Raw genomic sequence first — 115,343 nt, 5'->3', positions numbered from 1 at the left:
AAAATACGACTCCAGCAACCAATTCTTAGATGACAGAATTAAAATAGTTATTAACAGCAACAATCGGACGCGGGATGGAGCAGCATGGTAGCTCGTCGGGCTCATAACCCGAAGGTCGTCGGTTCAAATCCGGCTCCCGCAACCACTTTCTATATGTTTTTATAAAGAGAAACAGCTTATAGCGCTCAATTCCTTATAAACAACAGGCGAAGGTCGTCAGTTAAAATCCGGCTCCTGCAACCAATTCTTAGATGACAGAATTAAAATAGTTATTAACAGCAACAATCGGACGCGGGATGGAGCAGCATGGTAGCTCGTCGGGCTCATAACCCGAAGGTCGTCGGTTCAAATCCGGCTCCCGCAACCACTTTATATATGCTTATAACGAGAAACAGCTTATCGGGCTCAACTCCTTATAAACAACAGGCGAAGGTAGTCGCTGATTTAACATTAGCAATCCGGCTTCCGCAACCAATTCTTTGATGACAGAATTAAAACAGTTATTAACAACAATCGGACGCGGGATGGAGCAGCATGGTAGCTCGTCGGGCTCATAACCCGAAGGTCGTCGGTTCAAATCCGGCTCCCGCAACCAATTCTCTTTGTGAAAGAGAAAATTGACCAGCATAAGCTGGTTTTTTTATATCTAAAATTCATAGAAAACCACAGTTAAATACAGAACAGAGCAACATGCTCACTCGTCGGGCTCAATTCTTTATAAACAAAGGATGAAGGTCGTCGCTGATTTAACATTAGCAATCCAGCTCCCGCAACCAATTCTCTTTATGAAAGAGAAAAATAACCAGCACAAGCTGGTTTTTTTGTATCTAAAATTCGTAATAACCCTCTGTAAAATCCTAACCAGATCACTATGGTAGCGCTCATCAGATTCAACGACCTATAAACAACCGATGAAAGCCATCAGTTCAAATCATCTTCAACAACAGCGTCCAAAATAAGATTTAAACTGATCAACTGACATCAATGCATTTTTTGGATGTCAAATTTCGCCATAAAAGTGTCGGACAATATGACTCCTGCCATAGCACCAAAGGAAACGGCGAAAATCATGATGAAAGGTAGAGGTTTCAAATAAGCAGAAGTGAGAACACCTTGACCGAACCAGTGCAGTAAAAGACCAAGGATCATGACGCCAAAAGCGAGCTTGTTCGCGGCAAAAAACATCGGAATTTCGAACGCCCACAACGCTTTATTTTCCTTAAATTGAGCGAAACCGAAATAGAGATAAAGCAGCAATGCCAACATAGCGATCGCACAAACGCTGAGTGTATAGCTTAATTGAGATGTCCCAGCCAAGACTTGATAGCCGATACGAATGGCATAAATACCGACACCCAACCAAAGTATCAGTAGTGGCAATAAAATGAGTCCCATTTTTTATCCTTAAAAGTTGAGATATACATGCACTTTGCACCTAAAGCGAGCTCTAAAAATAGGCGCTTAATGCTATCCCAGACCTCGGTTCGTGAAGTGAGCGCTTGAAGTAAGTTCTTAGATTGAGCACTTAGCGTCAGATCCTATAGAAAGTTAGGACTTGGAATGAGCGCTTAGAGTCTATTCTTAAAGTAAATGCCTTAAGCAACCGTTAAAATAGCGCCAAGACCAGCATGCTACTTTATCCGCGCCATATGATACACACTGACAAACTCACCATTTCTAAAAGCAAAATCCTTCGACTCACCTTCAATTACAAAGCCAAACTTTTTATACAGACCAATGGCGGCATGATTATCGGTATAAACCGTTAATTCAATTCGTTTTATATTCATCCATTTATCGGTAAGCTCAAGCATAGCGTTAATCAAAGCGCTACCAACACCGCGGCCTTGGTAGCTGTCTTTTACCCCCATTCCAAAGGAGGCAACATGCCTACGACGGGGTTGCTCGTACACCTCAAAACCCAACTCGCCAACAATTTCACCTTCAATCTCTGCGACATAGCGACTAATATGATTCGATGTTGCCGCAAGGCGTGACTCCCATTTATCAGTCGATGGCCAAGGGAGTTGTAAGGTACCCGTATAGGCATTTGGGCAGGCATATACGGCTTGAATGGCTGCGGCGTCACGCTTCTCTGCATGCCTAATCGTAATCTTTTCCAATGAGTCCCCTCCATGGTTTTCTAATAAAAAATACCTGTCCGGTTCAACGTACACAGAGCTAAGCACACAGATCTAAATCAACGAATTAGCTTAGGCACAAAGGCGCGAACACTGTGGCGAATCGCAACTCTGCCCGCTTCTTATCAAACCGACTTTACGTATGAAGCTTGTATAAGACAAGTATGAAATTTAAAAAACTATTGATAAACCTAGTTTTTATATGGATAGATATCAATTGAGATGAGAATTGAATCATAGCGCTATTTCCACAGCCTTATAACCACAACCCTGCCTCGACACCGATGTTGAAACACTGGGCAAATAAAAACCCGCTCAAGATAGGTTCTTGGCGGGTTTATGAGATATCGTGACAATTGAGTCGAGTCGAACAGTTCAGCATTTAAATAAAGCTAATATAATCAATAGCATTACACTAACTAAACTGAGTCACTGTGTTCTGTTAAAGCGGTAAACGGCCATTGAATGACAAAGCTAACGTCGTACTATCGACGTATTCAAGCTCTCCACCAACGGGTACACCGTGGGCGATGCGACTGATCATCACCTTATGGCGTCTGGCCATATCAGCAATAAAATGCGCTGTTGCCTCGCCTTCTACCGTCGGATTGGTCGCCAGAATCAACTCAACAACATCACCCGAGGCCAAGTGGCGCTCAAGTAACGCTAAACCTAGCTCTTCCGGCCCAACACCATCGAGTGGCGATAAATGGCCTAATAGAACAAAGTAGCGACCGGTGAAATGTCCACCCGCCTCAATGGCTAATACATCGGCGGGCGTTTCCACCACACAAATGGTGGAAGACGTACCGCGTTTATGGCTAGCACAAATCGGACAGAGGGTTTCTTCAGTGTAGGTTCGGCAAGACTGACAATGACCGACGTCACTCATCGCACTGGACAGCGCACTGGCTAACTTAAGCCCTGCTTTTCGGTCGCGTTCAAGTAACTGAAACGCCATACGTTGCGCCGATTTAGGCCCAACCCCAGGTAAACAACGCAGGGACTGAATTAACTCATCTAACAATGGACTAAATTTCATCGGCTATCTCAATTAAAATGGCATTTTCATGCCTGGTGGTAATTGCATGCCACCAGTAACTTCAGCCATTTTAGTTTTTTGGTTTTCTTCGATTCGACGGGCTGCGTCATTACAAGCCGCAGCAATCAAATCTTCCAGCATTTCTTTGTCGTCTTCCATCAGGCTTGGGTCGATTTCGACTTTACGCACTGTGTGCGCGCCAGTCATGGTGACTTTCACCAAACCTGCACCAGATTCACCCACCATTTCCATACGGGCGATTTCTTCCTGCATTTTGGCCATTTTTTCTTGCATCATCTGGGCCTGTTTCATCAAATTGCCCATACCGCCTTTTCCAAACATAGTCATTTCTCTTCTATTAGGGTTAGTCGCAAGCATTAACGCGGCTAATCTTACTTAAATAAATGGGATTGGCAATCAATGCCGTTATCTTGTTAATAAACTTATGATCTCGATGCAGAGTTTCTCAGCAGCATCACTATAGATATGCACTCGAAGCCTAAATTTAAACCACAGCGTTACAAATTAACGATGAAAATTTTACCCAAAGACTCGCCAATAATGGCTAACTCGCAGCCTCAGTTAACTCAGGTAACGCTTGTATTTGCTGACTGCGTAAATTCAACAACTCTGGCGGATATACTAGACTATCGGCATCGAGTTCGGCGCCCATACGTTGGATCAACCATTGCACATTGTCATCATGAATCAATGATTGATGCGCTTGTTGCAGCAACTCTTGGTGGAAACGCTTACGTAACTCTAAGGGCGTTTCCCGCTGTTCATCGATTCCTATGACCACTTGTACCCGTCTTGGGTTCCCGAGCGCGGTAGTTAAGGCTTGCTCAAGCTGCACTATGGCAACATCGGCCGCTAAATGCTTCTGGTTTGGTTTAAGCAGCAACGGCAAAGGATCGCTCAAGGTTTGGCAGACAGAATTAACCGCCAGTTGCCGCACTCGCCCGCCGATCTCTAAGCTCGCCATCAACTTGTACCAATGTAAATCTAATGGATGACCGCTAATAGGTTGAGTCGAACTGAGCGCGACTTGTGTCTCCTGCGTGTGTTCCACTGTATTTGACGCATTTGTCAGTGCTGTTGTGCTAGCCAAAGCAAACTCTGAGGCGGGTATTTCTTCTTGACGTACAGCCTGATTTTGAAGTATTTCCGACTTCAAACTTGATGCTGCGACCTGCCCGTCACTCAGGGATAGAGTGTCATCTTGTGCATGATTAGGTGTGTAACTCTCGCCTAAAAGCTCTTGAGCATGACTGGTTTGAACATTATTTATATCAGTAGCTTGCGCGCTCACAGGCTGAACACTGTCAGTCTTATTGCTATCGACTTGCGTCACTTCGATAGATTCAGATTCAGGCGCTGCCTCCCAAGGCGGACGATCATCTGCAGTTGACGGTTTGACAGGCTTCTCAGAGACAATTCCAGTTGAAATGACGACTGAAGATACTGCTTGGTGCAGATCGATAGGCTCAAGATCTAAGTCGAAGTCATCATCAAAATCTATCGCTAAATCAGGGTCTAAATCAGATGCTGGATCAACAGAAAATGCCACACTTGGCTGACTCGCTTCAATTTTAGTAACCGATTTAGGTAAGGTTACACCATGTGATTTAGTGTTTGGCGTCTTAAGTTTTGAGTCCAATGACGACTTTTTTTCATCACCGTCCTTAGCACTTAAGGCGTCAAGATCCGATAGCAGTGAATCCCGAGCCGCCAACACCGCCGAGAGAATATCATCATCGGCTAAGGATACAGAAGCGGCTTGTTGTAGCGCTTGCTCTTGTATTGAATCTGATACTGAGGTCTGTGATTGAGTGAAGACTTGAGCCACAGGTGCTAACTGACGATCAGCAGAAGCTTGCATGCCTGCAGCGTTTGAAACACCTACAGAACTTTGAACATCAACAGAATTTATAGCCTCTTGCGAATCAAAGCCATGGTTAAAGTTATCATCATTATAAGCGCCAGAGGAGAAATCAGCATAAACGTCTTGATAGGAATCAAGCGGAGCTGACTCTAGGGCATAATCCCCTATCGCTGGATATGAATGCTCAGCTTCATTTCCATCAAGACTATTGGCATCATGCCCTAGCTCAAAAGTGTTGTTATCGAAGATGTTCTCTGCAGCAGGGTCTTTATCAGAAAGAGCTTTATCTACACTGTCACCACACTCAACAGCTGTTGAATTGACAGCAGTTTCAGGCTCTGCCGTATTCACTAGACTCAGCTCGGAAGCTGTTGTGACTAATTCAATTCCTTGAATATTATGAGTATCAATACTAACAACCGATGCCTCGATACCAGTAACGGATTCTGAAGTGTGTATAAGAGACGCTTGAACGGTTGATACTGTTTGAGTTTGTGGCTCGACCTCAGCATTCACTATCTCAACGTTTAAGCTGCCAGCGTTAAATCCCTGACTCTGCGCCTGACTTAGAATCACCGCCTGTTCGGCAATTAATGCCGCATCCGCTTGGAGCTCAGCATCAAGTGCCTGCTCTGTGGTATCGGCAGGCTCAATTAATGCTGTTTTTTTTTCAGCAGGCAGTTGTTCCGCAGTATGTGGCTCAGCAAACTGTTGTTCTTTTACATCATGAGCTTGCGCTGTCGCAACTGGCGTTTGCCCTTCGGATAAACTGATCTCAGCGACCGCATCAGGCTGCCAGCGCTTTACTGGCTTTTCCGGCACAAACGCCACAGCGCGTAATAGCGCCATCTCAAGACCCGATTTAGGATCCGGTGCATGGGGTAAGTCTTTGCGGCCTGTTAATAAAATCTGATAATAAAGCTGCACCTGTTCCGGCTTAAGCTGTTCGGCAAAGGCGCGAATCTGTGCGCTATACAAGGATTGCTGCGCGCACGCGGGGGCAAATTGGGTCAAGGTAATTTGATGTAACAACTCAAGTAAACTGCGTAGCACTTCTTGGGCATCTGCGCCGTACGCAAGCACTTGGGCACAGGTATGCATTAACACACCAATATCGGCATCGGTTAAGGCATTAAGCAAGGCAACTACATGCTGCTCATCAATACTGCCAAGCATGGTTTGCACTTGGCCAAGCATCACATTACCGCCACCAAAGGCGATGGCTTGATCTGTCAAACTCAAGGCATCACGCATACTGCCATTGGCAGCTTTAGCCAGCAATTTTAGGGCTTCTACATCAAAGGGAAACTGCTCTTGGGTCAAGATATGATTGAGCTGAGTGCCAATTTCAGCTTGGGTCAGGCTTTTTAAATTGAACTGCAAACAACGAGATAACACAGTCACTGGCAGTTTCTGCGGATCGGTGGTCGCCAGAAGAAATTTAACGTGCTCGGGGGGTTCTTCTAAGGTTTTTAGCAGTGCGTTAAAACTGCTGCGCGACAGCATATGCACTTCGTCGATGAGATAAACCTTAAAGCGGCCACGGGTTGGACGATACTGCACATTGTCTAACAGCTCACGGGTATCATCGACCTTAGTGCGAGATGCGGCATCGACTTCAATCAAATCGACAAAACGGCCTTGGGCGATTTCCACACAACTGCCGCAAACACCACAGGGAGTGGCTGTCACGCCTTGTTCGCAATTTAAGCCTTTGGCAAAGAGTCGCGCCAAGCTGGTTTTACCGACACCGCGCGTTCCCGTAAACAGGTAAGCATGGTGTAAGCGCTGCTGGCTTAACGCATTGGTCAAGGCATGCAAAACATGGCTTTGGCCAACCATTTGATCAAATGTGGCAGGGCGCCATTTTCTGGCTAACACCTGATATGACATGGAACTCCCCAGAGTATGTGATACAAAAGCGGGAGCATGCGCCCCGAGAACTTTGAAAGATAACATGCCATGATTTGACATGCCATCAAACTATCCCAAGGCGCCTTTAGCTGCAGATTTATTCGCCTTCAAACTCACAAAGTTTAACCAACTCAAGCCCTAATGCGGTTAAACGGGCTTCACCGCCTAAATCAGGTAATGAGATCACAAAGGCCGCATGTTTAACTTCACCGCCGAGTTGGCGAATGAGTTTAACGGTTGCTTCGATAGTACCGCCAGTGGCGAGTAAATCGTCAACAACGAGCACTTTGTCATTTGCGCTAATCGCATCAGTATGAATTTCTAGGCTATCGTGACCGTATTCCAGTTCATAGCTTTGGCTGATGGTTGCACGCGGCAATTTGCCGGGTTTACGCACAGGTACAAAACCGATACCCAATTCTAAAGCCAACGGTGCACCAAATAAGAAACCACGGGCTTCAGTACCCACAATTTTGGTAAAGCCTTGACCACGATAATGTTCAACTAACAAGTCGATGGTCGCTTTATAGGCTGCTGCATTCTCAAGCAAACTGGTGACATCTCGAAATAAAATCCCTTCCTTAGGATAATTAGGAATCGTTTTAATGCTTTGCTTTATCAAGGATAAGGTTTCTGTATTCATAGCCATCATATTTGCTTAATAAGTTACTTAATCAATTCACCAACCTAGCGGTGGCGGTATAAAACAAAACGTCCACACTGGGTGGACGCATTGTCGAAAGTCGGACAAAGCTTATGCCGCTTTAGTTTTAGTTGCAACAATCACAATGCACAAGTGATGGAAAGGTTATCAATTTGTGCCTTAGATCAAACCCTGTCGGCACTCTGTTAAATATCCTCAACAAGAACACGACTAAACTTTCAGTCACAGCGCCTGAGCCCATTCAATCACTCAATCATCCCTCTATTTCAGGTATACCTTTAAGATACCCAAGTAAGACCAACGCCATGACAAACAGCAGACCTTTTACCCAAAGGATAGGGACCACAATAATGCTGACACTAAAACTGAGTGCGCTAACTATCATGGCTTTGCGTTTCAATCCCTTACGCATTGCTCGCTGCTCTTGCCACTGGGTTAAGGCGTCGGCAAACCAGGGATGTGTCATCAACCAATGGTGTAAACGTTCACTCGAGCGGGCAAAGCAGAAGGCAGCAAGCAAGATAAAAGGCACGGTCGGCAATATCGGTAGCACGATACCGACTAAACCTAAGACTAAAGCGGTTAAGCCTAACAGTAAAAATAATCCGCGCTTTAATACCATAGGTTTAAATGCCCTTTATCGGAAAAACAAAAGCCACTCGAAGAGTGGCCAATAGGCTACGCGCTAGAGATTAACGCTCGCTTAAATTAAACCTAAATGCTTTAACCAAGACAGACTTGCTGGCAGAGTCGGCAACAGTAAAACTAAAATAAAACCAATAAAATACAAAAAATTAAATGGGTCTTTGAACGGCTGACTACTCATTACAGCTCCTCTAGTATGTGCAAGTATAAGTGCGCAAGAATCGTACAGTGATTGAGATCACAAAAAGGCCGACATTGTAGCGGTTTGTCAAATTAATAAAAACCCTCTAAATGTAGGGTTATTGCATTTATTTCGGCAATAATCCCAACCTTAAGACTGACGTCCGCGCACTATCCCTTTGGCCGCTAATTGCTCGAGTAACTGCATACAACCTTGCTCAATAATCTCTGGCGCCATTTGAGGGTAAGTGATTGTTAACCAATCAACTATCTCTTTAAAACCCGCTTGGCCTTGAGCTTGAAGAAATGCCAGCACCTGTGCGCTTAAGGGATTTAACTGTAAGAAGCACACTTCACAATCGGCATCTTGATAGAGACAAAAAAACACTGGCGTATCAAGTCGTTGCTGCGGCCGATAATCCTGACGAATGTGCTGCACCTCAAAGTGATACTGCGCTACCCTCGCCGTCTGCGACAAACATAAAGCCTGCGTCGACATTTGCGCTGAGCTGAGTTGAGATTCATCCTCACTCGCCTGTGCGACCGCAACGGCCAACTCTAGCCATTCATAGTGCGCTAATTCGAGCATAAAAACAGGATCATTTGCCGTGGGCTGATATTCCTGCTGTAAAAAATCTAAAAACTCACCCGCTATATCGATAAAAATGGGCGATTGGCAATCATGTTGACTGAAAAAACGCTGCACCAATGTCAGCCAATCCTCCTCAGAATACAAACTTTTAAGCACGGGAAAGCCGTTCGACACAAATCCCAGCACATTATTAAAAAATAACTCGCGGTAAACCTGCATACGCCGGAAATCAGTATCCGCGGGCAATGGCGAAGAGGGATCGCGGATATAATCGATAAAGGATTGCTGCACTTGCTTAAAATCCATTAGGCGCTCCTCTTTACGGCATGAGCGCTATTTTGGGCATGGGAGCTGGACGCCGCCATTTGATAACAGTGAATTTGATTTATCTCGAGCAACAATTCAGCGGTTGTCGGCAAATTAAAGTCACGCTCAAGCAACGTCGATTTTACCCCATGCAAGGCATAACAGCGCTGTAATAATGTCCAGACGGGATCGTTAATGGCTGCGCCATGGGTATCAATGAGCAGATCTTCAGCTTGTTTGTAGTGCCCAGCAATATGCAGATAAGCGATGCGCTCCGTCGGCATGGCCTGTAAAAAGGCATCGGCATCGTATTGATGGTTTATCGAGTTAACATAGATGTTGTTCACATCCAGTAACAGTTTACAATCGGCTTCTTGCAGCACGGCATTAACGAATTCAAGTTCTGTCATTTGCGCACCTGGAGCGGCATAAAAAGACACATTTTCTAAAATAAGCGGCCGCTCTAGAATATCTTCTACTTGCTTGACCCGCGCCGCCACATGCTTCACTGCAGCGTCGGTAAAAGGGATAGGCATTAAATCATATAAGTGACCTTGCCCTGAGCAATAACTTAAATGTTCGGAATAGACTTGGATTTGATGTAAATCCATAAAGGTTTTGATATTTTTTACAAACGCGAGATCTAAAGGTTCAGGGCTACCAATGGATAAACTCAAACCGTGGCAGTAGAAAGTATGTTGCTCAGTCAACTCACGAAATTGGCGGCCAAATTTACCACCTAAGGTCATCCAGTTTTCTGGTGCCACTTCAAAAAAATTAATCGCTTCTGGCACCGATTCACAAAACTCACTGAGCATTTCTCGCCGTAAGCCCAGCCCTACCTGTGCCGTATTTTTTTGATCATTCATAGAACCTCACGAACGCTAACCTGTAATCGCTTAAGAATAAAACACAAGAGACCAGCGCTGGCTGGCCTCTTTAGGCTCAATTATCCCAATAACTGCAGGGATAAAACAAACCCGCTTTACTTCACTTCTTTTTTAACGGCTTCGACTTTAGCATCCACTTTTTCAGCGGTTTTCTTCATATCAGCGCCACATTTCGCTTCACCACACTTACCTTCATGGGCCTTATCAGCGGCTTTCTTCATGTCAGCACCGCATTTCGCTTCGCCACATTTCCCCTCATGAGCTTTATCTGCAGCCGCTTTTTTCATCTCAGCACCGCATTTAGCCTCACCACACTTACCTTCTTTGGCTTTTTCAGCGGCGGCTTTCTTCATGTCTGCGCCGCATTTGGCTTCACCACATTTGCCTTCTGAACCGACAATTTGATAGCCCGCATCCATAGCTTCAAAACCAAATGGGTTAGTTTGTGCATTGACAGCAAAAGCTGAACTCATCACAACTGAACCTAACGCTACTGCAACTGCTGTTTTTTTAACTGAATTCATAAATAATCCCTTCTTGTTTATTGAGTAATAATGACCAACAACAGTTTAAGTAGCTGGCTTACAACAAAAGACCTGCCTTATTTCGATTCTATTGCAAAAAATATCACTAAGTCACAGAAATGGTAAAAATATCCTGCTAGGACAATCAGTTTAGCTTGGATTTTAGTTATTGGCGCACCTATTCATCCTCCTTCATCAGGCCACTTTGTAACTTAGGGCTGATCAGGTAGAATGCTCGCCCTTTGCAACAGATATGGGTTTACTACAGTGCGTGTGATTTTGGCTCCAATGGAAGGCGTAGTAGACGCTTTGATGCGTGACATCCTATCGACCATCAATCCCTACGATTTGCTCGTCACCGAATTTGTGCGAGTGGTAGACCAACTGCTACCTGAAAAGGTCTTTCTCAAACTGTGTCCTGAACTACTCAATAACGGCAACACCCCTTCAGGTACGCCAGTACGAGTACAATTGCTTGGTCAAGAACCCCAATGTATGGGCGAAAATGCCCTGCGTGCCATTGAGCTAGGCTCACACGGTGTTGATGCAAACTTTGGCTGTCCAGCAAAAATTGTTAACCGCAGTAAAGGTGGCGCCGTATTATTGCAATATCCTGAGAGTGTGCACGATATTGTCAAAGCCATGCGTCAAGCAGTACCAAAAGAGCATGCCGTAACGGCCAAAATACGTTTGGGCTATGAAGATAAGTCACTGTTTATGGAAAACGCCATTGCTGTGTATGAAGCCGGTGCAACTGAACTTGCCATCCATGCGCGCAGTAAAGTCGACGGTTACAGACCGCCAGCCTACTGGGAATACATCACCGAAGTGCGCAAACGTTTGCCGATCCCAGTGATCGCCAACGGTGAAATTTGGAACAGTGACGATGCTAAGCGTTGTATCGAGGTCACGGGCTGCGACAGTATCATGATCGGCCGCGGGGCAATTTCATTGCCGAACTTGGCTGATACTATCAAGACAGGAGCCACTCCTTATACTTGGGCGCAAACCTTAGGGCTCATGCTCAGTTATACCCAAAGGGAACTCAATGGCCGTAAGAGTGACTATTACCCAGCCCGGATCAAACAGTGGTTCACCTATCTCAACCGTCAATATCCCGAAGCCGATACCTTGTTTAGGGAACTGCGAGTCTTTAAAACAACGGAAGAAATAGTCCGCGTATTAGAAACGGCGCAACGGAACTTATGCGACGAATAATCGCGACGATATGTGTGATAAAAGGGCTTTTGCCGCAGCACATATAATGCGATAAGAATGAAGTACTTTTTCGATTTTTAACGGCTAAAAAACCGAAAATGTGGCAGATACTTGATCTTTATCATAGTCGTTGATAGTGGAACTATTAGACTGGACGCCTAGAGTCAAATGAAATAGGCGATTTTACGTGAGCACCACCCATATCAGACATGAATTGTCAGAGCTTGAAGCTAATCTAAGGAAAGAAATAGGCGCGCTCCCTCTGTTCCTCGAAGCCATAGGGGAGCATTACGCTAGCCTGAGTCTGGCAGAATTAATTGATAAATTGGCTCAGACACCACTGGCTGAACACCCACTATTTTGCCGGTTAAATAAACTTGATGCCGCCTTTTGCCAGCTCGACTTAGGTCTCTACGGTCTTTGCTCAGATTGTGAGGCAGAAATTGAAACCGAACGCTTAAGCCAAGATCCCACCGAACAACGCTGCACCTCCTGCGCCGAGCATTATCAGCATGAACACCGCCACGAACTGCGCCTCACACATTGATAGCGCTCATTCGACATCCAGTAAACTGCCTTATAAGTAAAAAAACCTCCGCAAGCGGAGGTTTGAGTTATCCAGGGAGGGCGGACAACCTAAAACTTCTGGTTTATTCTCAGGTAATACGTTCTACCTAACACATCATATAAACCCACATTCACATCGCGATAATCGGCGTAGGTGTAATAGTTTGGTGTTTCAGCATCAAACACATTATTCACCCCTACTGTGATAGAGCCGTTATAAGCATGGGTATAACCAAACTGAATGTTATGTTTAAAGTAATTATCGTAATCAACATAACGGTCGGTTTCTTCTAACTCGTTGAAATAACTTGCTGATTGACTACCGATATAAACAACTGTCCATGCGGCAGAGAAATCATCGTATTTCCAACTGGTCGCAAAGTTACCACGCCAATCGGGCGAGTCAGTCGACCCTGCGTAGTCGATCATGTCTGCTTCAGCGTTATCCTGCTTTTTAAAATCAAGCACATGAGTTAAATCCAGTTTGAAATTGAAATCCCCAAAGCCTGTTTCTAAGTTATAAGCCGTAACAAAATCGATACCTGAGGTCTCAACTGTAGCTAAGTTACGAACTCCGGCTTCAATATATTCAATCTTGCCATCAGGACCGCGCGTCACATAGGGAGAAGAACCATTCTTGATTTCATCACGCAGGATATCATCCACATCAATTGACTCAATTTTGTTGTCATAGGTGATTGAGTAATAAGATAACTCCAGGTTCCATGCGTCAGTGACATTCCAAACGCCGCCAAAGGTTAACGAGTTACCCTCTTCAGCCTCTAGATCAGGATTCCCTCCATACCAGGTTTTATGTTGATTATTAGTCGCGCAATATATGGCATCCACGTTACCAGGTTCATTACACCATAAAGAATCAACACCCTTCTCAAAACTCAAGGATTGAGACGAGAACATTTCGCTCATATTCGGCGCACGGAATGAGTCACCATAGCTAGCACGCAGTAATAACGTGTCTATAGGACGCCAGCTTAAACCAAACTTAGGCACTACGGCATCGAAGGTCGATGAATTAACAACTTCCCCCTGAGGCCCTGTGAGAGTTCCTTCCTGCTCATAGCGCTCATAACGTACTGCGGCAGAAAACTCAACATTGGCAGGTAAGCCTACTTGGAGTTCCAAATAAGCGGCGCTACGGTCACGTGTGGCATCCACATCATCACCACCCGAACCGCCGGAGATAATACCCGCGGCCGATTCTGGATCACTGGTTTGCTTAAACTTGATCATTTCATATTCAAGACCGCCCACCATAGCGACTGAAAGATCACCGTCATCGAGCAGTAAGGTCGAAGCAAGACCATCCAATTGAGTACTTTCAAATTTTCCCTGATAAACTCCAGTATGCGCAGCTTTACGATACAGATCTGTCATCTGTTGATCCCACTGCTCATAACTCATGCCAGAGGTATTGAAAATATCATATTGCTCTGAATCAATTTCTTGCTGAATAATATCGTCATTGAGTAAATTATAGTTAAAACTATTTGTCGTCGATGTTGCGTGCTGGGCATTTAATTCCCAGTCGATACCATTCCCTGAATCTATTGTACCAACAAAGCCACCTAGAATATCAAAGTTGTTGGTTTCAGTTAATGTATCTCGCTCGCCAAGTTGCGCGCCTCGCATAGAAATCACTAATTCTTCGCCAACTGGATTAAACTTATTATCGGCACTCATCACAGGGGTATTCGTTGATACTGGCGTACCCGCATAACGGGTTTCAGTTTCTGCTAATGAAGCAGAAGCACGGCCTCGGAATTTTATATTCTCTGAAATCTCATAGGAGAAATTAGATAACAGCGAATTACGGGTTTGATCGCCAAATAACTTAGTGACATTGCCATGATTATATAAACAACGACCATCACCTGAGTCTATGGTATTTTCCGTTTTTTCACATATATCTGAATTACTATACCAGCTACCATTGCCTGGTCCATATTTACCGTTTGGTACTGAGCTATATCCACTATATGCATTATAACTTGAATCGTCCATTCGCCAAATATCACGATCCATTACCGCTTTAGTATCATAATATTCATAGGTTAGCGTGATATTGCCTTTATCAGTATTAAAGCCAGTTGCAAGTGATAAACGGTTAGCATCGCCCCCTTCTACGCTTGGCTGCTCAGTGCTGTAATCAAGCTGAAACCCTTCAAACTCCTTCTTAGTGATAATATTTATCACGCCCGCAACCGCATCGGAACCATATACTGCCGAGGCGCCATCGCGCAGGATTTCAATGCGCTCCACGATAGCCATAGGGATAGAAGATGTATCGGCCACAGAGCCAGAGCTTGAACTCGTGCCAGGCATACGGCGTCCATCTAATAACACTAATGTCGCAGACGATCCTAAACCGCGTAAATTGACATCACTGGTTGAGCTTGCACCAGAGCCATAGCCTGAAATACCACGCCAAGAACCAAAGCTGTTTATCGCGGAGTTATTCAATACGTCAGCAACGGTTTTTTCACCCGTCATGGCAATATCCGCAGCATTAATGACAGTCACGGGTGAAACAGTTTCCATATCAACTTGTTTAATACGAGAACCCGTCACTTCAATGCGTTCAACTTTCGCATTTTCTTCTGCTGCACTTACCGCTGCAGAAAAGCCTATTCCAGAAAAAACCACACTGCTTGTCGCCACTGTAATTAAACTAGTACGAACGGCTTTGGCCGTTAAACTTAAATAGCGCATTAATCTCTCCTTGAGGTAAATAAAACCCTATGTTTGTTATTTTTATATTTGGCAAGCGAACTCTATTTCGCTGTAGGGATAATGTTAATGCGCAACATCTAAGTCAACCATTAAAAACAATTAATCTCAAACTAAAACAAATTGACACAAAATAAATCAACTTGAATATAAGATATCCGGATATACATCATGGAGTTAAGCAATACAGACCTGTTGAATATATTAAATATTTAATTTGATACAATAAATCTCAATTGTTAACCAAAAGAACACCGAGAAACTCACGCCACAAATGAATCAAAGTGTATCCCAAATAAAACGCTGAATATTAATTTACACTTAGTTCAATATTAATTAACCATAAAAAATGCCACTCATTTGAGTGGCATTAATATTGAAACACTGAGTAATGATTGATTACTTAAAGTTGGCAACCTTCAACACTTTTTGAGTTCTCATAAACAATATCGCCTACAGGATTGTAGTCAGCAGCTTTAATCACTTGTTTCTCTTTCAAGAAAGAATAGAGTAAATCAGCATCAACAAAACCCGTTTGAATTGGGCTGGTTAGTTTAGGATAACCGTCACCACCCGCAGCATTAAAGCTAGGTACAGTGAACTTATAAGTGGCTGTTGGGCTAAAATCCTTGCCGCCAATGTCGCTGATGTTGGCTGTTTTAGCCTCACAGTCAATGGTCATTTTCACACCAGTGATTTGTGCATAACCACCAGAACCGACTTGAAGGCTGCCGACTGCGCCTAAATAAGCCGCAACTTCAGTACCCGTCATTTCGTTAAGGGTAACCATATTACCAAATGGCTGAACTGTCAGCACGTCACGGTAACTGATGTTGCCTGGTTTGATAGATGCACGTACACCGCCTGAGTTCATTACACCAAAATCAGCAGTCACTTTAGCACTTTGTGCCATCGCTAACATACGGCCTAAGTTAGTTTGCTTATTACGCACGTTTGCACGCTCACCATCTAACAGGGCATCCGTTGTCGCAATGACTTCGCCTAACTTAGCTTGACCTTTCTCTTGATAGTAAGAAAGCAGTTCTTTTAACTCTGAATCCGGTTCAATTTTAGTGCCAGCTAAGTCAGCAGTTTTCTTACCAGCATCATCCAGTTTGCGCATATTCACAGGGACAAGCTTGTAGCTCGCTAGATGGAGTTCACCGTTAAAGTATTCAAAATCTGCACGGCCAACATATTTACCCCATTCATGGGCTTGCATGATCCAAGTGCCATTTTGTTTATCAGGTGCACATGCATCACCAGGTTTAAAGGCTGCATAGGCTTTGTTGTCAGTCCCCGGTTCCATACACACTGGATTCTGTGAATGACCACCGATAACAACTTGTAAATCCCCTTCTTTCAATGCGCGAGCCATAGCCACATCGCCAGGGGCATTACTACCATTTTTACCATCCGCGTAATGACCCATGTGCGTGGTAGCGAAAATGATATCTGCCGCTTTGGCATCTTTAATTTCTTTAATCACTTTAGCAACTTCCACCTTGGGATCGGTGAATGTTAGATCGCTAATGTATTCTGGGTTACCAATCTTAGCAGTGTCTTCTGTCGTTAAACCAATAACAGCAACTTTAAGACCATTAATGTCAAATACTTTATAGGCATCAAAATAACGTTCGCCAGGTTTGCCTTCGGCATTTTTACGGTAAATGTTCGCCGCTAACATAGGGAATTCAGCAAGGCGACGCTGCATATCAAGTACTGATAACGGATTGTCAAACTCATGGTTACCAACAGCCATGGCGTCATAACCAATTTTATTCATGCCCGTAAAGTCTGGTATGGCATCTTGAAGATCAGATTCTGGTACACCCGTATTAATATCACCACCAGATAATAATAAGGTTTGACTGCCATTCTTACTCACTTCTGCACGAATTTGATCAACCAGAGTTTTCTGAGCGGCTAAACCGTATTCACCATCACTGTTTTCCCAGAAACGGCCATGGTTGTCATTGGTATGTAAAACGGTAAACGTTTTACAAGCACTTCCCGCTTCAGCACACGTTGTTGGAACTTTATCGTCATCACTATTATTACAACCCGCAAGTGCAGCGAGAACAGCAGTTGCAACTAATCCTTTAATAAGCATATGTCTCATTACATCAACCCCTTGATTTTAATTATTTTATCATAGAAAGATTGCCGTGAACTCCATCAAGTTCAGCGTCACGGATAATAGCAAATAATAAAGATAAATTGTGTCATTTTTATTAAAAACTTGACATTTATATGAAATTTGGCGGGCATTTTAAGAAGGATTTGTTTCATATAAAAAATAAGCTGAATGACTGATTTTTATATATTTAGAGAATACAAAATAAAAATGGAATAAATGGATTTTAATCGTTTGTTATAAATAACTTAGGAAATATGAAAAAACATCGCGATTGTTCCTTTAAAAAAACAAGCATGGGTAAATTTCAACTTACCGCATGCTGCTTTTATCAGCAATTAGACTTATCTACATTTCAAATCGCTGTAATAACCACTTAGAAATCGCTTTCAATTGTTCAGGAATGACAGAATGAGGCATTGGATAAGTCTGCCACGTAACATGATAGCCGCCCGCCGTTAAAGCTTCTTTTGCTAACATTCCAGCGGATAATGGTACAACATCATCCTGTAGACCGTGTTGCTGTAATATGGGTGTATTGCGATTCGCCGCACTTAATTCAGCGGGTAACACATCGCCCGTCGGTAAATAGCAAGACAACGCCATAATCCCTGCAAGTGGCTCAGGGAAACGCAGTCCAGAGAATAAACTCATTACTCCACCCTGACTGAATCCCGCTAATACGATACGTTGGCTCGCAATACCCGCCGCGATTTGTTCATTAATTAATGCGGCAACCCTTTTTTCCGACTCAAGCACGCCTTGCATATCCGCTCTGTCATGCAAATCCATGCTTTTAATATCGTACCAAGCGCGCATAACGTAGCCACCATTAATGGTCACTGCTTGCTCTGGTGCATGGGGAAAAATAAATCGAATAGCATGATCTACAGGTAAGCCTAATGCAGGCACTACGGGAGCAAATCCGGCCCCCGAATCCCCTAATCCATGTAACCAAATAACCACAGCCGTAGCAGGCGTCTTAGGTTCGACAACAATACGCTCAAGAGAAACTGACATACTAAAAATTCCCAATTCGATATTAAACACTCATCAACTAAAAAATGATGATAAATCTATACGTTAAACACTCATCACCACTCGGGCACAGGTTATTCAGCATCCATGCCCAGCACATCTTGAATCGTACGTAACTGAGTATTTGAGTCCAATACTAAGCTCCAACGTACACCGCCACCATCGGCGATCAGCATAGGAGGCTGACGTCTCAAGCCGATATCCTCAGCACTCGCTTGCAGTACGATACTGGCAACGTTGAGGCGCACTTGAACCTCGAACTCAGTAACGATTAACTTACCCTGCGAAAAATCTAACACCATTTTGATAACCGCCCTATGTGAAAACGCCGTCATCATAGCAAACTTGTGCTCTTTTACCGATGGCATTTCCTGACCAGCATCCAAGCCATTAAAGTTTGATTACATTTGAGCTAACAGTGAGATAACAAATCCAGTGAATTATCAGGTAAACTTTTGCTCTATATAGAGTGGGTTAACAGAAAACCAAGCTGAATTGATGGTCTTATCACCCCAAACTCGAACTAACATACTTCATCATTAGGCTACTATAAATAATGCTTTCACTTCGTCGAACCGTCCTTTGCAGCACCCTAGTCTTTGCCCTGCAACTACTTCCCTGCGCTTATGCCAATAGCACTCCAAATACCTTAACCACTGAGCCTACTGCCACTGTTGTACAAGCTGATACGCAGCAGAACCAAGATGCACTGACCTACGCCAATTACACTGAAGTCAGCGTGAGTCATTTGGAACTAGCCCTTGTAGTCGATTTTAAGCAAAACCGCTTATCCGGTGAAGCCACCCTCGATTTAGCTTGGCATAAGGCGGGGAAAGAACTCATCTTAGATACTCGAGATCTGACGATTAACAGCGTAAGTGCTTTAAATACAGCTGGAAAATGGCAAAGCGTGCCCTTCACCTTAGCTAAAGCGAACGCTGTAAAAGGTGCGGCACTGACCATCAAACTTGCCGATGAAGATACCCAAAAAGTTAAAATCAATTACCACACGTCGAATAATCCGTCTGGTATTCAATGGTTAACTCCAGAGCAAACCCAAGGTAAACAGTTGCCTTTTATGTTCAGTCAGAGTCAGGCGATTCACGCCCGCAGTTGGATCCCACTGCAAGATACGCCAGCCGTTCGCCAAACCTATAGTGCCACAATTACTGCCGATAAAGCCATCACTGTGGTCATGAGTGCCGATCGCAAAATCCTGTCGAGCAGTCAGACCCAATTCACTATGCCGCAGGCTATTCCAGCTTATTTGATTGCCATTGCGGCCGGACATTTAAAGTTTGCTCCCTTAGATAACATCTCGGGCATTTGGGCTGAGCCAGAGATCCTCGACAAAGCGAGCAAAGAATTTGCCGACACGCCAGAAATGATCAAAATCGCGGCTAAACGTTATGGCGATTACCCTTGGGGACGTTATGACTTACTTATCTTGCCACCAAGTTTTCCCTTTGGCGGCATGGAAAACCCGCGTTTGTCTTTTATTACACCCACAGTGATCGCGGGTGATAAAAGCTTAGTGAGCCTCATCGCCCACGAACTTGCGCACTCGTGGTCAGGTAATTTAGTGACCAACGCCACTTGGCGCGATCTCTGGCTTAATGAAGGTTTTACGACCTATGTTGAGAACCGCATCATGGAAGATCTCTATGGTCGTGACCGAGCGCTGATGGAGCAAACCATCGGCTACTCTGAATTGCTTGCCGAGCTTGCAGAACTTACTCCTGCCGATTCAGTGCTACATCTCAATCTCGGTAAACGTTCGCCCGACGAAGCCTTCAGCGGTGTCCCTTATATAAAAGGCCAGTTGTTCTTAATATTTTTAGAGCAAAAATTTGGCCGTGAACGCTTCGACACTTTTGTGAAAAGCTACTTCAATCATTTTGCATTTCAGAGTATTACTACGGCGCAATTCCGTGAATATTTATCTTTGAATCTATTAAACAAATATCCCCATCTTGTCAGTGAAGGTGAAGTGGATACTTGGATTGAAGGTCAAGGTTTACCGTCATTTCTTGTGCCGCCCAATTCCCATGCCTTCGATGATATCGATGCCCAAAGACAAACTTGGCTCGAGGGTAAACTCAGTGCAAGCGAGTTGAAAACCAGCACTTGGACAGTCCACCAGTGGTTAAGATTCATCAATGAAATGCCAAGGATCAATCTAGATCAAACCAAACTTGCCGAGCTAGATAAGGCGTTCCATTTTACGGGCACTGGCAACAGTGAAATTGCTTTCGCATGGTATTCACTCGCCCTAGACAACGGCTATTACGCAGTACTACCCGCATTAAAACAACACTTAACCCATATTGGCCGCATGCGCTTAATCGTGCCTTTATATCAAAAGCTAGCAAGCTCTGATAAATACGACTGGGCCAAGAGTGTCTATCTCAAGGCTCACAGCGGCTACCATCCCCAAACCCAAGCAAGCCTAGATATGATGTTTGCCGACAAACCACTCGAGCATGAACATAGCCATTAGCAAGATAAAGAGCCATTAGCGGTTGCGACAATCATTAAGCCATTAGCACCATAAAAACAAAAAGCCCAAACCTAGGTTTGGGCTTTTGCTATTTAATCTTTAGCCTCGATTCATTCAACTCATACTGAACTTATACTCCACTCACATTGAGTCAGATAAAAGCCAAGTTCGAAGCCGAGCCCGAAGCCTAAAGATTAGTGGTGATGACCACCTGCACCATGGGCATGACCGTGGGCGATTTCTTCATCACTCGCATCACGGGCACCTACGACTTCAATATCAAATGTCAGTTCGCGGCCGGCTAATGGATGGTTTACATCCACAGTCGCCATAAACTTACCCATTTTAACGATAGTCACTTGGCGCTGACCTTGGTCGGTATTAACCACTGCTGTCATGCCTGGTTTCCACACAGTCGCACCCAGTAAATGCTTAACTGACACACGTTGGTGTGCGTCAGCATCCGCTACACGCTCACCGTAGGTTTCAGCAGCAGGCAAGGTTACAGTGAACTTTTCACCTATGGCTTTACCGTTTATCGCGTTTTCTACACCTGGCATCATGTTGTCATGACCGTGTAAATAGGCAATCGGATCGCGACCTTCGTTCGTCTCGATCACTTCACCTTTCTCGTCGCGCAGTGTGTAGTTAAACTGCACAACCATATCGTCTTTAATGCTCATCGAATATCCTTTGATTTTCTTCGATTTCAATTGTGGGCCGAGCTTAACAAAACTGCGCTTTTCACTCCACTTTTTTATCCGGCCTCAAAGCACTCAAAACCCGCAGCGAGCGCTCTTTGGCTACAGTAGCTACTGTAACTAAAGTGATAATCCTAAAGCGGTAAACACCTCTGGGCTTGGGAAGCCATCGGCAATCATCTGTTTGCTACGTTGAAAGGCTTGCAACCCTGCCATAGAGTTACGTCCCAACACGCCATCAGGCTTACCAACATCAAATCCAGCCTCGTTCAGTTTTGTTTGCAGTTGCTTTACTTGCTCGCGGCTTAAGCGTGGTTGCTCAGGCGGACTGACTATCAAGGGTTGTCCACCATTAATACGATCGGCCAAGTGCCCAACCGTAATGGCATAAAATTCGGAGCGATTCCAACGCATGATCACATTAAAATTCTCATAACCTAAAAAGGCTGGGCCTGTGTGTCCCGCAGGCAAATACAGCGCAGCTTGAATATCGACGGCAGGCAAAGGTTGCTCATTCGACTGCGTTACATTGAGCGCTGCCCATTCCGATAACGACAAGGGCTGTTTCGCACCTAAATGACTGTAACTAAAATCCTTTGGCAACAAAACTTCACGCCCCCAACGCTGATTACGCTGCCAACCTAAGTGCTGCAAAAAGTTCGCGGCAGAAGTGAGCGCATCTGTGGTGCTATTCCATAAATCGGCCTTACCGTCCCCATCACCATCGACTGCATATTTGGCATACGCAGAAGGCATAAATTGCGTATGTCCCATAGCACCTGCCCATGATCCCACCATAGTGTCATCATCAAACTGATACTTTTCTTTCAGTTTTAAGGCTTGCATCAGCTCTATGGTGAAATAATTGCTACGGCGTGGCTCACAGGCCAAAGTCGCCAGCGAATTCAATACCGACATTTTGCCTTTATAGGAACCGTAGTTCGTTTCCAGCCCCCAAAAAGACAAGATATATTGCGGCGGGACACCGTATTTTTGCGCTAATTGATTGAGTAGAACACTGTGCTTTTGCAGTAATCGGCGGCCTTCATTGACCCGCCATTCGGTCGCGCGCTTACTGAAATAATTATCAAATGTCTGGCTGAATTCGGGTTGCTGTTGGTCCAGCTCAATCACTCGAGGGACAAATTTCAAGTTCGCAATGGTAGAGTTTATCGTCGCCTCTGACAGGCCTTCTGCACGTGCCCGCGCTTGCAGTCCAGTCAAGCACATTGGAAACGCCTCTGCATTAGATTGTACGCTAGCACTGATATCGGGCATTTGATTGACTTCAGCAGCAATGCCACTTGCGTTAGTGCTGATTGCGTTAGCACTCGCCGTTGGCGCACTTGAACAGGCACTCAGACTGACACAGGCGGCAATACTCGCAAATAGATAAGTTAACCCTTTAATTTTAATCAAATCAACAACTCCAATATTTGATCTCACAACAATGACACAGTAATCACACTGCTGTGGCTAAACACGACAATCTTCCTTCTTCGAGAGGGAATTGCCCTAGAGAGATATTCGCCTTGGCATAACGAGTTAAAGGTTAGAATCCAAAACACCTTTAACGGCCAAAAGCATAGAAGACACGTTTCTCCGCTACGTAAAGCCCCTATCTGAGCCACATTTAGTCAGTAAAACAGCCTGTACCAAGGCGACTCATTACCAATAATCCTGACCCATAGTGACACGTAACACAATCCTTATCGCCATAAATACCTTGCGGCATAGGCTTATTGCTCAGTTATCCAACACAAAAAAATTCTTAACAAAGAATCCCTTGGTATCGCAGCACGTTACCGTATAATGGATAAGTTAACAGCACACATCAAAGAGACCTATCATGACTGAAATCAATGCGGCTTTGGCTGGCTTTATCAAAAATGTAAAACAACATCAGACGCTTTGGGGTCTAATGGATGAAACTGGCGAAGGCTGGGTCGTTTGTGATTCTTCAGAATTTGAAGACACAGATGTGATGCCATTATGGTCAAATGAAGCTACTGCAAAATCCCATTGCAGCGACGAATGGCACGACTATCAACCCGTTTCTATTTCATTAGAAGAATTTCTAGAATATTGGGTCTCAGATCTAAACGACGATGGTGTATTAATCGGTGTTGATTGGCAAACCGATGAAGATTGTCTTGAACTTGATCCGATTGTTTTAGCAAAAGATTTGGTTGATGTTGAAGAGGTTTAATCGCTTCAGTATGCCATTGATGACATCAAGGACTGAGGTGCTCATTCCTTGATGTCTGCTATTCCGCTTATCGATATTCCCTTCGACAAACGCCATACCTGCTGGTTTTGTGGCGAACCGAGTCATCAACAGTTCGAATATATCGCACACACACATACACCACATGCTTCGTTAGCTGTGCCCACCTGCAGCGAATGTTTGCGATTAGCCAAACAACATACTCTTAGTTCCATTTGGGATTGTCGTATGGCCGTCAAAGATGCACTGATGCGTATTTATGCGAAACACCTCGCCATTGGGATTAATTGGACAGAAGAAGAGCTTACTGAGTCCGAATTCTCCTGCAAAGTGTTTGAAGGTTTTAAAAAAAGTGCTTGGATGATGTACCAAATTGCCCGCGACCGTATCAATTCGCCCGGTTGGCCACTGGTATTAGAGGGCGAAGAAATTGACGACCAAGGTTATAACGCAGGTTTTGAATTCGATGGCGTGACTTTTAATTCAGTCAATGCCGCTATCCAATACTATTCGACGCAATTCACTTTAGATCCACAGTTTTTTGCCGAACTTGTACGCCTCGTCGGCCGAGCAAGATTCAACTATGCCTTAAGGCTCGCCCGTATCCATATCGCCGCCGCCAAAGAAATGAAGCGCCAAGTATTACACGATATAGCAGCCGAATTAGCGTTATAATCGAGCGAGTTACAGGTAGTTGGTCGGCAGATGTTCGCAGAAAAGCAGTTGAAAGAATGTGATTCAAAGACCGTATTAAAAACTGTTATTAAAGCGTTCATTCAAAGCGCCGAACCTATCGATGATCGACTCAAGGTCAATCACCGATAGTTCAAATCTCAAAATGCGATCAGTGATTGATCACTTGTCTTAATCTTTCTTGCACCACTTCCACCAGCAAATCCGGTTGGAACTTAGAAATAAACTTATCACAGCCCACTTTTTCAACCATGGCATGGTTAAAACTGCCACTCAACGAAGTATTTAAGGTGATGAATAAATCCGACATAGCTTTATCGCTACGCACTTCAGAAGTGAGCTTATAACCGTCCATTTCGGGCATTTCGGCATCGGTAATCATCATCAATAATTCTTTGGCAACTTGTTTACCTTCATCACGCCATTTCTGCAATAACGTCAGCGCTTGTAAGCCATCAGATGCCTCAATAATTTCGATACCCAGTTGGCCTAACGTTTCACGCACTTGACGTCTGGCGGTCGACGAATCATCCACAATCAGGATTTTTCTGCCAGGCATTTCATGGACTAAGGTTTCGTCAAGTACACCTTCAGATAAACGGATATCGTAGTGAATGATCTCCGCCAAGACTTTTTCTACGTCGATAATAGACACTAACTGCGACTGACCTTGATGCTCTATGCGAGTAATTGCCGTTAGATAATTATTACGCCCAGCCGTTTTCGGCGGCGGCATAATATCGCTCCAAGTCATGTTGATAATGTGTTCAACCTTACCGACTAAGAAACCCTGCACACTACGGTTATATTCTGTGATGATCATATTGGCATCTTCGTTAGGCGGCACGGGCTTAAACCCTATGGCCGAACGTAAATCAATCACGGGGATAGAAATCCCACGAATATTAGCAACACCAGAAATATGCGGATGACTACCCGGCATCGCATTCAAGGGAGGAAGCTTGACGACTTCTTTGACTTTAAAGACGTTAATGGCAAATAACTGCGTGGAATTAATGCTAAAGAGCAACAACTCAAGTCGGTTCTCACCAACGAGTTTGGTACGCTGATCTACGGTTGCAAGTACGTTTGCCATAATGCTGCTTCTCTACTCTTGAGGAAAATCCTTTCCCCACATGCGACGGATTAGCTCAAATTATAGCGGTAAACTCCCATGAAGAACCATGCCGAGAGTCTATTTTATCTAAAAATTACAACCACTCTCGCAAAGTTCGGCCATAAACTTCGTTTAGCGCATCTCAGATATCTGCATCCCTAAGCTTATATTTTCAGATAATACGCGACATTGCTAATATTTGGTCTTAGTGTTAACGCAATCATTTAATCCTAACGATTCAACTTAGGTTAAGCACCAACTCTAACGCCTAACGCCTAACGCCTAACGCCTAACGCCTAACGCCTAACGCAATATTTTCTGGGCGAGCACCATACCCGCAAGATTAAAGGCATTTCTATCGCGGACAATCTCAAATCCCAGCTGGCGCAATACCGTTAACAACTCACTATGATTAAAGCGATTCTGTTGTGGATGCTCAAATAAGCGCCGGCTCAATGGGTTACAAATTGCGGCACGATATAAATCCTCTATCACAAAGTATCCGTTCGGTTTCAGCACCCTTACAACTTCCTTAATGGCCGCTTGCCACTCTGGAATATGGTGAAATACGGCAAAATCAAACACCATATCAAACTCGCTATCGGCAAAGGGTAAACATGTTGCATCAGCAACCGAGAAACTCAGCCCTTTTAATCCTTGCGGCCGAGATTGCCAGCGGGATTGTGCGGAGGCAACCATGTCAGGGTCGATATCCACGGCCGTGATATGTCCCGCGCCAAAATGTTCGCGGATCAACTGAATGCCGTTACCAAACCCACAACCTATTTCTAATGCGCGTTCGCACAAAGCCATAGGTTTTGGCATCATAGAGGTCAATAAGGGCGCTTCGAGATGATTTTGTAGCCAAAAACGTAATGGATGCTGAACGATCTTTTTCTCAAATGGATTTAATTTCATGCCATCCTCTCACTATGGGTAAACTACTGTTGAATAATTTTACTGATCGAACTGCCATTATGGTACGTAATGATAGGAACATAAGTTCACCAGAGGCCACGATGAAATTACCTCTTTTTCCATTACCCATTTGTTTATTGCCCGAAGGTTACACGCAACTGCGGGTATTTGAACCTAGATATAAGCGCTTGGTCGCCGAATCATTAAAGTCAGGCCAAGGCTTTGGCTTATGTATGCTTGAAGAGGATGGTAAAACCATTCAGCCCATAGGCACCTTAGTGCATATTATTGATTTTGAAACCTTACCAGACGGACTATTAGGGATCAGTATTCAAGGTTCAAAACGCTTTAAACTTGATAAAATCAGTGTCGAAGCCGATGGTTTAAAGCGCGGAGACGTCAGTTTAATCGACAATTGGCCTGCTGTACGTATTGCGACCGATGAACGTTACTTGAGTCAAATGTTACAAAACATTCTTAAGGAATATCCGCAACATCTCAAGCACTACCAAACAGAACAGTTCGATGATATCGCTTGGGTCTGCCAGCGCTGGCTAGAAATATTACCCGTACAAGCATCCGAAAAGTACACCTGCATTAATGCCTTAGATCATATTATGACCCGAGATCTATTGCGGGCCGTCATTAAATAATGCTGTGAATGATCCTTTATTTAAGCCACTTCGTATTGATTGGAAGTTTGACAGCAAAACTGGGCTCAGAAGTGCAACACACTTCTCAATTTTGTCGTTACTGATATCACACTCAGCACTCACGACTGGGATAAGAGCGAAAATAATGGAAAATATTCAATCACAAAGCAGGCAAACTCGGTATCATGTCCCAATCACGTCTCTGACTAATTCGGCTATGGATAACGAAATTCCAGCTTCCCAAACCTGCGAGCCTCAAGCGGATGCTTTAATCACGTTTATGCTACAAGTAGCAGACAACCGAGACAGAGCCGCCTTTGGTCACTTATTCCAGCATTTCATGCCCAAGATCCGAGCCTTTGGTTTACAAAGACTGAATCAACAAGGGTTGGCGATGGATTTAGTACAAGAAACCATGACCAGCGTTTGGACTAAGGCTCATCTATATAATGCAGAAAAAGGGTCAGTGACAACTTGGGTGTTTACCATTATGCGTAATCAATGTTTCGATATGCTTAGACGGGTACAACACAATAGAGAAGATACTTTCGGTGATGATATTTGGCCGCTGTGTGATGCGACCATGGCTCAGGACACACTCACTGATCACAAGTTGACGGCTAAATTACTCCAACATCTTGATGCCCTTCCCATAGCACAAAGACAAGTTGTGCAAGGCATTTACATGCAAGAACTCACTCAACAAGAGCTAGCCGATACCCTAAAGGTACCGATAGGGACCATAAAGTCCCGTTTAAGATTAGGGCTAGAAAAGTTGAAAAGCTTCTTGGAGACACACAATGATTAAGCATCATCCCCAACAAGAATTACTCGTCAGCCATGCCAATGGGAACTTACCTTTATCAATGGCGATAGCAATATCCGCACACTGCGACCTATGTGATACTTGTCGAGAGCAGCTTGCCCTATTCACAGAACAAGCTGCAAATTTAGCATTAAATCCTGATGGCGGTCATGCTGCAAATGATACGGGCGAAGAGTTGATGCACAGAGAGTATGTTGAGGTGCAACACTCAGGCGGCAATCAAGAATCGGCATTGGACATTGACGCTATGATGGCGCAAATCATGGCTCAACCGGCAGCAACAAATGTGCCTAATAACGCCCCTATCGATGTCGACATAAAGCAACAGCATTACACTGTGCCCTCGGTGTTTCGTCAGCATTTGGCCCGTCCATGGCAAATATTAGGCAAAGTCAGTCGCATGCGTTTTGATGTCGATGAAACGAACACCCGCGCTAGCCTATTGCATATAGATGCCCAAGGTGAAATCCCCCAACATACCCATAAAGGTTATGAACTAACACTATTACTAGCCGGAGAGTTTTCCGATCTAAATGGTGACTATGTCCCAGGTGATTTTATCGTGCTTGACGGCCAACATCATCACTCACCGAAAACCATTAACGGTTGCTTATGCTACACAGTATTAGATGCACCGCTGCATTTTACCAAAGGTCTGAGTAAGCTACTTAATCCCATAGGTGAACTGATTTATTAAACCTTTTGACTGAGTTTTTAAACAAGAGCAAACGCATAGATTCATTTATAAATTCAGTTTAATAATTCCATTACATAACTGACTACGATTAATCCCATTAAAATGACCTGTTTTAGTGGGATTTTTTATAACATTTACCTATAAAACGGCAATATTAACCTTAGTCAATTACCACAAAAATAAAAACGAACCCATAAATAGGCCTGGCAATTCCTCTTTAAATCAAGTAAATGGCCACAAAAAACACACTTTAATTCAACATTGGCAAATAAATAATGACATCGAATAAAAATTAAACTTGCATAAGCCATTTTTATTGATATACTGCACGTCGTTTTGAGATACACCTTGTTGTTTACCTTTTTAACCCAGCCTGATATTTAGCAATCAGAGTTCGGTCCTCATAAAGAAAGCCTACTACAAGCAAAACCCCATAAGCTCAATCATTCGATATCACTAAAATCATGTGGTTATGTCTGTGAACTTACCGTTCTCCTTGTTGTCATAGTATTGTCATTAAGCTATGGTCAACTGGTTGAATCGAGTTATTCCATTGACGTAATCGACAACATGAAATATTTATCGATTAAGCATCTCTTGATTAATGAATCAAAGATGGGGTAACCTCGATACTCAATAGAACGAATCTTTCGCACAATTGCTAAGGATATTTTATAGTTACAACTATCTCACCTATGGGTGAATTAACAAAAAGGAGTGTGGCATATGTCATACAAAATTAATGGACATGAAATTACAGTGAACTTCCCTGTAGATTCAATCTCAGTAAATAAAACCTCAATTGCTTTTACCGATCGTCAAGGTAAAAACAGACAGACTTTTTCTAAACGTACAGAAGCCATCAGCTTTATGAAATGGTTATTGTCCGCGAACAAATAAGTCAAAAAGTAAGTAAAACGATAAGTTAAAAATTAATACCGCAGTACCCGTTTACTCAAGTGTATTTAATCGGTTTCCATTATCTTCGCAGTACCGAGCACTTAAGTAGACTGATAGCCGAATGTCACGAACACGCTATCCTTTTTTACGTCATTATGACGAGCACATTTGGTTCAGGCTGTATCTCTCTCACACAGATACCTGCCGAACCAAATGAGTCAAATCCAGCGTTAGATCACCTCTTTCCATTGCAGCATCCGCTAATATTCATACACATGAATACTGTTCAGCACATCATCTATGCCAAAACCCAATACTCAAATTGCCATGCAAACCTTGATAAACCAGATCAAAGAGACTATTCCACTCAATTTAGAAGAAGCACAACTGTGCCATGGACAATGTTTAGGTTGTTCGAAGAAAATGCTGGAAATGTTAGATGCCGAAATCAGTTATTGGCAATTTAGTGAGGTGGCGCCTAGCCTAAAAGATTTAAAAAACCTCGAAAACATTGGCCGTCGTACCTATAAAATTCTTAAACGGAACCAGTTACTGTCTTAATCGCTTGTATTTGCATTTGACTATTTATGGGGCGTTTTACTTACGCGACTTAAAATAAATTCAAAACTTAACTGACAATATGACCCTAATAGAAATCACATTGCCAGTTTTATCTTCGCTATTGTCGATAGCCGTTAAAAATCACAAATCGATAGGCTCAATTTCTAGACTCTGCCAACCTTGCGCGAATATCTGCCAAAGAATATTCCGTTAATAGTTCACCATCGGCAAATACGGGAACAAACTCGCAATTGTTGACATCTTGCCAGCTGGCTTGATCTTTAAGATAAAATTGACCCTGCTCATCTTTAAATACCGCCACTAAACCCTTAGCGGATTTTTTAGTGCCATCATCTGTTTTAGGATCTTTAAATATTTCTCTGTCTTTACCATCAACTTTCGCAAAGGTCGCTTTCACGGCATAACCGTCAGTATCTCGGGTCACGTGTTGATAGGTAAAACTGCCAATTCCAAACACAATATTGGTTGACGCAAAACCTTTAGCCTTTAAGCCAGCACAAATGGCTTCAGCACGTTCAATGGTGATTGAATCGCCATAGATCAGTCCAACATGGCTATTCAGCGCTTTGTAACCTTTGGCAGTTGTGCTACCCCCAAAGACGTCCCACAGACACTCAATAGCGCCTTTATATTCGGGACTCCCGATTGGTGCTTGTGGATCGCCACAAATGATCTTCACAGGGCAACCTGTATCAGGCCTAAACACTACTTTGCCATCGCGGGCAAGAATGCGGTCTTTTAACGCTAAGGTGAATTCTGTCATCACCTGCCAAAAATCCCAAGAATCTGAAACAATGCTGACAATGCCCGTTGGGTAAATATCTTCAATCAAACGTCGGAACGTCTCTAATTCATTCTCCATGCCACCCGCGCACATCACGCTGTGCTCCGTTGCAGGCACACTGCCACCGACAAGTTCTTTATCACTATCGGCACAGTAATATTGCTCAAGAAAATCAATGGCGGGTATGGTATCAGTCCCAGTAAAACTGAGTAAATGTGCGGCGCCGCTCATGATCGCGGCCTCCGCACCATACATGCCACGGAAACTAAAATCGTGACCCTGCCAATCAACAAAAGCGATGTCACCATCGGTTTCTAGCGCGTAAGTCTCAAATATTTTGCGGTATTGCAGCGCGGTAGTGGCACTGGTACACATACCCCACACATTAGCGGAAAGGATGGTTTCGAGATAATTGGTCAACCAAAAGAACCGCTCATCGGTATTGTACAAAATCAAGCAAGGCACTTTTAATGGATACACTGAGCCTTCAGGTAATGCCATAATTTTAATTGGTAAATAGCCTAAATCATGCAACTCCTCAATATGCTGAGTGCCAACATTATTCGGCCCGAGATAGTTATTGATACGGCGGGAGAATTGACGAATGACCTGATCTTTGGGTTGTTGAAAGAAATCACGGTTCCAACTGTCAATCAAGAAATGCTTGATAAAATATTGCAAGCCAAAAAACACCATTTGGTCAGTGTAACCACGACGGGATTTACGGGCGGTTAAGTTACTAAAAATCACTTGAGTATTATCGGGATATTGACGACGGTGGTCGACTTTATAGCCATCAATGGCGGTAACGGGATTCAAGTACATAATATTTTCCTTAATGATTCATATAACTCAAAACAGCATGACAATGACAGAACTCGCTCGAAATATGTGTGGGGACACCTAAACTATCGGTACAAAATAATCTGTCTATGCCCGACTCTCGCAGTACCAACTCGCTGGCCTTATCTTCATAATGTGACACGATCAAAATAACGCTTTGTGCACCCTTTTGCTTTAATTTGATGGCAAGTTCAATAAAGGTTCTGCCACCCGCGCAAATATCGTCAACGATTAAGCAGGTTTTACCCGATAAGTCATCACAGAACACTTCGGTAGCGATAATATGGCCATTGACCACATCACGATGTTTATCAGCCCTGATCACCGGCATTCCCTGTAACGCTTTAGCTAAGCCGAATACTTTCTTATTCGCCCCTGCATCGGGTGAGACTAACACTAGCTCACCCGATAATTGGGCTGCGATCGCGGCGACAAAGCTGTGGTTGTCTATTACCTGAACTCGGTCTAACAATGCGGCGGTGACATCGCTGTGCGGGTCAAAAACGGTGACTGAAGCATATTGCTGCTGATTAATCAGGCTAGCATAGACTTTTACCGACAAGGCCTCACCAGCATTACATACCCTATCTTGGCGAGCGCCCGGCATATAAGGCAATAACAGATCAATTTGCTCGGCACCACTGCGACGCAGTGCATCAGTTAACAACAAGAGCTGCATGATGGAATGATCGCCCCGATAACTGAAAAAGATCGTTACTCGTTTAGCTGGAGGAACAAGCAGCTGAACATGGTTTTCCCCCGCACCAAATTGAAATAAACGGTAGTGAGTCTCATCGCTAGCTGCGGGTAACCGATAAAAATCGGCTTGCGAACATTGAGCGTGAGAAGCATCTTGAGACGTTTGAATACGTTGAGACATAGTAACCTCCTGTCTGTGGCAAGATTGCCGAAATTGACGGCGCCCTTGTTGTCTACATGAACAATAGTGTCTTAAAGACATTATTGTGTAAAGTTGATTTTTAGACTATTTCAGACGCCGCAACCTAAAATGTTATGCTTAAATGGCATATAGTGTCTTTTGGACACTATTGGTGGGCGCGACAACTAAGAAGCTACAATATGGGTATCGAGTAATACAAGAACCGGAGACATTAAGGCAAAATCAGTAATTAAACAGCCTTTACTGATTCAAAGTCACCATGAATAAGGCATAAGCAGTCGCCGTAACTCATATTGAGCAAGGCGAATATCTTGCTTAAATCCACATTCACTGTGATCAACATTCTAAATTTCTTAAGAAGCGATACGATGCGGTATTGGGTTTCAAGCGGTATAAATTAGCAGGACGACCACGTTCGGTGCGCTTTAATCCCGTATCGATCAATAAATCGGCCTGTTCAACCCGCCGACGAAAAGATTTACCTTGGATAGGCTTGCCCAGTAAAACCTCATGAACATGCTGCAGTTCTGGCAAGGTAAAAGGTTCAGACAGTGCAAATCCTGGCACTAAAGAATATAAGGCTTTCTGTGTTAAGCGTTCCCGCGCTTGCTCAATTAACTGCAAATGATCAAACGCCAAGGGCATCTGCAACACATCTGCTAATGGCCACCACTTAACATCACTCACTGAATCAATCTGAATTTGGCAAGCTTGATAACTCATCAAGGCGGTATAACACACAGTCACGGACCAGCCTCTTACATCGCGACTACGATTACCCACAGTACAGAGCTGCTCAATATAAGGTGGTACTACCGCGGTTTTCTCATGCAGTTTACGTAATACTGTTTGCTCAAGGGATTGATCGCAATTTTCATCGATAAACCCTCCAGGTAATCCCCATAAACCTAAAAATGGATGATTTGAGCGTTGTACTAGGAGTACTTTAAGTTGCTGATCGTGATAGGTAAACAATACTGCATCCACTGTCAGTAGCTGAGCCTTAAAAACCTTAGGATCGTAATTGGCGAGATATTCCGCTTCAGTCATTGATATTTCTCATCGTTCCAAATCATCAGCTTAACTTAGCATTACACAGCTTCAAACATATTATGTCTTAGCGTCACTAAGTCAATGATCAGAGGCACAGGATGAGCCACTTTGCCCAAATTTACGCTGATAACGTGGCAACATGGTCTCGTTCCCGAGTAAGCCACCTTGGTGGATATACATCACAGGACGAGAACCTCCGCCTTGTAAATATTCCTCAAGCACAATAAAACCTAAGGGATCGTAGAGTAATTCAAACTGCACGCCTGAGGCGCAGACCCGCTGCCACATGGCATAAAATTCCGGATAAAGTTTACCAAAATGATATTTCTTGCCGACATTAACAATCTGTGGATGCTCACTGGTATTGGTATTAAGCAACGAAAATTGCAAGCGCAAATAATCATCGCCACCGACAACGGCACAAGTCACGACACGAATATCCGTTTGCTGACGGATAAAATACTGATTTAAAAATAACGCAGTCGTTCCCGTCCCCGAAGGTAAAAACACCGTTAAATCAACCAATCCATTCGCCTGCGCAAACTGTACTATCTCTTGCGCCAATCTATTTATCCCGTATTCGGCGTAAGCACAGCGCCCCCCCTCTGGGATAAAAAGCGCCGTCGGCTCATTCACGAGTACTTGAGCCTCGATATAATCTTGGCAACTCAGTCGCACATCGCCCACTTGCGCTGTAGGGTCAGGCCTAGCATTAAGATTTGACAAAACGTGAGGTTCAGATTGCGGCTGAGTGCACGCCTGCTTTTGTGCTATTAACACACTTAAATCGATAATATTAGCGCCATTCGCTAAAGCGGCAGCGTAATTGCCCGTAGGATATTTAACCACTTGACTGGCAATATGATCTACATAAAAATCACATTGCCAGCCTTTCATCTTCGCCAATTTTGACAATGAATACAGTGAGTTAGCTAATGGCGAGCCATGACCTATCACCTTGCTGATGCCTGCAAACTCATGATCTAAAAAATAGCCGAATTTGCGAGCTTTATTGCCACTAAACGCCGGATGCAGTAAATCATCACGTTTTAGGAATATGTCTCTGCCAGCAAAGGCAAATGTATCGACAGGGGAATTTGCAAACATCAAGCTACTCAAACGATTAAATTCTCTGTTTTTTAAACCAGTTAAGGGAAGGCTAGTGTAACTCCGCCCTTCCTGTTACGCCCTTAAGAAATTATCAATTTGGCGAAAAACTAGTGAAAATGACACATGAATCTCGAACACATATAATTAACCCATTGATTATGAATAATTTAAATAGTTGGCATAGTTATCGCTTAGACATTGACATATATTCAATTTATCGAAGCTAACGATAAAGGCTAACAGGGTAAACATAAGGAGTTTTCAATGGCTGTATTACGCTTAATATTCAACATAGCTTGGTTTGTACTCGGCGGATTTGTAATGGGACTCGCTTGGTGGCTTGCAGGTATCCTGTGTTTTATCAGTATCATTGGTATTCCCTTCGGCCGCGCCTGTTTTGTTATCGGCGAAATGACCTTTTGGCCCTTCGGCCAAGAACAAATGAACCGTCGCCACTTAACTGGACGTGAAGACTTAGGCACAGGTGCATTAGGCATGGTAGGAAATATCATTTGGTTCTTACTGTTTGGGATCTGGTTAGCCATAGGGCATTTGGTCCACGCCTTAGCTTGTTTTGTGACGATTATCGGTATTCCCTTTGGGATACAACATCTTAAGTTGGCTTTACTCAGCCTCACACCGATAGGCCAAACCGTAGTGGCTAAAGCTTAATAAGACAATGCGTTAACTGCGCTATTCACTCTCGATTATTTGGTTTCAAGAGTGGATAGCGCTTTGTCATCCCATACAGCAAATATCGCTTCGTTTAAGGCTATTTCTTCCTCCAATAAATCATTGCAATCATATTGAGTATTGGCAGACTCGCTATCCGCAGAAAACTGCGCTTGCGGCTTAGTCGCCCCCACAATGTCCAACAGATAATGCGCCAGTTTTGCGGGTGCATCTATAGCAGCATCGTGACCACAATAAGCAAGTACAATCAAATCGGTGTAAAAATGCCATGCTAACGCCTTACTCGATGCCATACTCACCAGCGCATCACGGTCACCGCAGAGCACAGTTATCGGCACTTCCACAGTCAATGGACATTGGTATTGAAAAGCCGCCCAAAGTTGTCGCCATAAATTGCGTCCACTTGGTGTGGTATCGCGGCGAAACTCACTCCACTTGACAATTAACTCTCGATCTCGCCGATGACGAAAACTGGTTAAACGCACTATAGTCGACTCGATTGGATGTAAAGCGTTACCCCGAGCCCGCATGAAAAAAGCCTTCAATGCATTCAGCGGGTTAAATCTTTGATACCAAGACGATAAATTCGCCGCACTGCTGTTTAATACAAAGACATGCCTTATCTGCCAAGGTCGCTGGCATGCCATTTCCAGCGCCAACATACCGCCCATAGACAAGCCGAGGAGATAAATAGTCTCCCCTTCCTGTACCTGCTCATCCAATTGCTGCCACACGGCATGGGCATAATCGGCAATCTTAAGCGGACTTAATTCGTGGGATAGCGTCCCATTGCCCGGAAGATCCGGTGTCAGCACTCGCAATCCCTTTTGTCGCAGACGCTGATCGAAACCATTCCAATGGCGCTGATCACGCATTAATCCCCTTAATAACACCCAAGTGGTCATGACTGAGACTCCCGATACCAATAATGCCGTGCGCACTCTGTCAGCTCAGTCAAACGTTCAGGTGTTAACTGCTCTAACGATTGGGCATAGGCCGCTTCCATCATAAATTGCATGAGTACTGTATGCCTGCGTAAAATCCTGTGGTGACGATGTGTTTTTTGTGGATTAAAAAAGCCAGCAAAATTAAATATTTGTCTAGGATTCTTCTTTATCCATGCCCAAGATCCCATCTCTAATGTCAAAGGTAAAAATGGCACCTGAGCAGAAGGATCTGCCACTTGATGCTGGCGATAGAGATAATCCCAAATATCACCATGAGTGCGATAAAACTGGCTCTGTGGCGCCAACCGATAATGGCCGTGATGGGGATAACTCTGTTCAAACAATTGTTTTAGATGAAAAATATAATTGGCATTTTCGAAAGCGGTACGGGTATGGGCGTAGGGGAACCAGATATGATCACTCAAGCCAAATCCCGAGTGGGCATCGAGCGAAATCAAACTTGTACTGCGACTCAACAGTTGTTGTACATAGGCAACTAAGCCCGCAGTTTCCAGCTCCATTCCCCCAATACCGCGATACCAGGGCAGCCGTGACGATATACGCTGTCCTCCCACCATAAAGGACACTTTTTCACGGGATTCTATCGGAGCGTTACGCATCAAATCCACTTGATTACCATTGCCCCGCGTTCCCATGAATAACCCAACAGGATTCACTACAGGTACAAAAGCTAACCGCAGGCCCGTTAACATCTGTTGTAGGTGTTTATCCCAAACAAGCCGCTGCAACAAACTGTTCAACAATGCCAAAATAACTTGAGATCCAATACGCTCAACCCCGTGCACGCCACCCACAAAGAGCACAGTCGGACAAGGCGTATCTGTACCTCCTAACTCAACACTGTAAAGGGGGAAATGCTCTTGGCGGAATGGAATGTCGGCAAGGATCTGATAATCCAACTTAAGATGATGAGTATCAATGAGTTGCTGCAGCGTATCTAACTCAAATGGAAGCTCAAAAGGAAGTTTCTTCATGTCACCTTAATCAATAAAATGAGAGAACTACTCATGCCGTTAAAGTGATACTAATAGTGAACAAAGACAAAATGATGACAAACTGCATATCAGAAGTGACTTTACGGGGAAATAAGCGGAAAAATAGCGAGTAAAACAAAGAATAAACTATCCTAAAACCCTACATTAGTCTTCACGATAAAGTAGCTCTCCAATGATGGTTTCTACGTCAACCTGCGCTAAACCTTGGTCAACAATATCTCGCCAACGCCGTCCCTCTTCTGTATTACGAAACGCGATATAGAGCTGCTTATTCGCCAGAATTTGCCGATTGATTTGCAACTTTGTCGCCAGCGGCTGTAAGGGCTTTTGCTTGAGTAAATAGTGCAAAACGTTGACATCAATCACCGCGGCATCAATCCGACCCGCGGCAACTTTTTTGACATTATGCTCATCCGAAGTCACAGCTTCAGTCCGCTGAACACCGGAAACGATCATGCGATCTAAGGCCTGAGTATTCACATAATCTTTCACCACACCTAAGGTATAGCGATTAAGATCTTCAATATAATTCCAACTTACTGGATGGGACTTTTGCTCCACCAGCCCCAATGGACTTTCGCCAATCGGTTTTGAAAAAATAAACTTTTCAGTTTCTACATAGTATTCAGGAAAATAACCTATGTAGTCAGAGTTCGGCATAGTCGTAAGTTTGACAGCGCGGCTCCACGGATAGAAATCCACGTCTAATTGGTGTCCCATAACGTTCAGCGCCGCCCGTACCACGGCAATACTGGCACCCTGCTCCGTTAATTGCTCTCCTGAATATGGCGGCCAAAGTAAAGAAGTGAGCATTAAGGTATCCGCTTTAGCTACGCTCAATCCCATAAAGGAAAGACAATACACAAGGAGCATTGAACGCCATCGAACCATTTAGTACTCCTTTGCCTGCATGGATTTACGACTACATCATCGACAACTTAACGCTTTCGTTTTTATCTGCCGAGATTTTATGACTGGTTAGATTTTATGACTAGTTTTAGTATAGCCATCAAGCCACAGCGGGGAAGTGAAGTTTTATTACAATTAGAATAATGATATTAGCAGCGAAAGCTAACTCAAAGTGTAGCTTGGCTTGATGGTATGACTCGCCAACTTTTTCGTTAGCCAATTAGCTTGTTCGTTTATCTGCTAACCGAAATAGCTAGATAGAATAAAATTCAAGCCGCATTGCGCGGCTTGAAAGTCAAAAAAGCGCACTCGCAAAATCACATCACTTAAGCATTAATATCTTCATATAACTCTTGATACATCAGCTCGCGCATTTTGAATTTCTGAATTTTTCCCGTCACTGTCATTGGATACTGATCCACAAACTTGATGTAGCGCGGCACTTTAAAGTAGGCGAATTTCTCGGTGAGAAAATGACGAATATCAGCCTCTGTAATCGCGGCTCCTGAGCGGACTTTGATCCAAGCACACACTTCCTCGCCGTATTTATCGCTTTGAACGCCAAAGACCGCCGCATCCTGCACATCTTTATGGGTGTAAAGTTTCTCTTCAATCTCACGGGGATAAATATTCTCGCCGCCGCGAATAATCATATCTTTAATGCGCCCCACAATTTGCACATAACCTTGCTCATCCATTTGGCCAATATCGCCCGAATGTAGCCAGCCTTGACTGTCTATGGTTGCCGCCGTTTTCTCAGGATCATTCCAATAACACTGCATAATGCAATAACCACGACTACAGACTTCGCCAGGTTGATTAATTGGCAGCACTTCGCCAAATTCATCGACAATTTTCACTTCGGTATGGGGTAAAGCACGGCCAACGGTAAGCACGCGTTTCTCTACGGGTGAGTCGATTTCAGTAATGTGATTGAGCGGACTGCATTCGGTCTGTCCATAACCAATCAGCACTTCCTTCATATACATCAGGTTTTGTACACGTCGCATCACTTCTTCAGGACAAGTTGCCCCCGCCATCACGCCGGTACGTAAGGAACTCAAATCAAAACGAGCAAATTCTGGGTGTTCCAACTCGGCAATAAACATGGTCGGTACGCCATGCAAAGCGGTGCAACGCTCTTGCTCAATCACTTGCAATGTCGTCAGTGGATCGAAGGATTCTCCGGGGAACACAGCAGTTGCGCCTTTGGCTAAGCAGACTAAACTGCCGAGTACCATGCCAAAACAATGGTATAAAGGCACTGGAATACAGAGTTTATCGTGACAGGTAAACTTCATCGCCTCTGCGACTAAATAGCCATTATTCAATATGTTATGATGGGATAAGGTCGCACCTTTCGGGCTGCCCGTCGTGCCAGAGGTAAACTGGATATTAATCGCATCGTACGGGCTTAATTCCTTAGCAATACTCTCGAGCATTATCCTGTCAGCGGCGGTCACATCAACGATCAAGTCATCAAAATTCAACATACCGACGGATTTCTCTGCGCCCATACGGATCACAAATTCAAGCTCAGGTACGGCTTTAGCTTGTAATTTACCCGCTGGGCAAGAAGTTAGCTCAGGCGCCAATTCATATAGCATCTCAAGATAATTGCTGGATTTAAACTTATCAGCACAAATTACCGCGCGACAACCCACGTTACTCAGCGCGTATTGTAACTCTTCAGGACGATACGCAGGATTAATACATACCATGATGGCGCCAATTTTAGCGGTCGCATATTGAGTTAAACACCACTCGATATTGTTAGGCGACCAAATCCCAACCCTATCACCAGACTTAATGCCGAGTTTTAATAGTCCTGTGGCGAGCGCATCGATTTGGGCAAGATATTGGCGGTAATTCCAGCGGATATGTTGATGGTGTACGACGACAGCTAATTGGTCGGGATACGTTGCCGCAATCTCATCAAGATATTGACCTATGGTCTTCTCAACGAGTTTCGGTGATGACTCGCCTCTAAACTCGCTAACATTGAGCGGGCTTATAACTTGGCTTGTAGGAACTGACATTAAGGCCTCCGTGCATTTATTATTATGGTTAGCGAGCCCCAAACTAACCAATCCACGGATCATGTCACAAGTAAAAAAGCACTTTATTAGACTAAAGAGTAAGACAAACTATTAGATAACAATCCATTAAAGCCCAGTGCTAACGGCTGATAAACTCAAAATGAGTACTCGACTTAGGCACATTTAAGCTTTGTAACCGCTCAACAATGGCCAGTAACACCCCTTGGCGACGCATATTTTCTAACACGCCGGGGCTAAAAACCTCGAGTCGCGTCATGGCGGTTAGCAGCAACTTACATTGTGCGATGCTCGCATCACGAATATAGGCAGGTTTATCGACTAAGTAACTGTTGTTATACCAATAGTCCCAAGTGAAATTAGCCAATAACCAACCTTGCGTTGTCAGGTCATTAATAAATTCCAGCATTCGCTCATGACTTAATATCACATCACCCGCCGTAAAATCCTTAAGATATTTAGTGTATAAACCACAATCGGATGTCATTGTTGAAGTCCCCATAACACACCTCACAGGTTTTGGTTGCCTCTGCTGCCACAACTTGTACGACACCAGTCTCACACCGAGATCGAATTTGACGCTTTGCCTTAGAAACGAGAATTTGCATAAGGCATACCAAATAAGATTGCTGTCAACAGGCTAAGCCACGTTATCTGAACGGAAACTTAATCAAACTCACAATGTTTGATATGGGGGACGAACTGGGGTATTCGGCAAAATTCAGATAAACTCAGCAGTATTGAAGCGCTTAACGGCAACTATGAGTAAAGGAAACAAGATGAACTACTGGCTTATGAAATCGGAACCCGACGAATTCAGCATAGATGATCTTAAGGCTTGCCCTAACCAAACCGAAGCTTGGCATGGGATCCGTAACTATCAGGCGCGTAACTTTATGCGCGATGAGATGCAGATTGGCGACAAGGTATTTTTTTACCATTCAAGCTGCAAAGTGCCCGGAATTGTCGGCATAGCAGAAGTCGTGACCAATGCGTATCCCGACAGCACAGCCTTCGATCCCGAATCGAAGTATTTCGACCCTAAGTCAGATCCAACCAAACCAAGATGGCTGCGAGTGGATATCCGCTTTGTCGAAAAATTTAACGAGATTATTCCCTTAAGTTTGATAAAAAGTTTACCCCAACTGGCGGACATGTATTTAGTCTCTAAGGGGTCAAGACTCAGTATCCAACCTGTGACCGCCGAACAATGGCAAGCCGTACTTATGTTAACCCGCTAGAAAGCACTCTTGAGCTAGAACGTTCAGCTATAGTTCATTTCGCATCGCCTATTGTTGGCCACATCCAGCATTGGACACAACATCAACTCAATGCCCCTTAGGAGTACAGATGAATAAATTGACCTCAGTGGTAATCACAGGACTTGTCCTCAGCTTAACGATGTCCATCTCAACCTTTGCTAAAGATGACCATGAGCACCACAAAAAGGATAAAAGCCTACCGCCGGGATTACAGAAAAAAATTGACCAAGGTCAGCCACTGCCACCCGGTTGGCAGAAAAAACTCCACCGTGGTGATGTGCTTGAGCATGATATTTATGATCGCGGCCGCATCGTAGTACCCTTAGACAGAGATGGCATCATTAGCATTCAAGTCGAAGGTGCACTAATCAAACTCGATAATAACAGCCGTAAAATCCTCGATATCGTCAATATCATTACCGATTAACTTCGCATGGCAAAATGGCATTTATAACTGACACATTTACAACTACGCCCAGCTCTTATCTGGGCGTAGTTGTACTTCTTAATACTGCTTTCATCTATCAAAAAACGTTGTCTGTAAGACAATTTATCACCCCAGTCCTCACTCAATAACGTTCTAACTTACAATAAAGCAACATATTGATATTTATCATATCTTTACTATCTGGCTATTGGTCGTAAATTGGCTAAATGCTAGACTCATGCAGGGTGAAAAGATATCGAACAGAACAAGATAAGTGTCACCTAAAAATACTCATGCGGCTAAGGCAAAATCTTAATTGAATTCATAGCATCCCGATAATGACCGTAGACTAACGCTGGATTTTTGATAATGGAAAACACCTCACTTCAACGGGTTAAGCAGGCAATTATTGCGGGGTTCTGGGCATCACTCGCCAGTATTTCTGTGGGGTTTCTATTTAAACTCTGGCTAGCACAATGGGTTGCCAAAGCCGATCTAGCGCTCTATCACACAGTGATCGACATTATCTCACTGTCGCTAATCCTAATGACGGGATTTCGCTCCTCTATGGTGGTGGCCTACTCCCAGACCAAGCAAGATGTGGATATCACTAATATATTCCGCTACAGCTTGATCGCTATGGTATTACTGACATGGGGCTTAGTTTTACCCTATATCAAGCACAAATTGCATCTTAATGTAGAATATTTTCAATTGGTTGGGATTATTCTGAGTATGGGGCTCAAGGTCTATTTTACCAATCAAATTGCCATGTACCGGCTATATGCCATCTCCAATAGAGTCACTTGGTTAGAGCCGCTCGCGCAAGTGACTAGCTTTTTATTATGTTTCTATGGCTTAAAACAAACAGCCATTGCATCACTCTTTTACAGCATGACACTGTCATCGCTCATCGTTGCCTTATATATGTACTTAAAACGGCGCAAAGATATTGCCACTCCGCCCTTAAGTGCAGTGCATTTTGATACGGGTTTACGCAGTTTTATGAAGAAAAGCCTGACGGCTTCCATGGAAGCGGGTGCCAGTATCTTGATGATTTACATCACCGTACTGCTGACTATTGCCTATTTCAGCATAGATGAACTGGGTGATTTCCAAGTGGTGGTGCGGCCGATGATCACTTACCTCACCCTGCTTTTTGTCTTTCCCATCTACCGGTTTGTACTGCCCGAAGTCGCAGTGTGCGTACGAGAAAAACGCTTTGACGAAGTCCAACAAATTAAATCATGGCTGACGAAAGTTTCTTTGTGGATCAGCGGTATTTTTTTTGTCGTTATGGTCTTTGCGAGCAAGCCGTTAGTCGCTTGGTTATTCCCCGAGCAATACATTAAAGCGGCTCCAGTATTAATGCATTTCTCCATGTTTTTTATATTTATGATGCTCAATGGCTACCAGCTAGCTTATATCAAAGCTCATGGCTACTTTACTCAAAGCCTACTTATTCGCCTTGCTGGTATCGCAGTACTGGTCGGTACTTTCTACGCTTACCGCCTGTATACGGAGAATGTCGTCGCGGTGATTTTAGCCTTAGGCACGGGCTATTTGATGATGTATCTCATATCTAAACTAGTTGAAAGACGCATTCAGCAAAGCCTTAACAACGGCGAAAATGCTTAAAACGATAAAGGAAATGAGAGGTTTCAACTAAAAAGGCATCCCAGAGGATAGTCTGGAATGCCTTAAGAGAAGACAGCATGTCAGCTTATCATTTAGCGCCCATCGAGCATGCGACCAAGACCTCCGAGTACAGAGCCTTCACCGCGATCACTGCCTCCCGCAGATGGGGCATGGGCGATAATACGGTCCGCCATACGTGAGAATGGCAAGCTTTGTAGCCAAACCGTCCCGTGGCCTTTGAGTGTGGCTAAAAACAAACCTTCACCGCCAAAGACCATAGACTTTAATGAGCCTGCACGCTCTATGTCGTAATCAATCCCAGAGGTAAATGCAACAAGACAACCTGTGTCAACTCTTAAGGTTTCACCTTTTAGTTCTTTTTTCACTAAGGTGCCGCCCGCATGGATAAACGCCATACCATCGCCCTGTAGGCTTTGCAGAATAAATCCTTCGCCACCAAAAAATCCCGTACCTAAGCGGCGATTAAATTTCATCGTCACGCGTGTACCTAAAGCCGCAGCCAAAAAACTGTCTTTCTGACAGATAAGCTCACCACCATGTTCGGCCAAGTCGATCGCTAGGATAGTGCCTGGATAAGGGGCGGCAAAGGCGACTTTACGTTTTTGATTGCCTTGGTTGGTAAAGTGAGTCATAAAAATGCTCTCACCCGTCAATGCCCGTTTACCCGCGCCCACCAACTTGCCAAAAAAGCCTGACTCAGGCTCAGAGCCATCGCCCATTTTGGCCTCAAAGCTAATATCTTGCTCTAGATAATTCATCGCGCCCGCTTCAGCGACCACGGTTTCGTTAGGATCGAGTTCCACTTCAACCAACTGCATACTGTGGCCGATAATTTCATAATCCACTTCATGACAACGTCTAGACATTCTGTTCCCCTTAACTGTCAGTTCCTTGTTACTATCCTTTAGATTGACCCCGATGGACGACTCTTTACTTATCGCGGCTCAATTTCACTCTTCATCTCGACCTTAATCTAGATCTAAGCTCAGTCTGAATTTAGGCCTTATTTTAACTCTCAATCTAAACCTTCATCTGACCTAGGCATTAATCTATGACATAAAATGTCAAAATGCGATTATTTTATGCGGTAACTTGTATCAAAAAATGACAAACGGCGACTTATCAACCTAAACCCACGCCATTAAACTGCTCAGCCTTAGCAAACTCCTCTAATATCAACTCGGTAAAAAGTTGTCCCGCACGCCCTAACGGACGCTCTAAGGTCGAGACGAGCTGTGGAATAAACGTAAAACGACTGCCACCGACGAAGTCGATTTCAACTAATTCGCCCTTAGCTAACTCTTCTTGCACTAAAAAGTCCGGCAACCAGCCAAAACCTAAGCCTTTTAACAAAGCGTTCTTTTTCATGATAAAGCCAGAAAGATAAAACACTTTATCGCCGCCAAATTGCATTTCATCGCGGTAACTTTTATTGGGTGAAGAGTCTTCGATAGTTAATTCCACATGTTGCTGCAGCTCAGACAAACTAATTTCGCGAATAAAAGACAAAGGATGCGAAGCACTGGCCACCAGCACGCTAGTAATTGCAGGCAAAGGCTGCGGATGATAATAGGGGCCAGTGCGATAATCTTTCACTAACATCAAGTCAGCATTATCACGCTCGAATCTGTGTTGCACGCCGCCTAAAAACTCCATATTCAGCTGAATTTTAGTGGGGATCTGATGTTCAGCCATACGCTTTAAGGCCGTCATGATAGGCTCCATCGGTAAGGCACCGTCTATCACTAGCTCTAGCTTGGGCTCCCAGCCTTCACTGAAACGACTGGCAAGATGTTCAATGTTTGCAAGGTGTTGCAGTAATCTTTGTCCCTCGGCCAAAATCACGCGGCCCTCTTGCGTCAGCTCAGCACGATATTGCTCACGGCTAAAAAGCGGCACGCCTAGGTGCTCTTCTAACTTTTTAACTTGATAACTCACCGCCGATTGCGCCTTGTGTAATCGCTCTGCCGCCTTGGCAAAACTGCCCTCTTCCACCAGCACTTGCAGCACATTAAAAGCATCAATATCGATGCGCATGGTCACTCCTTGGCTCTAATGAACATGTCACGGAAACACTACGATTCGTAAAGATTAGAATACCATCTAATTTTTAGATTAAGATAACGGATTTATTATTCTTTTTTTTGTTCATTCAAGCAACTAAATTGATAACAAGATCACATAACCATAACGACAAGCGAAGTAGAGCTAATCTCACGCCGCTGTAAAAACCAAGGATCCTCCATGCCATTTTATGTGAAACAAGGCCAGATTCCCCATAAGCGCCATATCGCATTTGAAAAGGAAAACGGCGAGCTTTACCGTGAAGAGTTGTTCTCAACCCATGGTTTTTCCAATATTTATTCCAATAAATATCACCACAACATGCCAACCAAAGCATTGGAAGTGGCGCCCTACAGCCTAGGCCATGGTGCCAATTGGGAAGATTCGCTGGTCCAAAACTATAAACTCGATTCCCGCGACGCCGACCGTGAAGGTAATTTTTTCAGCGCCCGTAACAAGATTTTTTATAACAATGACTTAGCACTTTATACCGCCAAAGTCACCGCCGATACCGACGAGTTTTACCGTAACGCCTATGCCGATGAAGTGGTTTTTGTCCACGAAGGCGAAGGCACACTCTACAGCGAGTACGGCACGATTAAGGTACAAAAGTGGGACTATCTCGTGATCCCACGTGGTACCACTTATCAACTAAAATTCAACGATTACAGCAATGTGCGACTTTTCGTCATCGAGTCATTCTCTATGGTGGAAGTGCCTAAGCATTTCCGTAACGAGTATGGTCAACTATTAGAATCGGCACCTTACTGCGAGCGCGATTTGCGCGTACCTACACTGCAAGAGGCTGTGGTTGAGCGCGGCGCCTTCCCCTTAGTGTGTAAGTTTGGCGATAAGTACCAACTCACCACGCTCGAATGGCATCCCTTTGATTTAGTGGGTTGGGATGGCTGCGTTTATCCTTGGGCATTCAACATCACAGAATACGCACCAAAGGTAGGCAAAATCCATCTACCTCCTTCTGATCACTTAGTCTTTACCGCCCATAACTTTGTGATTTGTAACTTCGTACCGCGCCCCTACGATTTCCACCCTAAATCGATTCCAGCGCCTTATTACCACAACAACATAGATAGCGACGAAGTCTTGTATTACGTCGATGGCGACTTTATGAGCCGCACGGGCATTGAAGCGGGTTACATGACCTTACATCAAAAAGGTGTGGCCCACGGACCACAACCGGGCCGAACTGAAGCCTCAATTGGCAAAAAAGAAACCTATGAATATGCAGTGATGGTGGACACGTTCGCCCCACTGAAATTAACCGAACATGTACAAAATTGCATGAGCAAAGACTACAACCGCTCTTGGCTAGAAGACTAGCCCCAAGCCACCAGCACTCCCATGCGGGAGTCATTAGAGTGACGGCGTGTTGCACTAAAATAACGAGGAAAACAACATGGCAAGCGAACTAAATCCACTGGGCTTATTAGGTATCGAATTCACTGAATTCGCCAGCCCTGATACTGATTTTATGCACAAAGTCTTTATCGACTTTGGTTTTTCTCTGCTGAAAAAAGCCAAGAACAAAGACATCCTGTACTACAAACAGAATGACATTAATTTTCTGCTCAACACTGAACGCGAAGGTTTCTCAGCTAAGTTTGCTAAATCCCACGGCCCAGCCATTTGTTCTATGGGCTGGCGTGTAGAAGATGCCGGCTTTGCCTATCGCGTTGCCGTTGAACGTGGTGCAAAACCCGCCGATGATGCCAACAAAGATCTGCCTTATCCTGCGATTTACGGCATTGGTGACAGCTTAATTTATTTCATCGACACCTTTGGCGCAGATAACAATATCTATGCCGCTGATTTTGAAGATTTAGACGAGCAAGTCATCACCCAAGAGAAAGGCTTTATCGAGGTCGATCACTTAACCAACAACGTCTACAAAGGCACAATGGAACATTGGGCTAACTTCTATAAAAACATTTTTGGTTTTACGGAAGTGCGCTACTTTGACATCAGCGGCGTACAAACCGCGCTAGTGTCCTACGCCCTACGTTCGCCAGATGGCAGCTTCTGTATCCCGATCAACGAAGGTAAAGGCAGCGATAAAAACCAAATTGATGAATACCTGAAGGAATACAATGGCCCAGGTGTGCAACATTTAGCCTTTAGAAGCCGCGATATCGTTAAATCTCTGGATGCGATGGAAGGCAGCTCAATCCAATGCTTAGACATTATCCCTGAATACTACGACACTATTTTCGAGAAGTTACCGCAGGTCACAGAAAATCGTGAGCGCATTAAACATCACCAAATTCTGGTGGATGGTGATGATACAGGCTATTTATTGCAAATATTTACTAAAAACCTGTTTGGACCGATTTTCATCGAAATCATCCAACGTAAGAATAACTTAGGTTTTGGTGAAGGCAACTTTACGGCCCTGTTTGAATCAATTGAACGGGACCAAATGCGCCGCGGCGTACTATAAGTATTCATCCAACTAGTAAAGAATCCGCCTTCTTAGAAGGCGGCTTTGACTTGCCCCTGGAAGGGGCTATTCCAAGAACCTACATCATCTGCAACGACAATTGAGCCTCATCTTCCTGATCTTGTTTATCTTGATGGCGCACATATCGTCTAATGATTTCTTCATTAACACCTACTGTATCTACAAAATAACCTCTGGCCCAAAAGCTATTGCCCCATAGCTTTTTACGTACATGAGGGAATTTATTGAATAGCCTTATCGCACTTCTTCCTTTCAATACTCCCATCAGCGTTGATACTGACAGCTTCGGCGGGATTATGACTACCAAGTGAACGTGATCTATCTGAACGTTTAATTCTAAAACCTCACAACCCTTCATATTGCAAAGGATATAAATTGACCTGTATAACTCCTTACCAAGGTTTCCTTTTAATATTTTAAAACGGTACTTCGGAGTCCAAACAATATGATATTTGCAACGCCAATAAACATGTGATGAACTTCTATAATCGCCCATGCTTTTCGTTTCCTCTTACTTGTGGTGAATAAGAAGTCTCTTTTAGCATGGGCGTAATTCAGGCTATAGCCTCAAGGAACAATCACCACCGCCAGAGGCGGTGGTTTTGGGATGACAATAAAAAACGGTACGCACTGCGTACCGTTTTTGTTTCTACGATTATCTACATCGTCATCAGCTTTGACACCAATCACTCGGCTTTAACTTTCCTGCGCTAGTCCACATCGATAGGTTTGATAACCTTACAAGGGTTCCCCGCCGCCACACAGTTCGCGGGAATGCTCTTATTCACGACACTACCAGCACCAATGACACAATTATCGCCAATGGTCACACCGGGCAGTACAGAGACGTTTCCACCTAGCCAGACATTATTGCCGATTTGAATTGGCGCTCCGTATTCCGTCGTTTGCCGCGCAATGGGATTAATAGGATGCGTTGCGGTAGAAATCATCACATGGGGACCAAACATCACATTATCGCCAATCGAGACTGAGCAAACATCTAATATGGTTAGATTATGATTGGCGTAAAATTGTTTGCCAATATGGATGTTATAGCCGTAATCGCAAAAGAAATTAGGCTCAATATGGGCGCAGTGTTGAATATCAAGCAGGCCACGAAGATGCTCCATTCGGGCATCAAGCAAAGTCGGTTCGGCTAGATTAAACTGATGACAAATGGATTTCGCCCGCATCCGCTCAGCCAATAACTCATCATCCCAAGCCTTATAGGGCTGGCCCGCCAACATTTTTTGTTTCTCAGTCATCGTATTGTCAACATTCCGTCCATGATGACCTAACCCTAACAATCGATTGATGAAAGTTCAAGAACTGCCTCATATGCTCTTGAATGAACTACCCGTCTTGCTGACAGAACATTTAGCTAATAGCCAATGTGAGTCACATTCAAGCATTAAATCTCAATCGAGACAAAGGTCATTGCCTTTGTTCGTCATCACAATAGAGTTCTGCAAATAAATACACTAGACACAAACTGTTAAGCGGCATGACAGGATTTGTCCAAATCATCCGGCTGTGACGCCCTGCTTCACCGAAGATTTCAAGCAATAAATCCGAAGCCCCATCGAGTGCTTTAGGATGTTCAAAGCAAGATTGATGCACATTCAGCACCCCTTCCAAGCGGTAAATTTGTTTTATCCGCGAAAGCTCACCGCAAGCCTGTTTCAATTGGGCAATGGCATTTAGGGTCGCAAGACGACAGGCAGCGTAGCCTTCGCTCACAGTATGATCTGCGCCCAATTGTCCTTGATACTGAAGCTCGCCCTCTAAATAGGGAAACTGACCCGAAGTCATTAACTGACTGCCGACAATTGAATAGGGTTCGTAATTTCCAAGAGCCGCAGCAACCTCAGGTAGTTCAAGCCCAGCGGCCACTAGCCGCGATTCAGGTGTGATCATCATAATGTCACCTCCTGAGAGGAGACATTCGCAGGATTAAGCAGCGGTGCTAACCAGGTCGTCAAATGCTGAGGATTGACTGTCAGCCAGTTCGCAGCGGCCTCATCTTCCGTCATTCCTTGTCGATTAACCGCATAATCGAGTTCTGCAACCATTTGATTCGATAATACTATGTTATCAAGTACCTGAATTTGTGCTGGCGAGAAATTAACCGCTAACTCGTGTTCACGGGCGAGCAATACCGCTTTATCTTTTCCCCCGAGTAAACCTTTAGGGTCCTGAAGATCGCGAATGCCGTATTGATGATGTAAAAATTGTGGATGCCACAAAGGAACGATCACCCAATCGTTTACCGCCACAGCAGACTCAAAAGCGGCGACACAGTCGGCCTGAGTGCCTGTTCTAAATTGATAACCTGCCGCCGTTAATCCATATTGCGTCATGATATTTTTAGAAAATCGCGTGATCCCCGCCCCCTCACCAATCCCTTGAATGATGGGCCGCATACGTTGCTGCACGTCAGGTTTGAGTAAATCCTCAATGCTCGACACTTGCTCAACAGGCACATAATCGGGTACGCCCCAGAGCGCATAAGGCTCATAATGTAGCCCGAGTTGCCGCGTAGCAACTCGCTCTTCGACACCTTGTCGATAAATCCCATGGCTATGGGGCAGCCATGCTGAACACAGCATATCCACTTTGCCTTCACCTAGCTGCTCAAAATTAGCCTCGTGCAATACATAGCTTCGTTGCACCTCTTTGCCCATAATCCCTATCACATGGGCCACCACAGCGGCGGTGACGCGATGAAAACTTAAGTCCGTCACTCCCATGCGAATCATCGGCTTACCCTGTGAGCTCTCCATATTTGTACTCTTATTCAATGAATTCATACCTATCGCACCTCGAGGAAAAAATGCCAATGATGCCAAACTGCCCAATCCCAACGTTTGCAATAATTGCCTTCTGAAGACATTAATCTCCGCCATGTTCAGGCTCCTTGGTGTCTAAAATAGTGAGCCTATCCATCACAATCCCTACGATGGCGTTGTCCTTTGCATAGGGGAATATCATCTCTACTTTGATGCCATTCGGATCTTCAAGAAACAACTGATGTTCACCAATCTCAGGCACAATTCGTTCCTCAAAAATCATCCTCTGCTGGCATAAATGCTGCTGCATCTGGTGTAAATCCGTACCACGAAACGACAAATGGTCAACACGTCCCGAGCCATAAATATTTCTGCTTTCCCCTAAGTAGGCCTCTAGCGCCTGATCGCCCGCTTCCACCAAATGCAAAATGGGCTTATTTGAGGCATAAAGCCAATGTCCAGGAAAACCAAACTGTGGCCGCCAACCTAATTTCAATCCAAGGATGACTTGATAAAACAACAGCGTTTCAACCAGTTTGGGCGTTCTGATGGTAAAGTGATCCAATCCGATTATGTTCATATTGTCATCCTCTGGCAGTACTGACTCGGTATAACCAAGTGCGAATCCAAACCGTTTTAATCCGCAAAAATCGTGTGAATAAATTCAGTTAAGATAAGCACTTGGCGTAAGGTTATAAAATTAATTGATGAGATTAATTGTTCGAATTAATTACCACGAACGCCCGCAGCCAACGGCTTAAAACGGAAAATATAATAAGGTGGACTGTTTTCAGCTTTGCCATTGTTTAATGGCGCCGATAACGGTAATTGCGCAGCCCCAGAGTACAAATAACCTTGCTTGCCATAACTCACACCGTCGGGCCAAACCATACGTTCATCATGGACATAAGTGCGATACTGGCGAGAATCAGCAGGGATCACGCCAATGGCCCGCTCTCCCACTTCCGTTAGATACAAATTATTCGCTTCATCAATACTTAAGCCACCGTTGTCGGGCTTATCGGCATAAGCCTCCACTTTGGCAGAGAGTGCCGCAGGCGTTAACGAAGGATTGATGAGATCTGTCATCCGCACACGGTAAACTTTGTCTTTATTCATCGGGGCAAAGTAGAGCCATGTTTGGGTTTTATCTAAAGCAATGCCATCGGCACCCACATAGACTTCAATCTGCTTTCTATCTTTTGAGTCTTTATCGATAATCAGTGGCCGCTGTAAGTCTGGCATCACACTGTTATCACCCTGTAATAGGCGCCGACTTTTCCCTGTATTTAAGTCCACAACCACCAACGCAGCCTTTTCACCAATGGGACCCGTGCCAATCCCCTCATCGGCAATCACAATCGCTTGATGTCGAGATGAGATAACAAAGTCATTATGTTGTGACTCAGGAAGAGAGACTGGCGCGGGCAAATGAATAATGCGATCTAATTGGTTTTTCTTGGTATCCCACGCCACTAATTTAGGCTCAATACGTGGCGCCTGCTGGCCAGAGTCTAATAGCCAAACTCTGTCTTGATCGTCGGTTCGCAGCCCCAACACCCAATTAAGGCAAGTGTCAGGTTCTTTCGCTTTGCCCTGCGGATCATGGCATTGCTGCCAATCCGAATTAGGAAAAGGCTTAGTACTACCATCCGCTAAAAGCTCTGCCACCTTAATGTTAGGTTGATAGAAAGGGTGATAACTGAAAATCAATCGTTCATCTGATGTGAAAGTAATACCGCCCACAGCCCCATCAAGTTCGGCAAAGACTTCCATTTTTGCCAGCGGCTCAGTCTGTGTCGCCCATGAGTGAGAACACAACAAACTGGTTGCCAGTAGAGTAAAAGCCTTTGATAACATTGGGTATGTAATGCGCGTAGATAATATGGTCATCTTCATTCCTCCTAACGTGGGCCAGCTAAAAGCGTTAAACTTGCTTCGCCTAATCTATGCTGCCAAAGATAGAATCCCACCAAAGCGGGTGTTGATCCCTTGTCTATCGGCAACTGCGCCACATCCAAAGCATGCACTGTCCATACATAACTGTGTTCACGTCCCTCTGGTGGACAAGGTCCAAAGAATCCAGGTTTACCTAAATCGGTATTAGCTTCAATGGCACCACTGGGTAGCGCTCCGCCATTCACACCACCTGCGAGAGTCGACACCTGTGCCGGAATGTCATACACAACACGGTGCCAAAAACCACTGCCAGTAGGCGCATCTTTGTCATATAAAGTGACAGCAAAGCTCTTGGTACCGGCAGGTACATTTTGCCAAGTTAAACGCGGCGCAATATTTTCGCCCGAACAACCAAATTGATTCCAATAATACTCAGGAGGGAACCTTGAATTATCAGCTAAATTACTTTCGAGACTAAACGCAGAGGCACTGTCGTCAGCCATAACGTAATTAATACTGGCGGCCAAAGCGACAGTCACCAAGAGAGTATTTTTAAAAGAGGAGAAATAAGGCGATTTCATAATGTGCTGAACCCATTTTTGAACTGTCCTAGAACAGTCATTAACCATTGATTTGAGAATGTGGGTTAGCATATCAATCAAATTATGATTGATAAGGCGCATTTGGTTGATATGAGTTTCAAAAAATATTGGATAATCTCAACATGCTTCTCAGTTATTTTTAGGTTATGGTACTTTCAGCAAAAATAATGCAAAAAAGTAACAGCCAAACGACTAAGATATGTTCTTAACACAATAATATAACGAGGTTTCGCTATGATTAAAGCGGCTTATCAACCTTGGTTTCCCTTGAACAGAAACCTAAAGCCACACCCGAACCTGAGTTGCAGATTAGACCATTTATCTTTAACCATACTGTGGCAAGAACTTGATAACGATGCATTCACGATGGAATTGTATTTCCCTACGATTTCAGGAATACAAGTAATTGATGAGTCAAGTTATCAAACCTTCTTAGATAACATAAGTGATAACTTTAGTGATATTCAACATGATGATAAAAGCAATACGCCATTCCCTATTGATTCAGATTTAAATATCACGAATCAATCCAATGCCGATTATTTTTCTTTACCTTGGCCAATATGGAAGTCGGTAAAAAATGCACGCCGTCCTTATTATGGTGAATTAGGCGAACATATTTACCAAGACCTATACAGTTATTATATAGTGGGCGCCGATAGTGTCTACTTGATCGATACTGATGTAGAACCTACAGTCAATGTCTTATCTCGTTAACTATGAAGTTAATCGCTGTTAACCGAACAACTGCAGAATTAATCACAATGGGGTTAGTGAGCATATTGTTAATAATAACTACAATATGTTTTTTGCGTGAAATATCGCCAGCCAACACAACCGATTACATTTAAAGAGAGCAAGTTCAAAATAAGCAGATTGGCTAAATCCTCCGTTTTCATTACACTATCGACCTTCTCATCTTCACCCAAGAATGACCAAACCATGCCTGATTTTGCCTTACTCGCTGTGTTTATCCCGACTTTTTTCTTTGTTTCTATCACGCCGGGCATGTGCATGACACTCGCCATGACACTGGGTATGAGCATAGGTGTGCGCCGCACCCTGTGGATGATGTTGGGTGAACTGGTTGGGGTGGCGTTAGTGGCCACGGCCGCCGTGATGGGCGTTGCCAGTATCATGCTCAACTATCCCGAAATCTTTCAAATCTTCAAATGGATCGGCGGAATTTATTTAGGCTTTATCGGCGTACAGATGTGGCGCGCGCGCGGCAAGATGGCCATATTAAGTGATGATGACACTAACCCCAGAGCCAGCAATTTCACCTTGATCTCTCAAGGCTTTATTACCGCCATTGCCAATCCTAAAGGTTGGGCATTTATGGTGTCTCTATTGCCCCCTTTTATCAATGCCGAGCGCGACGTCACACCGCAGCTCCTCGCCTTACTGAGCATTATCATGGTGACCGAATTTACCTCTATGCTCGCCTACGCCAGTGGTGGCAAAAGCCTGCGCATCTTCTTGAGCCGTGGTGATAATATTCGCTGGTTAAACCGCATTGCGGGCAGCCTAATGATAGGCGTAGGAGTTTGGTTAGCCATGAGCTAACGGTTTGAACTAACCGCTTAATGTAACCCGTTCTACCTAAAATGAGCCCAATAAAGTCCTGTTAACGCGGTCTTTATGAAGGCGCTTTTTTGTAGGGCAACACATCCTGCATCTGCGCCATATATTGCTGCATTTGCAGTGTTTCTTGCTCAACAAAGTCGGCAATCGCCGCCTTAAATCCCAAATGGGCGATGTTATGGTAGGAATACATTGCTACGGGTTCAAAGCCTCGCAGCACCTTATGTTCCCCCTGCGCGCCCGCATCAAACACTTGAAACTCATGTTCAATACAATATTGAATACCTTGGTAATAACAGGCCTCAAAATGTAAACCGTCGAGCTCAACCGTCGTTCCCCAATAACGACCATATAAGCATTTCTGCCCTCGGGTATTCTCACCTTTTAAATACAAGGCGCCAGCGACCATCTCGCCCTTTGCATCTTCAACCACCAAGAGTAGGACTTGCGCAGCGAGTTGTGCCCCCAACTGCTGAAAAAAGGTTGGCGTTAAATAGCCGCGATGACCGGAGCGCTTAAGGTAAGTTAATTGATAACATTGGATAAAAGTCTGCCATTGCGAAGCGGTGGTCTGCTCCCCTTCGACAAACTGAAACTTAAGATTAAAAGGCTGTAACTGCGCCCGCTCCTTCAAGATATTTTTACGCTTACGGGAACTAAAGCCCGCCAGAAAATCATTAAAATCCCGATAACCGCGATTATGCCAATGGAACTGAGTGCCTAAGCGTTTTAACAGCGAATGTGGCAAACTTTCAAATAACGGCGTTTGTGTTGGGGTAACAAACAGGCTGTGCCATGAGGAAATCGGGTTATCGCCCAGCCCTGGCTGATTAAGAATAGCTTCCTCAAGTACGAGATTATCCTGCGCTGATATTAGTTGGCGATTCAATGTCATCAGCAGTAATTGCGCCACGCGCAGTTGCTCGGCGCGCTCTACTGCGGGATGAATGCCCATCCGTTGACCTTGCACTGGGGTAAAAGGGATCGCATTCACCCATTTGGGATAGTAATCGAGCCCATGGCGCTCATAGGCTTCGGCCCACGCCCAATCGAACACATACTCACCGTAGGAGTGGGATTTTTGGTACAAGGGCATGACGGCAATAAGTGGGAACTGATTGAAGTGCTTAGCCGTTTGCACACTGATAAACCCTCCTTCAGCCAAAGGCAACAAGCTTTTATCCTTACTGGCGACATCATTTAATGTGTCACCCGCATCGAACACGCATAAATGTCGAGGCGTCCAACCGGTTGCAGTGCAGGCGGAGCGGCTTTGCTCGAGTGCCAACAGAAACTCATGGCGGCAAAATGGATTCGCCTCACCCATGGCGGCATTCCACGCACTGGTCGAAATATCCGACATTGAGCTCGCAAAAGCCAAAATAAGCTGTCTCATTGGGTAAATTATCGTCCTTTACTGGTGTGAACAAGTATACGAGGTTGCAATTAAGCCTAATTCTCGGCACATTGCATAGCCATAATTAAAATAAATTCAGGATTGAGTATGCGTCCAACAAGACCTTTTAGACCTCTTATTCTCGCCATTGCGATGGCGCTTCCCTTACTATCATCTCCCAGTCTGCTTGCCGATGAATCGCCAATTTTCAGCCAGATGGCCACCGCACAACCTGTGTGGGCTAAGCATGGCATGGTCGCAAGCCAAGAAGCTCTCGCCAGTCGCACCGGCGTTGAGATCCTAAAGCAAGGCGGTAATGCGGTTGACGCCGCCGTGGCTGTCGCCTTCAGTTTGGCAGTCACCTTACCCCGTGCAGGCAATATCGGCGGCGGTGGTTTTATGCTGGTGCATATTGCCAAAGAAAACAAAACCATCGCTATCGATTACCGTGAAATGGCCCCTTCTAAAGCCAAGAAAAACATTTTCCTCGACGAAAATGGCGACGCAGTTGAAAAACTGAGCCGTGAACACGGTCTTGCCGTGGGTGTGCCAGGTACAGTGATGGGCATGAGCTTAGCCCTTGAAAAATATGGCACTATGACTCTCGCCCAAGTCGCCGCGCCCGCGATTAAAATGGCGCAGGAAGGCATTAGCGTGACGCCAGATCTTGCCCAATCCCTTGCTGGCCTAAAACGCCGCATGGCCCAATGGCCAACCACGGCCGCTATCTTCTACAAAGCCGACGGCAGTGACTATCAAGTGGATGATATTCTTAAACAACCTGAACTTGCCCATTCGTTAAGTCTTATCGCTGAAAAAGGCACCAAAGGATTCTACGAAGGTGAAACCGCCACTAAGCTCATCAATGCGGTGAAAGATGCTGGCGGCATTATGACCTTAGACGACCTTAAAAATTATAAGGTTGTGGAACGTGAACCCGTGCGCGGTGAATACCGCGGTTACCAAGTTGTGTCTATGCCACCGCCATCATCGGGCGGCGTGCACATCATAGAAATGCTCAACGTATTGCAGCAATTCCCGATAGACAAACTCGGCCACAATACCGCCCAGACGATTCATCTGATGGCAGAAACCATGAAGTACGCCTATAGCGACCGCAGCGAATACTTAGGCGATCCCGACTTTTATAAGGTGCCAGTCAGAGCCTTAACCAGTAAGGACTACGCCCAAAAAATCGCCAGCCAAATTGCGATGAATAAGGCAACACCGAGCGCTGAAATCAAGCCCGGCAAGCTCGCCCCCTATGAGAGCGACCAAACCACTCACTTCTCGGTAGTCGATAAATGGGGTAACGCTGTCTCTAATACCTACACCTTAAACTTCAGCTACGGCTCAGGTTTAGTGGCTAAGGGAACAGGGATTTTGCTCAATAACGAGATGGATGATTTCTCTGCCAAACCCGGCGTGCCAAACGGCTACGGTTTAGTAGGCGGTGATGCTAATGCGGTCGAAGGCAATAAGCGCCCACTCAGTTCAATGAGCCCAACAATAGTGATGAAGGATGGCAAACCCTTCCTCGTCACTGGCAGTCCAGGTGGTTCGCGCATTATCACCACCACACTGCAGATCATCATGAATGTTATTGATCATGGATTAAATATCGCGGAAGCCAGTAATGCGGCGCGGGTTCATCATCAATGGCAACCCGATGAATTGCGAGTCGAGTCCAGCTTTAATCGCGATACCATTTCCCTGCTCGAAGCCAAAGGGCACAAGGTAAAAGTTCAGTCCGCTATGGGCAGTACGCAATCAATCATGGTGACCGAACAAGGAATTTTTGGTGCGTCTGATCCGCGCCACTCAGGTAGCGAAGCCATCGGCTACTAGCATCCCCATGATGCCGATTTTAGTGAAAGAAATGAGTGTAAAGAAATGAGTGAGAGAAATAGGTGGATGAGATAAAAGGATTTATGACCTATTCGATCTAGGTCATAAACCCTGAGTAAAGCTTGTCCTTCCGCTCAACGAATACAAACTCGCAATCAAAAAGCCCTGCTATACATCACTGTATAAGAAGGGCTTTTTATTGTGTGGAAAAGTTATTATGCTAATTTACATTGTTTTTTACTTTAGTGACGCTGCAACTGAATCATGAAATATCATACTAAACACCACTCACTTCAAGACAAAACATGTAGGTGAATTGTACTGGGTGGCCAGTTATTTCTATCGTTGGGACACTTGCGTTGGCTGGTATCCACTCATATAGGCTTGCCATGGCATTCACTCATCGACGCGCAGCCAGTCCGTCCGTGGATGCTCGACCCTGTAGGCTCCCCTCATAATTCATAACCCCAACAACCATGAATTAATGAGAGTTCAGCTAGTTTCTTCGCAGCACAAAGCAAATCATCTGCTGATATGGGGTAATCATGCCGTCGTCGCAGCAGTTCTTTGCCCATCCTGATTGTTGATAGCACATTCCTTTTCTTTATCGTGTTTGCTTGGAAGTGCCGCTGTAATTGCTGTGTTTCCCCGTATAATCCTACCCACCAAAATGCCAGTTGCACCAATAATGCTATCAATAGCAGTATATCCATCCTCGCCGCGTAACGTGTTCTGCTATGACGTAAACCAAAGCCATAAGCGGGACTTTTTAAATCTCTAAAGGTTTCTTCTATTTGCATCCGCTTTTGGTAAATATTAACCAGTTTTTGAGGCGACATGGCTTCCATGGTCAAGTTAGTCACCAGTGCCCAAGGCTCTTTGGCGGTCAACTCATACGTCCATTGCGCAGTATGGTGACAGTCTGTTGTCGTACTTCGCTGACCTTTTCTGCCTTTACTTGGGGCCCTGAACAATACCATCTCACATAACAAAGGTTTCTTTACCGATAACGCCACCCGCCCAACATGTTTTGCGCGACGACGGGCTTGGGGATAAAGCGCTTTTAGTGAAAATTGGCGACCGAAAGGATGCGGCCGATAGACACTCAATCCTCTAACGCGACCCAGCCAATACCAACCGAGCAGCTCGACTTTTCGAAACCATGGATTACGAAAGCCCGCGTCAGTGACTATCAGCGGGGTGATGTTGTCAGGTAATACTTTTCTGAGTTCATTAAGAAACTGATTATGGGCGGTTTGAGTGCCTTGCAGCACTAACGGAAATGTTCGTTCGTAGAGCGTGATAGAGCGACCTTTGATAGCGATAGAGGCGCGTAGCGCAATAAGCTCACGACCTTCACGCATATCTGACCAATCCACCAATATTGTCGGCATCGTATGTGCTGCTAGCAACCACTTTGCATGCCACTGATAAACAGCCATTCTTTCATGGTGAAGATGCGGGTTGCCCAACAATCTATCCATGCGTTTTATTGAGTGCTTAGTATGAGTGCTGGTGCCATCAATGTGCCGCCCTAAATGCGTTAGGGTGAGGCAATCCGCGTTGATAAGTGCTCGGCAAGCAACCATGAGGGTATTGAGTCGCTTTTGATGGATTTCTGGACAATGTTGATAGAGAGATTGATGTAAGATAGTTAACACTTGCACCTTGAAGCCCTGTGATTGATGTTTGTTCGCACTTCCATCAGATCACACTTCAAGGTGCAAGTTCACTCCAATCTAATGATTTATATGTAAATCATCAGGGGATTCTTCAGTGCTCGACCGCCCCATCCATGGGGCGGACGGTCGTCTCGCTAATCACCATGGCTCACCTTTCAGCCATTATCATAACTTGTTGCTTCTAAAGACAGATCTAACATTCACAGTTATCAGATTGACTAATCATTTTATTTATTGATGACTTATAAATGCTTTTTAATAAGGCTAATAAAAATACACAGCAATCTTTTGGACATTTCTGAGTGAGATCATTAGCACTAACAAATGAATTTCGGATAAAAATTTCTATGGATTAGCGCTTGGCATAAGGTGCGCCAGCGCATTACTTACTAAACCAAATACAATTCAAACCAAAACCGCCGAGTGTCAGGTGTCACCTTAAGGCCTTTGTTAGAACTCTTTGATGATTATTATGGACTTACTTTCGATAGCAGTTTCATGTTCTTTAATTAACTCTTCCCACGGCCAATTAATTGTTACGTATTTCCTATAAAACAGGAATCGCCTATCAATAACAGTAATCTCATCATTAGCATCATTAAAAGCGATAACCAATCCTCGACCGTCTGAGTCAACTTGCAATTCTTCAAGTTTTTGCAAGACTGTTCTCAGGTTTGTTTTAATGATACGTGGCTGTCTTGTGGACGCAATGCTAAGTATTTCATCTAAAGTAAAACCTTCAATTAAAAGATTATCTTCAGCTTCAACAATTGCAGCCATAGCATGAGCATAAATACCTGTACTATCTTTCCTTTTTCTTATTCCTGAAGAAACATCTCGGGCAAACTGCTGATACGTTGTATCTAGTTGTTCGGCATGCGACATCGCAGCCGAGTCAAAAGCCTCGATATTGTTTAACTCAAGCAATGATTCTTGCTCTGTCTCAACATTTAATTCATCCAGATAAGCAAGAACGAGCTTTTGTAAAAGCCCAACATTTTTATAGCAATTTTTAGCCAATAGATTCAAAACAGAATCATTGAATTCAACTTTAAGTACAGAAGCACCCTTTTTAATGACTTGTTTTAACTCTAACTCTGTCCAGTCCACTGAGAGTTCGACAATTCTATCAGCCAAATCACGGTTAAGAGCAATTAACAAATTACTTCTAGTCCAGACACCAACCAACACAATAAAGCAACCGTAATCCCATAATGCTTTCAAGTCATAGGAAAATCTCAACCTTTCATCAATAGATAAATAATGAAAATCTTCAACAATCAATCTCTTTCCAGATTCTTTGATTAGGTCTGAAATAAATCGTAAATCATTAATATCGTGACCAACAGTTTTACCTTTTATTGCATCTTCTTGGCTTGTTTCTAGCCCCAGTTTTAATTTTATTTTAGCAATCAAGGCAATACCACCATCCGCTGTGGCTTCTATTTTCCCCTTTATAGTGTCCTTTTGAGTTTCCTCAACTATCAGCTTTATTCCTAATTGAGACAAAGCATCTGTATAGATATCTAAAGTTGTTGTTTTAAAACGACATTGAACAACCAAAGAATCAGGTATACATTTTTGTCTTAGCCAAGACTTACCAGATTTCGATGCTCCTCGTAATGCTACATGATTTTTTCTTCTCAAGTGCCTAGATATTTCAGCATCCAAATTCCCTCTATCTACGTATGAATACTCTAGAATCGTATTCGACACTCCAAAAACTTCATCACTATTTTTTTTCAATTAAATACATCCTTAGTAACAATTTATAGTGAGGGTGCTAACGCTCGCAGCATGGGCGAAACTGTAGCGAAGCGGAAATTTTGTCTCGGTGCCTACGATTGTTATGCGGTTTTCCCACCATGTATTCTCACTATAACTGAATATGTTGGGCCTGACTTTACCGAAAACAGTTTGATCCTAACGACCGAGCAAACAGAGCTGTCCTCTCCCAATATTTCAGTTATATCCATCAAGTGCAACGCATTACTCTCAGGTTTGATTAGCGGATGGTCCTCTAAACACCCGATCCATTGCTTAGCATTATTATGCTGTTGTAATGCTATGGGAAGAATCGGGCTTTCTTCTTTAGGGAACCCCCCTTTCTCGGCTACATAATATGAGTACGCTATTTTTGCCAGCATTCGAATGAAGGACCAGATATCTAATTTTGTTTCAACCTCGATACCTGTAGCTCGATTCTTATTTAGACAGTCTATTTCATTGCCGATGTGTAATGTGTCGATACCTGCAACCTCTATACTTGCAGGGTTAATATCCTTTGCTTTACCTCCGAGCGCCAATGGTGTTGTGAAGATAGGTAAGTGCATAGTGTGAAAACCGCCCTCGATAGGCATCTCTCCATCAACACGTTTCTGGCCAATTATGAATCTCACTGGTGCTGTCGGCGATTTATTACGCTTTTTATGCCGAGATGAAACCCCCATAGCACGACGGCCTACGTCTAGAAATCCCCTAAGCACACGAAGCTCTACCTTCGAAGTGATTTCTGCACATTTTGCGCAACTTGACTTTGGTAACACGAAATTTCCGTTCAATCCGAATGGAATTATGTGTTCATCAGTAAGCTTGTCTTTTGAATTTCCACAATAAATACATTGATTTACCGGTGAGTATTCAAACTTTGGCGCTCGCAGAAGTCGATTACTCATAGTTCTCTCGGTATATGCTTTAGCTCATAACGTCTTAGTATTTATGCGCTGCCACATCCGTGTAAATGGGTATGAATGATGCTATAGGAATTTGCTTTTTTGCGGTAGCGGTTTTTTATACAGTTTGATGGGTAATCACTTGATATCGTTTTAGCTTTCTCATTTTTCGCACTTATTGTTTGCTGATGAATCGCTATCTAACGACTCAAAACTCCAAGGAATACACCTCCCCTCGGAGTTGCCGCAGGGCGAATAGAGCTCTTGATTTAATAAAGAGTGCGTGAGTTCGGCATGGATGACCGACTAGCTTTCGCAGGTGCAGGGACGCATCCTTCGGAAGCGATAGCAAATTTGGCAATAAGCACAAGGGGCTTTCAACTCAGTTGGGGACGTCATGGAGCATCCAAGGAGGATAGGACGAGCAGTCCTCCTTGGTCGACTCTTTATTAAAAAATCAGGGGGTGAAGCCCCACGACTTTGATTGTGATTAAAGAATTCAAACGAAGTTTGTAATGGTAGAGATCACTATTTCACCGCCGATAGCTCGATAAATGCTGCGGTGTACATTTTTAGGTTCAGCATAAATTGCTTATGGGTGATGAACTCTTTTTCGGTATGGCCAGTGTATTCCACGCCCAGCATCGCTTGGGCAAAACTTAAAGCAATGGGGAATAATTTACTGTTCGTTGAGCCGCCAATTTCAACGGATTTAAGACCAACTATGCCAAGAACGCACGCCCTAGAAACGGTAATATCCTCGCCCAGTTTGCCATCATTTTTTGCTTAAAAGCCTGAAACAAAACATTTGTTACAAACTAAACACAAAATCGATGGAACCCCTAGTCCGATACATGTTAAACAGTCACATTAAGCTTAATTTAATGGTTTTAGCCGCACGTAGACTTCAATTTTTTCTTGAAATCCAAGGCCATCATCATGCAAACATCCATAACAATATCGACCTAACGGGGAACAAATAATGAAGGGACTAACCCTCAAACCGCAAGCCCTCAAAGCCCAAGCCCGCACGCTAAGTGCCATCGCTTTAGCCTTAACTTTGGGCGCTTGTAGCACACAACAACCCGAAGCCAGTGTTCAAGCAAACGCAGCGCCAAATGCAGTGTCAGCGCAAATTATCAGCCAGAATGCGACTAATCCATTCTTTAAACCCTATGATACTTTTATGGAAATTCCGGCCTTCGATAAAATCAAGCCTGAGCATTTCCTCCCCGCATTTAAAGCGGGAATCGCCCAACAACACGAACAAATTCGAGCGATTGTTGATAATAAAGCCAAACCCACCTTCGCCAATACGATTGAAGCCATGGAGTTTTCTGGCGATCTAGTGACGCGCGTTTCTAACGTCTTCTTTAACCTGACGGGCGCGGATACGAATGAAGCATTGCAAGCACTCTCCAAAGAAGTGTCGCCTATGTTATCGTCCGCCGAAGACGATATTTTGCTTAATGACAAACTGTTTCAAAAAGTTAAAGCTGTCCACGACGCAAAAGACAACCTGAAGCTCAGCACAGCCCAAGCCAAATTACTGGAAGATACCTATAAATCTTTCACCCGTGGCGGCGCTAACTTAAGCGAGCCAGATAAAACCAAACTGCGCGCGCTGAACGAAGAAATCGGCAAACTCAATTTAACCTTTGGTGACAATCTATTAGCCGAAACCAATGCATTCGAATTAGTGGTTGATAGTAAAGCCGATCTCGCGGGTTTACCCGCAGATGTGATTGCCACAGCCTTTGAAACCGCCAAAAAACGTGGCCACGAAGGCAAGTGGGTATTTACCACGTCTCGCCCTTCTATCACGCCTTTTTTAACCTATGCCGATAATCGCCAGTTACGTGAAAAACTCTACAAAGGCTATATCGAGCGCGGTAACAACAATAACACCAACGATAACAAGATTATCCTCGCTAAGATTGCTGCCCTGCGTGCTGAACATGCTCAACTGATGGGCTATAAAACCCATGCGGATTTCGTGTTAGAAGAACGCACAGCTAAAACACCAGAAAACGTCTACGGTTTACTCAATAAAGTATGGCCAGCGGCATTGGCCCAAGCCAAAAACGAAGTGGCTGATATGCAAGCTATGATTGACGCTCAAGGTGGCAATTTTAAGCTGCAAGCGTGGGACTGGGATTACTACGCCGACAAGATCCGTGTCGCTAAGTACAGCTTTAACGAGCAACAAACCCGTCCATATTTCTCCCTCGACAGTACATTAAAAGGCGTGTTCTACACGGCTAACCGTTTGTACGGTTTAACCTTTAAAGAACGCACCGACTTGCCAAAATACAATGCAGAAGTCCGTACTTGGGAAGTTTACGATAAAGACGGCAAACTGATGGCCATCTTTATGGGTGACTATTTCACCCGCGACAGCAAACGTGGCGGCGCTTGGATGAACTCCTTCCGCAAGCAATACAATATGAATGGCGTTGATTCTAAACCTATTATTGTCAACGTATTAAACTACCCTCGCCCAGCGGGTAATGAGCCAGCGTTGCTGACTTTCGATGAAGCCAGCACACTATTCCACGAATTTGGCCACGCACTACACGGCATGTTATCGAACGTCGAATATCGCTCACAGGGCGGCACCGCTGTACCTCGCGATTACGTTGAGTTCCCATCGCAAGTGAATGAAAACTGGATGACTCAGCCAGAAGTGTTAGCCCAATTTGCCAAGCACTACAAAACCGGCGAAGTGATCCCGCAGGAGCTAGTGCAGAAAATCCAAGCAGCCAGCAAGTTCAACCAAGGGTTTTCTACCGTTGAATACATGGCGGCCACTAAACTCGATTTAGATTGGCACACACTGACCGACACTACACCAAAGGATGCGGCCAAGTTTGAGGCGGACTCATTAGCGGCAATGGGACTGATTGAAGAAATTAGCCCACGCTATCGCAGCACTTACTTCTCGCATATTTTTGCAGGCGGTTATTCAGCAGGCTACTACAGCTACCTCTGGTCGGATATTTTAGGTGCGGATGCTTTCGAAGCCTTTAAAGAAAACGGCATTTTCGACAAGGCCACTGCGGATTCCTTCCGTTACAATATCCTTTCGAAAGGCGGCAGCGATGATCCTATGCTGATGTATAAAAACTTCCGCGGTAAAGAAGCCGGTATCGAGCCGCTACTGCGTAGCCGCGGATTACTGGCCGAGTAACATAACATCATCCCTCTAAATTGAAGTTTTAAATATCATAAACAGGGAGCGAATACTCCCTGTTTTTATTTTACTGATACTAAATAGGGAAATAGCGAGAAAGGTCAAGATGACAGAGTGCAGCTTGGCAGGTAACATCTTGGGAAAAAGATGTTACGGAACTTACGCCTAAACTTCTTAAATGCGGATTAGTAATAATGGTACGTTCCCGCTTCACATGTTAACCCACTATTATTCGCCACTTAGGCGGCATTAAATTTTCAATAGAGTTATATGATGAATATTGAGATGGTAGAAAAAGCAGATCATCTTAGTCTGCTCGATATTTGGGAAGCATCGGTGAGAGCAACCCACGACTTTTTAGCAGAAGAAGATCTACAGGAATTAAAGCCGTTGATCCTCGAACAATATTTTGACGCCGTTCACTTAAAGTGCGCTAAAAATGACAATGGAGAAATCCTCGGATTCTGCGGGGTACATGATGGCAATATTGAAATGCTGTTCATCTCACCTGACGCGCGCGGAAAAGGGATTGGTTCCATGCTAGCGACACATGCCATTAATGAACTGGGAGCCACAAAGGTTGATGTTAATGAGCAGAATGAGCAAGCATTAGGTTTTTACCAGCATATTGGTTTTTCAGTAACAGGTCGCTCACCCGTTGATGGACAGGGTAAACCTTATCCGCTGTTGCATATGGCGTTATATTCCATTGAGGGATTGTAGATGTATCCTGATTCAATCGATGAGAATAGGGTTGGAGAGTATCCGGCGGAAACAAAATCAGGCGGCGGTTATTTCTATGATCAAGTCTTAGAATATCGTGTTTGGTGCCGCCCTTGGCAAGGTGCTCCAGATGAATTTGATGGTGAAATCTACTATTACGCATTTCATACTTATAATGAGGCTCTTGAATTTTCGAATGAAACTGACGGGTCTGAAGCGCCTTTAGTACTTGTTAAACAGCTTGAATGGATTGATGAACCAGAAGCAGGAAAATTCATTCATAAAACAGGTGAACGCCTAACAGAATGGAGGGTTGAGTGGCTATTAGAGAGTCAACGTAAGGAGGACACTATTGCTAACTTTATAAGCGACAATCAAACATAACAATTTAATCAATAAAAAATAGTTTAAGACTGTCTTTCGACAACATTTCAACAAACTATTTTGGAACTGTGATTAGCGCGTTATCGGTAGATTTCCTTATCCTCTAAACCTCCTGTCTTGAAACAAAAAATGGTTAATAAATCCGCCCCAACATCAATAAATAAAGGCTTGTTAGGTTTCCCTAACAAGCCTTTATCTTATTACAATTAATCGACTAAACCGCGGCGCTTTAACAGTGCCTCTGTTGTCGGTTTTTTACCAGTAAAGTGAATATAATCTTGCATGAGATCTTCACTGTTACCTTTAGATAAGACTTCCTTACGGAATTTGTCACCATTATCGGCTTTTAAGCCACCTTGCTCGCCCATATAGGCAAAGGCATCGGCGGCAAACACTTCGGTCCACAAATACGCATAATATCCAGCTGAATAACCGCCAGAGAAGGCATGGCTAAAGTAGCTCGATTTATAACGCGGGGGAATTGGCGCAAAATCGAGGCCGTGTTTAGCTAATACTTGGTGCTCAAACTTCTCTACATCGCTAATTTGAGTATCGGCGCTGATAGAGTGCCATTCCATATCTAACAAGGCCGCTGACAGGTACTCAACGGTATCAAAACCTTGGCCAAACTTATTTGCCGCTAAGATTTTATCGAGCAGCGCCTTAGGAATTGGCTCACCCGTTTTATAGTGTTTGGCATAGTTAGCAATCACAGCAGGATCGATATTCCAATCTTCGTTAACCTGTGATGGGAACTCAACAAAGTCACGTGCGGTTGATGTGCCAGCCACGCTTGGGTATTTCACCTGCGAGAATAAACCGTGTATCGCATGGCCAAATTCATGGAACAGAGTGGTCACTTCATCGAAGGTCATTAGCGTTGGGCCATCGGCTGGCTTAGGAATATTAAGCGCGTTATAGACAACGGGCTTAGTGCCGAGCAGACCGCTTTGGGTGACGAACTCATCCATCCACGCGCCGCCGCCTTTGCCTTCACGGGCATACGGGTCTAGATAGAATAAGCCAATAGAACTGTTATCTTTATCAAAGACTTCAAAGGCTAAAACATCGGAATGCCACACAGGTAAATCAGTACGCGGTTTTAAGCTGATGCCATACAATTTATGCATAGCGAAAAACAACCCGTCTTTCAGTACAGTATTAAACTCGAAATAAGGCTTGATGCTGCTTTCATCGAGGGAGTATTTCTCTTGACGCACTTTATCGGCGTAATAAGCCCAATCCCAAGGTTGAAGCTCGAAATCACCGCCCGCCTTTTTGATTTCAGCTTGAATATCAGCCGCTTCCACTTTGGCGCGAGCTAAAGCTTTTGGCGCTAAATCGTCGAGGATTTCATACACAGCGGCTGGGGTTTTCGCCATTTGATCAGCAACCGCATAGGATGCCCAAGTATCGAACCCCAGTAAATTGGCTTTTTTAGCCCTAATTTGCGCCATTTTAACAATCAATGGACCATTGGTTGCGACGGCTCTGTGCGCCGAGGTTTCCCACACTTTTTGGCGCAGTTCACGGTTGCTCAGGCTAGAAAGAACAGGTTGGCGTGTCGTGTTGACTAAAGTAATCAAATAGCCTTCTTTACCAGCAGCTTTAGCAGCCGCAGCTAAAGTAGCAATTTCGCTGTCGGATAAACCGGCTAACAGGGCTTTATCAGTCACAACAATCACATCATCTTTAAATAATTTTAAGCTGTTTTGTGAAAAGTCCGTCGCTAAGGTTGCAAGCTCAGCGTTAAAGTCTCGCATCTTAGCTTTATCTTCGGCCGACAATTTCGCGCCAGCGCGGACAAACTGCTCATAGTAGTATTCAACTAAACGCTGATCTTCCGCATTTAGGCTGCCCTTTTGCTGGTATACGGCTTCAACACGGGCAAATAAAGTCGGATCAAGATAAATATTATCTCGGTGGGCAGATAGCTTAGGTGCAAGATCCGCTTCGGTTTTCTGGAAATCATCATCAGAAATCAGACCTGCGAGATTAAAGAAGGTACGCGATACGCGCGTTAATAATTCACCTGAGGTTTCCATGGCGAGAATGGTATTGTCAAAACTAGCCGCTTGTTTGTTATTCACAATCGCCGCGATTTCTGCATCGTGAGCTTTAATGCCCTGCTCGAAGGCGGGAGCATAATCTGCGGACTGAATAAGATTAAATTGCGGCGCTTGATCTTGCAGTGGACTCTTGCTCAGCAGCACATTAGTTGTTTCGGTTTTGACGGCGGATTGAGTCGCAACGGCATTTTTGGCTTCATTGGTGCTTACATCAGGCTTGTCTGAACAAGCGCCAAGTAACAATGCCGCAGCTACGGCTGTGGTAATAACGGACTTACGCATATTAACTCCCTTGGATGTTGCTGCCCTTTCGATTGTATTTTTAAGGTGAAAGGTGCGCGCAAACGGATTTTGGCTTTCGGTTTACAACAGTCTGTTTTAACGAACTTGTGTAGCTTCGTACGTCAATTTCGATGAACTACCTTAACAAGTTACGCGCATTTCAGCCAAGTTTTACCCGCCCAGAGCGCCGCTAATTTGTATCACTTTATGTGTATTACCCGTCTAAATAAGCCTATGCCAACGCTACGCTAAACCTAACTCACCTCAATCAAGCCAAGAGACATGCGCGCATAAGTGATCAACATTGGCTAAAATTTGATGTAAAAGAATTATTTAAAACAATTCTACTGAAGTTTTACGTCAAATATCCCCGACATAGACAAGGGGCTGAGCAAATAAAATGCCATTCCAATAACAAATATTAATTCTTCTTAATAAACTGTTTACTGTAATTATTTAAACATTGCTGTAACAAATAAACAGGCTAAACGGCTCACTATTTAGGCAAGCAAACCTTGAGTCACAATTTGAAACAGCTTTTATCCGATTAATGTCACATTCAGATCATCAAATGTCTTTATAATTCCCGCTCGTTAACTTAGCGGCAAATTAACCTAACAGTTAAATTACGCTGAATTAACGGGATGATGGGCATGTTCTTTTACGGAACATGCATTGGGGTCAAATAAATATAAATAGAGATAACTATGTTAAATAAGAAAATACTCGCAGTGATGATCACTGCCGCCCTTGGTGTAAGCGCCTGTAATTCTGATGACGACAAAGTCGTTCAAGCCGATTTACGGGTACTCGAAACCACAGATCTGCACACAAATATCATGGATTTCAACTACTACAGTGGCAAAAATGACCCAACTATCGGTCTAGCCCGTACTGCAAGCTTAATCCACGCTGCACGCAACGAAGCCAAAAACAGCGTACTCGTCGACAACGGCGATCTACTACAAGGCAGCCCAATGGGCGATTACATGGCTAAAGTTGGCCTGCAAATGGGTGATATTCATCCAGCCTATAAAGCCATGAACCTATTAGATTATGAAGTCGGTAATATCGGTAACCATGAATTTAACTATGGTTTAGATTTCTTAAATAAATCTATTAGTGGTGCAGATTTCCCTTATATCAACTCAAACGTTTATTGCGCCGACGATAATGGTTGCTGGAATGAGGTTAAAAAAGGTGAGCATTTATTCACCCCTTATATCATCAAACAAAAAAACATCATCGACAGTGAAGGTAATAATCAAACCATTAACATTGGTTATATTGGTTTTGTGCCACCGCAAATTCTATTGTGGGATAAACAAAATCTGACGGGTAAAGTGACGGTCGAAGATATTATTGAAACCGCGAAAAAATATGTCCCCGAAATGAAAGCCAAAGGGGCCGATATCATTATCGCCATTCCTCACTCTGGCATTGGTTCAACGGAAAATCCTGGCGATCCTATGGCTGAAAATGCCACTTACGCTTTGACTTATGTTGATGGTATCAATGCGATTCTATTCGGCCACAGCCACTCTATCTTCCCTGATGCTAAGTATGCCGACTTACCCAATACTGATGTCACTAAAGGCCTACTGAACGGCGTCCCCGCAGTGATGCCAGGTCGTTGGGGTGATAACTTAGGGGTTGTTGACTTTAAACTTGAACGTAGAGATGGCAAATGGCATGTCCTTAGTGCCAAAACGCAAGCTCGCCCCATATATAATGGTGCAACTAAGGAAGAGTTAGTTAGCCAAGATCCCGCAATTAAAGATGCAGTCGCAGCAGAACACCAAGGCACCCTCGCCTTTGTGGATGAACCTATCGGCGTTGCCGCAGCGGACATGTACAGCTTCCTTACCTTAGTGCAGGACGACCCTACGGTACAAATCGTTTCCGATGCGCAAATCGCTAACGTGAAAGCGAAATTACCTGCAGCATTAAAAGGGCTGCCAGTGCTGTCAGCCTCTGCACCCTTTAAAGCGGGCGGTCGCCACGGTACAACCAGTGATGCCGATCAATTTGTGCAAGTTGATAAAGGCCCACTGACCTTTAAAAACGCCGCTGATCTGTACCTGTATCCCAATACTATGGTGGCCGTCAAAGCAACGGGCGCCGAATTGAAAGATTGGCTCGAGTGCTCAGCGAACCAGTTCAATCAAATTGACCCAGCAAAAACCACCCCACAAGGTTTAATCAATTGGGATGGTCATCCAACCTACAACTTCGACGTACTGGATGGCTTAACCTATAAAATTGATGTGACCCAACCGAGCAAGTTTGACCGCGATTGCGCCGTCGTTAATGCCAACGCAAACCGTATCGTTGATTTAAGCTATAAAGACGAAAACGGCAAAGTCATCACAGGTGAAGAATTTGCCGCGAAAGAATTTATCGTCACCTCAAATAACTACCGCGCCTTTGGGGGTAAGTTTGCTGGTACGGGTAGCGACCATGTGGTACTTGAACTGCCCGATACTAACCGTGAAGCGCTAGCTGCTTATATCACAGCGCAATCTAAGTACAACGAAACCACAGGTAAGTACGAAGCTATGGTCAATCCAAGTGCCGATTACAACTGGGATTTCAAAACCATCACTACCAACGTCACATTGGACATTCGCTTCGAAACCCAAGACAGTGACAAAGCCGCTGCCTTTATCGAAGCCAATAAACAACGTGAAATGAAGAAGATCGGTAAGGATGAACTGGGTTTCGCCGTTTATAGCATCAACCTAACCAAATAAGCGTTCAATCCCGAAATATCATGCTCAAAAAGGCTCCTCGTGAGCCTTTTTTATTCCCTACAGATTAAATTAACGCTAATCTGCGATCTATAAACGGCGTGTCGCCATTTAGTTCATCATGCTCCACACTAAAGGTTAAACCTGCTTTGTGTCGCCAAATATCTGCCTTATTATTTAGCGGCGTCCTCGCAACAACAGAGAAAGCTTATGAAATATCAATCAATCTTATGTGCCACGGCATTAGTGCTGGGGACTGTGCAGCCAGCAACGGCCGATGTTCATCTCAAACTACCTAAAAATGCTGAAGTGTTAACGGTCAATGGCAAGCCAGCCGTAAAGAGTGGCGATCTCGTTTTAGCCGATGGGACCAATCAGATTGCCTTCCGTTATGCCGCGCAATATCGACAACAAGCTGACTCAGTGCATTATCTCTCCGACGTGCTCATCGTCCGTTTTGATGCATCAGCACAAACACTCACGCTGACACTTCCCGCCATCAACTCAGCCAGAGATGCAAAGAAATTTGATGAGTCACCTAAGCTGACACTATTAAATGCTCAAGATGAAGCAGTGGGTTTTACCAGTGATAAATTGATTAAGAATGGCATTCAACTGGGACGGGATTTCGAACACGAGATACTGCAGTACAACCTTAGCAATCATCCGGCTTCATTAAATCTCACTATGAATACCGCAACAACGCAAGCAAGCGACGCCATTGCACCAGTATTGGCAAGCCAGCCGCAAATACACCAAACATCAGCAGCCACATCCACGAGCTTGATCGCGCCAGCAGTTATGTCGTCAGCAGTCGCAGCGAACAATGATAAGGCTCAGCAAATCACTCCAGCGACGACACCTAGCCAAGCTGAAATCAGTCAAATGCTGGATTACTGGTACAAACAAGCTAACGACAATACCAAAGCCAGCTTCAAAGCTAAAATCAACAAAGAGTGACCCATAGAGCACGCAAGCGTTGAAGAGAGTATTTGTCCTCTAACCATCAACATTGCTTCAGCTATCTATTTCAGACCGCCAGCTTAGTGTCACTATGAACTGGCGGCTCTATTAGAGTCCATAAAATGAGAACTTAGTAAAACTTAAGCTCATTAAGAAAGTGTTCAGTAAACCCATTACCACTTCACAGCTTAATGTTATTTCAAACAATGAAACGGTTTCAAAAACGCTAAAACATGTAAATTGCAGACGCAAAAAAACCAGCTTATCAGCTGGCTTCGTTACATCTCAATGAGATCATTAGGCGCTTGGCGGTGACCTACTTTCTTTTATCCCTGAAGGGGATACATGGGGGCGAGTCATCATTGCCTAAAATGCGCAGCATTTTGATGATGTGTCGCGCGGAGCAATGTATTGCGCAGCTGGGGACCCCGCTCAGCGGCGGGTTGACATCGAGATAAGTTTTTGCGAAGCGTATAAACACCAAAGCCCTAGCGGTTTAGGCTAGGGCTTTGGTGTTTATTTGGATGCTTGGCGATGACCTACTCTCACATGGGGAGACCCCACACTACCATCGGCGCGTTTGCGTTTCACTTCTGAGTTCGGGATGGGATCAGGTGGTTCCACAAGGCTATTGTCACCAAGCAAATTCTGTTTATTACCGTGTCCATCTCTGGACCACGTTAATAATAATTCGGAAAGCTGATTTTCTTTGAGTCTTTAACTTTATCAAGCATCTGTATTCTGTCTAAGGCTTTTCGTACGACCTCCATGGAAGGAGGAAGTGCTAGAAAATGTCTGGAACATTTTCAGTAAAACCCATCTGGGTTGTATGGTTAAGCCTCTCGAGTCATTAGTACATGTTAGCTCAACGCCTCACAACGCTTACACACCATGCCTATCAACGTCCTAGTCTCGAACGGCTCTTTAGAGGAATTAAATTCCTAGGGATGACTCATCTTAGGGCTCGCTTCCCGCTTAGATGCTTTCAGCGGTTATCGATTCCGAACGTAGCTACCGGGCAATGCCATTGGCATGACAACCCGAACACCAGCGGTTCGTCCACTCCGGTCCTCTCGTACTAGGAGCAGCTCCCTTCAATCATCCAACGCCCACGGCAGATAGGGACCGAACTGTCTCACGACGTTCTGAACCCAGCTCGCGTACCACTTTAAATGGCGAACAGCCATACCCTTGGGACCGACTTCAGCCCCAGGATGTGATGAGCCGACATCGAGGTGCCAAACACCGCCGTCGATATGAACTCTTGGGCGGTATCAGCCTGTTATCCCCGGAGTACCTTTTATCCGTTGAGCGATGGCCCTTCCATTCAGAACCACCGGATCACTATGACCTACTTTCGTACCTGCTCGACGTGTATGTCTCGCAGTTAAGCTGGCTTATGCCATTGCACTAACCGTACGATGTCCGACCGTACTTAGCCAACCTTCGTGCTCCTCCGTTACTCTTTGGGAGGAGACCGCCCCAGTCAAACTACCCACCAGGCACTGTCCCTAATCCCGATAAGGGACCTAGGTTAGAACATCAAAACTACAAGGGTGGTATTTCAAGGACGACTCCATCATGACTAGCGTCACAACTTCATAGTCTCCCACCTATCCTACACATGTAGGTTCAATGTTCAGTGCCAAGCTATAGTAAAGGTTCACGGGGTCTTTCCGTCTAGCCGCGGGTATACGGCATCTTCACCGCAATTTCAACTTCACTGAGTCTCGGCTGGAGACAGCGTGGCCATCATTACGCCATTCGTGCAGGTCGGAACTTACCCGACAAGGAATTTCGCTACCTTAGGACCGTTATAGTTACGGCCGCCGTTTACCGGGGCTTCGATCATGAGCTTCTCTTGCGATAACCCAATCAATTAACCTTCCGGCACCGGGCAGGCGTCACACCGTATACTTCCTCTTGCGAGTTTGCACAGTGCTGTGTTTTTGATAAACAGTTGCAGCCACCTGGTATCTGCGACTCCCGTCAGCTTAGAGAGCAAGTCTCATCACCAACAGGAGCGTACCTTCTCCCGAAGTTACGGTACCATTTTGCCTAGTTCCTTCAGCCGAGTTCTCTCAAGCGCCTTGGTATTCTCTACCCGACCACCTGTGTCGGTTTGGGGTACGATTCCCACTAACCTGAAGCTTAGAAGATTTTCCTGGAAGCATGGCATCAACTACTTCAGTCCCTTAGGACCTCGTCATCAGCTCTCAGTGTGTACATTTAAGTACGTGTCCCCGGATTTGCCTAAGAACACCACCTACCACCTTAAACGCGGACTACCAACGCCGCGCTAGCCTAGCCTTCTCCGTCTCTCCATCGCAGTTAGCGGAAGTACAGAAATATTAATCTGTTTCCCATCGATTACGCCTTTCGGCCTCACCTTAGGGGTCGACTCACCCTGCCCCGATTAACGTTGGACAGGAACCCTTGGTCTTTCGGCGAGGGGGTTTTTCACCCCCTTTATCGTTACTCATGTCAGCATTCGCACTTCTGATACCTCCAGCGTGGGTTACCCCTTCACCTTCAACGGCTTACAGAACGCTCCTCTACCGCGCACAGTAAACTGTGCACCCGTAGCTTCGGTGACTAGCTTAGCCCCGTTACATCTTCCGCGCAGGCCGACTCGACTAGTGAGCTATTACGCTTTCTTTAAATGATGGCTGCTTCTAAGCCAACATCCTAGCTGTCTAAGCCTTCCCACATCGTTTCCCACTTAGCTAGTACTTTGGGACCTTAGCTGACGGTCTGGGTTGTTTCCCTTTTGACGACGGACGTTAGCACCCGCCGTCTGTCTCCCGAGTAGTACTCATTGGTATTCGGAGTTTGCAAAGGGTTGGTAAGTCGGGATGACCCCCTAGCCTTAACAGTGCTCTACCCCCAATGGTATTCGCTCGAGGCGCTACCTAAATAGCTTTCGAGGAGAACCAGATATCTCCCGGTTTGATTGGCCTTTCACCCCCAGCCACAAGTCATCCGCTAATTTTTCAACATTAGTCGGTTCGGTCCTCCAGTTGATGTTACTCAACCTTCAACCTGCCCATGGCTAGATCACCGGGTTTCGGGTCTACACCTTGCAACTAAACGCGCAGTTAACACTCGGTTTCCCTACGGCTCCGCTATTCGCTTAACCTCGCTACAAAATGTAAGTCGCTGACCCATTATACAAAAGGTACGCAGTCACGGTCTCAAGAACCGCTCCCACTGCTTGTACGTATACGGTTTCAGGTTCTATTTCACTCCCCTCACAGGGGTTCTTTTCGCCTTTCCCTCACGGTACTGGTTCACTATCGGTCAGTCAGGAGTATTTAGCCTTGGAGGATGGTCCCCCCATATTCAAACAGGATGTCACGTGTCCCGCCTTACTCGTTTTCATCAATGGTTAGTTTTCATGTACGGGGCTATCACCCTGTGCCGCTGCGCTTTCCAACGCATTCCACTAACACCCCACTGACTTAAGGGCTAATCCCCGTTCGCTCGCCGCTACTAGGGGAATCTCGGTTGATTTCTTTTCCTAAGGGTACTTAGATGTTTCAGTTCCCCTCGTTCGCCTCGCAACACTATGTATTCATGTTGCGATAACAGCTTATGCTGCTGGGTTCCCCCATTCGGACATCGTTAGCTCAAATGCTTGTTACTAGCTCGCCAACGCTTTTCGCAAGTTACTACGTCCTTCATCGCCTCTGACTGCCAAGGCATCCACCGTATACGCTTAGTCGCTTAACCATACAACCCAAATGAGTTTCACTCACCTGCGCCGCATTGCGACCAGCTTGGTTTTACTTGTCTCACTTCTGACCAAAGAAGTGGACGCGCCTTAGACGTAAACTATTCAGCAAAGAATAATTTACTATTGAATATTCAAGACACTTAATAAAGTGTTTGAGAACTCATGTTCAATGCTTGCGCATTAAACGTTTTGTAATTAATCACATGACAGACTCATGCAATTAAATACTATCAGCTTTCCAAATTGTTAAAGAGCGGGCTTAAAAAAGCCAAAGATAATTTTTAAGTTTATCTTTGGCATCTCTATCCATAGTGCATATGTCTTATTACTTTGCAATAAAGTCAGAATAAGGTGTAAATGGTGGAGCTATGCGGGATCGAACCGCAGACCTCCTGCGTGCAAGGCAGGCGCTCTCCCAGCTGAGCTATAGCCCCATTTACATGCAGTGCGAGTAAGTAAGATGTTCCAAACCTCTAAAAGGATTGGTTTGCCAAATCGAGTTATCCGCGGCAAATTAACGCAACGTTTAGTTCACTAAACGAGTGTTAATTTAACAAAAGAGAACGAAGATTTGGTGGGTCAGAGTGGACTTGAACCACCGACCTCACCCTTATCAGGGGTGCGCTCTAACCAGCTGAGCTACAGACCCATCTTATTGATAAATCTACAACCATCTAGAACCACCGACCTCACCCTACTCTTTATGAAGGGATTGGGGTGCTAACCAGCTGAGCTACAGACCCATCTTTTACTCTTTCTTCTATCAAGCAAATCTGTGTGAACACTCAACAAACATTAAGTTAGTCGTATAGGTAAGGAGGTGATCCAGCCCCAGGTTCCCCTAGGGCTACCTTGTTACGACTTCACCCCAGTCATGAACCACAAAGTGGTGAGCGCCCCCCCGAAGGTTAAGCTACCCACTTCTTTTGCAGCCCACTCCCATGGTGTGACGGGCGGTGTGTACAAGGCCCGGGAACGTATTCACCGTGGCATTCTGATCCACGATTACTAGCGATTCCGACTTCATGGAGTCGAGTTGCAGACTCCAATCCGGACTACGACGAGCTTTGTGAGATTAGCTCCACCTCGCGGCTTTGCAACCCTCTGTACTCGCCATTGTAGCACGTGTGTAGCCCTACTCGTAAGGGCCATGATGACTTGACGTCGTCCCCACCTTCCTCCGGTTTATCACCGGCAGTCTCCCTAGAGTTCCCACCATTACGTGCTGGCAAATAAGGATAGGGGTTGCGCTCGTTGCGGGACTTAACCCAACATTTCACAACACGAGCTGACGACAGCCATGCAGCACCTGTCTCACGGTTCCCGAAGGCACTAAGCTATCTCTAGCGAATTCCGTGGATGTCAAGAGTAGGTAAGGTTCTTCGCGTTGCATCGAATTAAACCACATGCTCCACCGCTTGTGCGGGCCCCCGTCAATTCATTTGAGTTTTAACCTTGCGGCCGTACTCCCCAGGCGGTCTACTTAATGCGTTAGCTTGAGAGCCCAGTGTTCAAGACACCAAACTCCGAGTAGACATCGTTTACGGCGTGGACTACCAGGGTATCTAATCCTGTTTGCTCCCCACGCTTTCGTGCATGAGCGTCAGTCTTTGTCCAGGGGGCCGCCTTCGCCACCGGTATTCCTCCAGATCTCTACGCATTTCACCGCTACACCTGGAATTCTACCCCCTCTACAAGACTCTAGTTCGCCAGTTCGAAATGCTATTCCTAGGTTGAGCCCAGGGCTTTCACATCTCGCTTAACAAACCGCCTGCGCACGCTTTACGCCCAGTAATTCCGATTAACGCTCGGACCCTCCGTATTACCGCGGCTGCTGGCACGGAGTTAGCCGGTCCTTCTTCTGTAGGTAACGTCACAGATATAGCGTATTAAACTACACCCTTTCCTCCCTACTGAAAGTGCTTTACAACCCGAAGGCCTTCTTCACACACGCGGCATGGCTGCATCAGGGTTTCCCCCATTGTGCAATATTCCCCACTGCTGCCTCCCGTAGGAGTCTGGGCCGTGTCTCAGTCCCAGTGTGGCTGATCATCCTCTCAGAACAGCTAGGGATCGTCGCCTTGGTGAGCCATTACCTCACCAACTAGCTAATCCCACCTAGGTTCATCCAATCGCGGAAGGCCCGAAGGTCCCCTCCTTTCCCCCGTAGGGCGTATGCGGTATTAGCAGTCGTTTCCAACTGTTATCCCCCTCGACTGGGCAGATCCCTAGGCATTACTCACCCGTCCGCCGCTCGCCGCCTCAGGAGTAAACTCCCTTGCGCTGCCGCTCGACTTGCATGTGTTAGGCCTGCCGCCAGCGTTCAATCTGAGCCATGATCAAACTCTTCAATTAAAGTTTTGTTGCTTCCGTCTTACGACTTCAGCGGCTCAATGAATTCTACTGTTTTGATTCGCTTTGCTCACTAAGAAGCATCGCGTTTCAATTCATACATTACTGTATGTACATATTACTATGAACACTCAATCACGCTTCCTGTTAAGGAGAATGACTTGAAAACATTGATTTAAATTTTTGACTGCCAACCCTAAGGCTAAGCAGTTTCGATTAACTCAACACCTGTGAGTGTCCACACAGATTTGCTTGATAAATTGTTAAAGAGCATGGTTAGCAGCTTATTCAGCATTTAACCCTTGACCCCACTGGGTCAGTGGATGCGCATTATAGGGATGTCAGATTTTACCGCAACCCCTTTGGCGCGAATAATTACGAAAAACGATTCAAGCGCACACTTTTTAAACTAAAAGTGTGTTTTAACGCCAATATTATCGAATCTATGCTGAATTAAGGGCAAAGATGAGATTAATCCAGCGCTAGAAATGACAAGAGCCAACCTATTGGTTAGCTCTTTATCTCATGCGAAATAGCTTTACTTCTGATTTCTATCCAACAAGAGCAACAACTGGCACCGCTTATATCGCAACCTTGGTTGACGAATCAGCCCATGATGAACTGATTATAAGTAGTAGAACTCCAACTAACCCACGCTTTTTAAGTAAGCTGGCACATCGGCAATACTGTCGAGTACCACAGTGGCATCACTGTCATCAGCAATAACCTTACCACTGCGCACTAATATACGAGTAGTCACGCCCGCAGCTTTCGCGGCCTGCATATCTTCGGCTTTGTCGCCAACCATGACTGAGTTCGCTAAGTCGATTTTTAAGAATTGCGCCGCATCATTGAGCATACCCGGCTTAGGTTTACGGCAATCACAATCGACCTTATATTCCCCTATGCCTTTCTCGGCATGATGCGGGCAATAGTAAATACCATCGAGCTCGACCCCTTTGTCGGCAAAGTTCCAATCCATCCACTCCGTTAAGCTGTGGAATTGGTCTTCAGTATACATGCCACGGGCAATACCGGATTGATTAGTGACGACAACTAACTTGTAGCCCATTTCTTTTAAAGAGAGGCAAGATTCAAACACACCGTCAATATATTCGAAGTCATCCACTAGGTGGACATAACCATGGTCTTTGTTAATCACACCATCACGGTCTAAAAATACTGCTCGACTCACTGTAATACTCCCAAATCGCCTAAGGCGTTATCGCGCTATTATTCCATTCATTATCAGAAATTGCACCGCGAAGTTATGCTTTTAGCGCTAAATTGCGCGTTAGTGATATTTCGTGGCTGTACAGGCAAATCTCTATGCACAGCTTGTGTCTATGCGAGATAGCAATTGTCCCACCAAAGCAGCGTACAAAAAATCCAGCAGTGGAATGTGTAATGGCACTGTTTTAATCAAAATACTCAATCGAAGAAGCTGAACAGCATTTTTACAAATAATTGCTACTGTTGCCATCGAAGCCGCTCGCAAGTAATGCGCTTCAAATCGTAAGAGAAAACCACAAAAAACCCCGTCGTTTGGACATTGTTAGTCTCTTAGATGCTGCACTCAATCAAGCATTTCCCTTTATTTGTGGTGTTTTTAACGGTAATCTTGGGCAAATAACGAGAAAATACCCGAAATAGACGGAAATAATGAGTCGAACTACGCCTATCGTCCACAAAACCCGCACCCAGTTAGTTGTGGAAGTGCTCAGAGAGAGAATTCTTTCAGGTGACATAGCCGCAGGAGAACCCCTCAGACAAAGTGCCTTGGCTGAAGCGTTAAATGTCAGCCGTATTCCGGTAAGAGAAGCATTATTGCAACTCGAAGCTGAAGGACTCGTTAAGTTTGAGCCCCATAAAGGTGCGACTGCGACCGTTTTATCCGTCGAACAAGTCACCGAACTCTTTGAATTACGTGCAATGATCGAAACCGATCTGCTTGCGAAAGCGATCCCACGACTTCAAGAGGCTGATTTAGAAAAAGCAGAACGTGTACTCGAGCAATTGGAGTCGGCCTTCAAACATGAAGATGCCGTCGCCAGTTGGAGCGAGTTGAATACGCAATTTCACACTTGCTTATATCAGGCGGCTAATCGCCCACACACCCTTGAGGTTGTTCACGGCCTCAATACTAATTGTGATAGATACATTCGTTTGCAGTTATTGCTCGCGGGGGGAATTCCTGCCGCAGAGCATGAGCACAGGGCTTTGCTCAACCACTGCAAACTGAGAGAAACAGAAAAAGCGACGGCGCTACTGCGTCATCATATTCTGCATGCCGCAATGACAATTCGAGATCTCGTCGCCAAACAGGTGGTCTAGATCACGGACGGCCATTAGAGTTGCCGATAAGCTTTGTTGTCGATTCAAGGCAGCGCTCAGGTTCTGCCTTTTTTATTTGAGAGAAACCACCATGCAGTACGCCACTATCACAGGTTGGGGCAAATGTGTTCCACCAGCCACGCTGACCAACGATGATCTTGCGACCTTTATCGAGACATCCGACGAATGGATTAAATCTCGCACAGGGATCAGCCAGCGCCATATCAGTCATGTAAATACCTCTGAACTTGCTTCAGTTGCAGCACAACGTGCGCTCGCAGCAGCAGGTATTGATGGCAGTGAAATCGACATGATCATTCTTGCCAGTGCCAGCCCAGACACTTTGATCCCAAATATTGCATCCACTGTACAAGCTAATATTGGCGCCAGTTGTGCCGCATTCGATATCAATGCTGCCTGCAGTGGCTTCTTATATGGCTTAGGTTTAGCCAGCTCACAAATCAAGAGTGGCCAGAGTAAGAAAGTATTAGTCATTGGTGCTGAACGTTTATCTTTCTATTTAGATTGGTCACGCCGCGAAACCGCAGTGCTATTTGGTGATGGTGCAGGTGCCGTTGTGGTTGAAGCGACAGATGTTGCCGGTGGCGTGCTCGGTTATGAGCTGAATAACGATCCTGAAGGTCGTGATATTCTGAAAGCGGGCTTTGGCACGGCGATGGACAGATTCTCAGCCGACTCATTGGACTTTTTCATTGAATTCGATGGCCAAGAAATCTTCAAGCGTGCGATTAACGGAATGAATAAATTGAGCACTAAAGTGCTTGAAAAATGTGGTGTTGATAAGGATGAAGTGGATCTCGTGATCCCGCATCAAGCCAACGAACGTATTATTGATACCTTAGTTAGCCGAATGAAAATCCCGAAAGAAAAAGCCTTCGTGAACATCGCTAATTATGGCAATACCTCGGCGGCGACGATTCCAATTGCCATTTGTGATGCGTTAGAACAAGGCATTATCAAGCCGAATCAAACCATACTCTCTTGTGCCTTTGGCGCAGGCTTAACCTCTGCCGCACTCTTGCTGCAATGGGGAAATCGTGTCACACCTATCAATATCAGTGATGCCGAGTTACCACCTTGCGATAAAACAGGCATAGAGTTAGTCAAACGCGCTGTAGATTATTTTTGTAAGCCGTAAACGGTTTTTGCAAAACGATTACATAGTGTTTCACTAAAACAAAAAGCCATCTTAATCGATGGCTTTTTTAGTTTATGACTACAGAACTTATTCATTCAGCTTGCTAATGATCATCTCATCCCAATAGATAGCTTGATTAAAATGTTCGGCGAGTTTTTGATTTAACTCATTAAAGCCTTTAATCACGCCTTCGCTACCACTAATACAAGACCAGACAAATCGATGGCAATTATTGTCGAATAAATCATATTCCCGATACTGATAAATCGCCTGTTCAGCGCGGGGCAACACAGACTCGGCAATAAGAGGCTGATGTTGGTGATTACAGGCAAGATAGATTTGGCTACCGGTCCGTCCCGCTAAAAAACGCTTTACCGATACAGCCCGCACCAGCCCTGAGCCATGTAACTCTACGAGGCAATCATCACCAAGCCAAATGCCAGTATGCTCAATCACACCAAAAACATAACAACAGACGATACTCCCAGGAATTGGCGATACTTGTTTTAATCCCTTTTGCCATTGACTCGGTGCTGCCATCATAGCGCGATTGGCAGCGGGGTACTTAGGGGCCTTACCGAGTAATCTGTCACGCTCGAGCTGTTGACGCTGCTGGCGCTCATCGGCCAGCAAAACCGCACCTATTACGGCACCACCCACCCAAAGTAAAGGTAACGGCATCATATTCTCCTACACACTCGACTTAGTAGAGTGAAGTACAAGTTGGTTGGATTGCCAAGCTAACGGCAGGTTGAATTTGAATAGAGGATTAAATGTAAACTGAGTTTAGCCTGTCAGTGATTAACCTAAGATGAAATCAAAGTGAAATCAAAGTGAAATCAAAGTGAAATCAATCCATCTCAAATGAATTCACTCACCACAAAGAGTGATTTCTGTTAGCACTGACTAAGTCGATTTTTGCAGTAAATCAGCCACAGTAAGCTTTGCCGCACCGCCCATAGCAGCCATTTGCGCGAGTAATAATTCCCCACAAGCTAAGGCATCGGTCAGTGCGCTATGGGCTGTATAAATGGGTAAACTGTAACGTTCGCGACAAGCACCGAGACGCAAGCTCCCCTCTTTAATCACTGAGTGTTCCCGTAGTAAACGGTGCTTTTCAACCATTAAAGTATCAATTGCAGGTAAAACAAGGGCTTGATGATAAATCGTCAATAAATCCTGCTGTAAAAAACGACAATCTAAAGGGGCATGATGTGCCACCAGCACACGGCCATAGGTTTGATTGATAAACCAGCCCATGGCTTCCTCAATGGTGACAGCTTGCACCAAATGATTATCAAGAATGCCGTGGATCGTCGCGCTTTGGCCTACGCTGCCGCGAATTTGCACTAACTTTTGCTCGGCGCGTACCAACGGGATCTCACCGCGCTCAATCGGCACCAATCCAATGCTGAGAATTTGATCTTGCTGCGGATTGAGCCCTGTCATCTCCAAATCCATCGCCGTTAACGGCGCTTCGGATAACGGCATTGCCAGCAGAGGCAACAGCGACTGATAATAGCCTTTAAATAAATGATGTTGGCAACGCAGCGCCCGCCAATTGAGCTGAGTTTTCAGCAACAATGTATTCATATCAAAAGCTTCGCATAAATTTCATCTTCATCCCCGCCTGCGCCTCATGTACGACTTTAAAAGCGTCACGTAACTGATGACGAACCAGCGAAGATAAATGCCCAGGCAGCAAATAATTACTCACCTCTACCCCTTGATTATATTGATAACCTTGGTTCGATAACCGCATATGGGCGATAAACTCGTGGGCATCAGCCAAATTGAGCGCATCTTGTCGATTGAGAATATTCGCATCCATCAAGGCACGAATACGTTTTGCAGTATTCACTTCTTTAATGCCCGCAGACAAGGCATAAACACGGGCAATATCGTTGATCAATGCATTGCCCTTATGTTTCAAATCTATGCCTTTAACTTCGCTACCATCCCGTTCGAGTACAAATTTGCGGAAAAATCCTAGCGGCGGCGACTCCACCAGCGAATTACCAGTCATACCCGCGAGGAAAATATCATTATCGCGGGTTTGAGCTAAGACTTTATCCTGTAAGGCATCAAAAAGGGTTTGCGGACCGTAAACCGATCGCATATCGAAGAAGATGCTGGCGTGCATTAACGCCTTAGGCTCAGGCGTTATGACCCATTTTTCAAATACCTGTTGCCACTGTTTGAGTGACATCCGCCATTGGGGATTTTGCGCCATAATATTGCCGGGACAAAATTCATAACCGCATTGGTCAAGCCCTGCGCACACGGCATGGGTTAAGGCATCAAAATAACCTTTAGCAAAATCATCCATCTCTTCTGCGACTAACAAGCCATTATCTTGATCTGAACACGCAGCCTGATCTTGTCGTCCCTGGGAGCCAAATGCCAACCAGCAAAAGGCCATGGGCGGTTCACCGAGTAATTGCTGATTGAGCACAATTAATCGCCGCGTCAGCGCATCGGTGACAGAGGTTAACACTCGGCCAATTTCTTCAGCTCTGGCATCGGCACTAATAAGATTTTGCAGCAATAGGGGAATTTGCTTACTGACGCCAATTAAACTGGCAAGATCCTGCTGCCGTTCAATCTCACCAATCAACAGTAGCGGTTGTGAGCCCTGCCCTCGCAAGATGTCGGTACTGGTCACCATACCGATAGCTTTATCTTGATCGATAATCGGTAAGTGATGAATGTTATGCTCACTCATCAGCAGCATAGCTTCAAAAATCAATGCATTGGAGGAAATCGAGATAGGTGAAACGGTCATGGCTTGATGCACAGCAACGCTGCCATCAAGCCCTGCTGCTAACACGCGATTACGCAAATCCTTATCGGTTAAAATGCCAACCAATTTATGATTATCCGTCACCAATAAGGACGATACTCGGCGATTTCGCATCAAGAGTGCCGCCTGAGTCACGCTAGCTTGGGCATCAATAACGATGGGAGTGGAAGACATTAACGTGCTGATCCGACTTGTGGTCGTCAGATCCTTTGCCTTAAAGCGGGCCTCATGGCGTAAACGCTTTGCGAAGGCGCGGGTAAAAAACTTATCGAAGTGACGACTCTCACTCCTAAGGCTATCAAACAAGGCTTGGGGCAGATGATAAACTAGACCGTCTTCAAGAATAGCGACTTTATTAACGACTTTTTCCCCTGATAACAAAGTAGAAAAGCCAAAAAACTCACCCTCGCCCACTCTATCCACCAACACGCCGTCAGGATCGCGCACCTCAAAGGCGCCGCTACGCACCATATACAACTTAGGCGAATTCGCGTCGAAATTAACATAACCAGAGGCTTTGCTGTAATACCCAACAGTAACAGCCTTAGCGCAGCGCACGACTACATCCTCAGGCAGAGCATCAAAGGGCACAAGTCCCTGTAGAAATTGCACTACGGGTTGTAACTCACTGGCATTCATAGGCAACACCTTCTTTAGGCGAATTTTTACTGAGATGTCATCACTATAGCCTGCATTGTCGCTACGCTACATTCGACTAAAGTCAGCCGCAAGCATAATAAAGTGACGCCCCACAGAGTGATAAAGGCTGGCCAAAGAGCCATAAAAAAGAGCGCCGAAGCGCTCTCTTGTGTTGATACTCACCATTACGCAGTAAGGTTAGTGGCCGCTTGCTTCACCCGAACCTTTAGGGAAACGAATCGATTCAACCATCTCCTGAACATGCAGTGGTGTTGCCGCAGTGACTCGACTCACTATAGCTGCCACACCGAAGTTCACTAACATGCCTACCATACCAATACCTTCTGGTGAAATACCCAGGAACCAGTTAGCCGCGATGTTAGCCGTTGGATCAACAAACTTGAAGTAGATGATATAACCAGCAGTAAACAGTAGACCCGTTAACATACCGGCAATCGCACCTTCTTTATTCATTGTCTTAGAGAAAATACCCATAACAATGGCAGGGAACAGTGAGGAAGCCGCTAATCCGAAGGCGAATGCCACCACTGCCGCCACGAAACCAGGAGGGTTCACCCCAAAGTAACCCGCAATCACAATGCCAATACCTGCCGCCAAGCGAGCGTATAGCAGCTCTTTTTTATCGGAAAGGTTAGGCATTAAATTCTTTTTCAATAGGTCGTGTGAAACCGACGTTGAAATCACCAATAGCAAGCCTGCAGATGTTGATAACGCAGCTGCTAAACCACCCGCCGCCACAAGGGCGATAACCCAAGCTGGTAAATTAGCGATTTCTGGCGTAGCAAGTACGATAATATCGTTATCAATCTTCATTTCATTTTTGCTAGCGGGATCTTCAATCTTACCTGACGAATAGTAAATTTTACCGTCGCCATTTTTATCATCCCACTTAATCAAACCGGTTTTTTCCCAGTTCTTAATCCAATCTGGTGCAGACTCATAAGCCACACCTTTAGAATCGGGACCGTTAATAGTTTCAATCATGTTCACACGGGAGAACGCTGCTAACGCAGGCACTGTGGTGTACATAATCGCAATAAAAACAAGCGACCATCCTGCAGTGATACGTGCATCCTTCACCTTAGGTACAGTGAAGAAACGCACGATAACATGGGGTAAACCCGCAGTACCCACCATCAAGGCACCCGTAATACAGAACACATCTATCATGCTCTTAGAACCGTCGGTGTAAGGTGCAAAGCCGAGCTCAACCGAAACGTTATTGAGTTTTTCTAACAAATACACACCGCTATTATTACCAGCGGCATCCAGTAACTCAGCACCAAAACCAATTTGCGGAACTAAGTGGCCCGTCATCATCACTGAAAGGAAAATAGCCGGAACCATAAAGGCGAAAATCAGTACACAGTATTGGGCAACCTGAGTGTAGGTAATCCCTTTCATACCACCGAGTACCGCGTAGAAGAACACGACCGCCATACCGATATATACGCCCGTATCCACATCCACTTCAAGGAAACGCGAGAACACAACACCCACGCCACGCATTTGCCCTGCAATATACGTAAAGCAAATAAAGATAGCGCAGATAACCGCGACTGTACGTGCCGCCTGTGAGTAATAACGCTCACCGACGAAATCTGGCACAGTAAACTTACCAAATTTACGTAAATACGGTGCCATACAAAGGGCAAGCAATACGTAGCCGCCCGTCCAGCCCATCAAGTACACGCTACCATCGTAACCGACGAAAGACACAATACCCGCTAACGAAATAAATGACGCCGCTGACATCCAATCTGCCGCCGTTGCCATACCGTTCACCACAGGGTGAACACCGCCGCCAGCAACATAGAACTCTTTGGTTGAACCCGCACGGGTCCAGATTGCAATCCCAATGTAGAGCGCAAATGAGAGCCCTACGATAATATATGTGAGTGTTTGAACATCCATCTCAAAGCTCCTTAGTCTTCTTGTACGTTATATTTTTTATCTAAGGCGTTGGCTTTTGCCGCGTAGACAAAGATAAGCGCAACGAATACATACATAGATCCCTGTTGTGCAAACCAGAAACCTAATTTGAATCCCATGAAATGGACTTCATTGAGTACATCAACCAATAAAATGCCGCATCCAAAAGAAACTGCCGCCCAAATGGCTAATAAGCTCAGTACGAGACGAATATTCTCGCGCCAATAACCCTTTGCCTTGTCGTTGTTTTCAAAACCCATAGTGACTCCCCTGTGCTGTTTTAATTTTAAGTCATGTTTAATCTAGCAACAGCTGGTGTGAGCACAATCACGACTTTCGTCTAACCCGTGATTCAAAACACTGTCCGAAAATAGCGAATAGAAACAAATTCAAGGAGTTAACAATGATATTACATTTTGATGCGGTTTTAACTTTTTTAACAGGTTAGACCAATGTCGAACAAGAATGAGTGGTATGTGAATGGAGAAAGAGGACTTGCAACCCATAAATAGAAATAACTTATTGTCTGAACTAGGGAAATTAGAAATTTAAATGACCTTTAATACGGCTCTAGACTGGCTAAAAATCAGATGATTTAAGATTTTTAGCCTAGATTATTGAGAGTTTTAATCATGAGTTTCTCAATCAATTAGAGACGTTACATCCCTCATCAAACCTAGGTCAGGCCAATTGCTTACCGTTTTATTTCATCATGTTATTTCGTCAAAATGTTAGGGTTTGACTCACAGTCACCTTGCAGGTTTACAACAAAAAATAACCCAGCCTATGCTGGGTTACTCAATCCACCTTGAGGGAACGTGACTAAAAATTACTCGCAAAAAGCGGCTTTCATCGCATGATACATCGCATGCCGTCCGTCTATAAAATGCCGTTACTTCGCGGCTAAAAACTTCACTAACGCCGCCAATTCTTCTGCAGTATGTGCGGTTGAGGTCAGCATATAACGGCCATTAACCAGTAATGACGGTACTCCCTTGATCCCAGCAAGCTCAGCTTGAGAGTCATAATTCATTAGGGTGAATTTAGCATCGACGGAATTCATCGCGGCATCGACATCATCCACCCTAGCGCCTTGGGCAATGAAAAAGGCTTTTACTTGCTCAAGGGTGGTAAATTGCTCACCTTTCTCATGAATTTGCTTAAAAATGGCACCATGGGTTTGCTTAGTCATCTTTAATTTTTGCGCCATATAATAGGCAAACTGGCTCAATTCCCAAGCGGGACGACCTGCACCAACGGGGGTACGCTCAAAGGCCACATCTTTGCCAAGCAGCTTTACTGTCGACTCTATGAGCGGTTCTTGCTTATAACAATGTGTGCAGTTATAAGAAAAAAACTCCCGCAGCACTGGCTTTTGCGTTTCGGTAATGCCCGCCACAGTGACATAATCCTTGCCTTCTTCGAAACTTGCAGCCTGCAGGGCAAAGCTGGCGCTCAGCATTAATCCGCACGCAAATACAACTAAAGGTCGAACTCGATTAAACACGCTCATTATATTATCTCTTTTTATTCATCATTTGTTTAAATAAGGATGACACATTTGCTCAAGCAAACTTGGAACCCAAAGATAACCTAAAAGTTCGACTTTTACCTTTTACAGTAATGAACCTTTCTCAACATGCCGCTAGCATATCCAGCGGCGAAACATACTGATATTGAAAGCCTAAATCTGTGACAATCGCGTCAGCTTGGATGACTTTACTCGGCATAGATTGTTGATTAAATTCTGGCCCGACTAATCCTAGAGATTCAGCAGCAGCTTGATAAAACTCAGCTTTAGTCGGATGTGAAGGTGCGCAAAGATTATAAATCGGCGCCACAGATAATCCAGAATGAATTGCCGCGAGAATGGCGCTAACGGCGCGCACACAGTCGCTAAGATGGACTAAATTTACCGCGATATTCGCCCCACTCACATCGGTTTTTCCAGCAAGAAAACGCCCAGGATGACGTTTAGGACCGACGAGTCCAGCAAAACGAACGATACAGGTATGAGGCAATGCTTGAAATAAAGCTTCAGCATCTAACAGCACTTGGCTATCGCTTGATTCTGCCATCGCATCGGCTTCTGTCATCAATTTATCTTGGGTCGGATATACGCCCGTAGTGCTGATAAACACAATCCGCTGATATTGCCAGCCTTGAGTTAATGCGATGAGTTGTTGTAATTCTTCAAGATAAGCTGCATTACCACGCTTTAATCGGGGAGGAATATTGACCACTAAATAATCGGTCTGAAATAAACCGCTTAACGCCTGAGCATCGGGGGCAGAGGATGCTTCGTGGCCCAATTGCAGCGGATAGGCTTCAATCCCGACTTCAGTTAATACCGATAATTCTTCGGCACTCCGCTTACAGCCAGTGACTCGATAGCCCTCATGGACAAGTTGCTTTGCCAAAGCAAAACCAAACCAACCACAACCGACCAAAGCAACACTGGATTTTACTGCGCTGTTTTCTGCTTTTACATTCGCCATATTAGCCCTAAGGGAATCACATCAGCAGATAGAATACGGAACTTAGCGCATAAGATTCAAGTTTGTAGCGAACTAAAATAAAAACTAATCCCTTTATCGACTTGTAAGGTACGAATAGCACCCTCGGACAACTCTTCCGCCTTGATGGCTTTTTGTACTGTCACGCCTTCATTACTTAAAAAACGCAGCGATGCTTCACTCCCGTCCACTTTGCAGGCCCACACTTGGGGCTGACTCACTTCTTTGGTGGTCATGATCACTTTCGCAATACTGTCATCGGAGAGCTTTACTATAGTTCCTGGTGGGTAGATGCCAAGAATTTTAACCAACACAGAAATCAGTGATTCTGAATGTTTACTCGCACGGTTTTTAAACAAATAACCTAATGCTACTTGAGGAGATGTCACTTGCTGGCCACTGAGCTGTTGATCGTAGTCATTTGCCAAACTCACGATCTGCGTAATGATAGGAATTTTATGACCCGTCAATCCGTCAGGAAATCCTGAACCATCAACAAACTCATGGTGGTGTAAAATGACATTCAGCACTTCTTTAGGGAATAATCCCGACCGATTCAGCATGTCAAAGCCAAAATTAGGGTGCATTTGCAAATAGCTTGCTTCGTGTGTAGTCAAAGAGCCTCGCTTTCGGCGAATAACATCAGGTACCTTAAGTTTACCAATGTCATGTAACAAACTACCAAGAGCAATATCACGCAGTTCTCTTGGAGTTAAATCCAGCGCATGACCTATCATCATTGCCAGCACAGCCACAGAGACCCCGTGCTGGGTCACACTGACATCATTATCATCCATTCCAACTAAGGTAAGGAACGGTGTTTCAACTTCCTGTAGATGGCTGAGTAAGTCTTCAACCAGTGCCGCCGATAAACGATAGGCGCCTTCAGGATCGCTGACTATTTTACCAAACACACTACGGCAGTTATTCACATTCATTAAAAAACGTTTCTGACTCAAACGCATCGCCTTACGGGTATCGGCCTTAAGATCACGCTCGGGTTCAACTGCTATCTCATCTTCGATGTCATCTTCTTCAACAATATCCAGTTCGGCATTCAATTCAGATAACAAAAAAACATAGGGAACGCCTAAGCCACGGATCATTTCGATTTGAGCGGCACTGCTAATATCAACACGGTTAAATAAAAAAGGGTGGTTCGTCCATGACAAAGGCAACTTGACTCTCATGCCAAGTTGAATTTCTGACAGTAACAACTTTTTTTGAGGTACTTTTGCCACGCAATATGACTCCTTTCAAATGTAATGTGGATATAAACAGATGGCCTCATCTGCGTATCCAACAGGGCACATTTAAGCTAAGTACATATAACTATAGATGATTCAAAGCATTCAATGGAGAAATAAGGTAAAAATCCTTATCAAACTGAGGGATAGAACACATCGTCATGTGCCCCACCGCTCAGATCTAAATAAAGTTATTATATAACAATACGATAAAAACTAAGGCTGAAGTTCTTTAGCTTCTTCTTTTGGCCAATCACGGAGGTAATAACTGAGTCGCTTCGATTTAATAAGATAAATACTCGACCAAAACAACATTAAAGCATCTAAAGCAAGACTCCAATGAAACAGAAATTGGCCATGGATCAATCGCTGACCCAACAAAATGCCATCAATAATCAACAGCAACCACAACCCCCATTTTAAATGCACAAAAATCGGTCTTAACCATTGGGGCGAACGTCGACGTTCAGCTATCACCACAAGATAAATCAAAACCGCGCCAAGTCCCGCCCCGAGTGCTAGCAAAAAATCTGACTTTTCAGGGTAAAAAATCCGCACTAACTCAGAACGATCACCCATCTGAGTCAGCGAGGCGATAAAAATACACCAACCACGCGCGAGATAAGCCAAAAGCGCATATAAAAAGATGGGCGGTTTAATGTGGCCTTTATCATCGAGCCAAGTGATGTGACTAAAATTCAAATAGGTTTCCAATCAGCAAAATCTAAAACAGCATATCAAGGAGATGGTGCCAATCGCGGTTAATTCAATAGCCAAAGCAGATAATCTTTCCGCACCTTGATTATTTTCAGACAAAAAATAGCGCCTTGGGCCAGACGCTATTTAATATCGGCTATTCGACGGTATTCCCCCCTCGATACAAGGCTGCAGTCGCTACAGCCAACATTGAATCAACATCAAGCCAACGCTCTCTCAACTGACGCCAATCAAGCGTTGGCCGCGAGAAGGGCTAACAACTCGTCTTCATCCATCACTTTAACACCAAGCTCCTGCGCTTTAGCCAGTTTTGAACCTGCCGCCTCACCTGCCACTAAACAATCGGTATTTTTGGAGACACTGCCTGCCACTTTCGCCCCCAGCGCCTGCAACTGAGCTTTAGCATCATTGCGATTGAGCTGATTTAAGGTGCCAGTCAATACCCAAGTTTGGCCTTTAAGCGGCTGAGCATCTGCACTAGGTGCTTGAATGGCGGGCCAATGAACACCAGCAGCAACTAAAGCATCAATAACTTCAAGGTTATGGGGCTGGGCAAAAAAATGGGCCACATGCTGGGCAACGACAGCACCAACATCTTCTACTTCAGTTAACTGCTCCACAGTTGCCTCCCGCAGCGCATCTAGACTGGCAAAGTGCGCCGCCAGGTTTGCTGCCGTCGCCTCGCCCACTTCGCGAATACCTAAGCCATATAAGAAACGCGCGAGAGTGGTGGTTTTGGCTGCTTCAATCGCGGCAGCTAAATTGGTTGCCGACTTCATCCCCATGCGGTCAAGCATAGTCATCATGGAAGCGGTGAGATTAAACAGATCCGCAGGACTTTGAACTAACTCTTTATCAATCAATTGCTCAACGACTTTGTCGCCCATACCATCGATATCTAAAGCCTTGCGGGATGCAAAATGCTTAATCGCTTCTTTACGCTGCGCTTCGCAGAATAAACCACCGCTACAGCGAGCCACAGCCTCACCTTCTAGGCGCTCGACTAAACTGCCACACACAGGGCAATTATGCGGAAATACAATGTCTGTCGCCGTTTCAGGGCGTCTTTCGGGCACTATGGCAACAATTTGTGGGATCACATCGCCAGCGCGGCGGATGATCACAGTGTCACCGACTTTAATGCCTAAGCGGGCAATTTCATCGGCATTGTGCAGCGTCGCATTTGATACAGTGACGCCGCCAACAAACACTGGCTTTAAGCGTGCTACTGGCGTGACAGCACCTGTGCGGCCCACTTGAAAATCAACGCCTTCAAGTTGGGTCATTTCTTCCTGTGCGGGGAATTTATAGGCAATCGCCCAGCGGGGAGATTTAGCCACAAAACCTAAACGTTGCTGCTGGGCAATGTCGTTAACTTTCATCACTACGCCATCGATTTCAAAGGCTAAATCACCGCGACGGCTGAGAATATCTTTGTAGTAGTCATAGACTTGGCTTAGTTCAGCGCAGACTTTAATTTCGCTACTTACGGGTAAACCCCACGATTTAAGCTGCTGTAACTGCTCGAAATGGGTTTTAGCTAACGGATGGGAATCCGGCTCCACCACACCGAGCGCATAGGCATAAAAAGCCAATGAACGGGCAGCAGTAATTTTACTGTCAAGTTGTCGCAAGCTACCGGCTGCTGCGTTACGCGGATTCACGAAGAGTTTTTCATCTTTGGCGCGCGCCCTGTCATTCAAAGCTTCAAAAGCGGCTTTTGGCATAAAAGCCTCGCCGCGCACTTCAACGAGCTCGGGAAAATCATGACCACGTAATTTAAGCGGGATCGATTTAATGGTTTTAACATTTTCAGTGATGTCTTCACCCACTGAACCATCGCCGCGCGTCGCCGCACGCTCGAGCACACCATGGCGATACAAGATACTCACGGCAAGGCCATCGAGTTTAGGCTCACAACAAAAGCTCACCTCACCCACTTTATCGGTGACACGCTTATGGAAAGCACTGAAATCCGCCTCATCGAAGGCGTTATCTAAACTCAACATAGGCTTAAGGTGCGTGATTTGATCAAATTTGGCGAGCGCTAATCCGCCCACCCTTTGAGTCGGTGAATCAGCGACAATCAAATGGGGATACAAGGCTTCTAACTTGAGTAAACGCTGCATCAACCTGTCGTACTCAGAATCGGTAATGCTCGGAGCATCGTCCACATAGTAACGAATGTTGTGCTCGTTCAGCGATTGGCTGAGCGCCTGCATCACCTGCGATGCATTTTCTGGGGTGACGTCTTTAGACAGAAGTGTATCGATTTGAATGTCTTGCATATTCTTTATCCAGAATTCTTTAGATCACAAAAAGTAGATCACAAAAAATGAGGCCGCAATAGCGGCCTCATCAATCTATTAACCGCCAAGTTGCGGTGTCGGCTTAAGCATTAGCGCGAATGCGGTGTAAATAATCTTGCTTAGTGAACTCACCCCAAGGTTGGCGTTGTCCGTCAAGCACGACCGCATCGATATCATCCGCAAGTTGACGCGCCGAATTAAGCATAATCGAAAAGTTCATTAGGGCGTCACCGTAACAAGGCAAAGTCATGAAAAACACCACGCCTTGGGTACTGAACTGCTCCATATTATCAGGATCAAACACGCCAGGCTTTAGCATATTCGCTATCGAGAACAATACTTTACCATTGCCAGCATTATCCACATGGCGATGGAAAATATTCATATCGCCATATTTAAAATTCAAAGTTAAGAAACAAGGTAACAATTCGGCGCCGTTAAGCTGGAGCCCCTCTTTAGCGACCACGTGTAATACCAGTACGTCGCGTGGTTCACCTAACTCATCTTCAGCGGCTTGTTCGACAACCTCTTCTTGATAGCTATCTTCTTTATATTCATTTTCGTCAAACAAGGCCGTTTGCTGCGGAGCTGCACTACGTAACGCATATTCCTGCTCAGCCGCTTTTTGCGCTACGATAGCCGCATGGGATTGACCCATTGGCGGAGTTTGCGTGCTCGCTTGAGTGTTCAAGACGGGCTCTTGACGCGAGACTTTCGGGCCACGGTGTTGCTCTTTTGCCACGGGTGGCTGCAAGCTAAAATCAGGCTGAGCTGTCACTGGCTCGTGTTTAGGGCCAACTTTCAACTCTGGTTTAAATTCTGTTGATTTAAACTCTTGTGGTTTAAATTCAGGCTTAGGTTCTAGCTTTACTTCCTGCTTCAAATAAGGATTGGCCGCAGGAGTTTCGTTGTTAGGTGCAAGTTCACCGGCTTTGCGCACGCGTACGGCGCCAATACCATCGGCATCAAACCCTTCTGAATCGATCCGCTTCGGACTCGGCTCACCTTTCTCAGCCTGTTTCTTATAAAAGTTACTCATTGGGCTATCTTTCAATGATTTAGGCTGTTGTCTTCTGATAGACCAAAATCCATGCACCAGCACAGCAACTATGGCTATGGCGCCTAAAACGAACAATACTAGTTGCAAATCTTCCATTGGTTACCCTGTCTTTCTTCTAGTTATCCAGCGTCAGCCATCGCCACCGCTTGCTCTATGTCTACCGCAACTATACGAGACACACCGGGCTCGTGCATAGTCACGCCAATAAGTTGATCCGCCATTTCCATGGTTATTTTGTTATGGCTGATATAAATAAACTGTACGCTCTGTGACATTTCTTTTAGCAATCGACAGAAGCGTTCTACGTTGGCATCGTCTAATGGCGCATCCACTTCATCTAACATACAGAAGGGAGCAGGATTCAGCCTAAAAATGGCGAATACCAATGATAAAGCGGTTAATGCTTTTTCACCACCCGAAAGAAGATGGATTGTGCTGTTCTTCTTCCCCGGTGGTTGGGCCATGATAGTCACGCCCGTTTCTAACAAATCGTCGTCAGTTAACGCTAAATAAGCTCGGCCGCCACCAAACACTTTCGGAAATAAGCGTCCGAGATCTTCGTTGACTGAGTCAAATGTCGTCTTAAAGCGGCTTCGGGTTTCCTTATCTATTTTACGGATCGCTTCCTCTAAGGTTGCAAGCCCTTTATTTAAATCGTCATCTTGATGATCAAGATAAGATTTTCGCTCACTTTGCTGTTCAAATTCTTCGATCGCCGCAAGGTTAATGGCACCTAAACGAACAATTTTCTGCCGTATTTGATCTAAATCACTCTGCCACTTGTCTGGCATCCCCTCTGCGGGCAAGTTTCCAAGGATTTCAGACAGAATGATTTGCTGTTCCCGTAAGGCTTCCAGCTGACTATTCGCTTGGCCTTTTATTCCTTCACGACGTAACTTTAACGTGCTCAGGCTTTGAGTCAAGTCCTCAAGCTTACCAAGCTCTTGTTTTTGCTTTATTCCTATACGGTTTAATGTGTCTGTGAGCACACTTTGCTGCTGACGAACCTCTTTTAAGCCCTGTTGTTGCTCATGTTGTTGCTTTAGTAACTGCGTTAACTGCTCAGTCAGCTGCACACTATTTTGCACCCCACTCAATTGGGCAACTTTGGCAAGTTCTGTTAACACAGACTCGCGGGAGTGGATGAGTTCATTGACACGCACTTGCTGTAATTCAATTTGCTCCGTGCTCACGGCCATGCGCATAGTCACGGCTTGCAAACCCGTCGCAGTGGCTGATAATTGACGTTCAACCTCAGTAATACGCCCTTTTAATGCTTGATGGCGCACAGTATCGGCCTGTGTGTCTTGGATGAGTTGCCGCTGAATATCTTCACTAGCCTGCAGCGTCTCATCGAGCTCCATTTCTTGTTCTGCTAATAATTCGCATTGCTCGCTTAAGCGTTCAATATCAATCAAACTCGTACTTAAAGCCGCGTCGAGTTTACTTTGCTGTTCGACGCGCGCCTTCACTTGCTCGATTAAACCACTAAGCTGCATCGACTTAGTCGCTTTGTCTAACTGCAATTGATGTAATTTTTGCGCGCCATCGGTCAGTTGCAGTCTTTGTTGCTGCAAAATAGCCGCAAGATCTGTCATCTTGTCTTGCCGAATCTGCAGGGATTGTTGCAAATCGAGGATATTTTGCGCTAACTGAGCTTGCTCTTTACTGAGTTGCACCAGTGACTGGGCGCCCTCTGTTTTCGTGATTAAAAAACCTTGTCCCAGTAGATAACCGTCGGCAGTGACAATCCGTTGATCGGATGTTAGCTGTGGCAGCAGTTCTTTCGCTGCATGGATATCCTTTGCCCACTTAAGCCCCGCTAACCAAGGGGCGAGATTCACCTTAGCCTGTAAAAATTCACTTTGGCTTGATTGTGACGCTAACGCTTGAAACCCCATTTCAGTTTCAGTGACGCCAACGGGCAAGGTCAACAAGCCATTTAGGGCGAGTTCGGCCGCAGTTTCCCAACCATTTTCAACGGTTAAACTCTGCCATAACTGCGGTTTATCACTCTGCTGTTCTTGCTTAGTCAACCACTGTTCAACCAGCTCATGGCGCGCTTTAGTCGCGGTTAATTGCTGCTGAATTTGCTCAGCGCTATGGCGGGCTTCATCTAAGGCTTGCGTACTTGCACTTACACTTTGTTCTTGCTGATGATTAATTTCATTTTGCAGTGTGAGCGCATCATCCAAAGAATCAATATCTTGCTGCAATGGTGTAATACTCGATGCGAGATCACCGTCCATTAACGCCGAAAGTTGCGCCTGCTGCTCACGACTTTGCTGCTGTTTGTGTTGCAGTAATTGCTGCTGATGCGCTAACTGGCTGCGACGCAGTTCAAGCTGTAACTTATGCTGAGAAACATCCGCTGCCTGTTGGCGCGCCACTTCGGCCTGCAGCTGACTGCGTTCAATGCTCATTTCCCATTGGGATTGCAGCTCATCCATGATCTCTTGTTGCTCATCATGCTGTGGCCCAAGTTTGGCAAGCTCAAGCTCTAACGCGCTAAGACTCGCTTTATAGCCGTTAAGCTTATCGGTGTTTTGTTGGATCTGCTCTTTGACTTGCGCCAACTGGGTTTCGAGCTGGGCGTCGCGCTGCTTTTGATTCTGTAGCTGTTGCTCTAACTTAGCGATTTCAGTACCAGTCAGATAATAGGCTTCAACCGCTCGCTGCTCTTGCTCCGCCAGTTGCGCGAGTTGTACTTGCAGTTCAGTGGTTTGTAATTCATCGGTTTGCGCGAGTGACTGCGCCGCCGCTTGCTGCACTTCAATAGCACTTATCTGCTCAGATAGGCTCGCCATCTGAGCTTGCAACTCTTGATAGCGCATCACAAGGAGTTCAGCATGGGTCTTACGCTCGGCCTGTTTAAGCTCACGATATTGTTTAGCGGCTTTAGCCTGCTGCGCGAGTTTATCTAACTGCTTACCGAGTTCACTGCGAATATCGCCCAAACGCTCGAGGTTTTCGCGGGTATGGCGAATACGGTTTTCAGTTTCGCGCCGACGCTCTTTATAGCGGGAAATCCCAGCGGCTTCCTCAATAAAGGTGCGCAAGTCTTGGGGTTTAGATTCAATCAGGCGGGAAATAGTGCCTTGCTCGATAATGGCATAACTGCGCGGGCCAAGACCTGTGCCCATAAACAAGTCGGTAATGTCTTTACGACGACACTTTTGACCATTGAGAAAATACCAAGACTCACCGTCGCGGCTCACCTGACGCTTAACGGCGATTTCTTCATAACTGGCATACTGACCAGCGAGGCGACCCTCTTTGTTTTCAAAAATAAGTTCAACACCCGCTACAGACACAGGTTTTCGCGCGCTTGAACCGTTAAATATCACATCTGCCATAGAATCACCGCGTAGGTGCTTCGCCGAGCTTTCACCGAGCACCCAACGCACGGCATCGATCACGTTCGATTTACCGCAGCCATTTGGGCCAATAATGGCGGTTAATGCCTGTAAAAAAGGAATTTTCGTGGGATCGACAAACGACTTAAAGCCGGCAAGTTTTATCTGTTTTAATCTCATGGTGCCAGTTAGCGCGTCTCTGAAGTCTGGCCCGAAAATGAGCCAAGCGGTGCAAATGCATTCTGCTGGCAACTTTAACAAAGCAGGCAGCATTTTGTAACGCTTTTTATTGAATTCATGCGGCTTTTAGCTTGTCATCTGTCCATGAGTTGATCACAATCGCATATAGCTGTCGCTTAACTTTTTGGAAAAACGATATGACACAGAAAAAAACCTTGCCCTTCCCAGCCAAAAGTGGCGTTAATTATTTTCTCGATGGCTTTGGTTTAATCACACGTAAAGGCCTGCGCACTTTCGTATTTATTCCGTTAATGATTAACCTACTGCTGTTTGCTGGCGTCATTTATGTAGCCATAGGCCAGTTAGATACGCTATTCACTTGGATGAATGCCCAGCTCCCTGAATACTTAAGCTGGTTAAACTTTTTGCTTTGGCCCCTCGCCGTCACCACTATGCTGGTGATGCTTGCTTTTGTATTTAGCTCCGTCATGAACTGGCTCGCCGCCCCCTTTAATGGTCTGTTGGCTGAAAAAGTCGAGCAGTTGTTAACTGGTAAGCAGCTGAATACCGGTTCTGGTATTGATTTAATCAAAGACTTACCGCGTATCCTTGGGCGTGAGTGGATCAAACTCAAATACTATCTGCCCCGCGCACTGGTATTTTTGTTATTGTTTTTAGTGCCTATGGTAGGCCAGACGCTGGCGCCGATTTTATGGTTTCTGTTCAGCGCTTGGATGATGGCGATTCAGTACTGCGATTATCCCTTCGATAACCACAAGGTCAGTTTTAAAGATATGCGCTTTGCCTTGAATCAAACCCGTGGCACCAGTTTTAGCTTTGGCGCCACTGTGACGCTATTTTCGATGATCCCCATAGTCAACTTTATCGTCATGCCAGTGGCGATTTGTGGCGCAACGGCCATGTGGGTCGATAAGTATCGTGAAGCGTATCGCAACCATGCCATCGCACCCGAGTAATTACATCAGCAGTGCTGAGTCATGGCTCAGCACTGCTCCCCAATTTTTTTAAACCCAATAATCTCATCATGTTTCGCCTCGTTAAAATCAACGCAAACCTTGTAACAATTACTTGCTATTGTTAACTTCACGTTTCTGGCAAAATGCGCGCCACGAATGTGTTATTTGAGTCTTTTTTGTTGAAATCAATCTTAGCCATCATCTTATCTAGTCTTACTTTTCTACCTGTAACTTGTCTTGCTGGCTATGCCAGCCAATTTCAGTTAGCCATTCCAACACTTAACAGTGCTGCCAATATCGACGGTGAGTTGGACGATGCCATTTGGCAACAAGCCGCAGTCACAGAGCTCAACTACGAAACCCAACCAGGGGAAAACATTGCCGCATTAGTGAAAACCGAGGCGCGAGTCTATGCGACTAAAACCAGTCTTTTTGTGGCATTTACTGCCAAAGACATTAATCCCAAACTCATTCGGGCAACACTCAAGGACAGAGACAAGCTGTGGAGTGATGATTTAGTCGGAATTAAACTCGATACTTTTAATAATGCCCGTTTAGCATACCAATTTTTTATTAATCCCCTTGGCGTGCAATTAGACTCAATTGAAAACGAATTAACGGGTGAAGAAAGCGAAGCATGGGATGGTATTTGGAAATCCGCAGGCAAGATCACCGCCGATGGCTATCAGGTCGAAGTAGAGTTACCACTGAGACTGTTCAACTTTGACGACAAGAAAAGCCTGCAAGAATGGGGCTTTGAGTTAATTCGTTATTATCCACGCAATGAAAAACATCGCCTATCGACCCATAAGATTGACCGAAATACGAGTTGTCAACTTTGTCAGTTAGGTGTGGCTTCTGGCTTGGCGGGGGCAGAACAAGGACAGGATGTACAAATCACCCCGACTTTTATCGCCAACCGTAACGAACATAAACAGGCGGATGGCTGGGAAGCTGATAACAATCTCGAGCCAGGTGTAGACTTGCGCTGGGGCATTAATTCCAGCACCTTACTCAATGCCACCATTAATCCCGATTTTTCCCAAGTGGAATCCGATGCTGGCCAGCTCGATGTGAACAGCACTTTCTCCTTGTTCTATGATGAGAAACGGCCGTTCTTTTTGGATAATAAAGACTATTTCGACACACAGGTTAATCTGCTGCACACCCGCAATATTGTTGCACCAGACTATGGTATCAAACTGACAAGTAAGAGCGATGATCATACTTTAGCTCTGCTAGCGAGTAACGATAGCCAAACCACGTTTTTGGTACCGGGAAATTTAAGCTCAGAGGTTGCCTCGCTTGATCAAGAAAGTTTGAACCTTGCGGGACGTTATCGTTTCGACATGAGCAAAACCTTCTCCATCGGTGGATTACTTACCGCGAAAACGAGCAGTGACAACACTCACAATGGTACAGTAAATAACCCACACGATGGGATTAACAGCCAACCCGATTACCACAACTATGTCATTAGTGTGGATGCGAAATATCAACCAACACCACAGGACAGTTTCACTGCACAAGTGGCCCAATCGGATACTCAATACCCCACGGGAGTCTATCGTCAATTTTGTACTGATACTGAAAATGACCCTAGTAATGGGTTGCCCTGTGGCCAATCTCAGCTTGATTGCGAACTCGGTCACTGCCAACTCAACGAACAAGTATTACGTAGCCAATCTGATAGCCGCTTTGGCGGCAATTTATATCAGTTAACCTTTAAGCACGAAGAGCGAAATTGGTTTGCATACAGTGAATACAACGCAGTTGATCCCGATTTTCGTGCCGATTTAGGCTTTGTCGAAAAAATCGATTACCGCACCTTTGAGGCTGGTGCGGGTTTGATTTGGTATCCTACGGGCACCTTTAACAAGGTGGAATTAGCGGGAGATTGGGATATCACTCATAACCAAGCAGGCGAACAACTTGAAGAAGAGTATGAAGCCTACATAGAAATCCTCGGCGCATTACAAAGCGAAATCACCTTTGGTGTAGAAACCCGTGAACGTGTGGGCCCTCGCCGCGATGCTTCACAACTCACTATCGCCGGAAATAGTCAACTATATGATGAAACCCAAGTGTGGTTTTATGGCGCAGTAACCCCGTTATCGCCCCTGAGTATGGAGCTTAAAATGTACTACGGCGATGAAATTGATTTTATCAATGATAGGCTGGGCACTAAAACGCAAATGAACCCGAATATCAATTGGAAAATTGCTAATGGACTTTCTATCGATATCTCCCATCTTTATCAGCAAATGGATGTGGAACAAGGTGCGCTTTTTACCGCTAATCTGAGCGATGTACGCCTCAACTGGCAATTCAGTCTACACAGTTTTATTCGCCTTTCTAGCATTTACACCCGGATAAATCGCAATGTGGCGCAGTATTTATATTCAGCGCCGCAGAGTGAGGAAGCGCATTTAGGCAATGAGCTCCTCTACGGTTATAAACTCAATCCGCAGAGTGTGTTCTACCTCGGATACTCTGATAGTTTGCAGGCTAATGATGAGTTAAGCCGCCTGACACGGGACGAGAAAACCTACTTTATGAAGTTAAGTTACGCATGGCTGCTATAAACAATCATTGCCTTAAACAGAAAGCAACTTAGACAAACAACTGACATAAAAAAGCCCACATCTTCCTCGATGTGGGCTTTTTATTATGACGGTGAGAATCTTAGACCTTCTGCAGAATAACACTGCCAATAGAATATCCTGCGCCAAACGAACTCAATAAACCTAAATCGCCAGTCTTAAAGTCACCGGAAAACTTGTGAAATGCAATAACAGAACCCGCGGAAGCCGTATTGGCGTATTCATCTAGTACCACGGGCGCTTGTTCCGCTGACACATCATCCCCAAGCAACTTTCTCACCACGAACTGATTCATGTTGATGTTCGCTTGATGCAACCACAAACGTTTGAAGGACTGTGGCGTTAACGCTTGTTCGGCCAGATGTTCATCCAAATGTTGATAAATCATCGGCAACAGCTCTTTAAATACCTTGCGCCCTTGTTGGTGGAATAGCTTATCGGCTTGATGGGCCGCACTCGGATCGCAGCGGTTCAAGAAACCGAAATTACTGCGAATATTGTTCGAGTAATCGGTAAAACAGCGGCTTGAGATGATCTTAAACACATGGTCAGACTGGGCTAAGCTTTGTTCTTCCAGTACCAGAGCCGTCGCCACATCACCGAAGATAAAATGGCTGTCACGGTCGCGATAATTCACCTGTGCCGAGCAAATCTCAGGGTTGATCACTAACACTCTTGAGGCAGAACCCGTAGCAATGGCATTAGCCGCGGCGACAATTGCAAACGTCGCCGATGAACACGCTACCTGCATGTCGTAACCATAACCCCGCGTACCTAGTGCACGTTGAATTTCAATCGCCATAGCAGGATACGCACGCTGAGTATAAGCACAGGCAACAATCACTAAGTCAATTTGCTCAGCTTTGAGATTGGCATTCTTTAGTGCCATCAAGGCAGCTTCAAGGCCAATCTCAGCCTGCATAGATAATTCGTCACTGCTGCGCTCAGGAATTAGCGGCATCATGACTTCGGGATCCAGAATGCCCTCTTTCACCATCACATATCTGTGCTTGATACCTGAGGCTTTTTCAATAAACTCGCTCGATGAATAGGACAAAGCCGCAACATGGCCTTGCTCAATTAAGCCTGCATTTTCAAGATTAAAAATATCCACATAAGCATTGAAGCTCTCAACTAAGGCTTCATTGGAAATACTGTGGGGCGGCGTAAATAGGCCACTCCCCGAAATGACGACCTGTTTCATAAATGCTCCAAACGGGTACTGGTTGTAAGGTGAGCAGAGGATGCATCATCACTCGTAAGCACAGGTGCTAACTCATTTTGCCCCTGCGCTTGTTGCTCTAATCGTTGCTTTTTATGCATTTGCACTAAGTCTATCACGACTGTTGAAGATATTTTATCTTGGATCCCCTGCCGATTGGCATCCCAAAATATTTGCATAAAGCCAAGTAAGCCAGTAGTAAAGCCTGCGGCATAGCCACCATAACGGCCAAACGCGGCCCATAAACTGATGTTGGCACCATCGAGCTGGATCACCCTAATGCCCAACATCTTCTTACCTAAGGTTTGACCATCAAATCGTGCAGTAAAGACGGTAAAGTAAAACGCTGCCCAACCAAAACCCAACCCCATATCACTCAGAAAGCCTTTCACCCAAGCGACAACACTATGGGTTGTAGCTTCATCAACGGTTCTGAGGCGAGAATATTGCGAAGAGCTCACATTCACTGCATCAGCCGCACTTTGCAGCTGTACATCCGGCGAAATAGCTTGAATAGGCTGAAGTGGCTCAGGCGGAGAATCTGTTGTCGCCAACTCAACAGGAAGTGTAATAACAGGCCATAGGCTGCCATTAAGCACCTCCGCCTGTAACTTTTCACTGTCTACGGCAGGCAAACTACTGTTGGCTATGGTTTCTAGCACCATTTCACGTTGATCATTTTCTGTCATGCCCTTTGATACTGAAGCGCTTTTTATCGCTTCATGTAGGGATTGAACTTGAGTTTTACCACAAGCATAATTATTGCACTGGCTCAACGACATCAATGCTGGTAGTGACGTAATGATTTGTTCACCTAATGCCAATTGTTGCTCTACTCCCTCACTGCTTTTAACGTCTGTTCCATTAAAATCAAACAGATTATTGGCGGTTGTCAGCAACATAAAAACCAACATCAGGGCATAAAGTCCCCACTTTAATAAACGACCAAACTTACGACTGCGCTTTTCAATCCAGATAATACTGACCACCAGCAAGACAAACATCCAATCCATCTGTTCAGCTAACACAGTGATCAGCAAACCATCAATCAGTATGGCTAACATCCGCTTCAACGGTGTCGCCAATGGGGTATATAACACGGCTGCTGCAATGGTAAATGCCTTTGGCGTTACCATCGTTTTTGGATCTTTACCCAGATCCATTTGTTGCTGCTTCATCTTTGCGCTTGTCCGATACGAGTGATAGGCTAGTTTTACGATTGAGACATCAAGAAGTTATCCCTGTTAATGCCACAATCTTTTTTATGTTAGCAAGAGGTTAACACAGTTAAACTGGCTGCCAATCAGGGTTTGCGAATAACAGCACACCCTTTAATAACCAAATCGAATAAAGAAGAACAAACAATCACTTCTAAAAGCGCCACAGCAGATTATGATTCAGTAGTGCCAACATAGGAGCAAGCAATCCATGAGCAAAATTTTCGAAGATAATTCATATACTATTGGTAATACACCACTAGTACGTTTAAACCGTGTTAGCCAAGGTAAAGTGCTGGCCAAAGTCGAAGCCCGTAACCCAAGTTTCAGTGTTAAATGCCGTATCGGTGCCAATATGATTTGGGATGCCGAGAAGAAAGGTCTATTAACAAAAAATCACGAGCTGATTGAGCCGACATCAGGCAACACAGGTATTGCATTAGCGTATGTTGCCGCGGCCCGTGGCTATAAACTGACCCTGACCATGCCAAATACCATGAGTTTAGAGCGTCGTAAGCTACTCAAAGCCCTAGGCGCAACTCTCGTGCTGACTGAAGGCGCGAAAGGCATGAAAGGTGCCATTGATAAAGCGGAAGAAATTCGCCAATCGGCTCCTGAAAAATACATTTTATTGCAGCAGTTTAATAACCCTGCTAACCCAGAAATCCATGAAAAAACCACAGGTCCAGAAATCTGGAATGATACCGATGGTGAAGTGGATGTGTTTGTTGCCGGTGTAGGTACTGGCGGTACAATTACTGGGGTAAGCCGTTACTTGAAAAAAGTGGCCGGTAAAACCATCACCTCAGTTGCGGTTGAGCCAGCAGATTCTCCTGTTATAGCTCAAACCTTAGCGGGTTTACCTGTGCAACCAGGGCCGCATAAAATCCAAGGTATTGGTGCTGGCTTTATCCCAGGTAACTTAGATTTAGAATTGATTGACCGTGTTGAAGCTGTTACTAACGATGAAGCCATCGACATGGCCCGCCGCTTAATGCAAGAAGAAGGCATTTTAGTGGGTATTTCATCGGGTGCCGCCGTTGTCGCCGCCAACCGCATCGCTGAGTTGCCAGAGTTTGCAGGCAAAACCATTGTGGTGATTTTGCCATCGGCTGCCGAGCGTTACCTATCTTCAGTCTTGTTCCAAGGCCAATTCGGCGACGAAGAAAACGTTCAATAAACGACGTTTTATCGTCCTTAAAATACCCAGCTTTGGCTAATGCCGTTCACTTAAGAGTGAACGGCATTTTTCTTTGGTCTAACCGGGAACTTGTTTTTGCTCATTTTAAGAACTCGTGGATATGCCCTTTCCCGTTTACCATCCAGCTTAAATTGCCGTGCATTTCGTTCTATATCCAATACGTCTCTCGGGACATTCCCCGGTGTTTGTGATGACAGTTGTGTCAACTTGAAGATGATATAACTCGCCGCATCTCGAAAACTCAGTTGATTGGGGTGGACCGATGGCAAGCTTTTAGCCATCAGCAACATCTTATATCTAATGAGATTATAGGCCAGTAGCACGCCCCATAACTCTTGAGTCACCAGCTCCGGTAGTTGACTACGGAGCGTAAAACGGCTCTCCAGTAGATGTTGCTTCATCTCTCTGTAGCCCAGTTCTATTTCCCATCGATGGGCATATAAGTCGACGATGTCTTCGCTGGGGTAACGCATCGGGTCTGTCAACGAGGTCAAAATGGCGACTGGCTTACCTTTCACTGTCTTAGTCAATAAACGCGCTTCAAGAGTTTCAGGCAGCTGCGGCCATTTCTTTCTGGCCTGAGGTGTAGTGGTGAGTTTCACCCACTGATCATGCTTTCCTAGCGTTCGCACCACCTCATATTGAGTGCCTTTCTTCAATGGCAACAACCAGTGGCTATCAGGTTGCGCTTGCTGCCAAGCGTGTAACAGGCCGAGCGAGTAAAATCCTCGGTCAAATAGGGTTAGGCTGTAATTGGGAATGCTAGGAATGAGCTGGGATGCTAAGTTCATTTCATTTTCGGCAACCGAATCAAAGGCGCTGTTGACCAACAAATGGCTGCTTAATTCCATCAAGCAAACCATGCGAATTTGCGGATAAGCAGCTTCGCCTGAAGCGTTTGCGGTACGCGCAAAGGCGGCTTGATTTTGGACACTATCGGGTGTCCGCCACACTACACCGTCAACACCATACAAGTTAAGGCCGCACCAATGAGGATGTTCAGCTCTCGCGTGCCAGGTATTGGCGCTGCGACTAAATACTTCTCTAATAACCTCACTGCCCAATCGTTTACGCGCCTGAGTCACGGCGCTGCGTGCAACATAATCAATCTCTTGCGGCAAAACAATGTCGAGTTTGTTGATGAGTGACCGAACAGATTCCCCTCGGAACAAAGCCATTCCGATAACGGCCCAAATCATCGCGTCCATCGGCAATTTACGCCGTCTTAACGTCGCAACGCCCTGAGAGTCTAGGCAAGATTGAATTAACTCAGGTTCTAACACATCTGCTAAGCAGGTGAATTCGGTTAGGCGGGTAATATGAGTACGGGCGAGTGCTTCTGAGAGTTGCATAAAAAAATCCGATGACATGAGGTCATCGGATTTTGATCTTTTCAGCGAGATCGTCAAGCGATCTGTCTTAACTGATCGGCATTACCAGCTTTGGCTGGGTATTTTTATTTATGGCATTCCATTATTTAGATCTCGATTACAGAGCATAAACAAGTTACTGCTCAAGTTTGGATACAGCTCATAGTTCTTTGTATCTCAACTGGCTTTCACGGCTAACTTGGTTATAAAGAACGGACCCGCTCGCCAATTCATTCCTTTTTATGTCTTTTTACCGAACACCAAGTAACATCAGCGCCTTCAATGCAAAGTTTGAAGCTCAAAAAATTGCCTTTGGCCCCATTAGTTTCCAAGTCGCCCACTGCCTACTCAAATTCGATGTGCTAGCCCAAATAGATAAAGCGGCCGAGCATGGGATCACTGCAGCCGAGTTAAGCCAATCCACCCCACTGAGTGAATATGCCTTGGGGGTATTGTTGGATATGGGACTCAGTATGGGTTTAGTTTGGCAAAATGAAAATTGCTATGTGCTCGATAAAACGGGGCACTTTTTACTCCATGACGACATGGCCGCCATCAATCTTAACTTTGTGCAGGATGTTTGCTATCAAGGCCTTTTTAACCTTGATACCGCGCTACTCGAAGGCAAGGCCGCAGGACTTAAGGTGTTCGGTGACTGGAATACCATCTATCCCGCCTTAAAAGATCTACCACCCAAAGCGAAACAGAGCTGGTTTGCCTTCGATCATTACTATTCGGATCATGCCTTTCCACAGCTTCTGCCATTAGTGTTCGCCCATAAGCCAATCCATTTAGTGGATATAGGCGGCAATACGGGCAAATGGGCACTGAGCTGCTGTGATTATGACGCGAACGTTGAAGTCACGATTATGGATTTTCCGGGGCAACTTGAGGTAGCCACACAAAATGCACTCGCACGAGGTTTTGCAGCACGAGTGCATACCTTTGCCACCGATCTGCTGGACGACTCCCAACCCTTTGTCGAAGGCGCCGATACTTACTGGATGAGTCAATTTCTGGATTGCTTCTCAAAAAGCCAAATCCTGAGCATTTTACAACGCACGGCAAAGGCAATGACATCAAGCAGCCAACTCTTTATCGTCGAAACCTTTTGGGATAGACAGCCATCGGCCGCCTCCGCCTATTGCGTAAATGCCACTAGCCTCTATTTCAGCGCCATGGCCAATGGCAATAGCCGCATGTATCACTCTAAGGATTTATTGGCCCAGCTTCACCAAGCGGGACTGTATGTGGATGAAGATACAGACAATCTTGGCCTAGGGCACACGCTACTGCGTTGTAAACTCAAACCTTAAGTTTAATAGCAACATCAAAGTAAACAAAACTTATGCAATGAATAAAATTAATCAAATTTATTTATCATTGATACCCGCAGTACACTAAATACATCAAAACAGCGCCCCAAAAAAGCGATGTTAAGCATTGTCAGTATTGAGAGGTATTCAAAATGACTTCAAAACGCAAACGCTGGACATCCCACGCAGCTAAACTTCCCAGCCCTATGGCTGGGTTGGCACTGGCAATTGCCAGCTTAGGTTGGACATGGGAGAACATGACACCTTCACTTAATGGCGCAGGACAACTCACAGGTGCCATCATAGCCTCTGTGTTACTGTTATTGCTCATGGGTAAATTCATGCTTCATCCTAATATTTTAAAGGACGAGCTAAGTCACCCTGTGATTGGTAGTGTGATCCCCACCTTCGCCATGGGCTTGATGGTGGTGTCTAAATCACTCGGCGATTATTTCCCCCATGCAGGCTTAACTCTGTGGCTAGTCGCCATTGGTATCCATGTGATCTTCCTAAGCGCGTTTATCTATTATCGCGCCATTGATTTTAAACTCGAGCACATGGTTCCGAGCTGGTTCGTACCACCCATTGGCATTATCGTCGCGGCGGTGTCTTTCCCAGTGTCTGATTACCAATGGTTAGCAAACGCCATTTTGGTTTTTGGAATGTTAGCCTACTTAATCATGCTGCCTTTGATGCTCTATCGCCTCATTTTCTGTCAGACGATACCTGATGCCGCTAAACCAACCATTGCCATTCTCGCGGCGCCCGCCAGTTTATCACTCGCGGGCTATCTGACTGTTTGTGAGCAGGCATCAATTCCCTTAGTCGCCTTACTACTGAGCATCGCCATTCTGATGACCAGCATCATCTACTTGGCCTTCTTTCACCTACTAAAACTGCCCTTTAGCCCAGGCTACGCAGCCTTTACCTTCCCTATGGTGATCGGTGCAACCGCCCTCTTTAAAACCGCAGCTTGGTTAACGCAGTTCAATAACATGGGTGAGTTAGCGATATGGATAAAATACTTAGCAGAATTCGAACTGGTAATCGCCACCTTAGTGGTTACCTATGTCGCCCTACGTTATTTAGGACACTACTTTCCACTGCAATTTAAAGTGGCAGAGCTAATAAACAGAATAGAACCAAGTAAAAATTAATTCTCTATTATATGCACTCTGCACATATTAATTAGAAAAACCTACTGAAACTCAAAAGAAGATGAATATCGATTCATCTTCTTTTGAGTCATTAGAATATTACCCCCCTAAAAAAACTGTTCAATTTCAAACCAAACCTATCCTAGGCCTTCTAAAAAGTGCACATTTAAAAGAATAAACTATCTAACTTAAACAACATGGAACCCTTTATATCAAGCTCAGCTTCACGAGCAAACCTGAAGATATACGGAATGACAAACTAAATAAGCAACATTTCCTATTTTCTCTATAAAAATAATAAAAAAGTATGATTTAACCAAAAGCAAATTAAAACAAAAATATAAACAATAAGATAAAATAAAATAACCAAACTACTACATATTTAACAAAAAAATAATGAATGATGCTAATCAGCCATCATTAACGGCATTAATGATGCACAAACCCTTTGTAAAAAAACATTTAGCATCAAAATTTACAAATATGAAACAATTTAAGCAACATTTATAGTGTTGCACTTGTTATTTTCTTGTGGTTATATCTTGAACCTAATTAAAGGTGACACTTATTGGTTACAAAAGTGACTTTTAATAAAATAAGAATTAAACAAAAAAACAAATGTTAAGGGAGAATAGAATGCGCGCAAAATCTACATTAGCCAAAGCAGTTCGCTTTGCGTTAATCAGCGGAGTTGCTACAGCAGCATTATCAACTTCAGCAGTATTTGCTGCTGAAGACGGTGCAAAAGTTGAACGTATTGAAGTAACAGGTTCTCGTATTCAAAGAACTGATATGGAATCAGCATTGCCTGTTACGGTTTTATCGGCTGAAGATATAGCTAAAACAGGCTTAAGCGACGTTTCTGCAGTATTAGCTCAAATGCCATTTAATACTGCGGGAAGTTTTATTAGTGACGCTGGAAGTTCAGCAAGTAACCATGCAAGTTCAGGCATGCGCGGATTAGGCTCTAACCGTACGCTAACATTAATTAACGGACGTCGGATCGCTCCTTCAGCAACATTTGGTGGTGATTCAACCAACCTCAACTTAATCCCTATGGATGCAATTGAGCGTATCGAAATTTTACGTGATGGTGCATCAGCTATTTATGGTTCTGACGCTATCGGTGGTGTAATTAACATCATTCTTAAAAAGACATTCGATGGCTTAGCATTCGATGCAAAATTCGGTAGCCCAACACAAGGTGGCCGTGATGAAAAATCTGCTTCTATTACATTTGGTAAAACTGATGATAAAGGTAGTAGTTTAGTTGTTATCGAACATAAAGCATTTGACCCTCTGCAAGGTGGACAACGCCCTCACATAACAGCTAACTGGGACCAAAAATATGGTCGAAGTGGTTTGTATGCTCCAGAAGGAACATATCGTCCTGTAGCATCTCGCCCAGGAAAAGGCGCTGATGGAACATTTGATGACCCTGTTTACACAGGATTACAAGTTCCAGGTAAAGACTGTCCTGCTGATAGAGTTATTACCACTAAAGATGGCTCGGCCTGTGGATTCAGTCATTTTGATGGCACAGATTACTTACCTGAACAAACTAAAGACTCTATTTTTTCAAATATGACTCATCGCATTTCTGATGAACTAGAGTGGTTTGGTCAAGCAATTGTAATGCGTGATAAATCAACCACATCTTCAACAGCATTATGGACTCCTAATCTATATATGGCTGCTGATAACAAGTTAAATCCAACATATGGCACAGCTCAAGCGTCAGAGGTTCAAGCCTATCACCGCTTAAAAGGTGTAGCTGATCGCAAAACAGAATTCGACTCAAATGTAGTCGATATCGTTACTGGCTTGAATCTTGAATTAGATGCTGGTTCATTAAGCTGGTATGTTCAATATTCTGATCAAGTCGTTAATATCGAAACGGACTCTTATGTCTTTGAAGATAAGTTACAAGAAGCTGTAGATAAAGAACTGTATAACCCTTTTGTGGAAGGTGGCAATGCAACACAGGCAACCTTAGATACATTTTTGCATACAGCAACACGTAAAGCGACATCGAACACAACTGGTACAGGTTTATCTTGGGCAGCTTTAGCACCAATAGCATTACCTGGTGGCGATTTAGGCTATGCCGTCGGTGTTGAATATCAAAAAATGGAGTACAAAGATACTCGTGATGCGCAACAAGCGGCAGGCAATGTACTAGGTACTTATGGTGGTGATTCAGCTGGTGACCGAAGCTATAAAGCTGCATTTGTTGAATTAGAGCTTCCAGTTCTAGAAAATTTAAACGTTAAACTTGCTAGTCGTTATGACCAATACAGTCTTCCTGATGTTGGCCAATTATCAAGTTCAATTAACGTGCGTTATGAAGTGCTTGATAACTTAGTATTAAGAGCATCTTATGGACAAGGCTTTAGAGCACCGTCTTTAGACGACTTACTAGGCGAGCCAGCAACAAGTTATGATTCAATAACTGATACAACTCTGTGCCAAAGCTTACCTGATGATCAACAAGCAGGTAACAAAGCATGTGAAGATAACCAGTATTTACGTAAAAGTTCAGGTAATAAAGATTTAGAACCAGAAAAATCAGCTCAATACTCATTTGGTGCAGTGTGGAACATCACCGAAAATATTGATTTTGTCGTTGATTACTACAATATTGAAATCACTGACCAAGTAAGTTATATCGATGCTCAGACTATTGTCGACTTAGAAGCGACAGCTGGTTTAGGCGCCTACGATCCAAACTACATTTATGTAAAACGTAAAGCTGATGGCACAATCGATGAAATTGGTGCTGGCAACATCAACATGGATGGCGTACAAACCTCAGGTCTTGATGTCTCTTTTACGTCTAAATACGATCTAGGCACTATGGGTGAGCTGAAGTTCGCAGTTGAGGGTACATATGCACTTGAATATTCAGAGCAAGCAAGTCCAATTGCTCAACGCTATGATGTTTTAGGAACTAAAGGTTATCCACCACTGCGTTTCAATACTACATTTAGCTACGCTATTGACGATTTTTCCGCGTCTTTAATCGCTAAATATATTGATTCTTATGATGGTGAAACACCACAACAGCAAGAAGCCGGCACTAATAAGCAAGACTTCTCTTCGTTTACAACTTGGGATATGACACTTAACTATGACTTCAACAATTATGGGAAAGTCACTGTAGGTGCACGTAACTTATTTGATGCCATGCCAACAGTTAACTATAGCTTAGGTTACCCTGGATACGACACTGATACGCACAACATCTTAGGTCGTGTAGTATTTGCAGGATACAAAGTTAAGTTCTAATATCGCATTTCTCAATTAGAACTAGAACCTAATCAAAAAACGGCATCTTCGGATGCCGTTTTTATTTACTTCATTACTTTCACTTCAGACTGATAATTAAAGACGTTTTAGGAATGTTTAGTCAGCTTAATCTCACTCTGATGCTGAGGTTTTTCAGTATGTGAATGTGGTGCAGAAAAATGTTCATGATGAGCTTTGTGTGGTTCAGCCAAGGTGACTTTACCCTGCTCTATCCACCAATAACCTAAACCAACAATCACACCGCCACCGACAATATTGCCTAAGGTTACAGGTATTAAATTATTGAATATAAAGTTTGCCACGGTTAAATCGGCAAATTGTGCTTGAGTAACCCCTAAAGACACGAAGAACTCTGGGCTGGCGATAGATTGGATCATCATGCCCATAGGCACCATAAATAAGTTAGCGATACTGTGTTCAAAGCCACTACTAACGAACATAGCCACAGGTAAAATTAACAGTAACGATTTCGTCAGTACATCACGACTAGCAAAGGTCATCCACACACCTAAACACACCAACATGTTACATAAAATGCCTAAACTAAAGGCTTGAATCCAAGTATGGTGCAGTTTGTGCTGTGCCACTTTAAGTGCATTTAATCCCCAATTACCACCATCGAGATCATACATACCTGCGGCAGTGATCAAGCAAACCATCAACATAGCGCCGACAAAATTGCCGGCATACACGCGGCACCAACATTTGAGTAATTCAGCGCCAGTGACCTGTTTTTGTGCCCAGGCGACGGTACTGAGCACAGAACTGGTGAACAGTTCTCCACCGCAAACAACCACTAAAATTAAACCTAAACTAAAGGCTATTCCGCCAACGAAACGAACTAAACCCCAAGACGCATCGCCTGCGCCAGTGGTTACGGTTAAATAAAAAACAAAGGCTAAAGCGATAAATGCGCCAGCAAACACGGCTAAGCCAAAGGACTGCCAAGGTGCTTTAACCACTTTGCTTGTCCCGTAAATTTCAGCCTGATTGTAACAACTAAAATGAGCTGAAACCTGTGGCGCTTCATGTGCGCTGTTTGTCACAGTTGGAACTGATGACGATGGATTTGGGCTTTTCATTGCATAACTCCAACTTCAGATAAACAAACTTGAACGCGTAGCATAGGTATCTCCAGCAGCGCCATTGCGCAGATAACACGAATCAAAACCGAGATAATGATTTGCTTAAATGATGATTCACTAAAGTCTCGCTTTGTATCATACAACGCGCTTATGCTGTGAAGCAGATATTGCTAAAGCGTG

The 115,343-nt window shown here is 44.8% G+C and carries 91 protein-coding genes, 5 tRNA genes, 3 rRNA genes and 1 pseudogene; 35 read left to right on the top strand and 65 right to left on the bottom strand.

All coding sequences use genetic code 11. The features are described 5' to 3' along the window. The first annotated feature begins 68 nt into the window (after positions 1–68). The 3 genes from RA178_RS09090 (at position 69) to RA178_RS09080 (ending at position 595) form a co-directional block, all read left to right on the top strand. A tRNA-Met gene (locus RA178_RS09090) sits at positions 69–145 on the top strand. A gap of 145 nt (positions 146–290) precedes the next feature. Continuing rightward, a tRNA-Met gene (locus RA178_RS09085) sits at positions 291–367 on the top strand. A 151-nt stretch (positions 368–518) separates the two neighbouring features. Next, positions 519–595 (top strand) — tRNA-Met (locus RA178_RS09080). Positions 596–981: 386 nt separating this feature from the next. Here RA178_RS09080 and RA178_RS09075 read toward each other — a convergent pair. From RA178_RS09075 to RA178_RS09025, 11 genes are all read right to left on the bottom strand, one after another. Then, a complete protein-coding gene (locus RA178_RS09075) occupies positions 982–1,395 on the bottom strand; it encodes a hypothetical protein (protein WP_212601335.1) in 414 nt (137 codons plus the stop codon). 236 nt (positions 1,396–1,631) lie between these two features. Next, positions 1,632–2,123: a GNAT family N-acetyltransferase gene (locus tag RA178_RS09070; RefSeq protein WP_006082080.1), complete on the bottom strand. Its 492-nt coding sequence runs from the start codon at positions 2,121–2,123 to the stop codon at positions 1,632–1,634. A 460-nt stretch (positions 2,124–2,583) separates the two neighbouring features. Continuing rightward, complete coding sequence (gene recR / locus RA178_RS09065) at positions 2,584–3,183, bottom strand: recombination mediator RecR (RefSeq protein ID WP_259520178.1); 600 nt, start codon at positions 3,181–3,183, stop codon at positions 2,584–2,586. A 12-nt stretch (positions 3,184–3,195) separates the two neighbouring features. Then, the gene (locus tag RA178_RS09060; RefSeq protein ID WP_028759630.1) at positions 3,196–3,525 is read right to left on the bottom strand and encodes a YbaB/EbfC family nucleoid-associated protein; all 330 of its coding nucleotides are present in this window, start codon (positions 3,523–3,525) and stop codon (positions 3,196–3,198) included. A gap of 223 nt (positions 3,526–3,748) precedes the next feature. Further along, positions 3,749–7,042 carry a DNA polymerase III subunit gamma/tau gene (gene dnaX, locus RA178_RS09055; RefSeq protein WP_306685182.1) on the bottom strand — a complete coding sequence of 1,098 codons (3,294 nt, stop codon included), beginning with the start codon at positions 7,040–7,042 and terminating at the stop codon, positions 3,749–3,751. A gap of 37 nt (positions 7,043–7,079) precedes the next feature. Beyond that, entirely contained in the window at positions 7,080–7,631 is a 552-nt protein-coding gene (gene apt / locus RA178_RS09050) for an adenine phosphoribosyltransferase (protein ID WP_105252212.1), read from the bottom strand. A 268-nt stretch (positions 7,632–7,899) separates the two neighbouring features. Next, positions 7,900–8,268 (bottom strand): YbaN family protein, encoded by a 369-nt coding sequence (locus RA178_RS09045; RefSeq protein WP_131525002.1) that lies wholly within the window; start codon positions 8,266–8,268, stop codon positions 7,900–7,902. Between the two features lie 81 nt (positions 8,269–8,349). Then, entirely contained in the window at positions 8,350–8,472 is a 123-nt protein-coding gene (locus RA178_RS09040; RefSeq protein WP_006082086.1) for a hypothetical protein, read from the bottom strand. Positions 8,473–8,622: 150 nt separating this feature from the next. Next, positions 8,623–9,369: an HvfC family RiPP maturation protein gene (locus tag RA178_RS09035; RefSeq protein WP_306685181.1), complete on the bottom strand. Its 747-nt coding sequence runs from the start codon at positions 9,367–9,369 to the stop codon at positions 8,623–8,625. Next, the gene (locus RA178_RS09030; RefSeq protein ID WP_306685180.1) at positions 9,369–10,238 is read right to left on the bottom strand and encodes an HvfB family MNIO-type RiPP peptide maturase; all 870 of its coding nucleotides are present in this window, start codon (positions 10,236–10,238) and stop codon (positions 9,369–9,371) included. Before RA178_RS09030 ends, RA178_RS09035 begins: the two co-directional genes overlap by 1 nt. Positions 10,239–10,354: 116 nt before the next feature. Beyond that, positions 10,355–10,783, bottom strand: a complete 429-nt coding sequence (locus tag RA178_RS09025) for an HvfA family oxazolone/thioamide-modified RiPP metallophore (RefSeq protein ID WP_028759624.1) — start codon at positions 10,781–10,783, stop codon at positions 10,355–10,357. A gap of 267 nt (positions 10,784–11,050) precedes the next feature. On the opposite strand from RA178_RS09025, the gene RA178_RS09020 reads away from it, so the two are divergent. Further along, entirely contained in the window at positions 11,051–12,001 is a 951-nt protein-coding gene (locus tag RA178_RS09020) for a tRNA-dihydrouridine synthase (RefSeq protein ID WP_105253104.1), read from the top strand. A gap of 187 nt (positions 12,002–12,188) precedes the next feature. Next, positions 12,189–12,548 (top strand): TraR/DksA C4-type zinc finger protein, encoded by a 360-nt coding sequence (locus RA178_RS09015; RefSeq protein ID WP_105252207.1) that lies wholly within the window; start codon positions 12,189–12,191, stop codon positions 12,546–12,548. A gap of 89 nt (positions 12,549–12,637) precedes the next feature. On the opposite strand, the gene RA178_RS09010 is transcribed toward RA178_RS09015, so the two are convergent. The 4 genes from RA178_RS09010 to RA178_RS08995 all read right to left on the bottom strand — a co-directional run bounded on the left by RA178_RS09010 (position 12,638) and on the right by RA178_RS08995 (position 18,793). Next, positions 12,638–15,298: a TonB-dependent receptor gene (locus tag RA178_RS09010; protein WP_306685179.1), complete on the bottom strand. Its 2,661-nt coding sequence runs from the start codon at positions 15,296–15,298 to the stop codon at positions 12,638–12,640. A 421-nt stretch (positions 15,299–15,719) separates the two neighbouring features. After that, positions 15,720–17,438, bottom strand: a complete 1,719-nt coding sequence (gene ushA, locus RA178_RS09005; protein ID WP_263142468.1) for a bifunctional UDP-sugar hydrolase/5'-nucleotidase UshA — start codon at positions 17,436–17,438, stop codon at positions 15,720–15,722. Positions 17,439–17,801: 363 nt separating this feature from the next. After that, the gene (locus tag RA178_RS09000) at positions 17,802–18,473 is read right to left on the bottom strand and encodes an alpha/beta hydrolase (protein WP_219255626.1); all 672 of its coding nucleotides are present in this window, start codon (positions 18,471–18,473) and stop codon (positions 17,802–17,804) included. Between the two features lie 92 nt (positions 18,474–18,565). After that, entirely contained in the window at positions 18,566–18,793 is a 228-nt protein-coding gene (locus RA178_RS08995) for a DUF3389 family protein (protein WP_306685403.1), read from the bottom strand. A 254-nt stretch (positions 18,794–19,047) separates the two neighbouring features. On the opposite strand from RA178_RS08995, the gene RA178_RS08990 reads away from it, so the two are divergent. Then, the gene (locus RA178_RS08990; protein WP_306685177.1) at positions 19,048–20,991 is read left to right on the top strand and encodes a M1 family metallopeptidase; all 1,944 of its coding nucleotides are present in this window, start codon (positions 19,048–19,050) and stop codon (positions 20,989–20,991) included. Positions 20,992–21,185: 194 nt separating this feature from the next. Here RA178_RS08990 and RA178_RS08985 read toward each other — a convergent pair whose 3' ends face one another. Both RA178_RS08985 and RA178_RS08980 read right to left on the bottom strand, forming a co-directional pair. After that, positions 21,186–21,674: an FKBP-type peptidyl-prolyl cis-trans isomerase gene (locus tag RA178_RS08985; protein ID WP_105252202.1), complete on the bottom strand. Its 489-nt coding sequence runs from the start codon at positions 21,672–21,674 to the stop codon at positions 21,186–21,188. A gap of 138 nt (positions 21,675–21,812) precedes the next feature. After that, positions 21,813–23,111 carry a lytic murein transglycosylase gene (locus RA178_RS08980; protein WP_306685176.1) on the bottom strand — a complete coding sequence of 433 codons (1,299 nt, stop codon included), beginning with the start codon at positions 23,109–23,111 and terminating at the stop codon, positions 21,813–21,815. Between the two features lie 430 nt (positions 23,112–23,541). Here RA178_RS08980 and RA178_RS08975 point away from each other — a divergent pair, with 430 nt between their 5' ends. Both RA178_RS08975 and RA178_RS08970 read left to right on the top strand, forming a co-directional pair. Beyond that, positions 23,542–23,901: a DUF2750 domain-containing protein gene (locus RA178_RS08975; protein ID WP_028759614.1), complete on the top strand. Its 360-nt coding sequence runs from the start codon at positions 23,542–23,544 to the stop codon at positions 23,899–23,901. Between the two features lie 51 nt (positions 23,902–23,952). Next, positions 23,953–24,594: a hypothetical protein gene (locus RA178_RS08970; RefSeq protein ID WP_306685175.1), complete on the top strand. Its 642-nt coding sequence runs from the start codon at positions 23,953–23,955 to the stop codon at positions 24,592–24,594. A gap of 169 nt (positions 24,595–24,763) precedes the next feature. On the opposite strand, the gene RA178_RS08965 is transcribed toward RA178_RS08970, so the two are convergent. Then, entirely contained in the window at positions 24,764–25,708 is a 945-nt protein-coding gene (locus RA178_RS08965; RefSeq protein WP_105252200.1) for a chemotaxis protein CheV, read from the bottom strand. Between the two features lie 324 nt (positions 25,709–26,032). Continuing rightward, on the bottom strand, positions 26,033–26,647 hold the full coding sequence (locus RA178_RS08960; RefSeq protein WP_263181456.1) for a class I SAM-dependent methyltransferase: 615 nt from the start codon (positions 26,645–26,647) through the stop codon (positions 26,033–26,035). A 101-nt stretch (positions 26,648–26,748) separates the two neighbouring features. Here RA178_RS08960 and RA178_RS08955 point away from each other — a divergent pair, with 101 nt between their 5' ends. The 5 genes from RA178_RS08955 (at position 26,749) to RA178_RS08935 (ending at position 30,284) form a co-directional block, all read left to right on the top strand. Continuing rightward, positions 26,749–27,300, top strand: coding sequence for an LON peptidase substrate-binding domain-containing protein (locus RA178_RS08955; RefSeq protein ID WP_028759610.1), 552 nt, complete (start codon positions 26,749–26,751; stop codon positions 27,298–27,300). Between the two features lie 145 nt (positions 27,301–27,445). Further along, positions 27,446–28,108: a sigma-70 family RNA polymerase sigma factor gene (locus tag RA178_RS08950; RefSeq protein ID WP_198573689.1), complete on the top strand. Its 663-nt coding sequence runs from the start codon at positions 27,446–27,448 to the stop codon at positions 28,106–28,108. Continuing rightward, a complete protein-coding gene (locus tag RA178_RS08945; protein ID WP_306685174.1) occupies positions 28,101–28,823 on the top strand; it encodes a ChrR family anti-sigma-E factor in 723 nt (240 codons plus the stop codon). Before RA178_RS08950 ends, RA178_RS08945 begins: the two co-directional genes overlap by 8 nt. Before the next feature lie 726 nt (positions 28,824–29,549). Beyond that, the gene (locus RA178_RS08940; RefSeq protein ID WP_006082106.1) at positions 29,550–29,723 is read left to right on the top strand and encodes a hypothetical protein; all 174 of its coding nucleotides are present in this window, start codon (positions 29,550–29,552) and stop codon (positions 29,721–29,723) included. 300 nt (positions 29,724–30,023) lie between these two features. Continuing rightward, positions 30,024–30,284 (top strand): hypothetical protein, encoded by a 261-nt coding sequence (locus tag RA178_RS08935; protein WP_263196328.1) that lies wholly within the window; start codon positions 30,024–30,026, stop codon positions 30,282–30,284. Between the two features lie 157 nt (positions 30,285–30,441). On the opposite strand, the gene RA178_RS08930 is transcribed toward RA178_RS08935, so the two are convergent. The 4 genes from RA178_RS08930 to RA178_RS08915 form a co-directional block, all read right to left on the bottom strand. Next, entirely contained in the window at positions 30,442–31,914 is a 1,473-nt protein-coding gene (locus RA178_RS08930; protein WP_306685173.1) for a nicotinate phosphoribosyltransferase, read from the bottom strand. A 10-nt stretch (positions 31,915–31,924) separates the two neighbouring features. Further along, positions 31,925–32,812 (bottom strand): ribose-phosphate diphosphokinase, encoded by an 888-nt coding sequence (gene prs, locus RA178_RS08925; RefSeq protein ID WP_263142484.1) that lies wholly within the window; start codon positions 32,810–32,812, stop codon positions 31,925–31,927. Positions 32,813–33,169: 357 nt separating this feature from the next. Next, positions 33,170–33,883 (bottom strand): NrtR DNA-binding winged helix domain-containing protein, encoded by a 714-nt coding sequence (locus RA178_RS08920; protein WP_113940909.1) that lies wholly within the window; start codon positions 33,881–33,883, stop codon positions 33,170–33,172. 81 nt (positions 33,884–33,964) lie between these two features. Beyond that, positions 33,965–34,993 (bottom strand): pyridoxal-phosphate dependent enzyme, encoded by a 1,029-nt coding sequence (locus tag RA178_RS08915; RefSeq protein ID WP_306685172.1) that lies wholly within the window; start codon positions 34,991–34,993, stop codon positions 33,965–33,967. A gap of 267 nt (positions 34,994–35,260) precedes the next feature. Between RA178_RS08915 and RA178_RS08910 the strand changes: the two genes are divergently transcribed. Beyond that, on the top strand, positions 35,261–35,668 hold the full coding sequence (locus RA178_RS08910; RefSeq protein ID WP_028759602.1) for a YccF domain-containing protein: 408 nt from the start codon (positions 35,261–35,263) through the stop codon (positions 35,666–35,668). Between the two features lie 35 nt (positions 35,669–35,703). On the opposite strand, the gene RA178_RS08905 is transcribed toward RA178_RS08910, so the two are convergent. The 5 genes from RA178_RS08905 to RA178_RS08885 all read right to left on the bottom strand — a co-directional run bounded on the left by RA178_RS08905 (position 35,704) and on the right by RA178_RS08885 (position 41,120). Beyond that, positions 35,704–36,594, bottom strand: coding sequence for an alpha/beta fold hydrolase (locus RA178_RS08905; protein WP_306685171.1), 891 nt, complete (start codon positions 36,592–36,594; stop codon positions 35,704–35,706). Next, positions 36,591–37,631 (bottom strand): M14 family metallopeptidase, encoded by a 1,041-nt coding sequence (locus RA178_RS08900; RefSeq protein ID WP_198573683.1) that lies wholly within the window; start codon positions 37,629–37,631, stop codon positions 36,591–36,593. Before RA178_RS08900 ends, RA178_RS08905 begins: the two co-directional genes overlap by 4 nt. A 165-nt stretch (positions 37,632–37,796) precedes the next feature. After that, positions 37,797–38,543, bottom strand: a complete 747-nt coding sequence (locus tag RA178_RS08895; protein ID WP_263208087.1) for a substrate-binding periplasmic protein — start codon at positions 38,541–38,543, stop codon at positions 37,797–37,799. Positions 38,544–38,887: 344 nt separating this feature from the next. Continuing rightward, positions 38,888–40,600: an AMP-binding protein gene (locus tag RA178_RS08890; protein ID WP_306685170.1), complete on the bottom strand. Its 1,713-nt coding sequence runs from the start codon at positions 40,598–40,600 to the stop codon at positions 38,888–38,890. 139 nt (positions 40,601–40,739) lie between these two features. Continuing rightward, a complete protein-coding gene (locus tag RA178_RS08885) occupies positions 40,740–41,120 on the bottom strand; it encodes a DUF6508 domain-containing protein (protein WP_028759597.1) in 381 nt (126 codons plus the stop codon). A 277-nt stretch (positions 41,121–41,397) separates the two neighbouring features. Here RA178_RS08885 and RA178_RS08880 point away from each other — a divergent pair, with 277 nt between their 5' ends. The 3 genes from RA178_RS08880 to RA178_RS08870 all read left to right on the top strand — a co-directional run bounded on the left by RA178_RS08880 (position 41,398) and on the right by RA178_RS08870 (position 43,945). Continuing rightward, positions 41,398–41,859, top strand: a complete 462-nt coding sequence (locus RA178_RS08880) for an EVE domain-containing protein (RefSeq protein WP_105252186.1) — start codon at positions 41,398–41,400, stop codon at positions 41,857–41,859. A gap of 109 nt (positions 41,860–41,968) precedes the next feature. After that, a complete protein-coding gene (locus RA178_RS08875; protein ID WP_105252185.1) occupies positions 41,969–42,307 on the top strand; it encodes a hypothetical protein in 339 nt (112 codons plus the stop codon). A 369-nt stretch (positions 42,308–42,676) separates the two neighbouring features. After that, positions 42,677–43,945 (top strand): MATE family efflux transporter, encoded by a 1,269-nt coding sequence (locus RA178_RS08870; protein WP_306685169.1) that lies wholly within the window; start codon positions 42,677–42,679, stop codon positions 43,943–43,945. A gap of 92 nt (positions 43,946–44,037) precedes the next feature. Here RA178_RS08870 and RA178_RS08865 read toward each other — a convergent pair whose 3' ends face one another. Together RA178_RS08865 and RA178_RS08860 are read right to left on the bottom strand one after the other, a co-directional pair. Further along, positions 44,038–44,832 carry a TIGR00266 family protein gene (locus RA178_RS08865; RefSeq protein WP_113940919.1) on the bottom strand — a complete coding sequence of 265 codons (795 nt, stop codon included), beginning with the start codon at positions 44,830–44,832 and terminating at the stop codon, positions 44,038–44,040. A 256-nt stretch (positions 44,833–45,088) separates the two neighbouring features. Further along, the gene (locus RA178_RS08860) at positions 45,089–46,003 is read right to left on the bottom strand and encodes a LysR family transcriptional regulator (RefSeq protein WP_028759592.1); all 915 of its coding nucleotides are present in this window, start codon (positions 46,001–46,003) and stop codon (positions 45,089–45,091) included. A 207-nt stretch (positions 46,004–46,210) separates the two neighbouring features. Here RA178_RS08860 and RA178_RS08855 point away from each other — a divergent pair, with 207 nt between their 5' ends. Together RA178_RS08855 and hppD are read left to right on the top strand one after the other, a co-directional pair. Then, on the top strand, positions 46,211–47,371 hold the full coding sequence (locus tag RA178_RS08855; protein WP_219251663.1) for a homogentisate 1,2-dioxygenase: 1,161 nt from the start codon (positions 46,211–46,213) through the stop codon (positions 47,369–47,371). Between the two features lie 76 nt (positions 47,372–47,447). Next, on the top strand, positions 47,448–48,488 hold the full coding sequence (gene hppD, locus RA178_RS08850; RefSeq protein WP_106650847.1) for a 4-hydroxyphenylpyruvate dioxygenase: 1,041 nt from the start codon (positions 47,448–47,450) through the stop codon (positions 48,486–48,488). Positions 48,489–48,567: 79 nt separating this feature from the next. On the opposite strand, the gene tnpA is transcribed toward hppD, so the two are convergent. The 7 genes from tnpA to RA178_RS08815 all read right to left on the bottom strand — a co-directional run bounded on the left by tnpA (position 48,568) and on the right by RA178_RS08815 (position 53,778). Further along, positions 48,568–49,005: an IS200/IS605 family transposase gene (gene tnpA, locus RA178_RS08845; RefSeq protein WP_306682077.1), complete on the bottom strand. Its 438-nt coding sequence runs from the start codon at positions 49,003–49,005 to the stop codon at positions 48,568–48,570. Positions 49,006–49,219: 214 nt separating this feature from the next. Continuing rightward, complete coding sequence (locus RA178_RS08840) at positions 49,220–49,774, bottom strand: sugar O-acetyltransferase (RefSeq protein ID WP_131525027.1); 555 nt, start codon at positions 49,772–49,774, stop codon at positions 49,220–49,222. 169 nt (positions 49,775–49,943) lie between these two features. Further along, the gene (locus RA178_RS08835) at positions 49,944–50,429 is read right to left on the bottom strand and encodes an Atu1372/SO_1960 family protein (protein WP_198573679.1); all 486 of its coding nucleotides are present in this window, start codon (positions 50,427–50,429) and stop codon (positions 49,944–49,946) included. Continuing rightward, positions 50,426–51,415: a glycine betaine ABC transporter substrate-binding protein gene (locus tag RA178_RS08830; protein ID WP_306685168.1), complete on the bottom strand. Its 990-nt coding sequence runs from the start codon at positions 51,413–51,415 to the stop codon at positions 50,426–50,428. The genes RA178_RS08835 and RA178_RS08830 overlap by 4 nt, the downstream gene beginning before the upstream one ends. Continuing rightward, on the bottom strand, positions 51,402–51,878 hold the full coding sequence (locus RA178_RS08825) for a VOC family protein (protein WP_306685167.1): 477 nt from the start codon (positions 51,876–51,878) through the stop codon (positions 51,402–51,404). Before RA178_RS08825 ends, RA178_RS08830 begins: the two co-directional genes overlap by 14 nt. Positions 51,879–52,024: 146 nt before the next feature. Further along, a complete protein-coding gene (locus tag RA178_RS08820; RefSeq protein WP_251071153.1) occupies positions 52,025–53,191 on the bottom strand; it encodes an L-dopachrome tautomerase-related protein in 1,167 nt (388 codons plus the stop codon). A gap of 11 nt (positions 53,192–53,202) precedes the next feature. Further along, positions 53,203–53,778, bottom strand: coding sequence for a YbhB/YbcL family Raf kinase inhibitor-like protein (locus RA178_RS08815; protein ID WP_168827397.1), 576 nt, complete (start codon positions 53,776–53,778; stop codon positions 53,203–53,205). 255 nt (positions 53,779–54,033) lie between these two features. Between RA178_RS08815 and RA178_RS08810 the strand changes: the two genes are divergently transcribed. Continuing rightward, entirely contained in the window at positions 54,034–54,516 is a 483-nt protein-coding gene (locus RA178_RS08810; protein WP_306685166.1) for a hypothetical protein, read from the top strand. A gap of 225 nt (positions 54,517–54,741) precedes the next feature. Further along, complete coding sequence (locus RA178_RS08805) at positions 54,742–55,365, top strand: LysE family translocator (protein WP_306685165.1); 624 nt, start codon at positions 54,742–54,744, stop codon at positions 55,363–55,365. A gap of 73 nt (positions 55,366–55,438) precedes the next feature. Here the strand turns inward: RA178_RS08805 and RA178_RS08800 are convergent, their stop codons facing one another. After that, positions 55,439–56,779, bottom strand: coding sequence for a GNAT family N-acetyltransferase (locus RA178_RS08800; RefSeq protein WP_306685164.1), 1,341 nt, complete (start codon positions 56,777–56,779; stop codon positions 55,439–55,441). 108 nt (positions 56,780–56,887) lie between these two features. Between RA178_RS08800 and ggt the strand changes: the two genes are divergently transcribed. Then, positions 56,888–58,627: a gamma-glutamyltransferase gene (gene ggt, locus RA178_RS08795; protein ID WP_263171905.1), complete on the top strand. Its 1,740-nt coding sequence runs from the start codon at positions 56,888–56,890 to the stop codon at positions 58,625–58,627. 452 nt (positions 58,628–59,079) lie between these two features. Here the strand turns inward: ggt and RA178_RS08790 are convergent, their stop codons facing one another. The 4 genes and pseudogenes from RA178_RS08790 to RA178_RS08775 form a co-directional block, all read right to left on the bottom strand. After that, positions 59,080–60,294 (bottom strand): IS4 family transposase, encoded by a 1,215-nt coding sequence (locus RA178_RS08790; protein ID WP_306685163.1) that lies wholly within the window; start codon positions 60,292–60,294, stop codon positions 59,080–59,082. 465 nt (positions 60,295–60,759) lie between these two features. Further along, positions 60,760–62,055: a hypothetical protein gene (locus RA178_RS08785; protein WP_306685162.1), complete on the bottom strand. Its 1,296-nt coding sequence runs from the start codon at positions 62,053–62,055 to the stop codon at positions 60,760–60,762. 101 nt (positions 62,056–62,156) lie between these two features. Continuing rightward, the gene (locus RA178_RS08780) at positions 62,157–62,984 is read right to left on the bottom strand and encodes a hypothetical protein (RefSeq protein ID WP_306685161.1); all 828 of its coding nucleotides are present in this window, start codon (positions 62,982–62,984) and stop codon (positions 62,157–62,159) included. 525 nt (positions 62,985–63,509) lie between these two features. Then, positions 63,510–63,710 (bottom strand): annotated as a pseudogene (locus tag RA178_RS08775) (dipeptidase); the annotation flags it as partial. Between the two features lie 253 nt (positions 63,711–63,963). On the opposite strand from RA178_RS08775, the gene RA178_RS08770 reads away from it, so the two are divergent. From RA178_RS08770 to RA178_RS08760, 3 genes are all read left to right on the top strand, one after another. Continuing rightward, on the top strand, positions 63,964–66,171 hold the full coding sequence (locus RA178_RS08770; protein ID WP_306685160.1) for a M3 family metallopeptidase: 2,208 nt from the start codon (positions 63,964–63,966) through the stop codon (positions 66,169–66,171). Positions 66,172–66,447: 276 nt separating this feature from the next. Further along, positions 66,448–66,897 carry an acetyltransferase gene (locus RA178_RS08765; RefSeq protein WP_263142521.1) on the top strand — a complete coding sequence of 150 codons (450 nt, stop codon included), beginning with the start codon at positions 66,448–66,450 and terminating at the stop codon, positions 66,895–66,897. Then, a complete protein-coding gene (locus RA178_RS08760) occupies positions 66,898–67,281 on the top strand; it encodes a GCN5 family acetyltransferase (protein ID WP_113940933.1) in 384 nt (127 codons plus the stop codon). It begins immediately after the preceding gene. Positions 67,282–67,487: 206 nt separating this feature from the next. On the opposite strand, the gene RA178_RS08755 is transcribed toward RA178_RS08760, so the two are convergent. Continuing rightward, positions 67,488–69,632 (bottom strand): M3 family metallopeptidase, encoded by a 2,145-nt coding sequence (locus RA178_RS08755; protein ID WP_306685159.1) that lies wholly within the window; start codon positions 69,630–69,632, stop codon positions 67,488–67,490. Between the two features lie 707 nt (positions 69,633–70,339). Here RA178_RS08755 and RA178_RS08750 point away from each other — a divergent pair. Then, positions 70,340–72,385, top strand: a complete 2,046-nt coding sequence (locus RA178_RS08750) for a bifunctional 2',3'-cyclic-nucleotide 2'-phosphodiesterase/3'-nucleotidase (RefSeq protein WP_028759576.1) — start codon at positions 70,340–70,342, stop codon at positions 72,383–72,385. Between the two features lie 207 nt (positions 72,386–72,592). Further along, a complete protein-coding gene (locus tag RA178_RS08745) occupies positions 72,593–73,342 on the top strand; it encodes a DUF2057 domain-containing protein (RefSeq protein ID WP_306685158.1) in 750 nt (249 codons plus the stop codon). Positions 73,343–73,871: 529 nt separating this feature from the next. Here the strand turns inward: RA178_RS08745 and rrf are convergent. The 6 genes from rrf to gmhB all read right to left on the bottom strand — a co-directional run bounded on the left by rrf (position 73,872) and on the right by gmhB (position 80,628). Further along, a 5S ribosomal RNA gene (gene rrf / locus RA178_RS08740) occupies positions 73,872–73,987 on the bottom strand. Positions 73,988–74,174: 187 nt separating this feature from the next. After that, a 23S ribosomal RNA gene (locus RA178_RS08735) occupies positions 74,175–77,077 on the bottom strand. Positions 77,078–77,439: 362 nt separating this feature from the next. Next, positions 77,440–77,515 (bottom strand) — tRNA-Ala (locus tag RA178_RS08730). 138 nt (positions 77,516–77,653) lie between these two features. Continuing rightward, positions 77,654–77,730, bottom strand: a tRNA-Ile gene (locus RA178_RS08725). A 164-nt stretch (positions 77,731–77,894) separates the two neighbouring features. Further along, positions 77,895–79,436 (bottom strand): 16S ribosomal RNA (locus RA178_RS08720). The 16S, 23S and 5S rRNA genes sit together here with 2 tRNA genes alongside, the layout of an rRNA operon. 643 nt (positions 79,437–80,079) lie before the next feature. Then, complete coding sequence (gene gmhB / locus RA178_RS08715) at positions 80,080–80,628, bottom strand: D-glycero-beta-D-manno-heptose 1,7-bisphosphate 7-phosphatase (RefSeq protein ID WP_168824129.1); 549 nt, start codon at positions 80,626–80,628, stop codon at positions 80,080–80,082. A gap of 467 nt (positions 80,629–81,095) precedes the next feature. Here gmhB and RA178_RS08710 point away from each other — a divergent pair, with 467 nt between their 5' ends. Both RA178_RS08710 and RA178_RS08705 read left to right on the top strand, forming a co-directional pair. Beyond that, the gene (locus RA178_RS08710; protein ID WP_028760950.1) at positions 81,096–81,767 is read left to right on the top strand and encodes a GntR family transcriptional regulator; all 672 of its coding nucleotides are present in this window, start codon (positions 81,096–81,098) and stop codon (positions 81,765–81,767) included. Positions 81,768–81,858: 91 nt separating this feature from the next. Next, a complete protein-coding gene (locus RA178_RS08705) occupies positions 81,859–82,926 on the top strand; it encodes a ketoacyl-ACP synthase III (RefSeq protein ID WP_028760951.1) in 1,068 nt (355 codons plus the stop codon). An 87-nt stretch (positions 82,927–83,013) separates the two neighbouring features. Here the strand turns inward: RA178_RS08705 and RA178_RS08700 are convergent, their stop codons facing one another. The 12 genes from RA178_RS08700 to RA178_RS08645 form a co-directional block, all read right to left on the bottom strand. Then, on the bottom strand, positions 83,014–83,607 hold the full coding sequence (locus RA178_RS08700; protein ID WP_168824131.1) for a lecithin retinol acyltransferase family protein: 594 nt from the start codon (positions 83,605–83,607) through the stop codon (positions 83,014–83,016). A 225-nt stretch (positions 83,608–83,832) separates the two neighbouring features. After that, positions 83,833–84,519, bottom strand: a complete 687-nt coding sequence (locus tag RA178_RS08695; RefSeq protein WP_306685157.1) for an exonuclease domain-containing protein — start codon at positions 84,517–84,519, stop codon at positions 83,833–83,835. A 1-nt stretch (position 84,520) separates the two neighbouring features. Next, entirely contained in the window at positions 84,521–86,368 is a 1,848-nt protein-coding gene (locus RA178_RS08690; protein WP_306685156.1) for a DUF294 nucleotidyltransferase-like domain-containing protein, read from the bottom strand. A 198-nt stretch (positions 86,369–86,566) separates the two neighbouring features. Further along, positions 86,567–88,303 carry a sodium:solute symporter family protein gene (locus RA178_RS08685; protein ID WP_131523557.1) on the bottom strand — a complete coding sequence of 579 codons (1,737 nt, stop codon included), beginning with the start codon at positions 88,301–88,303 and terminating at the stop codon, positions 86,567–86,569. Between the two features lie 11 nt (positions 88,304–88,314). Next, complete coding sequence (locus RA178_RS08680) at positions 88,315–88,581, bottom strand: DUF4212 domain-containing protein (protein ID WP_006082142.1); 267 nt, start codon at positions 88,579–88,581, stop codon at positions 88,315–88,317. Positions 88,582–89,213: 632 nt separating this feature from the next. Beyond that, positions 89,214–89,834, bottom strand: coding sequence for a thiol:disulfide interchange protein DsbA/DsbL (locus tag RA178_RS08675; protein WP_306685155.1), 621 nt, complete (start codon positions 89,832–89,834; stop codon positions 89,214–89,216). Between the two features lie 121 nt (positions 89,835–89,955). After that, on the bottom strand, positions 89,956–90,819 hold the full coding sequence (locus RA178_RS08670) for an NAD(P)-binding domain-containing protein (RefSeq protein WP_306685154.1): 864 nt from the start codon (positions 90,817–90,819) through the stop codon (positions 89,956–89,958). Positions 90,820–90,875: 56 nt separating this feature from the next. Continuing rightward, positions 90,876–92,078 (bottom strand): HD-GYP domain-containing protein, encoded by a 1,203-nt coding sequence (locus RA178_RS08665; protein ID WP_263192250.1) that lies wholly within the window; start codon positions 92,076–92,078, stop codon positions 90,876–90,878. 222 nt (positions 92,079–92,300) lie between these two features. Beyond that, positions 92,301–92,786: a DUF2919 domain-containing protein gene (locus RA178_RS08660; RefSeq protein ID WP_306685153.1), complete on the bottom strand. Its 486-nt coding sequence runs from the start codon at positions 92,784–92,786 to the stop codon at positions 92,301–92,303. 245 nt (positions 92,787–93,031) lie between these two features. Further along, positions 93,032–95,089, bottom strand: a complete 2,058-nt coding sequence (gene ligA, locus RA178_RS08655) for an NAD-dependent DNA ligase LigA (RefSeq protein ID WP_306685152.1) — start codon at positions 95,087–95,089, stop codon at positions 93,032–93,034. 103 nt (positions 95,090–95,192) lie between these two features. Next, positions 95,193–96,266 (bottom strand): cell division protein ZipA, encoded by a 1,074-nt coding sequence (gene zipA, locus RA178_RS08650; protein ID WP_306685151.1) that lies wholly within the window; start codon positions 96,264–96,266, stop codon positions 95,193–95,195. A gap of 23 nt (positions 96,267–96,289) precedes the next feature. Beyond that, the gene (locus tag RA178_RS08645) at positions 96,290–99,706 is read right to left on the bottom strand and encodes a chromosome segregation protein SMC (protein ID WP_306685149.1); all 3,417 of its coding nucleotides are present in this window, start codon (positions 99,704–99,706) and stop codon (positions 96,290–96,292) included. 197 nt (positions 99,707–99,903) lie between these two features. Here RA178_RS08645 and cysZ point away from each other — a divergent pair, with 197 nt between their 5' ends. Both cysZ and RA178_RS08635 read left to right on the top strand, forming a co-directional pair. Continuing rightward, positions 99,904–100,683 (top strand): sulfate transporter CysZ, encoded by a 780-nt coding sequence (cysZ, locus tag RA178_RS08640; protein WP_131523549.1) that lies wholly within the window; start codon positions 99,904–99,906, stop codon positions 100,681–100,683. 143 nt (positions 100,684–100,826) lie between these two features. After that, the gene (locus RA178_RS08635) at positions 100,827–103,268 is read left to right on the top strand and encodes a carbohydrate binding family 9 domain-containing protein (RefSeq protein ID WP_371135003.1); all 2,442 of its coding nucleotides are present in this window, start codon (positions 100,827–100,829) and stop codon (positions 103,266–103,268) included. Positions 103,269–103,368: 100 nt separating this feature from the next. Here RA178_RS08635 and RA178_RS08630 read toward each other — a convergent pair whose 3' ends face one another. Then, entirely contained in the window at positions 103,369–104,490 is a 1,122-nt protein-coding gene (locus RA178_RS08630) for a beta-ketoacyl-ACP synthase III (protein WP_105252150.1), read from the bottom strand. Further along, entirely contained in the window at positions 104,487–105,686 is a 1,200-nt protein-coding gene (locus RA178_RS08625; RefSeq protein WP_173497361.1) for an RDD family protein, read from the bottom strand. The genes RA178_RS08630 and RA178_RS08625 overlap by 4 nt, the downstream gene beginning before the upstream one ends. 250 nt (positions 105,687–105,936) lie before the next feature. Between RA178_RS08625 and cysK the strand changes: the two genes are divergently transcribed. Next, positions 105,937–106,905, top strand: a complete 969-nt coding sequence (gene cysK, locus RA178_RS08620; protein WP_113940761.1) for a cysteine synthase A — start codon at positions 105,937–105,939, stop codon at positions 106,903–106,905. A gap of 50 nt (positions 106,906–106,955) precedes the next feature. Here cysK and RA178_RS08615 read toward each other — a convergent pair whose 3' ends face one another. Continuing rightward, positions 106,956–108,278, bottom strand: a complete 1,323-nt coding sequence (locus RA178_RS08615; protein WP_259216148.1) for an IS4-like element ISSba6 family transposase — start codon at positions 108,276–108,278, stop codon at positions 106,956–106,958. Positions 108,279–108,538: 260 nt separating this feature from the next. On the opposite strand from RA178_RS08615, the gene RA178_RS08610 reads away from it, so the two are divergent. From RA178_RS08610 to RA178_RS08600, 3 genes are all read left to right on the top strand, one after another. Next, positions 108,539–109,612 (top strand): methyltransferase, encoded by a 1,074-nt coding sequence (locus tag RA178_RS08610; RefSeq protein ID WP_306685145.1) that lies wholly within the window; start codon positions 108,539–108,541, stop codon positions 109,610–109,612. A 152-nt stretch (positions 109,613–109,764) separates the two neighbouring features. Further along, positions 109,765–110,769: a TDT family transporter gene (locus tag RA178_RS08605; RefSeq protein ID WP_306685144.1), complete on the top strand. Its 1,005-nt coding sequence runs from the start codon at positions 109,765–109,767 to the stop codon at positions 110,767–110,769. A 636-nt stretch (positions 110,770–111,405) separates the two neighbouring features. Further along, on the top strand, positions 111,406–114,057 hold the full coding sequence (locus RA178_RS08600; protein WP_306685142.1) for a TonB-dependent receptor plug domain-containing protein: 2,652 nt from the start codon (positions 111,406–111,408) through the stop codon (positions 114,055–114,057). Positions 114,058–114,164: 107 nt separating this feature from the next. On the opposite strand, the gene focA is transcribed toward RA178_RS08600, so the two are convergent. After that, a complete protein-coding gene (gene focA, locus RA178_RS08595) occupies positions 114,165–115,160 on the bottom strand; it encodes a formate transporter FocA (RefSeq protein ID WP_105252136.1) in 996 nt (331 codons plus the stop codon). Positions 115,161–115,343 lie beyond the last annotated feature (183 nt).

Source organism: Shewanella oncorhynchi, assembly GCF_030848765.1.
Taxonomy (GTDB): Bacteria; Pseudomonadota; Gammaproteobacteria; order Enterobacterales; family Shewanellaceae; genus Shewanella; species Shewanella oncorhynchi.
This window is presented reverse-complemented; position numbering and strand designations above follow the sequence as displayed.

Bases quoted from the DNA above. Each gene is read 5' to 3' on its own strand.
- RA178_RS09010 (WP_306685179.1), bottom strand. From the start codon at position 15,298: ATGCGCTATTTAAGTTTAACGGCCAAAGCCGTTCGTACTAGTTTAATT.
- cysK (WP_113940761.1), top strand. From the start codon at position 105,937: ATGAGCAAAATTTTCGAAGATAATTCATATACTATTGGTAATACACCA.
- RA178_RS08610 (WP_306685145.1), top strand. From the start codon at position 108,539: ATGTCTTTTTACCGAACACCAAGTAACATCAGCGCCTTCAATGCAAAG.
- RA178_RS09035 (WP_306685181.1), bottom strand. From the start codon at position 9,369: ATGGATTTTAAGCAAGTGCAGCAATCCTTTATCGATTATATCCGCGAT.
- RA178_RS08600 (WP_306685142.1), top strand. From the start codon at position 111,406: ATGCGCGCAAAATCTACATTAGCCAAAGCAGTTCGCTTTGCGTTAATC.
- RA178_RS08700 (WP_168824131.1), bottom strand. From the start codon at position 83,607: ATGCCGTTACCTTTACTTTGGGTGGGTGGTGCCGTAATAGGTGCGGTT.
- RA178_RS08965 (WP_105252200.1), bottom strand. From the start codon at position 25,708: ATGGCAAACGTACTTGCAACCGTAGATCAGCGTACCAAACTCGTTGGT.
- RA178_RS09040 (WP_006082086.1), bottom strand. From the start codon at position 8,472: ATGAGTAGTCAGCCGTTCAAAGACCCATTTAATTTTTTGTATTTTATT.
- RA178_RS08955 (WP_028759610.1), top strand. From the start codon at position 26,749: ATGAAATTACCTCTTTTTCCATTACCCATTTGTTTATTGCCCGAAGGT.
- RA178_RS08915 (WP_306685172.1), bottom strand. From the start codon at position 34,993: ATGTTTGCAAATTCCCCTGTCGATACATTTGCCTTTGCTGGCAGAGAC.
- RA178_RS08690 (WP_306685156.1), bottom strand. From the start codon at position 86,368: ATGAATGCCAGTGAGTTACAACCCGTAGTGCAATTTCTACAGGGACTT.
- RA178_RS08645 (WP_306685149.1), bottom strand. From the start codon at position 99,706: ATGAGATTAAAACAGATAAAACTTGCCGGCTTTAAGTCGTTTGTCGAT.
- dnaX (WP_306685182.1), bottom strand. From the start codon at position 7,042: ATGTCAAATCATGGCATGTTATCTTTCAAAGTTCTCGGGGCGCATGCT.
- RA178_RS08765 (WP_263142521.1), top strand. From the start codon at position 66,448: ATGAATATTGAGATGGTAGAAAAAGCAGATCATCTTAGTCTGCTCGAT.
- RA178_RS09045 (WP_131525002.1), bottom strand. From the start codon at position 8,268: ATGGTATTAAAGCGCGGATTATTTTTACTGTTAGGCTTAACCGCTTTA.
- RA178_RS08870 (WP_306685169.1), top strand. From the start codon at position 42,677: ATGGAAAACACCTCACTTCAACGGGTTAAGCAGGCAATTATTGCGGGG.
- RA178_RS08860 (WP_028759592.1), bottom strand. From the start codon at position 46,003: ATGCGCATCGATATTGATGCTTTTAATGTGCTGCAAGTGCTGGTGGAA.
- RA178_RS08950 (WP_198573689.1), top strand. From the start codon at position 27,446: ATGGAAAATATTCAATCACAAAGCAGGCAAACTCGGTATCATGTCCCA.
- RA178_RS08985 (WP_105252202.1), bottom strand. From the start codon at position 21,674: ATGAGCATTAAAGACGATATGGTTGTGCAGTTTAACTACACACTGCGC.
- RA178_RS08680 (WP_006082142.1), bottom strand. From the start codon at position 88,581: ATGGGTTTTGAAAACAACGACAAGGCAAAGGGTTATTGGCGCGAGAAT.
- RA178_RS09030 (WP_306685180.1), bottom strand. From the start codon at position 10,238: ATGAATGATCAAAAAAATACGGCACAGGTAGGGCTGGGCTTACGGCGA.
- RA178_RS08910 (WP_028759602.1), top strand. From the start codon at position 35,261: ATGGCTGTATTACGCTTAATATTCAACATAGCTTGGTTTGTACTCGGC.
- RA178_RS08635 (WP_371135003.1), top strand. From the start codon at position 100,827: ATGCGCGCCACGAATGTGTTATTTGAGTCTTTTTTGTTGAAATCAATC.
- RA178_RS08945 (WP_306685174.1), top strand. From the start codon at position 28,101: ATGATTAAGCATCATCCCCAACAAGAATTACTCGTCAGCCATGCCAAT.
- RA178_RS08670 (WP_306685154.1), bottom strand. From the start codon at position 90,819: ATGGCGAATGTAAAAGCAGAAAACAGCGCAGTAAAATCCAGTGTTGCT.
- RA178_RS08875 (WP_105252185.1), top strand. From the start codon at position 41,969: ATGAATAAATTGACCTCAGTGGTAATCACAGGACTTGTCCTCAGCTTA.
- ggt (WP_263171905.1), top strand. From the start codon at position 56,888: ATGCGTCCAACAAGACCTTTTAGACCTCTTATTCTCGCCATTGCGATG.
- RA178_RS08745 (WP_306685158.1), top strand. From the start codon at position 72,593: ATGAAATATCAATCAATCTTATGTGCCACGGCATTAGTGCTGGGGACT.
- RA178_RS08710 (WP_028760950.1), top strand. From the start codon at position 81,096: ATGAGTCGAACTACGCCTATCGTCCACAAAACCCGCACCCAGTTAGTT.
- RA178_RS08900 (WP_198573683.1), bottom strand. From the start codon at position 37,631: ATGAAGAAACTTCCTTTTGAGCTTCCATTTGAGTTAGATACGCTGCAG.
- RA178_RS08990 (WP_306685177.1), top strand. From the start codon at position 19,048: ATGCTTTCACTTCGTCGAACCGTCCTTTGCAGCACCCTAGTCTTTGCC.
- RA178_RS08940 (WP_006082106.1), top strand. From the start codon at position 29,550: ATGTCATACAAAATTAATGGACATGAAATTACAGTGAACTTCCCTGTA.
- RA178_RS09075 (WP_212601335.1), bottom strand. From the start codon at position 1,395: ATGGGACTCATTTTATTGCCACTACTGATACTTTGGTTGGGTGTCGGT.
- RA178_RS08890 (WP_306685170.1), bottom strand. From the start codon at position 40,600: ATGTCAGTTCCTACAAGCCAAGTTATAAGCCCGCTCAATGTTAGCGAG.
- zipA (WP_306685151.1), bottom strand. From the start codon at position 96,266: ATGGAAGATTTGCAACTAGTATTGTTCGTTTTAGGCGCCATAGCCATA.
- RA178_RS08770 (WP_306685160.1), top strand. From the start codon at position 63,964: ATGAAGGGACTAACCCTCAAACCGCAAGCCCTCAAAGCCCAAGCCCGC.
- RA178_RS08605 (WP_306685144.1), top strand. From the start codon at position 109,765: ATGACTTCAAAACGCAAACGCTGGACATCCCACGCAGCTAAACTTCCC.
- RA178_RS08615 (WP_259216148.1), bottom strand. From the start codon at position 108,278: ATGCAACTCTCAGAAGCACTCGCCCGTACTCATATTACCCGCCTAACC.
- RA178_RS08865 (WP_113940919.1), bottom strand. From the start codon at position 44,832: ATGTCTAGACGTTGTCATGAAGTGGATTATGAAATTATCGGCCACAGT.
- RA178_RS08755 (WP_306685159.1), bottom strand. From the start codon at position 69,632: ATGCGTAAGTCCGTTATTACCACAGCCGTAGCTGCGGCATTGTTACTT.
- RA178_RS08675 (WP_306685155.1), bottom strand. From the start codon at position 89,834: ATGAGCGTGTTTAATCGAGTTCGACCTTTAGTTGTATTTGCGTGCGGA.
- tnpA (WP_306682077.1), bottom strand. From the start codon at position 49,005: ATGGGCGATTATAGAAGTTCATCACATGTTTATTGGCGTTGCAAATAT.
- RA178_RS08855 (WP_219251663.1), top strand. From the start codon at position 46,211: ATGCCATTTTATGTGAAACAAGGCCAGATTCCCCATAAGCGCCATATC.
- RA178_RS08815 (WP_168827397.1), bottom strand. From the start codon at position 53,778: ATGAAATCGCCTTATTTCTCCTCTTTTAAAAATACTCTCTTGGTGACT.
- RA178_RS08805 (WP_306685165.1), top strand. From the start codon at position 54,742: ATGCCTGATTTTGCCTTACTCGCTGTGTTTATCCCGACTTTTTTCTTT.
- prs (WP_263142484.1), bottom strand. From the start codon at position 32,812: ATGTCTCAACGTATTCAAACGTCTCAAGATGCTTCTCACGCTCAATGT.
- RA178_RS08780 (WP_306685161.1), bottom strand. From the start codon at position 62,984: ATGAGTAATCGACTTCTGCGAGCGCCAAAGTTTGAATACTCACCGGTA.
- RA178_RS09000 (WP_219255626.1), bottom strand. From the start codon at position 18,473: ATGTCAGTTTCTCTTGAGCGTATTGTTGTCGAACCTAAGACGCCTGCT.
- focA (WP_105252136.1), bottom strand. From the start codon at position 115,160: ATGAAAAGCCCAAATCCATCGTCATCAGTTCCAACTGTGACAAACAGC.
- RA178_RS08625 (WP_173497361.1), bottom strand. From the start codon at position 105,686: ATGAAGCAGCAACAAATGGATCTGGGTAAAGATCCAAAAACGATGGTA.
- RA178_RS08930 (WP_306685173.1), bottom strand. From the start codon at position 31,914: ATGTACTTGAATCCCGTTACCGCCATTGATGGCTATAAAGTCGACCAC.
- cysZ (WP_131523549.1), top strand. From the start codon at position 99,904: ATGACACAGAAAAAAACCTTGCCCTTCCCAGCCAAAAGTGGCGTTAAT.
- RA178_RS08880 (WP_105252186.1), top strand. From the start codon at position 41,398: ATGAACTACTGGCTTATGAAATCGGAACCCGACGAATTCAGCATAGAT.
- RA178_RS08810 (WP_306685166.1), top strand. From the start codon at position 54,034: ATGATTAAAGCGGCTTATCAACCTTGGTTTCCCTTGAACAGAAACCTA.
- RA178_RS09060 (WP_028759630.1), bottom strand. From the start codon at position 3,525: ATGTTTGGAAAAGGCGGTATGGGCAATTTGATGAAACAGGCCCAGATG.
- recR (WP_259520178.1), bottom strand. From the start codon at position 3,183: ATGAAATTTAGTCCATTGTTAGATGAGTTAATTCAGTCCCTGCGTTGT.
- RA178_RS09025 (WP_028759624.1), bottom strand. From the start codon at position 10,783: ATGAATTCAGTTAAAAAAACAGCAGTTGCAGTAGCGTTAGGTTCAGTT.
- RA178_RS08695 (WP_306685157.1), bottom strand. From the start codon at position 84,519: ATGAATACATTGTTGCTGAAAACTCAGCTCAATTGGCGGGCGCTGCGT.
- RA178_RS08840 (WP_131525027.1), bottom strand. From the start codon at position 49,774: ATGACTGAGAAACAAAAAATGTTGGCGGGCCAGCCCTATAAGGCTTGG.
- RA178_RS08905 (WP_306685171.1), bottom strand. From the start codon at position 36,594: ATGACCACTTGGGTGTTATTAAGGGGATTAATGCGTGATCAGCGCCAT.
- ligA (WP_306685152.1), bottom strand. From the start codon at position 95,089: ATGCAAGACATTCAAATCGATACACTTCTGTCTAAAGACGTCACCCCA.
- RA178_RS08835 (WP_198573679.1), bottom strand. From the start codon at position 50,429: ATGATGATCACACCTGAATCGCGGCTAGTGGCCGCTGGGCTTGAACTA.
- RA178_RS08995 (WP_306685403.1), bottom strand. From the start codon at position 18,793: ATGGTGTTAGATTTTTCGCAGGGTAAGTTAATCGTTACTGAGTTCGAG.
- RA178_RS08830 (WP_306685168.1), bottom strand. From the start codon at position 51,415: ATGGCGGAGATTAATGTCTTCAGAAGGCAATTATTGCAAACGTTGGGA.
- RA178_RS08750 (WP_028759576.1), top strand. From the start codon at position 70,340: ATGTTAAATAAGAAAATACTCGCAGTGATGATCACTGCCGCCCTTGGT.
- RA178_RS08970 (WP_306685175.1), top strand. From the start codon at position 23,953: ATGTCTGCTATTCCGCTTATCGATATTCCCTTCGACAAACGCCATACC.
- RA178_RS08895 (WP_263208087.1), bottom strand. From the start codon at position 38,543: ATGGTTCGATGGCGTTCAATGCTCCTTGTGTATTGTCTTTCCTTTATG.
- RA178_RS08935 (WP_263196328.1), top strand. From the start codon at position 30,024: ATGCCAAAACCCAATACTCAAATTGCCATGCAAACCTTGATAAACCAG.
- RA178_RS08630 (WP_105252150.1), bottom strand. From the start codon at position 104,490: ATGAAACAGGTCGTCATTTCGGGGAGTGGCCTATTTACGCCGCCCCAC.
- hppD (WP_106650847.1), top strand. From the start codon at position 47,448: ATGGCAAGCGAACTAAATCCACTGGGCTTATTAGGTATCGAATTCACT.
- RA178_RS08975 (WP_028759614.1), top strand. From the start codon at position 23,542: ATGACTGAAATCAATGCGGCTTTGGCTGGCTTTATCAAAAATGTAAAA.
- RA178_RS08960 (WP_263181456.1), bottom strand. From the start codon at position 26,647: ATGAAATTAAATCCATTTGAGAAAAAGATCGTTCAGCATCCATTACGT.
- RA178_RS08685 (WP_131523557.1), bottom strand. From the start codon at position 88,303: ATGGATGTTCAAACACTCACATATATTATCGTAGGGCTCTCATTTGCG.
- RA178_RS08705 (WP_028760951.1), top strand. From the start codon at position 81,859: ATGCAGTACGCCACTATCACAGGTTGGGGCAAATGTGTTCCACCAGCC.
- RA178_RS08920 (WP_113940909.1), bottom strand. From the start codon at position 33,883: ATGACTGAAGCGGAATATCTCGCCAATTACGATCCTAAGGTTTTTAAG.
- RA178_RS08800 (WP_306685164.1), bottom strand. From the start codon at position 56,779: ATGAGACAGCTTATTTTGGCTTTTGCGAGCTCAATGTCGGATATTTCG.
- RA178_RS08820 (WP_251071153.1), bottom strand. From the start codon at position 53,191: ATGACCATATTATCTACGCGCATTACATACCCAATGTTATCAAAGGCT.
- ushA (WP_263142468.1), bottom strand. From the start codon at position 17,438: ATGAGACATATGCTTATTAAAGGATTAGTTGCAACTGCTGTTCTCGCT.
- RA178_RS08760 (WP_113940933.1), top strand. From the start codon at position 66,898: ATGTATCCTGATTCAATCGATGAGAATAGGGTTGGAGAGTATCCGGCG.
- RA178_RS08825 (WP_306685167.1), bottom strand. From the start codon at position 51,878: ATGAACATAATCGGATTGGATCACTTTACCATCAGAACGCCCAAACTG.
- apt (WP_105252212.1), bottom strand. From the start codon at position 7,631: ATGGCTATGAATACAGAAACCTTATCCTTGATAAAGCAAAGCATTAAA.
- RA178_RS08885 (WP_028759597.1), bottom strand. From the start codon at position 41,120: ATGGGGACTTCAACAATGACATCCGATTGTGGTTTATACACTAAATAT.